Origin of the sequence: Paraburkholderia sp. RL17-347-BIC-D (assembly GCF_046027915.1) — a bacterium.
GTDB lineage: Bacteria > Pseudomonadota > Gammaproteobacteria > Burkholderiales > Burkholderiaceae > Paraburkholderia.
Genome location: NZ_JARESS010000029.1, coordinates 1 through 113,575 on the forward strand (window position 1 = coordinate 1; position 113,575 = coordinate 113,575).

Sequence of the window (113,575 nt, forward strand, 5' to 3'; positions counted from 1 at the left end):
TGTCAAAGCGGCCGACTACGATACAATTTTCTACGCCGGTGGTCATGGCCCGATGTGGGATCTGACCAATGACAAAAACTCGATCGCCTTGATCGAGGATTTCTACAACGCCGGCAAACCGGTCGCCGCAGTCTGTCATGGTCCGTGTGTTCTGCTCAAGGCAACCTATGAGGGACAGCCTCTCGTCAAGGGAAAGCGCGTCACCTGCTTTACCAATGATGAGGAAGAAGCCGTCGGCCTCACCAAGGTCATGCCCTTCCTCGTCGAGGATGAACTCAAGCGCCTAGGCGGCCACTTTGAAAAGGTGGCCAACTGGGCCGTGCTCACCATTGTCGACGGACGGCTGATCACCGGCCAGAATCCGGCTTCATCTGGCCCGACTGCCAAGGAGCTGCTGAAGGTTCTGCAGGCCTAGTCCCAATCGCGCGCGGGCCGCGAAGCCCGCGCATGTGTCGGCGACAGGAGTCCCCAATGAACGCAACCACTAACCCCGTTCAGATTAGCGTGGGCCGGCGGTCCGCGGCCTATTGGCGTGTCACGATCGACAACCCGCCGATCAACGTCATGGGGCCGCCAATGGTCCAGCAGTTTCAGGAAGTCATCAACGCGCTCGAAACCGACGAGCATGTGAAGGTCGTGGTCTTCGATAGCGCGGTGGACGGCTACTTCCTGAATCACTCCGATTTCCGGGCCAGGCTCGAGGATCTGACCGCCATGCCGCCCGGTCCCACGGGCTTACCGCAGTGGCCGGACTTCCTCGTGCGCCTGACGCGCGCGCCCGTCGTCTCCATCGCCCTCATCCGCGGCCGGGCGACGGGCAACGGCAGCGAGATCACGCTCGCCTGCGACATGAGTTTCGCCAGTCGGGAAAAGGCGCTCCTCTCGCAATGGGAGGTGGGCGTCGGGATGGTCGCCGGCGGCGGCCCTATGGCCCGGCTGCCCCAGCTCATTGGCCGTAACCGCGCACTGGAGGTGCTCCTGGGTTCTGAAGACCTCCGTGCCGACCAGGCCGAGGCCTATGGCTATGTGAACCGGGCACTGCCCGATGCCGACCTCGACGCATTCGTGGATGCGTTGGCAACCCGGATCGCCGGGTTTGACAAGTGGGCGATCGCCAACACCAAGCGCCTCGTCAACACTTCTCTGCCGCCGGACGTGGAGCTCGGCGCCGGATGGGACGCGTGCATGGCGTCGCTGGGGCGCCCCGCCGCGCAGAAGAACATCAAGGCACTGCTGGCGCGTGGATTCCACAAGCCGGGAGATGTCGAAAATCGGCTCGGATACTACGTCGGTCAGCTCGCGCACTAAGCCGGCGCGCGAGACGCTCTCTCGCTGCTTTGGAAAAAACCCGCACGTGGTAGCTGAGAAATCTATCGCGGCGGCGGCATCAGCGTCGCTCGCTCGGATGAATTTCTTTTCGATAAATGTTTTTTTTCGGCGCACATCCGCCCATCGTCGAAAGCCGAATGAAAAAAAGAAATCACGTGGTGGTCATATCGCGTCTCTAACGTCTGCGGCACGGTAAGAGTGACAACTTTGTCGCCGCCGTCCATGGAGACTAAAGAGATGACGCGTGCCCTGTTCCCCGTCACAGCAACTCTGAAAACGCTCGCCGCCGCGGCGATCATCGGCCTCGCTTCGGCCAGCGTGCAAGCCGACGTGCCCGATCCCACCACGCAGATCACGCAAAGCGGCTACTCGCCCGTGTATGTCGGCGTCGATGCCGAAATGGCGACCGTGCCGTCGAATCCCGCGACTACGGGCGGCAAGCCGACCGTGAGCCGCGCATACGTGATGCGCATTGATTTGCGCGCGCCCGGCGTGAGCGTCGAAACGACCGGGCATAGCGGTCCGCTAATGACGACGTCGGAGACGATTTCGCAATTCGCCGCGCGCACCGGTGTGCGGCTCGCAGTCAACGCGAACTTTTTCGCGCCGTGCTGCGCGACGACGCCGGAGCCGAAGTCGATCATCGGCTTGCTGGTGTCGCACGGCCAGATTGTGAGCCCGCTGACCAGCGACCCGACGCAAAGTGAAGCGGTACTTGCGATCACGCGGCAGGGTCGCGCGTATATCGCCGAAGCGCCGCAGATTTCAGCGCAGGATCTGAAGCTGATCGATACGGCGGTCGCCGGCTCGGCGATTCTGCTGAAAAGCGGCCAGGACGTCAGCGCGCAAAGCCCGAACGAAGGCGATCCGCTTAATCCGAATCCGCGCACACTGGTCGGCCTGTCGCAACAGGGGCGCTTTCTCTATCTCGTCGTGATCGACGGACGCGTCGCGGGTTATTCGACGGGCACGACCAACGCGCAATCGGCGCAACTGATGAAGGCGATCGGCGCGGATGACGCGATCAATCTCGACGGCGGCGGCTCGACCGAACTCGTGCGCGCCGATCAGATCGGCGTGCCGTTTATCGTCGATACACCGAGTGGCGGTGCGGAACGGCTCGACGCGTCGGCGATCGGCGTGCATGCGTTGAAGCTGCCGGATTTGCCGGGCCTGCCGTTTTGAGGCATTGAATATTTGAAGCCGCATCAGCAACTTCAAAATGGCCGGGCGCTCACGCGTCCGGCTTTTTTCTTCTACATTTGGGGTAGATTGATCCCGACACTCGCGATCAGTCGAGCCGGTCGATCGCAAATGATTTTCAGGCACGACAGGTCTGGGCATCAGATTTGCTGCTGACTCATCTGGGCCTGCGTAGCGTGTCTTCCGACGCTCGCTAACCTGAATGTCCGACACCCCGGCGAATCGATCGCCAATGGTTCCAAATCCTGCTTCAGCCTGCCGCCCGGCCGCGCCGATTGTCGCCGGATGGTGGCCGCTCTCGCCATGAGGAGAACGCATGATGCAACAGACCGCCTCCAACACCACGCAACAGAGCGCCGACCCCGACGCAGCCCGAACCGCCCGCCAGCCTTCCGCGAACGCGACGATGCCAGTCGAGTTGACCGTCAACGGCAATCTCTACACGCTGTCGCTCGATCCGCGCACCACGCTGCTGGACGCGCTGCGCGAGCATCTGCACCTCACCGGCACGAAAAAGGGTTGCGACCACGGCCAATGCGGCGCGTGCACGGTACACGTGAACGGACGGCGCGTGAATGCGTGCCTGTCGCTCGCCGGCACGCACGCCGGCGACGAAATCACCACCATCGAAGGCATCGGTCAGCCCGAAGCGCTGCATCCGATGCAGGCCGCGTTTGTAGAATGCGACGGCTATCAGTGCGGCTACTGCACGTCGGGCCAGATCATGTCCGCCGTCGCGCTGCTCGATGAAGCGGTCGGGCCGGGCGACGCCGAAGTGCGCGAAGCGATGAGCGGCAATCTGTGCCGCTGCGGCGCCTACCAGAACATCGTCGCGGCAATCCAGCGCGTGCGCGGCCAGTCTTGAGGAGCGCCATCATGGAAATCTTCCAGTTGTCGCGCGCCAATGGCGTGCGTGAGGCGATCGCGGCGGGCGCGGCTTCGGCAACGGCCCAGCAGGGCGCACAAGTGCGCTTTCTCGCGGGCGGCACGACATTGCTCGACCTCATGAAGCTCAACGTCGAGCGGCCGACGCGGGTCATCGACATCAGCCGGCTGCCGCTAGACCGTATCGAAGCGCTGCCCGACGGCGGCGTGAAGATCGGTTCGACGGCACGGAATGCGGACCTGGCACTGCATCCGCTGATCCGCACACCGTATGCGGTGCTGTCGCAGGCGCTGCTCGCGGGAGCCTCGGCGCAATTGCGAAACATGGCGACGACCGGCGGCAACCTGCTGCAACGCACGCGCTGTGTGTACTTTCGCGACACCGCGATGCCATGCAACAAGCGCGAGCCGGGCTCGGGCTGTCCGGCGATCCAGGGATTCAATCGCACGCTCGCGATTCTCGGTGCCAGCGACGCCTGCATCGCGACCAACCCGTCGGATATGAACGTCGCCCTGACCGCGCTCGACGCGACCATTCACGTCGAAGGAACGGACGGCGCGCGCAGCATCGCGATCGACGACTTCTTCGTGTTGCCAGGCGCGACGCCGCAGCGCGAGAACGTGCTCGACGCAGGCGACCTTATCACGCACGTGACGCTGCCGCCTCTACCAGCGGGCGCGCGCTCGGTTTACCTGAAGCTGCGCGATCGCGCGTCGTACGAGTTCGCGCTGGCGTCGGCCGCCGTGGTCATGACGCTCGACGATGGACGCATCGGGCATGTGCGCGTCGCGCTCGGCGGCGTCGGCACGCGGCCTTGGCACGCGCTCGAAGCGGAAGCCGTGCTGCGCGGCGCAACGCCCGATGCCGCGACCTTCCGCAAGGCCGCGGACGCCGCGCTAGCGAACGCGAAGCCGCAAAGTCAGAACGGCTTCAAAGTCGAGTTGGCGCGCCGCTGCATCGTCAATGCGCTGACCCAGGCTACGGCCACGCCCTGAACCGCCGATCGAGAGGAACGCCCCATGTCTACCTTATCCGACTCCGTGCTGTCCGTGATCGGCCGGCCTCAAGCGCGTATCGACGGACCGCTGAAGGTCAGCGGCAGCGCAGCCTATACCTCCGATATCGATTTACCCGATCTGCTGGTTGCCGTGCCGGTGTGCAGCACGATCGCAAGCGGCCGGATCGTGTCGCTCGACATCGCGGACGCCGAGGCGATGCCCGGCGTACACGCGGTGCTGCATCGAGACAATATCGGCCGCTTCTACCGGCTTTCCGGCAACTCGATGGAGACCGGCTTCGTGGACGAAGCACGGCCGCCCTTCGAGGACGACATCATCCGCTACTACGGCCAGTACATCGCTGTCGTGATCGCGGATACCTTCGAGGCGGCGAGCGCGGCGTCGGCCGCGATCGGGGCTCGCTACGAAATCACGCCGCACGACGTGCGCGACGAACTGGAGGCCGACGACAAGCCAAAGGTCGAGAGCGAGCGCGGCGACCCGGATCGTGCGTCCGACGCCGCGCCGGCGACGCTCGACGCAACCTACGTCACGCCCACGGAAACGCACAACCCGATCGAACTTCACGCGTCGATCGCGGACTGGGACGGTGAGAACTACACATTTTACGAGACCACGCAGGCCATTTCGGTCCACCTGGGCACGCTCTCGCAGATGCTCGGCGTGCCGAAGGAAAAGATCCGCGTGATCTCCCGCTATCTTGGATCAGGCTTTGGGAGCAAGCTGTGGATGTGGCCGCACACGCTGCTCGCGGCAGCGGCGACGCGTCAGACCGGCCGTCCCGTGAAGCTGGTCGTGAGCCGCAAGATGATGTTCCAGAACGTCGGCCACCGCCCCGTTACTCAGCAGCGCATGCGGCTGTCGGCTGAACGCGACGGCAAACTCACCTCCGTGCAGCACGACTACGTCAACCACACCTCGATCGCCGACGAATACCAGGAAAGTTGCGGCGAAGTCACGCCGCTCATCTATAGCACGCCGAACCTGCGCGTGACCTCCGGCCTCGCGCGCCGGAACGTCGGCTCGCCGACGTCGATGCGCGGCCCAGGCGCCGTGCCCGGCCTGTACGCAGTCGAATCGGCGATGAACGAACTGGCGCATGTGCTGAACCTCGATCCGGTCGAATTGAGGCTGCGCAACGAACCGCGCGTCGACGAAAGCACGGGTTTGCCGTTCTCGTCACGGCATCTCGTCGAATGTTTGCGCACGGGCGCTGAGCGCTTCGGATGGTCGCAGCGGACGCCGGGCGTCGGATCGATGCAGCGCGACGGCCTGACTTTGGGCTGGGGCGTCGGCGCTTGTGTCTGGCCAGGCTTGCGCTTTTCCGCGGCTGCGAACGTCGATCTTCGAGCGGACGGCAGCGCCCGCGTGGTATGCGGCACGCAGGACATCGGCACCGGCACCTACACGGTGCTCGCGCAACTGGTCGCCGAAGAGACCGGCATTCCCCTCACTCGCATCGAAGTCGGTCTCGGCGATTCGGTGTTACCGCTTGGACCGGTTTCGGGGGGCAGCGCGGCGACTGCATCGGTGATTCCGGCAGTGCTCGACGCGGTGCGTTCGGCCATCAAGCTGTTGCTGTCGCGTGCGGCGGCCGTCGATGGTTCGCCGTTCAAAGGCGCCGCCGAAGATGCGCTCGCGTTCAGCGCGGGACACGTGCATCGCAAGGGCGACGCGCCGGAGCGCGGCGTGCCGTTCGGCCAGATTCTCGAAGCAGCGAAGATGAGCGCGGCATCAGGCAGCGGCAGCGCCCAGGGCGGCTTCGACGATCCGCTCAAGAAACGCTTCTCCATCTATTCCTACGGCGCGCACTTCGCCGAAGTCACGTGGCAGCCGGAGATCGCGCGGTTGCGCGTGAGCCGCGTCATCACGGTGATCGATGGCGGACGTATCATCAACCCGCGCGCCGCCCGCAACCAGATAGAAGGCGCAGTCGTGATGGGCGTCGGCATGGCGCTGTTCGAGCATACGACGTACGACAGGCAGACGGGCGCACCGATCAACAGCAACCTGGCCGATTACATCATCGCGTCGAATGCGGATACTCCCGAACTTGACGTGACCTTTCTCGATCATCCGGATACCGTGTTCAACGAACTCGGTGCTCGCGGGATTGCGGAAATCGGCCTCGCGGGCGTCGCGGCGGCGATTACCGATGCTACTTATCATGCAACCGGCGTGCGCGTGCGGAAGTTGCCGATCATGATCGAAGATCTGCTGGCTGCGGAAATGGCTTGAGGGCAGATGTCGTTGCAACGAGTGGCATGCTTCGACGTAAAGTTCTTCGCGTTGGAACCGCGTGGGATACGCTTACGGCAATTAAAAGAAGTTTCGGCGCGGCGGCAAGGACCAGGCAAACGGCGAAGGAGGCACAGAGCCGTTGCAGCCATTTCCTAGAAGGATCAACTTCCGCTTCCAATGTTCATTGGAAGTCGTAGCCAGGAAAGCTATGCTACTAGCTTGTCTTCAGATGATCGAAGACGAACCAGGCATCGCACGCCGGGAATCGAAGGGAATGGTTCCGCCCTCACGTGTGCCGGAGAACGCCATGAAGCCCATGCTCCAAACCCTGCGGGCCGCCGCGCTGGTGGCCCTTGCATTGTGTCTCGCCGTCCCAAAGACCTTTGCCCAGGCGGCGCCTGGCGTGGTGGGTTCGTGGTCTTTGGTTTCGTTGACCGCCTCGAGAAGTGGTAGCGAAGTCGAAGTGCTCGGTCCGCACCCGGACGGCCAACTCATCTTCGGCACCGACGGCCGTTACGTTCTGCTCGGAGTTCGCGCAGACTTGCCGAAGTTCGCATCGGGTAACCGCTTATTGGGTACCACCGAAGAGAACCTACTCATCGTCCAAGGCAACTTCGCGCACTTTGGCACCTATACCGTCGATCCGGCCGGACAGGTGATCGTTTTCCACATTCAGAAAAGTACCTTTCCGAACTGGGACGGGGATGTTCAACGACGCCCATTCACCCTCGATGGCGACCGGCTGACCTACGTCACGCCTGGGAGCTTCGGATATGGCGCATCGAAAGTCGTGTGGCAACGAATGAAGTAAGCAGCAGAACGCGAGGTTCATAACCTGAACCTCCAGCGGCGAGACCGGAGAACGTGATCGCGTTCAGGTCGCCGTATCCCTCGCTATCGCGGACCTGGCGCCGAGCGCCGAGTCCGAGTGCGGCGCGCGTCAATCCGTCGTCAGGAATCACAAGGCGAATCTAAAGACCTTTCGTGTAAGCGAATTGTCGTCCATCATATTTAAGCCAGAACGATCATGCACCGTCATCGAAGTCGGCTTGACACAGTGGTGGCTGAACACGTCCCTCCGCAGCGGCGTCCGCTTAAAACGGTAGTTATGCCTGGCGACATCAGGGATTACCATGCTCGACGATTCGCCCCTAATCCGAAAAGAGTCGATGACAGCACACCAACGCTGGACCATTCTGGTCGCCAGTACGGGTGGAGCGCTCGAGGTATTCGATTTCGTTATCTTCGGATTCTTTGCAAGAAGCATCGGCAGCGAGTTCTTTCCGACAGGAACTGGCGTGCCGGCGGAGACGTTGTCGTTCACGGTGCTGGCCATTGGCTACCTTTCCAGGCCGGTGGGCGGCATTCTCCTTGGGCGGTTCGGCGACACGCACGGCCGGCGCCTTGTCTTCGTCTCGTCGGCGATGATCGCCTCCGTTTCGACGCTTCTCATCGGAATACTTCCTTCATACGCGGCATGGGGCGCGCTTGCCCCAGCGCTTCTTCTCATGCTGCGGCTCATCCAGGGTCTCTGCCTGGGCGGCGAGTTGCCAGGCGCAATCGTCTACGCGGTCGAAACCGCGCGCGGCAGGCCTGGTCTTCTGTGCGGCATCGTGTTCGTCGCGGTCAACCTGGCGTTGCTTCTGGCGACGAGCATTAACTTTGCTCTGCAATGGGCGCTCACACCCGCGCAGGTCAATGCATTCGGATGGCGGATTTGCTTCCTGCTTGGTGGAATGGTCGGGCTGTTGAGCTTTGTCCTGCGCCGGACGCTTGCGGAGACCAACGAGTACGCGCAAGCGATCGGCGCCCGGCATCGCGAGCCTCTTGCCGTCCTGTTTCGCAACCATTTCGCTCCCCTGACGACAGGAACCGGCGCGTCTCTGTTGGCGGGTGCGTCGGGTGGCATCTTTATCGGCTTCGCACCAAGTTATCTGCAAAGGCTTCAATACGACACACACCAGATCGCGAGTGCCCAGATGTGGTATCTGGTCGTCGTGGCTGCCTGCATTCTCGTGACATCGCACGTTGGCGACCTGTTGCCGCGCCGTTATGTGTTCAGGTCGGGAACCGTCTTGTCCGCGCTTTTCGCGCCCTTCTTCTTCATTGCGGCCGCCCATCACTACGCGAGCCTGCCTGCGCTGTTCCTGATGGCCGGCGTCGTCAGCTCGTTTGCGAACGGAACCTTCGCGTGCGCGATTGCGGAAATGTTCCCCGTCGACGTCCGCTTCAGCGGTGTTGCCACGTCCATGAATCTCGGACTGTCCGCGTCGCTGGGACTGACACCGCTCGCAGCGAATTTCCTCGTTTCGGGCCTGCACTGGATGCCTGCGCCCGCGCTCGTCATTGTGTTGTGCTCGGCGCTCGCATTCGCGGCTTCATTCGGCATGAAGCGCGAGCGGCGGCGCGTCGACGTCGTCGCTGTGAACCGGAACTCGCGGTGGCAGGAGCGCAGATGAACACGCCAGAATCCGTCCGGATTGCGGATGTCGAACTGAACATCCAGCGCTACGAATTGCGCCGCGCAGGCGAGAAAGTCAGCCTCGAGCGTCTGCCGATGGAGTTGCTGATCCTGATGGCATCGCGCAACGGGGAACTCGTCACGCGTGCGGATATCGTGAGAGCACTGTGGGGCGCGAACGCGTATCGGGAAACGGACAACTGCATCAATACGGCGATCCGGAAAATCCGCGTCGCGCTGCACGACGATCCGGTCAACCCGCAGCACATCATCACCGTGAAGGGCAAAGGCTATCGTCTGAACAACGTACGGCCCGCGCCGGATGAATCGGCGCCCGCCCCGCAGGAAGCCGTGCGGATTCTGGTACTGCCGTTCGAAAACCAGACTGGCGATTCCGGCCAGAACAGCTTCTGCGACGCGCTGGCCGACGAAACCTCCGCCAGTATCGGCATGCTCGATCCGGAGCACATCCTTGTCATTTCGAGGACGACCGCCGCCCACTGCAGACGGGTCAGCAAGAGTATCGCGGAGATCGCGCGCGAGTTGTCGATCGATTACGTGCTGGAAGGCGCGCTCAAGCGGGACGGCACGAGGATTCGCATTCTGGCGCAACTGATCCGTTGCTTCGACCAGGTGCAGATCTGGAGTCGCGCGTATGAGCCGATGACGAGCGGAGCGCTGGAAATCCAGAAAGAGGTTGCAACGGCGCTCGCTCAGGAAGTATCGCCCGCGCTCGCGGAACAGCAACGGCACAGGCTGGCGAGACGTTTGCCGGTCGATCCGGCGGCGCACGACGCGTATCTGCGCGGCCGTTACTACTGGACCCGCCGCGTGCACTTCGATGCGGGGTTCGCCGCGCATCACGCGCTAAGTGACGAGGACTTCGTTCGCGCGCGCGGCTACTTCGAGCTCGCGATCGAACGGGATCCGACTTACGCGCTCGGATATGTGGGGATGTCGAACGTTTTAGGCGCCGCTGCGACGCACGGAGTGTGCGCACCGTCGGAGGGCCACCCGCGAGCGCGGCAGGCGGCGCTGCAAGCACTGGAACTGGATGCCAATCTTCCTGAAGCTCACCAGGCGCTGGCCGGCGTGCACTACTTCTATGACTGGGACTGGCGCCGGGCAGAGGAGGAGTTCCTCGAGGCATTACGGTTGAACCCGAGCCACGCCGAAACGAGCCGCCTGTATGCGCGGCTCCTGCTGGTGCTTGGGCGAGAAGCGGAAGGCAGAGCACAGTTCGAGCGTGCCGAGAAAGTCGACCCGCTCGGATTCGAAGGATCACGCGTATTCGGACTCGTGCAGGCGGGCAAATACGACGAAGTGATTCGGGAGTGCCTGAATGCGGGGCATGGCAATCGCTCCCCACTCGTCTATCAGCTACTGGCGACCGCATATGAAGGGCAGGGTCAATACGAGGAGGCCGTCGAAGCGACCGTTGATGCACTAACGCGGTGCGGCGAATTCGCCCGCGCGGAGACTATTCGCACGGTCTGGGACACCGGGGGTTATAAAAAAGTCCTTCAATGGTATTTGCAGGACCTGATGACGAGACGTCAAAGGCGCTACACGTCGCCGCTTCTGTTCGCGGAAATTTATGCGAGGCTCGACCAGCCGGACGAGATGTTTCACTGGCTCGATGTTGCGCTTGTCGAACATTCGCCGCGCCTGTGCGAACTTCGTACCAATGCATGGTTCAATCGCTACCGGTCGACGGGGCGATTCCGGAACGTCGAGAAGCGTATCGGCTACTGAGCCCGGAGCATAGCCCCATCATTCGACGGACGGGCCCCGGTCGGGGCCGTAGCCTGTCCCGTTACGCGCGATGAGTGTATTCGCGGGCACTCATCGTGCGGGACGGCAGTCGCGCGAAGCTGTTGTGCGGCGCTCAGTGGTGGCGGAATGTATTGGTCCCGAAACGGCTTTGGTCCCCGGATTGCAGGGCGTTCAGGTCCGGATAGGTCTGCCGCGCCGGACTCATTGCCATTCCTGTTTCTCCCCTCGACGCGTCGGTGACGCCACCGACATCCTGAACGGCCGGTGCGGTTCCCGATGGTACTGGTTTGTCTTGCGCCCACGCTTGTCCCAGGAACATGCCGATCGCGCAGAGGGCAACGATTCGAAGCGTTTTCATGTCAATTTCTCCTATCCACAAGTGCGGAAACGGTCAGTGCATGACCGGCCTTAAGGCGATCCCGGACGGTGCGCGAGGATGCGGCGTCGGGTTGCTATCGCTGTGTCAATCCTGCGATCAGAGCGTTCTTTGCACCATCGACCCAGTCTAAAGAAATTGTTAACACGGGCCAGATTGCGGATCAGCGGAGCGTTGCCGCGCAGCGTGCTCATTTAAGGCGAGCGTGAATCTGGCGGGATCCCAGTCCTCGTCAAGTGCGCGGTGCATGAGTTCCTGTTGGCTCTCCGGCGCCAACCCGCCGACCGGCGGGTCGCGGTCGAGGTTGGTAGGGAACGGGTATCCCTCGGCGCAGGATGCGATTGCCGCGGCGGCTTCCGTGTCACTTATCCGCCCCGATGCGCGGCGCTCGCGCAGTACCGGATAAACCACCTCGCACATTCTCCTGCGGTCGAGCACTTCCATCGCCCGGCCATAAGCCGACGAGACCTGCAAGAGATTCGCCATGCGTTGAATGTCCGTGGTGCGATTTTCGCCGGCCGCATGGAACAACGCGGGATTGAAAAACACGGCATCGCCCTTGGAGAGCGGCAGCTGGACGAAATGGGCTTCGAAATATTCCCGAAAATCGGCTCGGCGCCACGCCAGATATCCCTCGTCGTATCGCTGCGAATACGGCAGGAGCTTCGTCGGACCGCTCTCAACCGGCATGTCGCTATGCGCCACCGCGCCCTGCAGGGTGAGGAAGGCGGACATCCGATGCACGTGCGCAGGATAGCGTTCGGCCTTTTCAACCGTCTGGAAGCCGAGGTGGTAATCGCGATGCGCCTGTTGAGCAGCGCCGCCGGGGCGCACTACATTGACTTGTGACGTCATCTGGTAGGACGGTCCAAGCCACGCTTCCGACGCGATCATCAACATCGGATTTGAGAAATACTGCGCGAATACTTCGGGTGCTCGCAGGCAGAGCTTCTCCTGAGCGTTCCAGATCCGGTCATTCGCGCCCGCCTTTGCGAAATGGTCTGCCACACGCGGGCCTTGCTCGCGCTCACTGCGAATAATCGATTCGAAGACGGCCGTCGCGTCGTCGACAGGTCCGGTATCGGCATATGCCCGCCGAAGCACCAGCACCCCTGCGCCCTCGTGAAGGACGCGAGCCCATTCCGCCTGCAACTGGGCTCTCTCGGACGCATCGTGTGTCATGCCATCGAGTTGCTGACAGTCGTAAACGGGAATGCGCTGTGTGATTTCCGCCGCATAGCGCGTCGAGCCGTTGTCATCGCCTTCCAGCAGAGCGACGAATTCATTTAAAGCGCAGTCGCGTTCGCGGTACCAACTCTGCCCTCGCTCTTCGATGCGATCCTCGCTGTGGCCCATGTCTCTCTCCCTCTGTTCGTCACAGCATAGCGCCATGGACTGCCAACGGGGTATCATTAATCCATCAAAAACACCTCAAATCTGAGGGATCCGCCGTGGTTCACCACTTTCTTATCACGGACATAGCTCTACAGGCCGGGGGCGGGGTGGCAACAGTCGCCCACGTACTCAATGGCCGCGCACACGCTCGTGAACATGCGCGCAAGCGCGTCGAGCAAGCAATCAAGGAGATCGAGAAGCAGGAACTATAGTTGTTTATCTGATCGAAGCTGTACATCGCAGGGCAGGCAATCCATGAAAGCGTTTGCCGCCCCGCGATAGCGTCGTGAAACATTTGATTCCACTCGACTAGCTTATGTTGCCGCCGCTCGATTTTGCGTTCGCAAGCTTCCTGACCGCCGCAGAGACACCTGCACCATAGGCCGGATCCGCAAGACGGCAATGTTCGATATGCAGCTGAACGACCGGGTCCGACACACCCTGCAGTGCGCGCGCGGTGTTCTCGAACAACACTTGCTGTTGCCCGGGTGACATGTTGCGGAACAGAACACCCGTTTGCGAGTAGTAGTCGTCGTCGACCCGATGATTCCAGTGATCCGCAGCGCCTTCCAGACTCAGCGGCGGTTCGCGGTAGTCCGGTTGCTCGACCCACTCGCCACGCGTATTCGGTTCGTAGGAGATCGTGCCACCCTGGTTACCGTCAGTACGTCCTTGACCATCACGGTGATAGCTATTGACATAGCTCGCTCCCCTCGGCGCATTCACCGGAATCTGCGCATAGTTGACGCCCAGACGATAACGCTGCGTATCCCCGTAAGAGAAGAGTCGCCCTTGCAGCATCCGGTCTGGCGAGAAGCCGATTCCCGGTACGATGTTCGACGGCGCGAATGCAGCCTGCTCGACATCCGCAAAATGGTTGTCGGCGTTTCGATTGAGTTCCATCTCGCCAACTTCGATCAACGGATAATCAGACTTCGGCCATACCTTCGTGAGGTCGAACGGATTGATGCGGTACGAACCCGCTTCCTTCTCGGGCATGATCTGCACGAACAGCGTCCAGCGCGGGAAATCTTTGCGCTCGATGCTCTCATACAGATCGCGCTGATGTGATTCGCGATCCCGGCCAACCAACGTCTCGGCCTCAGCGTCCGTCAGATTCTTGATACCTTGCTGCGTGCGGAAATGAAACTTGACCCAGAAGCGTTCATTTGCCGCGTTGATAAAGCTATACGTGTGGCTCCCAAAGCCGTGCATATGACGGAAAGAACTCGGCAGGCCGCGATCGCTCATGATGATCGTGATCTGATGCAACGCCTCGGGAAGCTGGGTCCAGAAATCCCATTGGTTCTGTGCGCTACGCATGCCCGTGCGAGGATCGCGCTTGATCGCATGGTTCAGGTCCGGGAACTTCAACGGGTCGCGAAAGAAGAACACCGGCGTGTTATTGCCGACGATGTCCCAGTTGCCTTCTTCGGTATAGAACTTCAATGCAAAGCCGCGAATGTCGCGTTCGGCGTCGGCCGCACCGCGTTCGCCGGCAACCGTCGAGAAGCGCGCGAACATTTCCGTGCTCTTGCCGATCTTCGAGAAAATCTTTGCGCGCGTATATTTCGTGATGTCGTGCGTCACAGTGAACGTGCCGAATGCGCCTGAACCCTTCGCGTGCATCCGCCGCTCCGGAATGACTTCGCGATCGAAGTGCGCCAGTTTTTCGAGGAGCCACACGTCTTGCAACAGCGCCGGGCCGTTCGGGCCCGCGGTCTGGATGTTCTGATTGTCAGCAACAGGTGCGCCAAATACCGTAGTCAACTTCCTCTTCATATTCATGTTCCTATCCTCGCATTGGGGTGATGAAAACCGATGCAAACAGTTGCGAATCGCAACCATCGTTTGACGATTCAAGAATAGCAGCGCTGTGCATCTGCCATGTTTGGAATTATTTACTGATTGGATAACAGAATACTAAGTCCCCGATGCCAGCTCATACGTCGAATAAGGACAATCTACGTGGGAAAACTGCCAGCACGGTTGCAGACCGTCTCACGTAGCCGATAGTCGCGACTTATGGAAGCGCTAGAAAATACGACTTGGACCCGAAGCGCGGAATTGGCGATGATTGGTCCACAGGGTGAATCGCAAATCGATGACATCGCCCAACCCTCAAATAGATCCGAGGGCCAACCTTTAGGTGACGCGAAATGTATGCTGACATCTCTATTCGGAAAACGTCCCCGGCCGTTTCAATGCCTCGCGCGGCAGTTTTGCTGATCAACCTCGGTACACCAGACGCACCCACTGCGCGTGAAGTACATCGTTATCTTGCGGAGTTCCTCTCCGACCCGCGCGTGATCGAAATGCCGCAATGGCTTTGGCAGCCCATTCTTCGCGGCCTCGTGCTTCCATTCAGGAGTCACGCGGCGGCGCGCCGATATGAATCCATCTGGATGCCCGACGGATCGCCGCTCCGCGTGCATACCGAACAGCAGGCCACCGCACTTCGAAGATGGCTGACCGAACGTGGCCAGCAGGTGCACGTCGCTTACGCGATGCGTTACGGCACGCCGAGCATCGCGGGAGAACTCGATCGGCTGATCCGGCAGGGCTGCGATCGCATTGTGATCTTGCCGATGTATCCGCAGTACGCGGCATCGACCACCACCACTGCCTTCGACAAGGTGGCCTCCGCGTTCGCACAGATCCGCAATCAACCGGAGGCGCGTTTCATCAAACAGTACTTTGCAGATTCACGCTATATTTCCGCGCTCGCCGACACCGTACGGCGGCACTGGTATGTGCACGGACGCCCCGACTTCAGCCGCGGCGATCAAATGCTTCTGAGCTTTCACGGCTTACCGCAACGCGCTATCGAGCGTGGCGACCCTTACCACGCGCAATGCCTCGAGACGGGCGCACTGCTTGCCGAGGCGTTGAGCCTTGACGCACACCACTGCAGAGTGACGTTCCAGTCGGAGTTCGGAAGACAGGAGTGGATCGGACCACATACCGCGGAAACACTGGCTGAACTCGGCGCGTCCGGCACGCATCGCGTAGATGTCTTTTGCCCGGGCTTTACTGCCGACTGTATCGAAACCGTCGATGAAATCGGCGTCGAAGGGCGGGACACGTTCCTCAAATGGGGCGGCAGGGAGTTCCATCGGATCGATTGCGTGAACGCGTCAGCGCCGTTCATCGATGCACTCGGGGAGCTTGCACTCGACCAGTTGAAGCACTGGAGCGGCGTCGTCACACAATCCCGCCGGAAGGAAGAAGTCACGATCTCTGACATGGGCGCCGCATCATGTCTTACGCTTTGATTCCTGCAGGTTGCGCGCGGTCCACGTGCAGGCCGACGCACCCTGTATTCAATTTCTAATAGACTGCAGGAAATAGTGCTCCGGCAACGCAATGCCAAGGCCCAGCCGCGCCGCTTCCCGATACACGTGCCCGCCCACCGCCGCAAACTGCACGCCCCAATTGCCCACCGTGTAATAGAAGGTGATCTGCCGGGCATCCGTGCGGCCCGACGCGCGGCCGGTTATCACGTCGGTGTAAACCGGCCAGCCGGTCGTATCCACTCTTTCCCCGCGTGACACGGGCAAACGCGCCCGCTCCTCGCCGCTTCCGCCGATAAACGCATTCGGGCTGCCCGACACGCGCTGGCTGAAGCGTTCACTCTCCTCCATCGGCAAGCGTTCACGGCCTTGCGCGATGCACACGTCGAAGCGGTTTGCGACACTGGTGTCGAATTCACGCGGCGTGAGCGCCACCACGTGCATGCCCGGTTCCAGCCAGCCGGCGTCGATGACGGGCGTCATGCTGTCGGTGCAGGTGGCGACGATGTCGGCGCCGCGCACCGCCTCTTCGGCCGAGCCGACAGCTTCTACTTCGATCCCGAGTTTCGCCGCCATGTCCCGCGCAAATCGCAAACGGTTCGCCTCGCGACGGCTGAAAACGCGCACGCGCCGAATCTCGCGTACCGCCACCAGCGCCTCGAGAAACGTTTCGGCCATGCCGCCCGAGCCGATCATGCCGATGGTATGCGCGTCCTCACGCGCAAGCAGCCGCGTGCCGAGTCCCGCCGCGCCGCCCACGCGCATGTGTTGCAGGTGGCCGTCGTTGAGCATCGCGAGCGGCTTGCCGTTCTCGGTACTGAACAGCATCACCAGCCCGCAATACGTGCCCGGCTCGACGCAGTACTTCTGCTCGCTGCCCGCGCGGCCGTCGGCGTCACGCGGCCACACCATCACGTCCGATTTCAGACGCACCGCCAGAATGCCGCCGGTCGCGCCATCCACCGAGCCGAAACGGTAATAGCTGTCGTCGCGCTGCGTCGGCACATAGGTGTCGATACGTGGACGCCCAATCGACGCGCCACCCGGCAATCCGGCAAACGCGCGTTCCTGCACGTCGATGCAATCGCGCATCGTCAGCACGCGCGCGACACAGTCGTTATCGATAAGCAGCATCGTAATGAGTCCCCGAGCGTTCCCGTTAGCGTCCGAATCAGCGTGCAACCAGCCGCGCCGCGCCTGCCCCGGCGCGCCGCCCGAACACCACGCCGGCGACGAGCCCCGTGCCGCTGCCGTAGTTGTGATAGTAAAGACCGCCGACAATCTCGCCCGCCGCGAACAACCCTCGAATCGGCGTACCCGACGTGTCGAGCACCTCGGCCTCCGTCGACACCTTCAGTCCACCGAACGTAAAAGTCACGCCCGTGGTCACGCCATAGGCTTCAAAAGGCGGCGTGTCGAGCCGATTGGCCCAGTTGGTTTTGTCGATGCCGAGTCCACTCGTGCGCAGGCCGTCGTGGATGTTCGGATTGAACGACACATCGGGCCGCGGCGCCTCGTTATACGCGCGCACGGTACGCAGAAAACCTTCTGGATCGACGCCCGTGAGTTTCGGCGCCAGTTCTTCGAGCGTGTTCGCCGTCTCTTTCGTGATGCGCGCAATCCTGTACTCGTCGCGCAGCAGCTTGACGACTTTCTGATCGAAGATCTGCCACGCGAAAAGGCCCGGCTGGCGCAAGACTTCATGCCCATATTTCGCGTAGGTGAAACTGTGAAAGTCGAGCCCCTCGTCGAGAAAACGCTCGCCCTTCGCGTTCACCAGAATCCCGAACGGGTAGTTGTGTTTCTGGAAGCGATCGCCAATCGTCAGATCGCCGTACTCGGGTGCATTCATGTCCCATTGCACCGCATGCGCGCCGGACCAATGCCCCGTTACCGCCGCGCCGATTTCCATCGCCATCTTGTGGCCCCAGCCGGTGTTGTAGCGTGTGCCACGCACTTTTGCCAGGTCCCAGTTCGGCCCGAGATAGCGCGCACGCATCTCCGCGCTCGACTCGAAACCGCCGCATGCGAGCACCACCGCTTTCGCGCGGATGTCGACCTGCCGCCCCTCATGCATGGCGCGCACACCTTCGATGCGCCCGTCGCCATGCAGCAGGCCCATTGCCTGCGTGCGATAGAGCACGCCGATTCCCGCGTCCTTCAGCGCATGATGCAGCGTTTCGACCAGATGCGTGCCGCCACCCAGAATGTGGCAGGCGAGACCGCCCCAGAAACGGAATTTGCCTTCGACACGAAACGCCTGCCGCCCCAGCGCCGGCTGGAATCGCACGCCATGCCGCTTGAGCCACAGCGCGGCGTCGTAGCTGTTGCCAATCAGTACGTCGGTCAGATCCGGGTCGGCGCGGAACTCGGTTAGCCGGCCGATATCGTCGAAGTACTGCTCGCGCGTGTAGGTGCCGAAATCGATATTCGGCAGGTCCAGTTCCGCGATATCCGGCGCGAGCTTCAACAGGTCGTCGACGGAATCGTAGACGAAGCGGAACGCGCCGCCCGTGAATGCGGAGTTGCCGCCGCGGGCTTCCTCCGGTGCGCTTTCGAGCAGTGCGATGCGCTTCGCGCCGCCTTCGCGTGCGGCGAGTGCCGCATTGGCTGCGGCGTTTCCCGCGCCGATTACTAGCACGTCGATATCGTTGAGTTCGTCGAGGGTCATCAGTTGGCTCTCCAGTTCCAGTGTGATCTAGCGTCGTGGGTATTCAGCGAGCGGCGTCAGTGACGCCGCGTCCACTTCATCCACGACCGGGTTCAGTGTTTCGAGGCTGCGGCCGGTGGTCCGCGGGCCGAAGACGAGCGTGATCAACGCAGTCAGGAACCATGCGCCCGCGATATACATGAACACGGTCACATAGCCGTAGTTCGTGTAGATCGCCGCGATCACGAAGGCATTCGCGACATTCGCGATCCGGCCCGCGCCATACGTGAGACCCGTTGCGCTATTGCGCACGCCGGTCGGAAACTGCTCGGGCGTGTACGAATAGAGTAGCGTCGCGAAGGTCTGCGTCAGCATGCCGACCGCGAATCCGAACGTCACGATCAGTACCGGCGTGAAGCTCAGCCCGTATAGCAGGCCGAATCCCGCGATCAGGAGCGCAACGAGCGCGATCAGATGCTTGCGTTCGAAACGGTCGGCGGGATAGACCGCGAGCAATGCGCCAAGCGGCGCGCCCACGTTGATCAGCGTGAAATACGTGAGGCTGCGTGCAATCGTGATGCCGTGATGCACCAGCAAGGTCGGCACCCATGCTTCAAAGCCGTAGAAGCCGATCGTCTGCAGCAGCCAGATCGCGCAGAGCGTGAGCGTGCGCCGGCGGTAGACGCTGTTGAACATCGTCATCCATGGCTCGCGCGCTTCGGGCGGCCGCACGACGACCTCGGGCGAGCTCAGCACGTTACCTTCGGCGATGCTCCTTGCCTCCATCGCCGAGAGCGCGGCTTCGGCCTCGTCGAAGCGTCCTGCTCGCGCGCTCCAGCGTGGCGACTCGGGAAGCCGCTTTGCGATCAGCGGAAACGCAATGCCAAGCGCGCCCCACACGAAGACCCAGCGCCAGCCGTCCGGTCCGAACGGCACGAGCAACCGCGCGACGAAGTTGGTCAACGGAATCGCGCACAGGTTGATGACCATGGCCCACGATTGCCAGGTGCCGCGCGAGCGCGCCGGAAAGAGTTCGGCGATATAGGTCATCACCGTCACCATGCCCGCGGAAATGCCGAACCCGGTGACGACCCGCGCGGCGAACAGATACGGGACGCTAGGCACGACCGCGGTGGCCAGCGAACCGAGCGACGAGATCAGCACGAACAGCATCAGCGAGCGTTTGCGCCCGAGCCGGTCGGACAGCAAACCGCCGAGCGTCGCGCCGAAGAACATGCCGATGAAACTCGCGGACGTGATCAGTGCGATTTCATTGATCGCGATATGCCAATGCCGGATCAGCGCGGGCGCCGCCGACGCGAACGTGTTGATATCGCAGCTATCGAAAAAGAGCGGAATCGCGAACAGGAACATCCATTCGCGATGCATCCGCGAGTTCGGCAAACGGTCGACGCGCGCGGCGACGAGTGAGTCGTTCATGCCTGTCTCCTTTGTCGACCGGAGTTAGTGCTTTAGCACTTACTCCGGTCCCATGCAAAGCTGTCGGCTGGAGTTAGCGCTTTAGCGCTTACTCCAGCCCCATGCAAAGTTGTCCGGCGGTCATAGCCGCGCGATTATCCTGCTCGTTCGTATGAATCTATCCAACGCGGCCCGACAACTGCGTCAGTGCCGCAAACCTGCTTCGAATAAACCAGTCACCGTGCTGATGTCTTCAATACCGTCGATGCGCCACAACATGCCCAACGCGTCGCGGCTCGCATCGGGCGTCAATACGTGATTCGCGCAGTCGAGAAACTTGGCTTCGATCCGTGCATCCGGCAACGGATTGGCCGACGTGCGGCCCGCCGCGCGCGCGACGCGTTTCGACACACGCCGCCCATCGCTTAACTGAACGACAACTTCTGCCCCGAAATGATCCGCTTGCTGGTCCGCCAAAGGATCCGGCTCAGCGACGATCTTCGACATGAGCGCGCGAATCGCGGGGTCGGCGTACGCGTCGCCTTCGAAATCGGACAACACCACGCGCCCCTGCGCCAGCGCGCGCGCCACGCAGTACTGCACACTGAATTTCGCATCGAGCGCACTGGCCGGTTGCGGGCGGTTCGTATGCTGAAGGCGGCGCGGATGCGTCCACGACACAGCCGATTCGACATCGTCCGGCTTCAGTCCGTATTCGCCGACGAGCATCAACATCGCGTCGATCGCCGGGTGCGTGCTGCCGCAGCATGGGTACTGCTTGATCGCAATGCCGGGTTCGACGATGTCGAGTGGATCGGCCCAATGCGTCAGCGCCGCTTCGGCGTCGTAATGGCCCACACCGTTGTAGACGTTGAAAAAGCCCTGTTGATGTTCGAAGGTTTCGTCGCCAGCGTTGAAACCCTCGCGCGCCAGAAGCGTCGCGATCAATCCATTGCGCGACGCATGACCGACGTGCAACGGCTTCGTCATGGTGCCGAAATTGGCCTTGATGCCGGAAGCGAACGACGCGGCAATCGACAACGCGGTCGCCGTGTGCGCCGCATCCAGTTCGAGCAGATGCGCCGACGCAGCACACGCGCCGAATACGCCGAGCGTCGCCGTTGGATGCCAGCCTTTGTCGTAGTGATGAAAATTGACGGCATGCGCAATGCGCGCCTGCGCTTCAAAACCCGCCACGTAAGCGGTGACGAGGCGTCGCCCGCTCGCGTGCCCCTCTTCGGCGAGCGCGAAGAGCGCCGGCAGGATCGGTGCGGATGGATGACCGCCGAGTGTATTGCTGCAATCGTCGAAGTCGAGCGCATGCGCGGCCGTGCCGTTGACGAGCGCTGCGTCGCTGGGCTTCATCCGCTCGCGCGTGCCGACCACGAGCGCGGCTCCGTTGGAAGGCGCCGCCACGGTCCGCGCAATCCGCGCGCAGGGTTCCGCCGAACCCGCCAGCGTCACGCCGATCGTATCGATGATGCCGATGCGCGCCCAGCGCAACGCTTCGTCGGGCACGTCGGCGGAAGTGAACGCGGCGATGCGTTCGCCCAGCGTCTTCGCGATGCTCATCAGCGGTCTCCTTGTACAAGCGAAAGATCTGGCGGCGATCTGTGCAATGGATCGGTCGATGAAGCAGACATCGCGTCGAGCCAGTGCAGATCCGCTTCGTCTTCCACCCGGTCCAACTGCTCGAACAACGCGTGCGCCGCTGCGCCCAGCCGCTTCGTCATCCGCATGAACTTGGCGCGCAATTGGGCCGGTGTGAACGGCGTCGACGGACAGCCCGGGAAGTCCGTCTGCGCCAATTCGTAGGTCGTGCCGTTATCGAGCGTGATGCGTGTGACGGTGGCGAGGCCGGTGGCGTCGGTCGCGACGAGCGTCACGCGCTGCGCGAGTTCGCGGATGGCTTCGTCTTGCAACAGGTGGTCGCCGAAGGTCGACGGATCGTCGGCATCGTGCAGCAGCGCCGCCGCCACGCACACCGGCACGCTGTATTGAGCGAGCACCTGATTGGCGGGCAGCTTGATATCGTGATTCGCGGCAAGACGCGGCGCGCCCTCGATCCGGATCGCGATGATGCGGCGCGCGTCGATATCGTACGCGGCGCGCAGTTGCTGCGCGGCGTAGACCGGTGTGTGCGCCACGATGTGACACGCGTAGCGCTTCAGGCACAGCGTCGGCGTTTCATAGTGCGCGCCTAAACCAGCGGTCAGACGCGCCGCGTCCGAGGCCTCGCAATACGCCTCCAGAAAACCGTAGCGCCCTTCGAGCACCGTCGACGGCCCGTCGAACCCCGCTTGAGCCAGTTGCACGGCGACGATGCCCGATTGCGCCGCGCGCCCCAGGTGGATGCGTTTGACGAGACCACCATCGCCGGACTTAGCGAATTCGAGCAATCCGCCGCTCAACGAGCCCGCAATGCCCAACGCGCGACTCAATGTATCCGCATCGACGCCGGCCAGCTTGCCCGCTACGATCGCGGCGCCGAACGGTCCCGTCAAACCCGGCGCATGAAAGCCGCGTGCTTCGGCCGAGTGTTTCGTCGCCGTGCCGATCCGGAATAGCACCTCGATACCGGCGACGAGCGCCGCCAGCACTTCGCGTCCCGATGCGCCATAAACCTGCGCGGCGGCAAGCGCAACCGGCACCAGCGTCGCGCCGGGATGAACGCCGGCGCCAGGCTGCCGCAAGCTATCGAGTTCCGCCGCGTGGACCAGCACGCCGCCCGCAAACGCCGCCGCCTCCGGCGCGACGCGCCGGCTCGTGCCAGGAATCGCACACGGACCCGCGGCCGCATGGCTGACATAGCGCAGCGCGGCCTTGCCGGCTTCCACCTCCTGTCCGTACAACGCCGCGCCGATCGCGTCGATCAGGCAGTCTTTGGCAAGCCGCACGATGTCGGCGGGCAAGTGCTCGAAGCGCACGCTGAGCGCGTACTCCGACAACAATTGCGCAGCGGTGCGTCCAGCGAATGAAGCCGGCTGCATGAAAGCGTCTCCGTTGATCTTGGTGATCAGCGTGGTGACCACTGAGGTGACCACCTCAGTGACCACATTACTGGCGCGCTTCTTCGTCGATCACCGACCGGTGGCGCGTCTCGGGCATCAACACGTATGTGAGCAGCGACACTGCCGCGCACGCGCTGACGTAATAGAAGAACCATGATTCGTGGCCCGCGTGCTTGAAGCGCAACGCGAGATATTCGGTGGTGCCGCCCATCACCGACGACACGATCGCGAACGGCAGGCCAACGCCGAGCGCGCGAACCCTCGCGGGAAAAAGCTCCGACTTGACGAGCCAATGAATCGACGAGAAGCCGCTGAGAATGCCGAGCGCAGCAAGGTTCAATGCGAAAGCGGTGAGCGCGCTATGAGTCGCGCCCAAAGCATGCATCAGAGGCACCGTCAGGAACGTGCCGCCGACACCGAAGATCATCATGACCGGACGCCGTCCGATCAGATCGGACAACAGGCCGAAAAGCGGCTGAAAACCCATGTAAATGACGAGCGCCACGGTTGCGATCAGCGTTGCCGTGTCGCGGCTGAAGCCCGTCGTGTTGACCATGAACTTCTGCAGATAGATCGTGAACGTGTAGAACGCAACGGTGCCGCCGATGCTGATGCCGATCGTCCACAGCGTCTGACGCCGATGCTGGATCAGCAGCACCAGCAGACTGCCCCGCTCCGTCTGCTTCCGCAGGCCGGCACCGCCTTCACGCTCGAATGCGTCGGTCTCCGCAATGCCGCGCCGCAGATACAGCGCGAAGACGGCCAGCGCGCCGCCGATCGCAAATGGAATCCGCCATCCCCACTGTTCGAGTTGCGTGGGCGTCAACACGAACCGTTGCAGCACGAGCATCAGCGCGAGCGCCACCAGTTGCCCCATCACCACCGTCACCTGGACGAAGCCGACAAAGAAGCCGCGCCGGCCCGTCGGCGCCATTTCGCTCAGATACGTCGCGCTCGTGCCCGCTTCCCCGCCCATGCTGAAGCCTTGCAGCAGACGCGCGCAGACCAGCACGGCGGGCGCGGCCACGCCGATCGACGCATACGTCGGCGTCAACGCGATAATCAGCGAGCCGACGCTCATCATCGCCACCGATACGCTCAACGCCACGCGCCGCCCGCGTCGGTCGGCGAGCGCGCCGATGGCCCAGCTGCCGAGCGGCCGCACGACATAACCGATCGCCGCGACAGCCGCCGCATTCAGGAGTTGCGCAGTCTGATTGCCGCCCGGGAAAAAAGCCTTGCTGAAATAGATCGAGAAAATCGAGTACGCCAGAAAGTCGTACCATTCGATAACGTTGCCGGCACTGCCGCCGATAATCGAGCGCAACCGTTCGCGCCGCGCGGCGGGCGTGGCGGACAACGGGAGTGTGTGCGCAGTCGCGGCCACGATGGCTCCTCAGGGGGCGCTCGCGAGAAGCCGCGCGAGTTCTCTGGCGTCCGGCTGATCTTCGGCGTGCATCACCCAGTCGACGATGCGCGCGATCTGCCGCGCGTCGATCCGATGCGCGGCGAGCTTTCTCATCTTGCCGACGATATCCGCTTCGCTCGCGAACGCGTGTTCGCTGCCGCGCTGCGCCTCGACCGTTTCTTCGAGCCGCGTGCCGTCGCGCAACAGCACTTCGACGCGCACCATATGCCGCAGCATGGAACCGCGCGCCGTAATCGACGGATCCTCGACCACCTGCACGCGATCGGCCAGCGCCATGCGCTGCGGGTCCGCGACCTTGTCCTCGCTGAACTGGTCGACGAAGACGTCGCCTTCGAGCAGCAGCGTTGCGACGCAATACGGCAGGTTGAGCTGCGCGGAGGTCAGCCCCTGCGGCACGTATTTCCAACCCACATGATCGACCGTCACACGCGAACCGTGCACGACGATCCGCTCGATATCGTCCGGACCGAACGGATGACGCGCCTGCATCGCGCGGATCGCATCGAGCGTGGTGTGATTGCTGCCCACGCACGAGTAGAACTTCAGTGCGATGCGCATGGTCTCGAAGCGCTCGCCGAGGCCGTCCACGAGCTGGGTGAGATCGAAGCGGTCCGACGAACGCGAGAACGTGCTGCAAAAGCCGCCGTACGGGTTTTCAAACACGTCGACGATACCCGTGAAACCGTTTTGCGCGAGCAACGCGCCGTACAGGCCGCTTTGCGCGGCCCGGCCTGCATGCATGCGCTTGACCATCGCGCCGAACTGCGCGGCCATCAGCCCCGCCGCCTGGGTGCCGCCGATGCCGAGCGCGTGCACCGTCTGTTCCACATCGAGCCGCAATGCGGCTGCCGCCCCCGCCGCAGCCGAGAATACGCCGACCGTCGCGCCCGAATGCCAGCCTTGCGCGATGTGCTCCGGTCCCATGCACATGCCCACGCGTGGGCCGACCTCATAGCCCGCCACGCAGGCACGCAGGAAATCGCGGCCTGACATCGGCGCGCCGACCGATAGCAGTTCGGCGACGGCGAGCACGGCCGGCAAGGTCACCGCCCCGACATGCAGCACGCCGACGCGATGCACGTCGTCGAGTTCGAAACTCTGGATCAAGGTGCCGTTGACGAGCGCCGCGTGCGGCGCGGACAAACGCAACGGCATGCCCCACACGCGGCAACCCGGCGTGCTATCGACGCGCTGCAAGGTATCCGCAAGAATGCGGCTCCACGGCAACCCGGCGCCGAAAAGGGCGCAGCCGAGCGAATCGAGAATCAGCAGTTTGATGCGCGCGCGCACCTCGTCCGGTATCGCCTCATAGCGCAAGCCCGCAACGAATGCGGCCACGCCGCCGGTATAAGGGTTTGCGCCTACGTCGTTGTGCTGGTTCATCGTTTCGGGTGCCGTTCTGGGTGCAATCGCGCGGATTGGGTTGCACGGAAATGTCGTGCCTTCAGTATCCGCAGCCCGAACGCGTTTGTGAATTGCACGCGACGTGATTATTATTGCGTCACATGCAAGAGTCAGCGGGGTGCAGATGAACCGTTTTCCGGGTGTCGATCTCGACGCATTGCGGGCTTTCGTCGCGGTCGCGTCGCACGCGTCGTTCAACGACGCGGCGATCGAACTGAACCTGTCCGCGTCCGCTTTGACGCGGCGCATCAAACGGCTCGAGGAAGCGCTCGACGCCATGCTGTTCGAACGCACCACACGTACCGTCGCGCTCACCAGTTCCGGCGAATTGCTGTTGCCGCGCGCGCAGGGCGTGTTGCGTGAGCTCGATGCATCGCTCGAACTCGTGAGCGAAGCGACGCGTATCCGTACCGGTCAGTTGACCATCGCGTGCATTCCGACGGTAGCCAAATTCATGCTGCCGAAAATCGTCAGCAGTTATCACAAGCGGCGCCCTGAAGTGCGGCTCAGGCTCATCGAGGCCAACCTTGCGACGGTCGTGCAGCGTGTCGCGAACGGCGAGGCGGAATTCGGCATTGCGTTTCTGGTGAACGAATCGCCGGAGCTTGAAATCGACGAACTGCTTGTGGATCCGTACGTGCTGGCCTGTCCCGCGGATCATCCGCTCGCCGCGAGCGAGCACGTGACGTGGCCTGAGTTGCGGCCGTGGCCGCTGATCGTTTCCGGCACCTCGAGCGGCAACCGGCGCATGCTCGACGCCGCGCTCAGGGATATCGACTGGCGCCCCGACCGGCTGATCGAGATCGAGCATCTGACCACTTCATTGGGGCTCGTCGAAGCGGGACTCGGCATCTCCATCATTCCGCGTTGCGCGGCGCCGCGCGACGCGCACGCGCGCATCGCGATCCGGCCTCTGGTTGATCCGACGGTCGCGCGAACCATCGGTCTGATTCGCCGGCGCGATGCCGCGCTCTCGTCGATCGCGCGCGACTTTCGTCTCGCGCTGCGCAGGATGGCGCCATTCGATTCGTCGATTCTGCACGAGCCCGCTTGAACCTGTCGGCGCGTTGACTGAATGGCTCAGTGGATGTGAGACCGGATCATGGCGTCTTTCGAAGGCGTCCGATCTGGCGGCGCCACGCTGTCGGCGGACTCCAATACATCGATGCTCGTGTCGGTACGGTCGAGCATCGCGCGGGCCTTGTTCATATCCAGCGCCCCTTCCCATCGAGCTACCACAATGGTCGCCACCCCGTTGCCGATCAGATTCGTGACCGCACGAGCCTCGTTGAGAAAGCGATCGACACCTAGCAGCAGCACCAGTCCGGACACGGGGATTTTGTGCATCGAGGCCAGCGTGGCAGCCAGCGCGACGAATCCGGCTCCGGCCACACCCGCGGACCCCTTGGATGTCAGCAACAGCACGCCGAGCAGCAGCAACTGGTCCCAGATCGTCAGGTGGATATTCATCGCTTGCGCGACGAACATCGAGGCCATGGTCAGGTAAATCGCCGTCCCATCGGCATTGAAGGTATAGCCTGTGGGCAACACCATCCCGACCACGGGCCGTGAGCACCCCAGCTTCTCCATCTTGATGAGCATCTGCGGGAGTACTGCTTCAGTCGAAGCGGTGCCGAGGGTAATGAAGATTTCGTCTTTGATGTAGCGGAGATACTTCCACAGCGACAGCCCGCTCATCCGCATCACCAGACCCAGCACCACGACTACAAAGAAAATCGAGGTCAGGTAGAGGCACAGCATCAGTTGGCCGAACGACGCCAGCGTGCCGATTCCGTACTTCGCGATGGTGAATGCCATGCCGCCAAAGGCACCGATGGGCGCGACATACATGACGATTCGCACGACGCCGAACATGCCCTGGAGGAACATGTCGAGCATATCGACGAACGGCGCGGTGCGAGGCCCCAGCCTGGCGAGCGCGATGGCAAACAGAAGCGAGAAGAAGATGATCGGCAGGATATCCCCATTCGCGAACGCTCCGACAATGCTGTTCGGAACGATGCTCATGAAGAAGTCGAGCATCCCGTGCTGTTGCGCTGCGTGCGTATAGGTGGAGATCGCTGAACTGTCGATATGCGCGGGGTCGATGTTCATACCGCTGCCCGGCTTGATGACGTTCACGATAACAAGTCCGACAGCGAGCGCGATCGTCGATGCAATTTCGAAGTAGACGACCGCCTTGACGCCGACGCGGCCGGCCTCATGAAGGTCTGTCATGCGGGCAATGCCGACCACAACGGATGCAAAAATGATCGGAGCGAGCAGCATCCGGATCAGTTTGATGAACAGGTCTCCGAGTGGTTTGAGTTGAGAACCGAGGTCAGGGTAGAAATGCCCGACGAGGACACCGGCAATAATGCCAATCAGAACCTGTACGTAGAGCTTGGAAAGAGATTTTCCGATCTTTGAAACCCGCATGACTGTCTCCTATGCGTGGCATCTTCTAATGAAAGTCAGATTCGTACTCCCGGCAGCGGGATTTACCGTTGGGGAGAGTACGAACCGATTTCGCCAGCGTTCTTTGTCTATTTTTATCAACGCTACGCCGACGCTTGTTGTCGGCGCGTTTTGTCGGACTACGGCTTATGCGGACAGCTTTTGCATCTCGACGAAGAGATCGGCTTTTCCTTCGAAGCCGATGCCCGGCAGATCAGGCATCGTGATGAAGCCTTTTTCCACCTTCACGCCGTCGGGGAAGCCGCCGTAAGGCTGGAACAGGTCCGGATAGGATTCGTTGCCGCCGAGGCCAAGTCCGGCCGCGATGTTCAACGACATCTGATGGCCGCCGTGCGGAATGCAGCGGCTCGGTGACCAGCCGTGCTGGCGCAGCATGTCCAGCGTGCGCAGATACTCGACGAGGCCGTAGCTCAGCGCGCAGTCGAATTGCAACCAGTCGCGATCCGGGCGCATGCCGCCGTAACGGATCAGGTTGCGGGCATCCTGCATCGAGAACAGGTCTTCGCCGGTCGCCATCGGCTTGTCGTAGTAGTTGCGTAGCGTGGCCTGCAATTCGTAATCGAGCGGGTCGCCCGGCTCTTCGTACCAGAACAGGTCGTATTGCGAGAGTGCCTTCGCGTACTGGATCGCCGTGTCGAGGTCGAAGCGGCCGTTGGCGTCGACAGCGAGTTTTTGTCCGTCGCCCAGTACGCTCAGAATCGAGTCGATGCGGCGCAGATCTTCGTCGAGCGAAGCGCCGCCGATCTTCTTCTTCACGACCGTATAGCCGCGGTCGATATAGCTGCGCATTTCGTCTTTCAGCTTCCCGTGGTCCTGGCCTGGGTAGTAGTAGCCACCGGCCGCGTACACGAAAATCTTGCGATCGGGCTGACCATTACCGTAGCGGTCGGCCAGCAACTGGAACAGCGGCTTGCCTTCGATCTTCGCCACCGCATCCCAGATCGCCATGTCGATGGTGCCGATCGCGACCGACCGCTCGCCGTGGCCGCCCGGCTTTTCGTTCATGAACATGGTCGCCCAGATCTTGTGCGGATCGAGGTTGTCGCCGGTGTCGTTGACGAGCGTGGCGGGGTCGGCTTCGAGAACGCGCGGAATGAAGCGCTCGCGCATCAGCTTGCCCTGGCCGTAGCGGCCGTTCGAATTGAAGCCGTAACCCACCACCGGCTTGCCGTCGCGGATGACGTCCGTCACCACGGCGACGAGACTCAGCGTCATCTTGCTGAAGTCAATGTAGGCATTGCGGATCGGGGAACTGATCGGAACGGTCTTTTCGCGGATTTCAACGATTCTCATGACGGTGTCTCCTGAGTTTTGGGCACGTATCGCATGCGTCTGGCTGCAATGGAAACTAGGTTATCCGCGAAATGACGCGTTAGAATTCGCTTAGATTCATTTCATTTTTTACTTTAGGTGAACAGCCAAAGTGACAACTGACTCGGCATCCGACTTCGAGTTTTTCATCCTCCTCGCCAAACTCAAAAGCTTGTCGGGGGCGGCGCGCGCGCTCGATCTCACGCCGCCGGCCGCGACCAAACGCCTTGGGCTGATGGAACAGAAACTGGGGGCGCGGTTGGTCAACAGGACAACGCGCAGTGTCAGCCTGACGCCGGAGGGCGAGACCTACCTGCGCTACGCAACACAGATCGTCGGGCAAGTCCGGCAGATGGAGGACGAGATATCGGGGGCGCGATCCGATCCCCATGGACTGTTACGCGTCAATGCGACGCTCGGTTTCGGGCGCACGGCCATCGCGCCGCTCGTGTCCGAATTCGCGAAGCGCTTTCCCAACGTGGAGATCCAGTTTGAAGTGACGGACCGGCCCATCGATCTGGTCGAGGAAGCGTTCGACATGGCGATCCGTTTTGGAACGCTTCCTGACAGCCGGCTTAGCGCCCGGCGCATCATGAGCAATCGCCGCTTTCTTTGCGCCTCCCCGAAATACCTCGAACGATTTGGGACGCCGGAGCGCATAGAGGATCTGGTTCGGCACCGTTGCATCATTCATCGCCAGAACGACGATGCTTATGGCGTGTGGCGGTATATGCAGGGGGACCACACCGAAGCGTTGAAGGTCAAAGGCGCGCTTTCGAGCAATGATGGCGATATCGTGCTGCGGTGGGCGCTCGACGGACATGGGATATTGATTCGTTCCGAATGGGATCTGGCGAAGTACGTTCAAAGCGGCCGCCTAAAACTGGTTTTGCCCAATACGGTACTGCCGTCGGCCGATCTGTTTGTCTACTATCCCAGCCAGCGAAACCAGACAGCGCGCGCCCGGGCATTCATCGATTTTCTGATTGATCATTTTCAGGCCCCGTTCATTCCGGTTGAAACCGGCGCTTTGCTGTACGACCAGAAAAAGAAAGCGGGCCGCAAGCTGTGAGTCGCGTGCTGTCATTGCACGGACGCTGTCACGGACGGCGCGCGTTCGATCACTAGCCGTAGTCGTTGATCCTGGCCGCCCGTGCGGCCGGTTTTGCGCCCTTTGCCAAGCTTGCGTCGACCTTACGTCGAACCAATAGGATCGCTCACGGCGCCGCGCTGCGCCGTTTGCCCCAACTGCTCGCCGAACTGCAACGCAGCGAGCTGAGCATAGAGCGGCGAGCTCAGCAGGAGCTCCGCGTGACGACCCTGCGCGACGATACGCCCCTGTTCAAGCACGACAATGCGATCGGCCTGCTGGACGGTCGCCAGGCGGTGTGCAATGACCAGCGTGGTGCGATTCTGCGCGGCATTGTCCAGCGCCTTTTGCACCAGCCGTTCGCTGGCGGCATCGAGTGCACTGGTCGCTTCGTCCAGCAGCAGGATGGGCGGATTCTTCAGGATCGCGCGAGCGATCGCAATGCGCTGGCGTTGTCCGCCGGACAGGCGCACGCCGCGCTCGCCGAGAAAGGTGTCGTAGCCCTGCGGTAGTTCTTCGATAAAGCCGGCCGCAGCGGCCATATCGGCAGCCCGCTGGACCTGCGCGAGCGTGGCTTCCGGCGCGCCATAGCGGATATTGTCGAGTACGCTCCCGGAAAAGATCACCGATTCCTGCAGCACCACGCCAATTTCCTTGCGCAATTCAGCGAGCGGCACGTCACGGTTCGGGACGCCGTTGATCAGAATGCGGCCGGCTTGTGGATCGTAAAAGCGCAGCAGCAACTGGAACAACGTGGTCTTGCCCGCGCCGGACGGGCCGACCAGTGCGACATGTTCGCCCGGACGGACATCGAGCGAGACCGCAGAAAGCGCCGCGATGCCCGGGCGCGACGGATACGAGAAGCTGACCTCGTCGAAGCGGATGCCCTCGCCTCGCGCAGGCAGCGTGACCGTCGTCTCGGCCTCCACCACCGGCGAGCGCGCCGCCAGCAATTGCAGCAAACGTTCGGTGGCGCCGGCAGCGCGCTGCAGATCGCCCCACACCTCGGCGACCGCGCCCACGGCGCCCGCCGTGAACACCGCGTAGAGGATGAACTGGGACAATTGGCCCGCTGTCATCCGCCCGGCCAGCACTGCCTGCGCTCCGAGCCACAGCACGAATACGATGGCGGTGAACACCAGCACGATCACCACGGCGGTCAACCAGGCGCGCGCGCGAATGCGCGTGAGCGCGGTCTCGAAGGCCGCCTCCACCGCGCCGGCAAACCGGCGTGTTTCAAAGGGTTCCTGCGTGTACGACTGCACGGTCGGCATGGCATTGAGCACCTCGCCCGCCAGCGCGCTAGTGTTCGCGATCTTGTCCTGGCTCGCGCGCGAGAGCCGCCGCACGCGCCGGCCGAAGATCACGATAGGCGCGACCACCACGACCAGCGTCGCGATGATGTAGCCGGACAGCACCGGGCTCGTCACCGCGAGCATGGCCACGCCGCCGGTCAACAGGAAGAAGTTGCGCAATCCCAGCGACAGGCTGGTGCCCACCACCGTCTGGATCAAGGTGGTGTCGGCGGTGAGCCGTGACAGCACCTCGCCGGTTTGCGTGGTCTCGAAGAACTGCGGGCTCATCTGCAGCACGTGATCGTAGACCGCACGCCGCAAGTCGGCCGTGACCCGCTCGCCCAGCCATGACACGAGGTAGAAGCGCAGCGCCGTGGCACCGGCCAGTACCAGCGAAACGATCAATAGCGCGAGGAAATAGCGATCGATGTGCCCCCGGTCGCCCGCGGCGAAGCCACGATCGATCAGGTATTTGAACGCCACCGGCAACACCAGTGTGGCGCCTGCCGAGGTCACCAGCGCGAGGAACGCGAGCGCCCAGCGGCCGGCATAGGGGCGCAGGAAGGGAAATAGGGCAAAGAGCGGGCCGATGCGGGGTGAAGGCGGCGACGACGTCATAGCGTCTGGCATGAGGATTCCCAAGCGGATCGAATATCCTCCCGATTGTGCCAGTCTTGCGGATTGGAAGGCGGCCCGTTTAGGTCCTTCAATCGGGCGTCGCAGTATGGACGATGTACGCGTTGCCGAATTCGACGACGTTCTCCGGTTATGAGTCGAGGCGGACCGGCTGAATCACGCGACAGCCGCCAGCATCGACTGACGACACCCCACTGCGGCACACCGGCAAGTGTATTGGGCTCGAACGTCTTCGTCCGAGGGATCGTCGGTCGTCAGCAGGTACTCGATAAACAGTTCTTCACCCGCTTCAATCGGCCGGATCGTGTGAATGAAGATGCGGCCAGTATCTTCGATGGTCTCGCAGTTCGGCGCACATGCATGGTTCAGCCATCGCGCACTATTGCCACCACGGCTTCCGTCGATCACGCGTCCGTCCGACAGGCCAAACAGAAACGTGTGCCCGGCGACACCTTCGCGCCGGTGCCGGCGCACGGCTTCCCGCCAGCTCGTCAATTCGCCCCGGTATTCAAGCACGCACTCACCCGCCGCGAGCGGCCGCATCGCGAACACACCCTTCCCGTGGACCGACGACCGCCGTACGATCACTCGCCGCATACTGTTTCCTTGACTGATATAGGCGCCAGTATACGAGTGCAAATTTACGCTTGCATCATTTTGTGGTGGTTATTCGCGCTCGCGCGGTCCGTGGAAAACGATCCAAAGCCCCCGCGATAACTAGAACTTCTTGCGAATCCCCACCCGCAGCGCGATCTGATTCGCCGAACTCGACGCTTGCAAAACGGGCGCAAGATCGGCGACCGCGCCGCCTCCGGCGCGCATATACGTTGCCGATCCGTACACGTCGGTGCTCTTCGACAGGAAATAGTCCGCACTCGCATCCACCTCGTGATAGTGCGGTTCCTGCCCGGTTGCGGAGACGTTGCCTTCGGTATAGCTGTACGCCACGCCAAGCTGCAGCGCCGGCGTGATCATGTAACTGGCCACGACCTCGCCGATATTGAAGGTCACATGTCCGTTGATTTTCGCGCCCAGGCTAGGGTCGAGGTCGCCGAACTGTGTGTGAGTCCAGTCGGCGCTGATCTTTGCCGCACCGAACGCGTAGGCGGCGCCGAGGCCAAACACTTTGTAGCTGCCGGCGGCAAGACCATAGTTGCCGTCGACCGTGTTGGTGGCCGTCCACACCCCTTCCGATACGGCGGTGGCCGGATGGTCGATCGATGTGTAGGCGCCCACCAACTGCAGATTTCCATTTGCGTACTGAAGCGCGAAAGATTTTGCGCCGAAACGTGCAAAATCGCCCGCGACACCGCCGAAGCTATAGGTGGCGACACCCGTGAAGCCGGCAATGGTCGGCGACACGTACTTGACGGCGTTTTGCAGGTGAAAATCGACACCGTTGTTGTCTAGATCGCCAGGATGCGGAAACAGAATGCCGCCTGGCAAGATGCCGTTGGCGGACAGCGGGCCAATATAGTCGCCCACTTCTTCGCCCTGCCGCCCGAGCGTCAGCGTGCCGTAGCGGTTGTCGGACAGACCCACATAGGCCAGCCGGCCGAACAGCCGGCCGCCTTGACTCAACGCGCCGGTGTTGACGTTAAAGCCGCTCTCGAGCCTGAAGATTGCCGTCGTGCCGCCTCCCAGGTCTTCCACGCCTCTGAGCCCCCACCGATTGCCTTGCGAGATGCTGCCCTGCATCTGCCAGGCGCTCTTGCCGCCCTGATTGCTCGACCAGGTCAGCCCGTCGTCTATGATGCCGTAGATCGTCACGCTGCTCTGGGCATATGCCCCGAGACTGATGAATAGCATTGCGGGAAAAGCAACGAGCAGCTTCTTCACGATTTTTCCTTGGTTAGTTATCTTGCGTTTTTGTTTGCATACCGAAGTAAATAGAAAGCGCGTAGAAAGATGATTTGCTCAGCCTTCCAACTATTGCTGCCTGCTTTCACCCGGAGCAGGCAGCACATGATCGTGAGTCAGATCGGCTTGCCCTCGCTGGACGCCCAATTGCGCATCAGCGTGTTGCCTGGCAAGTTCTCATCAACCATCTTCCTGGCAGTTTCAATCCCGGCAATGGGCAGCCCCGTCGGATCAAGCACACCGATCTGCACGAGCACCGAGGCCTGATCCCAATAGATATGCTCGTTGTACAGCTTGTCGCCCCGAAAGCACACGACAGCCAGCATCGGAATCTCGATGTACCTTCCGGTAGGCGCCAGCCCCGGCAGCAGCCAGTCGATCTCACGATCGTGGGTTGCGCAGAACACGAACTCGTCGACGATCCGGTCCGACCCGATGGTGCGGGACAGCGGAATGAGCCGCGTGTCGTCGGGATTCGCGTCAACAAAGTGGTATTTATAAAAACGCTTGAGCTCGTCATGCCCGACTCCACCTGTCAGGGTCGGCACGTGGTTGACGTACGGCTCGGCGACCATGGTGGGCATGATCGCGTTGACGTCGCGTGTGGCGAATTCATAGTGGCAGTGCAAATCCCACAGCGCATTCAGGTCGTAGATCGGCCCCAACACTTTGCGCAGCATCGCAAGCGAGCGCGAATACGCCATCATGGCGGCCGGTTTGTCGAAGTGCTCGCGCTCCGGGGTCGCGAATGCGTGATCGCAATCCTGGTACACGTACTGCTCAATCTGCGGATTCTCGCTGAATGCCGCCTGGATCTTCTCGCGCATCGCGGGCGGGCACAGCGCATCCCGGCCGGCAAAATGGAACACCATCGGGCATCGGATCGAGGGCACCTCATCCAGAAACGCGTCGAGGCCCACACCGTAATAACTCACCGCGCAATCGATCTCCGTCCGCGCAGCGGCAAGCATCGCCAATTTCCCGCCGAGGCAGTATCCAAGCGCACCAACCTTGCCTGCCTGTTGCGGCAACGCGCGCAGCGCCGTGAGGGTCGAGGCGATGTCTTCGACCGCGAGTCCAAGGTCGAGTCGCGCGTTGTAGTCGAGCGCGGCAGCAAAGTCCGCTTCGCCGTACCCAAGCTCGACGCGCGGTTGCATGCGCCAGAACAGATCCGGCACCAGCACCACGTAGCCTTCCTCCGCGAAGCGATCGGCCATCGCCTTCATGTATCCGTTGATGCCGAAAATCTCCTGCAACAGAATCAGGCCGGGCCCCGAGCCTTGCCTGGGTTTTGCCATGTATGCAGAAAACGTCTGTCCATTGCCTGCATTGATCTGGATGAACTCACCGCTCATGATCCGTTCCTTTCCTTCTGAAAGTGTTGGTGCATCACCTACCGTTCTTTCATGCGCCGCGTGCGAGGCTCAACTGCACCGCCAGCCGGTCCGTCGCCAGGCCGGCGGCGATCTGTTGGGCCATGGCGCCGACATAGACCTCGTCGTTGCCGTCCCTCAGCGCCGCAAAAGCCGCATCGACGACCTCGGCAACTGGAATCTTCGGCGGGGGAAAATCGCGGCTCATGTCGGTGTCGACCGCGCCCGGGAGAATCGACAGCACGCGCACCCCATGCGGGGCAAGCTCGGCGCGCACGGCTTCGGTCATCCGAAGCGCAGCCGCCTTCGACGCGCAGAGCGACGCCATGGCCGGCAACGCGACGCGCGCGAGAATCGACGACATATTGACGATCGCTCCGCCACTCAGTCGCAGCGACGGCGCGAACGCGCGAATCATGTTCAGCGTGCCGAAGTAGTTGACCTCCATCTCGGCGCGCGCCGCGTTCAGATCGGTTGCGGCAAGCGCAGGCTCCAGACGGTTGATGCCGGCATTGTTCACGAGGAGGTTGACATCGCTCGCCACGGCGGCCGCGCGCGCCACCTGCTCCGCATTCGTAATGTCGAGTGCGACCGGCACGACACGCGGGTCACGGTCGTCCAGCACGCTGATGTCGCGTGCACTCGCGTACACCTTTCGCGCGCCCTGCTCCAACAGCATCTTCACGAAACACGCGCCGACCCCGCGATTGGCTCCGCTCACAAACGCTACACAGCCATCAACCTGCATCACGACCTCCGAACGTTTTACTTTGCTTTTCACCTGCATCCGCACTCGACGCCGCGCGGCCTCAAACCGCGCGGCCGACAATACGACCGCTATCGTCCACGTCGAGACTCACCGAATCGCCGGGCTGCATGCCAGCCGCGAGCCGCGCGATGACGATGGGCCCGGCGCTCGTTGCCACGCTCGCGAGATGCACATTGCCACCGCCCTGCGCGCCGACGCGATGCCGCACGACCGTCGATTCGGCAACGCTGCCGTGTTCCACCGCACATTCACGCCACTGGCCGCCGCCACATGCGGGGCAAAAATACCGAGCCGGGAATAGCGTCATCCCGCACTGGGTGCATTGAGATACCTTGAGAGTCATTGCGCACCTCGCCGGTCGCTTTCAAGTACGACAGCATTCGCGCACATCCCGTAGCGATACTCGACCATGCCGTACCCGCTCACGACCGCCAACTGCGCGTCGGCCACCTGCCGCTCGCCCGCCGCGCCACGCAATTGCGTGATCGCCTCGACGAGGCCGTGCATGCCGCCAGCGGCGCCGGCCTGTCCCGCGGATAGTTGCCCACCCGATGTGTTGACGGCGAGCGCGCGCGAGCCGATACGAGAGATCAACTCGCGCAGGTCGCCGTCACGGGCGAAGCCGAGATCCGCGAGCTGCACCAGCGTCATAACGGGGTAGTCGTCGTAGACGGACACCATGTCCATGTCCTCCGGCGTCGCGCCGGCCTGCCGCCACAAATCACTGGCGATCGCCGCCAACGAAGTCTGCAAACCATCGCCCGCCTGGTGGTCCAGGTTGTAGCAGCATTGCAGCGCGCGCACGCGCACGTTCATCGCGTTGCGCACGAGGTCGGCGCGAGCGACGATCACCGCGTTCGCGCCGCACACCACGGGCACGCAGTCGAAGCGTCCCAGCGGTTCAGCGACGATCGGCGCTTCGAGATAGTCGTCGATCGTCAACGGCGTGCGGTAGACGGCATGTGGGTTCAACGCGGCCCATGCGCGTTGCGCGACACAGAGCGCACCATAATCGCGGCGCGTCAGACCGTATCGCTTCGCGTGACGCTGCGTGAGCATGGCGAACAGGCTGTTCGGGCCACCGTTCTCCAGCGGACGCAGCCAGGTGCGTGTCGTCAGGTTGTAATGCTCGACCAGTTGTTTGAAGTCAGCCGGCTCGAAGCGGTCTCCGGATACGAGGGCAATGACATTCGCGTCGCCGTGCTGAATCGCGCGTATTGCATGCTGCAGCAGGTTGATGGCGCTCGCGCCGCCGTGACAATCGTCCATGCACCAGCGCGGGCTCAGGCCGAGTCGCCACGCAAGGTCGATCGCGTGATCGGGTGCGAGCGTGAACGACGCTACACCGAGCCCGTCTATGTCCTTCGGCGAGAAACCCGACTGAACGAGGGCCGCGCCGAATGCCTGCGCGAGCAGATCTCCCGTTGACGCAGCGCTCGCCTGTCGCTGGTACGGCACTTCCACGCCGGCCGTCAGCACGACGTTATCGAATGAGTGGGCTTGCATATCAGGAATCCTCAGATCGAGCGTCAACGCACGCGCCGGGCCACGGTCTCGTGCGTGAACAGCAGCGAGATCACCGTGATCATGCCCATTGCGATCAGCAACAACGCCACCGGCCAGGCTGCGTGATAATGCGCGAGCAGCGCGGTCGCAATCAGCGGCGACAGACCGCCCGCGAACACCGACGCGATTTCATGCCCCAAGGCCATGCCCGAATAACGCACTTCGGTACTGAACAGTTCGCCCATCAGGCTCGGCTGCGTGCCGATCATCGCGCCGTGGCAAACCGCGTTACCCAGCAGAAACGCGAGCCAGATCAGCGCCGGCACCTTGGTTCCGATCAGCCAGAAGAACGGAAAAGCGATCACGACGAAACCCGCCGCGCCGATCATGTACACGGGCTTGCGGCCGATGCGATCGGACAACCGCCCCCACAGCAGCATCGTGCCGAGTTCCAGGGTCATCGACACGATCACACCGGCCAGCATGATCTGATTCGGCACACCGATGAACTTGCCGTACACCAGCGAAAAGGCGAGCACGATGTACGAGCCGCCGTTCTCCGCGACGCGCAGGCCCATCGCCATCAGGATCTCCTTCGGGTGTTTGCGGATTACTTCGAGCACCGGCATGCGCGCTTTCTTGCCGGCCGCTTCGGCCTTCGCAAACTCGGCGCTCTCCGGTAGCTTCGAGCGGACGTAGACGCCGACACCGAAAATGACGATCGACAACAGGAACGGGATGCGCCATCCCCAGATCATGAAAGCGTCCTTTGGCAGCATCTGCACGAGAAAGAACACCGCCGCCGACAACACGAAGCCGCCGCCCACGCCGATCTGGCTCCATGCCGCGTAATAGCCACGCTTTTCGGGCGGCGCCGACTCGCTGATCATCAGCACGCCTCCGCCCCATTCGCCGCCGGCGGCGATGCCTTGCAGCAGGCGTAGAACCAGCAGCAACGCCGGCGCCCACAGGCCGACTTGCGCGTAGGTCGGCAGGAAGCCGATCAGGAAAGTCGCCGCACCCATGATCGACAGCGTCCACACCAGTGCGCCCTTGCGGCCGTAGCGATCGCCGATATGGCCGAACAGCACGCCGCCGAACGGCCGCGCCGCGAAGCCGACGGCGAAGCCCGCGAACGCGGCAAGAGTGCCGACGAGCGGATCCGTGCCCTTCGGGAAAAACAGTGCGCCGAACACGAGTGCCGCCGCCGTGCTGTAGAGAAAAAAGTCATACCACTCGAGCGCATTGCCCACGACCGATGCGAAGACAATGCGCCGCAGCGACTTTTTGTCGACTGAACCGGCTTGCGCGGCGGCCGCGTCATCGTCGTGGGTGCTTGCGGCAGAAAACGTTCGCGTGCTTGCCATCTATGCCTCCAACTGTGCATCTGTCGACGCACTCAATGTTGCGGATGCTTCTGCCGTGCCGTGCCATGCTCGCGCCGCGCGCGTCCATAGAACGACGGGGTGATTTGATATCGTCAGCGCTTGAGCCGGTATCCCGAGGCGTCGAGATCCCAGGTCGTCGCGGTGACACCGGTCTCGCGCAATTTGAACTTCTGGATCTTGCCGTTCTCCGTCTTCGGCAGGTCTCGCGCGAAGTCGAGATAACGTGGCACGGCGAAATACGGCAGGCGCGGTTCGCAGTAGCGAATCAGGTCGAGCGGTTCGAGCGTCTCGCCGTCGCGCAGCACGAGGGTGGCCATCACTTCATCTTCAGCGAGTGCGGACTTCACCGCGAAGACGGCCGCCGTCTCGACTGACCGATGACTCAGCAGCACTTGTTCGACTTCAAAAGAGGAAACGTTCTCGCCGCGACGGCGGATCGTGTCCTTCAGGCGGTCGACAAAACGGTAATAACCATCGGCGTCGCGCACCACGCGATCGCCCGTATGAAACCAGAGGTTGCGCCAGGCCTCTACCGTCTTCTCGGGCATCCCCAGATAGCCGCTCGCGAATGCGAACGGCGTGTCGGCACGCAGGATCAGTTCGCCCGCTTCGCCATCCGGAACCGGCTGGTCGTGTTCGTCGACGACACGGGCATCGAAACCTGCCACGAGCTTGCCCATGTGGCCGGGACGTTGCGCGTCGATCGCGCCGCTGATCACACAGTTGGTCTCCGTCGAGCCGTAGCCGTCGACCAGCGCAATGCCGCAGCGCGCCGTGAATTCCTGCTGGAAATGGCCCGGTACGCCCGGCGCCAGCGCCACGCGCACCCGATGCTCGCGCTCGCTCGCCGTGACCGGCCGGCTGAGCAGGATCGGCACCATCGCGCCGAGCACGTAGGTCACGGTGGCGCGCGTTTCGACCAACGCGTCGAAAAACCCGCTCGCCGAAAAACGCCGGTCGGCGACGAGTTCGGCATCGTGAATCAACGCCTGGAAAAAGCTGTTGAGCGCATTCGTATGAAACAGCGGCAGGCATGTGTAGAGCACGTCGCCCGCCGCGACGCCAAGGTCACGCGCGGTGTAGTGGCCCCACCAATAGAACTGCGCGTGTGGGCAGATCACTCCTTTCGACAAGCCCGAAGTCCCGGATGTGTAAAGCACCGCGAACGGATCGCCATCGGTGAGCGCGGCGGGTGTGACCGGCTCGTCTGCCGGCGGCATCGCAGTCGTAATGTACGCAGGCTTCAGCGCATCCGCTGCGGGTTCACCAATGAGCCAGATCGTTTCCAGCGGCAGATCCTGGGCGTCGAGTGCGTGAACGACATCGACGAGATGCGCTTCCGCCACGAGCAGCCGCGCGCCGCAGTTGCGCAGAATATGTTCCAGTTGCAGCCCGCGCGATGCGGTATTGATCGGCACGACCACCGCGCCGAGCCAGCCACAGCCGAGCACGATCTCCATGAATTCGACGCGGTTCCCGCACAGTAGCGCGACGCGGTCGCCGCGCCCGACTCCTTGCGCGGCGAGTGCGCCTGCGCGGCGTGCCGCGATTGCAAGAGCGTCGGAAGCCGTCCACGTGGTCGCACGGTCCGAGAACAGCGGCGCCGTGCCGTTGCGAGCAGCGCGAGCCGCCAGCAGCGCCGGCAATGTGCGATGTGCAGCACGCCCCTGGTCCGGACTGGTACGCGGTTCGACGAGGGTTTCGATAAGTCCCATGTGCTCGTGCCTCTCCTATGTATGAGGCCGAGTCTAGGTTCAGGTAGTATATCCGTCAAATTAATCAATTATGAGTGGCCCATAAATATGACTGATTTCAATAAGGTCGACCTGAACCTGCTGCGCGTGTTTCAGGTGATCCTCGAGGAACGCAGCCTCACGCGTGCCGGGCAGCAACTCGGGCTGTCCCAGCCGGCGGTCAGTTATGCCCTTGGGCGCTTGCGTGCATTGTTCGACGATCCCCTGTTCGCACGAACACCGGAGGGCATGCTGCCGACGCCGAGGGCCGAACAATTGGCCGCGCCGCTCAGCCGCGCGATTGCATCGATACGCGAGACGTTGCGTCACGGCGAACGTTTCGATCCCGCCACAAGCACGCGGGAATTTCGTCTGTCGATGTCCGATATCGGGGAACAGGTATTTCTGCCACCCATCTGCGAGAAGTTGCAACGCGTGGCGCCGCTGGTGCGGATAGCGGCTGAGCAAGTGTCGTTTGCGGATATCGAAGAGAAACTGCGCCTGGGGCAACTGGACTTTGCGATTGGCAATCTATCTGCGCTCAAACCGGTGACGAAGTCGGCTCTTCTGTTTCACGAGCAGTATGCGTGCATGACTCGCAAGCGGCCCGGGTTGCCTGCGCGTCAATTGTCGCGGCAGAAGTTTCTGGAGTTGGCGCACGTGGCCGTCGCGTCGAGTGACAGTAGCCACCTGGAGATCGACGAAGCGTTGCGGGCGCGTGGCCTGCATCGGCACATTGCGCTGCGCGTGCCGCATTTCACAGTCATTCCGCAGATCCTTCAGCGCACTGACTGGATGGTTACGTTGCCGCGCGGCGTCGCACGCGTTTTCAATGAAACGGGTCAGTTCTCGATCTATCCGCTGCCGGTGGAATTTCCAGCCATCGAGTCCTCCGTGCATTGGCATGCCACTTTCGACAACGACGAGGGCAACCGCTGGCTTCGCGAACTGGTCGTGGAGACGCTGCGCAGATCAAGTGCTGCGACTAAGGCCGAGCAAGCCGGCGATGGCGGAAGCGGAACTTGAGGATTACTCGGCCGATTGCGCTGGAATGAGCGAGGTGGCTATTGCTGCGGTGCTGCTTCCAGAAGGCTCTTCAGTCGCGAAACCGCCGTATCGGATTCCGATTGAATCCGCGCGCGCAGCACAGACCAGTTTAATATCGCGAACCATATCGACGGCGCGCGATAAGTGAATTCACGTTCGAAGCGTGTCCCGCTCGCAGTCGACGTCAGCGAGTAAGTGACAGTACCAGCCGGTCTGCCGTCAATCGTTCCTTCTATCGTCCACCTGCCCGGAGGCTCCCGTGCAGCGACTGTCCACACAACGCGGCCGCGCCTGCCGGCTACACGGAATTCCTCCGTCACTTGCTCGCCCAGATCGAGTGGATGATCAACCGAACCACTGACCGCGAGCGATGACGGATGCCAGGTGGGCCAGTGAGCCGGGGTCGTGACATAGTCGAATACGACTGTGGGAGGGCGTTGAATCGACGCAACCGTCACGATGTGCGTGTCGAGTCCGATCCGATGCGGCAATGGGATAAAGAGCAACGCGATGGTGACGAGCATGGCCAATATTGCGGTGACGAACCGTGTACGGTTTTTCATAACGCTTTGTACTCCACGCGCTCCAGACGAAGTTATTTTACTGCGGGGTCGTGGGTCAAGCGGATCGGATGCGAGCGCTGTCGTCTTGCGTCAATAAGTGACGTGCGGTCCGGCCATGCGGCGATCGAACGGCAGGGACTGGCCGCTCACCGTCTCATGCATTCGGCACAAGTCGGCGGCCGGCATGTCACCACCACCTCTATGGAAGCTTCAGATTCATTACAGGTATAGCGTCCACGTAATGTAGACCATAAATAAGTTTTACTTTCCGATTTTCCGTCGCGCCGCCATTGTGTGAGCCGGACAGCCAGTCGCGGCTATTTCTTCAGATAGCCATTTCTTAAGATTCCTTAAGAAATGGTTCGTTGCTCGTCGTCACTCGGGAGCGGGAGAAATTTTAGTACTCGGGCCGATCCCTGGACTGACGGTCAAGCCAATAAACGGAAAGGAGACGAATTGATGGAAAATCGCCTGATAGCCTTGATGTTGCTCGCTGCGGCTGCAGTGGCCGGCTGCGGAGGTGGAGACAATGTCAGCGCACCGACACCGCCAAAGCTACTGACGAACATCGCCGTGCCCAATGCTTCGAGCCCACCATTCAGTTTCGATATCGGCTACGTCGAGGCCGGCAAGTACTTTCTTACCGACCGCAATAACAAAGCAGTCGATGTCGTGGACACCCAATCGAACACGTTGATCGCACAGATCCCTGGGCCATTCATCGGTGCCGGCGCCACAACCAATGAGTCCGGTCCCGACGGAATTGTCGGGATCACCGGCACGAACACGATCTATGTCGGCGACGTCGACTCAGTCAAGGTGATCGATACGGCTGCGCAAAAGACCGTCAACACAATCGCCATCAGCAATTCCGGATCGCGCGTCGATGAGGGTTGCTACGATCCTGACGATCATCTCGTGATGTACGCGAGCCCCGGAGACTCGCCGCCGTTCGTCACATTCATTTCCACGCTGACACAAAAGGCGGTGGTAAAGCTTCCTTTCAACGGCTCGTCGGGGCTCGAAGCATGCACCTATGATCCCGTCTCGAAGAGCTTTTTGATCAACAATGACGGGACTTCTGCCAATCCCGACGGCGAACTCGATGTCATCACCGCCAGTTCCGCAGTGACGGGCAGCCCCTCTGTCAGCAAGTCGTTCCCACTAGGGAAATGCGCACCGGCGGGAATCGTGCTTGGCCCGAATAACGACGTGCTCATTGGCTGCGATCCGCCGGCTGGCGACCCGCTCATCACGCTGATCCTCGATCGTGCGAGTGGCGCAATTCAAGCCAGCTTGCCATTTGGCGGGGTGGACCAGGTCAATTACGATCCGGCTTCCAACCGCTATTTCCTGCCGGCCCGGCACTACGTCACGAACGGTACCGCTGCAGCGTCAGGTTTTAGCCCGCAGATGGGCGTGATCGATGGCGCATCACGGCAGTTGCTCTTCAAGATTCCAGTGGGCACGGGGGCGCATTCTGTCGCCATCGACAGCATGCGCGGGCAAGTGTATGTGCCATTCCAGCCCGGCGCGGCAGGATTTCCTAACGGCGGTATCTCGGTGTTCTCGAGCCGCTAGTTCTCCGATGTGGGTCATTGTCTAGCGGGCCGGATTGGATGACGATTACCGCAGACACGGTTTCAACACGAGTGAATAGGCGCTCCCACCAACGCCCCACGATCCGGTGGTTAAGGGTCTGGTGCGCCGGTGGTGGCCGTCTTTCATCGTAGCTGGAGCGGTCGTGCGCAGGCGCGTTCCATCGCAGCTCAACATTTCACTAGACCATCTATTCCTTAAGGAAACCTTAAGTAAACCTTAAGGAAGACACTTATAGCGTGGTTTCTTTTTCCCATCGCACAAGTCGCTCATGAGTTATGAATCGAAAGCGTCGATTCATCCGGACGACTCAATTCCACTGCACATTCTTTCCCGCATTACCAAATATTTCGTGGCAACCTAAAAGGACGGGAAATGAAGACGATCAGGATTGGAAAGCGTACGCAAATCGCCGTTGGCGTGGGAGTTGTCTTGCTTGCCGGACTGTACTCGGCAGGCGCAACGGCGGCCGATGAACACGATCGTGAGCATGAATCGGTGAAGCATGTGCTGCTGATTAGCTTCGATGGTTTGCATGAGCAGGACGTCGCACGCTGCGTCGGATCGAATGCATGTCCGAATCTTGCGTTGCTGGCCAAGTCGGGGACGACCTACACCAACGCGCACACGCCTGGCCTTTCGGATTCGTTCCCGGGCCTCGCGGCGCTCGTCACCGGTGGCTCGCCCAAATCCGCGGGCCTGTTCTACGACGTATCCTATGACCGCACGCTCTATGCGCCGTCCGATACCAGTTGTACAGGCAAGCAAGGCTGGAATGTCGTATTCGACGAGACTACTGGCATCGACGGCGAGAACGGCGGCGCACTGACGCACCTCGACGGCGGTGGCGCGTTCAATCCGCAGGCCATCCCGCATGCTTTGCTCAATGGTGTCTGTACGCCCGTCTATCCGCACAATTATGTGAAGACCAACACGATCTTCGAAGTGGTCAAACACAACGTGAAGGGCGCTCGCACTGCCTGGGCAGACAAACATGCATGGGGCTACGACTGGCTCAATGGACCGTCTGGCAAAGGCGTCGACGATCTTTCGCGCACCGAGATCAATTCGATTGATCCGGCCACCAACACGAACTACACCGACGTCTACACGCACACGGAACAGTTCGACAATTTCCACGTGCAGTCGCTGATCAATGAAATTGACGGCAAGGATTCGACAGGCCAATCCAACGCCGACGTACCCACGGTGTTTGGGACCAACTTCCAGACTTTGAGCGTCGCCCAGAAGGCAACGGTCGCGACTGGCGGCGGCTATCTGGATGCGAGTTTCACGCCGGGTCCGCAGGTCACCAACGCGATTGCTTATCTGGACAACGCCTTGGGTCGCATCGTATCCGAACTGAAGCAGCGCAACCTCTATTCGTCGACGGCAATCATCGTCACGGCGAAGCACGGGCAGTCCCCGACCGACCATTCGAAGCTCGTGAAGAACGGCGATACGCTCTCGAAACTGCTTGAAGCAAACAACTATCTGGACCCGAACGGCAACTTCGGGCAGAACAGTACGAAGAGCGGCAACCTCAATGACGGAACGGGGCTCGTGGGTACGGGTTTCGTGCAGACCGATGACGTCGGTCTGATCTGGTTGCGCGATCAAAGCCAACTGCCTGTTGTCGTGAAGACCTTGAAAGACAACCTGAGCTGCAACGCACCCGGCATTTGTGCGGACGGCCCGCAGGCGTACATTCTGTATGGCCCGCAACTGGCAGGCCGGTTCGGCGATCCGGCACGCGGACGCACACCTGACATCGTCGTCCAGCCGAACCCGGGGGTCATCTATACATCGAGTACGGCCAAGGACGAAGAGCACGGCGGCAACGCTCCCGACGACAGCCATCTCGGTCTCGTGATCTACGTGCCTCACGGCCATCACGCTGGGCGGACGAACGACGAGCGTGTGCTGACCACGCAGGTTGCGCCGACGATCCTGCGTTTGCTCGATCTGGAGCCTGATCTGCTGCACTCGGTCGCTATTGAAGGAACGCGTGCGCTGCCGGAGTTCGATCGCGAGCGCTTTTAGGCGAACGGCTGTGCTGTGCCGCTAGTGGATCACGGCACTTGGGCGATGCGATTCTTTGGAACGTATAGCGGTCCTGTATCGTGTCGTCGGTAGATTGTGGCCGGCCTGGAGACCTCCCTGGCCGGCCATTCAATTGGGCGGGCAACAATGGTCAGGACGAAGCGCCGATCGGCGTAGAAGCAACGGTTCAGTCGCGGAGTACCAGCGAACTGGCGCTCCGCGAACAAGCTGATCAACCACCGCGATACATCGGGTTGATGCTATCCCCCGGGGCACGCCGACCGGATTGCGACTTGCCCGATTCGCTACCGCCGACGCCACCGTGGCTCCCGTCAACTACGCTGCCGTGGCCTTCTGCCGTCGCCTTCGTGTGAGCGGTTTGACTGCGGTGCGATACTGACGCACCGACATCGCTTCGATAGGAGGAAGTCTGATCGTCTCCGCCCGCGAAGGCGGGTGCAACCAGCAATGCGGAGCTTGCGACTAACAGAGCGGCGATAGGTCTCGCTTTCATGACGACTCCAATGAGCTTGTTGGACCGTCGAACGCACCCGGATCAGGTCCATAGCGGCGCGCTATGGTCAACGTGGATGGGTCGACATGTCGGACTTTGCCGCGCGCTAACAAAGTGGCTCAAACGAACAACAGGTTCTCGGAATCTGAGCAATGCATGCTGATGCCGTGGCGGTAGCACCAAACTGTCCGTCGTTGTGCCCACCGCTATAAATGCATGGGTTGTGCCAAGCCTGATTCGCTCATCTTCCGAGCGTCCCTAACTGCCTGAAAACAAACAATGTTGACCTCGACCACTCGGGCGTTTGCAGCTGGATCTAGCAGCGACGACGTCTGGCTATAGACAACGTTTTTCGAGCGTCTGTGTGCGGTCACCCAACACAAAGTCCGTGCACTCAAGCGACGAGTGGCTCTGGACGAACCAAGCGGAGATCGTGTAGGAGGTCCGCTCAGGTGAGGGTTAACATTGATTCAAGCCGACGCCGCTTCGCGGCACTGCTCAATTCAGCGTTAGGCTTGGCGCGGCCAGCGCGTGTTGACTGCTGGGCTGGTTGTCGATCCACATGCGATTCGTTCGTCGTATCTACGGACCGACCGGGTCCGTCGACTTCGAGGACATTATGCGCAAGCTCACTGTTTCCGCTTTCATCAGTCTGGATGGTGTAATTCAAGCCCCTGGCGGGCCTGGAGAAGACCCCAGCGGCGATTTCCGCCTTGGTGGCTGGATCGTTCCTTATGCTGACGAAGCCATCGGCCAAAACTTGCAAGACCTGCTCTCGCAGCCGTTCGAGTTGCTGTTGGGGCGTTGCACCTACGACATATTCGCGGCGTATTGGCCGCGTGTACCGGCCGATTCAAGCAGCCGCACCATCGCTGATCCGTTCAACCGCGTACCTAAGTACGTAGCCACACATCGATCCGGCACCCTTGACTGGCAGAACAGTCATGCGCTGGAGGGCGACCTTGCCGACGCGATACGCGCGCTTAAACTTCAGGACGGCGCCAATCTATTGACGTTTGGCAGCAGCGACATGGTGCGCCAACTGCTCGTAGCCGGCTTGGTGGACGAGCTTTGGCTTGTGATTTATCCCATCATACTTGGGCGCGGCAAGCGCTTGTTCGGCGACGACGCACTAGCGTCTGCCTTCACTCTGGCGCACTCGGCCAGCACGCCTGGCGGCGTGCTGATTACCCGCTACGTGCGCGACGGCGAGGTGTGCACAGGAACGTTCGAAGAAGTCAATTGACACTCACTGCAGTAAGAACATGCAATCTTGCACACTCTCCCGCGGCACGAATTGCAGCCTGACAAATCATTCAAGCCGAACCCGTTTCACGGGTCGGCTTTATTCGGGCGTTAGCGCCTTGATGCCCGCTTCTGGGCCGGGCACTGACGCGCATGAGTGTGATCCGGGTCTCGAAAGGCGCAAACTCTGGTGAGGTGCGCAGCTTTGCGCAGATGATAGGCCGCCGCGCTCGCAACCGGCTGTATCAGTATGTGCGAGCGGTCCAAGGGAGAAAGTCATGTCTTCGATCGAACCCTGGACATGTCCGACGTGTGCCAATCACGTCACCACGCCTTTCTGTCCGCAGTGCGGCGAGAGCCCACTTCGGCCGCCCGACCTTACGCTGCGTGCGATCGGCGCGAAGGTCCTGCACGCGGCGACAAGCATCGATGGGCGCCTGATTAGCACGATGTGGGTCCTGCTACGCCACCCAGGCGAGTTGACCGTCGCGCATCTGAATGGAAAGCGGATGCCTTATGTGCCCCCGTTCCAGCTGTTTCTCATCGCGAACGCCTTCTTCTTTGCGATGCAGTCGCTTACCGATACCCAGATCTTCGGCTCGACTCTGGAGTCGCACCTCCATCACCAGGACTGGAGTTCGCTCGCGCAGTCGTTGGTGGCGGAACGCGTCGCAAAACTGGGAACGAGCCTGCGCCAGTACACGACCACTTTCGACCGTGCGGCAGTGCTCAATGCCAAGTCACTGATCATTCTCATGGTCGTTCCGTTCACTTTGTTGTTGTGGATGACCTCTCTGCGGGCACGCAAGCCGTTTGTTGCCTTCGTCTATTTCTCACTCCATCTCTATACGTTCTTGTTGTTGCTGTTCTCGCTCGCGCTAGCCATCGCGGCCATTGAGGTCCGTCTGGGTGGTCTTGGGCTCGATTCACCCAATGTCGACAACATTCTTTCGATCATCAATCTTGGACTCTGCGGCGGCTATTTGTTTTTCGCGTTGAAACCCGTCTTCGGTTCTCACGGTATAACGCGCCTCGTCAAGGCGGCGACGATGACGCTGATGGCTGGCCTGATCGTTCTTGGCTATCGATTCGCGATCTTTCTGATCACGTTATATACGGCATGACGGTTGAACATTTTTGCACGCTGCGTTTTCCAGACAACGCCGTATACACCACCGCAAGGAGCCAACCTGTCCTCGACACTGGACAGGTGGTCGGAAAACTTTCTCAGCCAAGCCAGGATGGATAAGGCGCAACCAGACGCTCGAACGATTCGCCATTGGCTGAATCGGCCAACGCCACCACGCTTCGTTTCTCGAAACTTCGCTTCAAGGTGCTCGTGGTAGAGTCGAGCATCTTTCTTTATCGCGTAGCCCTTATGTCGCCACGCATTCAATCTGGACCCGACGATCCGGGAGTTCATCAACAGGACATGGGAAGCGCCGCCGCGGCGCAAAGCTTGAACATGCAGATTCCAGCGATCGTTCCAGCGCAAACCGCTCTAGTGGTCATGCATTACCAGACCGACATCCTGGGGCTATTTCCATCGGTCGCACCCACGCTGCTCGCCAATACACGCAAACTGTGTGACGCCGCGCGGGCCAAAAGTGTCAGCGTCTATTTCGCCAACATCCACTTTAGTCCAGGGTATCCGGAAGTCGGTCCGTTGAACAAAAACGGGCAGGGAATCAAGCAACTGGGTCTTTTCATCGACGACGAGATCGCGCCGGAACTCGGCCAGCAGGCCACTGAACCGCTCATCATCGCGCATCGTGCAAGCGTGTTCTTTGGTACCGACCTGCAGGCGCGGCTTTCCGCGCAGGGGATCGATACGCTGCTCATGGTGGGCATAGCGTCGACCGGTGTCGTGCTGTCGTCGGTTGCGTACGCGAGCGATGCGGACTTCCGCTTATTCACGGTCAAGGATTGCTGCTACGACCCGGATCAGGTCGTGCATGATCATCTTTTTTCAACGGCGTTCGATTCGCGCACGACGGTGCTCTCGCTCGCTGATGCCTTGTCGTTACTTGCCTAACAGTGCCGGCTTCAAGAAAACAGCGGTAAAGATTCAACTGCCGTTTGCCGCCGACGCCGCGAAGCCGTGGATCGACTGCTTCGAGAGGGAGTTTGCTCGCCGACCGAGCCGAGTCGTTTGTTGAGATCCGACAGGGCTTTGCAGACAGACGTGCGATCGGGCATTCCGGCCAATGCCAGTTCAAGCCGGTTCAGCAATTCCGGCAGACTCGATTCCCCAGTCATCTTTCCTGCGAACTTCCGCTTCCGCATAAGACCACTCCCTGATTCGGCAGACGCTGCACGCCAACGTCACCATACATCTTCAAGATCCAGCGACATCTGTTGCTTCGTGTTTACGCCAGCAGATCCGTCGGATGCCTCTCCCTTTGGCAATGCCGGTTTTAACACATCAAGATGAAAAATCACGTCGGCTGATCGCAATGCATGCCAGTGACGGCGAACGGCACCTCATGCTACCAGGTTGGCAGGCACGCGTCCAGGCAGGTCCGGGAAGCTCGACCTCCAGAAAGGCGTCATCATCTGCCGGGGTTTTCGAAGTCCAGCCTCATTTCATCTCGCTTGCGTGCGCAGCATCTGTTCCGCGCCTATGTTGAACAGCGCCGAACCGGCCAGGTTCTGGCCGCCATCGCAAACCATCACGCAGCCCGAAATATAGGAAGCGAGCGGCGAAGCGAGGAAAACCGCGCTCTGGCCGATGTCATCCACCGTGCCCATGCGCCGCAGCGGAATGGCGTTCACGAACTCTTCGTATCGCTCCGCGCTCAACAGCCGCTTCATGCCTTCGGTCCCCTCGATGGGTCCGGGGACGATGCTGTTCGTGCGAATACCATAGCGCCCCCACTCCAGCGCCAGGTTTCTCATCAACATATCGATGCCCGCCTTGGCGGCACCCACATGCACCTGGAAGGCGTGCGGCATGTACGCCATGCCTGCGGAAATGTAGATGATGGCGCCCTGTGTCTCCTTCAACTGCTCGAAGGCCGCCCGTGAGGCGTTGAAGGCTCCAAGCAGATCAATATCGATGACAGTCTTGAAGCCGTTGGCGGAGAGCTTCTCCGCCGGGGCCAGGAAATTGCCGGCCGCGCCGCAGACCAGCACGTCCATGGGACCCAATTCCGCCCTGCTCCTCGCGAAGGCCGCTTCCAGCGCGGCGAAATCACGCACGTCGGCAACGATAGGGCAAACCGTGGCGCCGAGTGCGCGCAGTTCCGTCGCAGCCGTATCCAGCTTTTCCTGAGTGCGGCCGCAGATGGCCACCTGGGCGCCCAAGGCGGCGAAGTTCTTCGCCACGCCGAGATTGATGCCGCTGCTGCCACCGGTGACGAAAACGGTTTTGCCTGCGAACAGGTCGTTCGACAGGTATCGAGTGACTAGCATGCTTCCCTCCTGGTTATACGCCCTCGTACCGAAGGGCATCACTGAACAATTCGGCTAGAACCGGTAGCCGATCCCCACGAAACCGATCCACGGATTCGCCGTAATGCGCGTCCTGTTGGTCAGCACGGTTTGCCCGTTGGCCGCGACAGCAGTGATCGTCGCATTCGTCTTGAGCGGCATATACGTCACCGATGCGGTGGCGTACCAGTTCTTGCTTAAGTTATAGGAGACGCCCGCATTGAATGCCGGATTCCATGACGGACTGAGCGATGCCTTAACGTCCCCCCCAGGCCCGGCGACCGTGTGCAACGCACCATTGAATGTCGGATTGAGCTGGACCGCCGTGTACCAGGTGTAGTTGACACCCACACCGAGGAAAGGACGCACCTTCGCCTGCGCCGCGCCAAAGTAGTACTTGAGGAAAAGAATCGGCGGCCACGCTCTGGTTGTCGCGAGCGGTTGCAGATTGCCCAGTCCGAGGGAGGGACCACCGGGACCGAACGGCGTCACCGTACCCTGCGCGTAGAGTTTGAGCTTCGGCGGCACGCCGGTCGCCAGATCGATCGCGATGTTGTCCGTGATGAAATACGTGAACGCCGTCTCGACCGTCCAGGTATTGTGTATCTGGCCAGTCGTCCCCGATGAGGTGAAGGTGCCTGCCGCCGAAGTGCTTTGCAATGGCGTTGCCGACGACATGCCATAGTCAATCCATGTGCCGCCGCCAGTCGCGATGAAACTACCCGCACTTTGGGCCAGTGCGCCGGCGCACATTACCCCTGTCAATAAGGGCAGATACCTGACTTTCTTCACCTTTTCCTCGATTTTATATTTTGCATGACGAATTAATATCGTCTTATGACTTCTTAAACTCGTTTGAAAATCGGGATCAGAATTGTTCGATGGCGATATCCGACGCGCTGGATGCGCCTGAGCGGAGCATCTCCAGATGCGAATTCGCTTTGGGCAGTATCTTGTCCGCATAAAACCGTACCGTCGCGATCTTCGCTTCGTGGAACGCCGGATCTTCGCCCGCAGCGCATTTTCTCGATGCGGCCAGCGCGGCGCGCGCCATCTGCCATCCGCCGCACACATAGCCGGTGAGCATCAGATAGTCGAATGAACTGGCCAATGCTTCGTCCACGTCTTTCGCCAGGGCTCGAAGCATCCACCCGGTCGCGTCCTCCAACGCCTGCACGCCGGTGGCCACCGCCGCGCCGACCGGGAAAAGGCGCCTATCCGTGCTGCGCTCCAGTTCAAGCGCGAGCTCGCGCATCTCCGCAATCAGTTCAGCCATTGCCGCCCCTTGGTCCGTGGCGAGCTTGCGGCCCACAAGGTCTGCTGCCTGGATGCCCGTCGTACCCTCGTAGATGGTTGAAATGCGAGCGTCGCGCAGGTACTGGCACGCGCCGGTCTCTTCGATGTAGCCCATCCCGCCGTGCACCTGTACGCCGAGTGATGCGATCTCCTGACCCAGTTCAGTGCACCAACCCTTCAGGACCGGAATCAGCAGATCGACACGGGTCTGATAGCGGTTGCGTTCGCCGGCGTCCGGGTGCCGGTGCGCGTAATCCGCATTGGCCGCCATCACATAGGCGAAGCCTCGCATCGCTTCCACCTGAGCTTTCATCGTCAGCAACATGCGCCGCACGTCCGGATGCTGAATGATCGCCACTGCAGTGCTCGACTTGCTTGCGGCCGGCTTGCCCTGAATGCGCTCTTTCGCGTATTCCCGCGCCTGTTGATACGCGCGCTCGGCCATCGCGAGCCCTTGAATGCCGACCTTCTGGCGGGCCTCGTTCATCATCGTGAACATATGCGCGAGGCCCTTGTTTTCCTGCCCGACCAGATAGCCGATCGCGCCATTCTGATCGCCGAAACTCATCACGCAGGTCGGACTCGCGTGAATGCCGAGCTTATGTTCGAGGGACACGCAGTGCACATCGTTGCGTTGTCCCAGCGAGCCGTCGGCGTTCACGAGAAACTTGGGCACCAGGAAAAGCGAAATGCCGCGCACGCCTTCGGGCGCATCGGGCGTGCGCGCCAGCACGAGATGGATGACATTGCCGGTCATGTCATGATCGCCCCACGTGATGAAGATCTTCTGGCCATACAGGCGATAGTGATCTCCCTCAGGAACGGCTTTCGTACGAACGGCCGCAAGGTCCGAACCGGCTTGCGACTCGGTCAGATTCATCGTGCCGGTCCACTCGCCGCCAATCAGGTTCGGCAAGTAGCGGGCCTTGAGTTCCTGTGAGCCGTGCAGTCGCAATGCCTCAGTGGCACCCGCCGTCAACAGCGGGCACAGGGCGAAGGACATGTTGGCGGAGTTCCACATCTCCACGGTCGCCGCATGCAGCAGTTCGGGCAGACCTTGACCGCCGTAATCGGGATCGCCACTGAGCCCGTTCCAGCCTCCCTCGACGAATTGCTGGTAGGCCGCCCCGAATCCGTCTGCCGCAATGACGCCATCGCGGGTCAGGCGCGCACCCTGCTCGTCGCCGGTCTTGTTGAGCGGCGCAAGCACTTCGGTGGCGAACTTTGCGGCCTCCTCGAGCACTGCGCCGGCGAGTTCCGGCGTCGCGTCCTCAAGGGCCGGTAGCGACGATAAAGCGTCGAGGCCGGCCAACTCGTTCATTACGAAATGCATGTCGCGCAACGGCGCAATATAGGTGGTCATCATTTACTCCTGGAATCAGTTCTGTTGCTGCTTGTCCAGTTCACGCGACAACTCCGGCAGCACCTTGAAGAGGTCGCCGACGAGGCCGTAGTCCGCAATCTGGAAGATGGGTGCTTCTTCGTCCTTGTTGATCGCCACGATCACCTTCGAGTCCTTCATGCCGGCCAGATGCTGGATCGCGCCCGATATGCCCACCGCGATATAGAGCTGCGGAGCGATGACCTTGCCGGTCTGTCCCACCTGATAGTCATTGGGCACGAAACCGGCATCCACCGCGGCACGGGATGCGCCGACCGCCGCGCCGAGCCGGTCAGCGATCTCGTCGAGGAGCGCAAAGCTCTCGCTGGAACCCATGCCTCTGCCGCCCGAGATGACGCGCTGCGCGGCGGTGAGTTCAGGACGTTCGGAGCGGGTCAGTTGCTGGCTCACGAAGCGGGAAGTCGAAACCTGCGCGGCCGGCGCGACCGATTCGATCACCGCGGCGCCCCCTTCGGCCGGCGCCGCCGCGAAAGCCGTGGTCCGAACCGTCAGGACCTTGATGCGATCCGCGCTTCGCACCGTAGCCAGCACGTTCCCCGCGTAGATGGGACGCACGAACGTATCCGCCGACTCCACCGCCACGATTTCCGAGACCTGCGCGACGTCGAGCAGCGCTGCGACGCACGGCATCACGTTCTTCGCCGAAGTGGTGGCGGGCGCGAACAGGTGGCTGTAGCCCGGAGCCAGTCCGACAATGAGCGCGGCCAGGTTCTCCGCCAACGCGTGCTCGTAGTGCGCAGCGTCGGCCACGCGCACGCGGGCCACGCCTGCGATGCTGGCCGCCTGCTCCGCGACTCTCCCGCATTGAGAACCCGCCACGAGCACATGAATTTCGTCGCCGAGGCGGGCGGCAGCGGTGATGGCGCTCAAGGTTGCTGCCTTGAGCGTTTGATTGTCGTGTTCTGCAACAACGAGTACGGACATGTTTGTCTCCTCTTTTCTCTAGATCACACGCGCAACGTTCTTCAGCTTTTCCACCAACTCGGCGGCGTCGGTGACGCGGATGCCCGCCTCGCGTTTCGCGGGCTCCCCCAGCTTGAGCGTCGTCAGCCTCGGCGTGACGTCGACACCAAGGGCATCGGGCGTCACGACATCGAGAGGCTTTTTCTTCGCCTTCATGATGTTGGGCAGCGTTGCGTAGCGCGGCGTGTTGAGCCGGAGATCGGCGGTGATCACAGCAGGCAGATCGACCTCGATCGTTTCCAGCCCGCCGTCGATCTCGCGCGTCACCGTCGCCTTCCCGGCTTCCACGACCACCTTCGATGCGAACGTGGCCTGCGGCAAGCCGAGCAGCGCAGCGAGCATCTGGCCGACCTGGTTGGCGTCGTCGTCGATGGCCTGTTTGCCGAGCATCACCAGTTGCGGCTGCTCCTTGTCGACCAGCGCCTTCAGCAGCTTGGCTACGGCGAGCGGCTGCAATTCGGCCTCGGCCTCGACCAGGATGGCGCGGTCGGCGCCGATCGCCATCGCAGTGCGCAGCGTTTCCTGGCACGCCTGCACGCCGCAAGAGACCACGACCACCTCCGTGGCTGCACCGGCTTCTTTGAGCCGCACGGCCTCCTCCACGGCAATCTCGTCGAACGGGTTCATCGACAGCTTCACGTTGGCGATGTCGACGGCACTACCGTCGGCCTTCACACGAACCCTCACATTGGCGTCGACGACGCGCTTGACGGGAACAAGTACTTTCATTGGCTACTCCGTTTGACAAAAACGCTCCGCCCGTCCGGCCAGGAGCCGGTCGATTCAGGTGCATGGAGGCACGGTCCGTCGATTCGATCTCGACTACGCGTGCGCGGTATTCGGTAGCTGCCCAGATTGCGTTCATGCGCATGGGACGGAGACGGACCACGTTTGTGCGTTGCAACGTGGTTCATGCGGTTGACATGTCTCCTCCCTGGAGGTGGTTGGGCGTATCATTTCCTCGGCGACGCACCGGTCCCGGGCGTGCTCGGCGACCCTGTCACGCGATAGCCGATCGGCGCGCCGCAGGATGATCCCGGTTGCACTCCGATGTCCTCCATGGAAACCATGGTGCACTCGCGAAGCGCTGCGCAATATCCCCCGTACAGGGGAGCGCGATCGCATGGACAGGGGAGCTCACCAGGGAGAACCCAAATACCCGGAGCAGTTCGTGCGTATGACCAAGGAACCCATGCACTCCGAGACGCTGCCCCTCCTGCTCGCTACGAAGGTTCTGCCGCCGCGCCTGTCGCCGGGGTTGATCGATCGTCCGCGCCTGTTCGATCTGGCGGCTCAGGCAGAGAACAGACGGCTCACCGTGATCAAGGCGCCCGCCGGCTTCGGCAAGACCTCGCTCGCGATCACCTGGCTCAACCGGCTGCGCGCCAGCGGCGCGCGCGTAGCGTGGCTATCGCTCGATGACGAAGACGACGAACCCGCGCGCTTCCTCCACCATCTCGCCCGCTCGTTGCGGCATGCCTGCAACAACGTCGGCGCGTCGGCGATCGGCCTCGCGGCCGGCAGTTCGCTGGTTCCCGCGCACGCCATCGTCTCGACGCTGATCAACGACCTCGTGGAAGTCGAGGACGAGGTATGCCTGTTCCTCGACGATTACCATCTGATCAGTCTCCCGGCGATTCACGACGCCATGTCGTTCTTCATTGCGAACGCACCGTCGCACGTGCATGTGATCGTTTGCACCCGTGCCGACTCCGCCCTGCCGCTCGCGAGACTCCGAGCGCAAAACGAACTGCTGGAAATCGACGCCTCGACACTGCGTTTCAATTTCGACGAGACGCGCTACTTTGTCGAACGCGAATGCCCTGGCAGGCTGGGCACGTCCGGCGTGAAATCGCTGCACGCGACCACGGAGGGCTGGGCGGCGGCGTTGCGCATTTCAGCGTCGGTGCTGTCCCGGGAAGAACCCAGGCCGGGTTGGGAGTCGAGTGCGCCGTCCGGCGCTTCACGACCGTTCGCCGCCTACCTCGAAGACATGCTCACGCGCTTGCCCGACGAGATGGTTTCCTTCATGCTGCGCACGGCGATACTCGAACGGTTGACGGCCCCGCTCTGCCAGGCGGTAACCGGTGTCAAGGCCAGCCAGAGCATGCTGGAAGCTATCGCCGCGCGCCAGTTGCTGCTGGAGCCGATGGATCTCGAAGGGCACTGGTTCCGCTATCACCCTCTGCTGCGCGAGTATCTGCGCCAGCGCCTCGGCACGCAGTCAGGCGACGAACTGGCGGATCTGCATCGCCGCGCGTGCCGGTGGTACGCGTCGCAGGAAAACTGGACAGACGCTGTCAGGCACGCAATAGCCGCAGGCGACACGGACGATGCGATCGCCCTGATCGGCAACTGCGCGATGGCGCTCGTCAAGAAAGGCGACTTGCTGACACTGCTCGGCTGGCAACGGCATTTTCCCGCGCACCTGATGCGCGGGCAGGTCGAGGTCACGCTGGCGATCGCCTGGGGCATGGCGCTCGCGATACGTCCGAACGATGCGCTTGCAATGCTGGATGCAATCGAGCGCGATGCGCACGCGAGCGCCGACCCCGACAGCATCCGCTGGGAATGCCGGGTGATCCGTTCGGTCGTGGTGGCGCTGCAGGACAATCCGCAAGCGGCGCTCGCGATTGCGCAGCCGTGCCTCGACCGGCCGTCGACCGATATCTGGAGCACCAATGTCGCCTCCAACGTCGTGCGTTTCGCGCACTGGAAGGCGGGCAATCTCGAAGCGCTCTACGCAACGCCGTGGATCCCCTATTCGATCGAAGAGGACCAGCGCAATGTCTTCGCTTCGACCTACCGGCTGTGCCTGCTCGGTCATGCGGAGATGCAGCAGATGCACTTCGATCTGGCCGAGCGGTATTTCACCGAGGCGATGCAGTTGGCCGAGCGTCATTCCGGTCCGCAATCCGTCTCCGCCGCGCTATGCGCACCGATGATCGCGCAGATCCGCTATGAGCAGGGCCGGCTCGACGAGGCCGAAGCGTTGCTCGTCGATCTCATGCCGGTGATCGAACTGGCGGTCCTGCTCGACAGCACGTTGATCGCCTTCCGGTTGCTCATCCGGATCGCGGCCGCGCGTTCCAATACCGTGCAGGCCTATGCGCTGCTCAATCAGGGCGAGGCGCTCGGTCACGCGCGCCACTGGAACCGGCTGATCGCGGGCGGCCTCGTCGAGCGCACGCGGCTCTATCTGCTGGAAGGACGCATTGCGGAAGCCGCGGGATGTGTCGCGCAACTGGAGCATCTCGCCGCTCCCGGCCCCGCTGGTTCGCCTGCCGTCTCGCCGGAGATCGGAACCTACCGCTCGCTCGCGGCGGCCTATCTCGCGATGGCGCAGAAGCGGACACAAGACGGCATTGAAATCGTCAGGGCCGCGTTGGAGGTCGTCGACGCACGGCACGAGACCTATCTCGCGCTGCGCCTGCGAAGCGTGCTCGCCCTGATCTGCCTGGGTGCCGACGAACGCGACCGCGCCGTCGAGATCTTTCGCGATCTCCTGAAGGAGGCTGCGGCCGCGGGCATCTACCAGTCGATCATCGACTTGTTTCCGGAAGTCGGCGCGCTGCTGCAGGCCGTTCGCGACGACACGCGCGCGACCGCGCAGACGAAGGCACTGCTGTGCTATGTGGATCGCCTGCTCGACGGCTGGCGGGCGCTGTACCAGCCCGGCAGCAAATCCGCGCGGGACACCGAACGGGAAGCGCTCAGCGCACGTGAACGCAACATCGTCGACCTGATCGCCGACGGGCAGTCGAACAAGGAAATCGCGCGCACCCTCGGCATCGCGCCGGAAACCGTCAAGTCCCATGTGAAGAGCATCTTCGTGAAGCTCTCGGTCGACAAGCGCGCGCAAGCCGTTGCGCGCGCGCAGGCGCTGGGACTCGTGAAGCAAGCCTAACAGGCGGTTCACGCATTTTCGACGAGCCACTCGCTCATGCGTGTCACCGCGTGATCACGAGTGCGGCCGCATGGAGCAGCACACCGACCGTGCCGCCCACGAACGTGCCGTTGATCCGGATGTATTGCAGATCGCGGCCAATTTCCGCTTCGATCTTCCCGCTCACTTCGTCCGCGTTCCAGCTTTTTACGACGTCGGTGATCAGCGCCGACAGCTCGCGCCGATAGCGCACGATCAGCTCGTGGGCCAGCGCGAGCCACCAGGCGTTCAGCTTGTGCTGAATCGCCGGATCGCTGCCCACACCTCTCGCGAGCGACACCAGCATGCCCGCCAGCGCGCCGCGCAGCGCCGAATGTTCGTGCGCGAGATCGGCGCTCACGCGTGTGCACACGTAGTCGAGCAGCACGCGATACGAGTCCTCGTTTCTGAAGTAGCGAATGCAGTCGCGCATCAATGATTTGCCGACGCGGCGATGCACCGCCGAGGTCTGCAACTGGACAATCAGGTCCTGCACCGCGTCGTCGAACTGATGGCGAAGCTCATGATCGGGATTCGCCGCCACGTCATGAAGCAGCGCGATGATGCCTTCGACGAATTTCCTGACGATGTACGTATCGAGCGGCACGGGCGTGTATCTCGAGGCCGCGCTGAATCTGGCCTTGATCATGTCCACGTTGGCCGTCAGCCACTTCTCCAGCGCCAGCAGCCCGTGGTCCAGCAGCGGCTGATGGCGGCCTCCGTCCGTCAGCACTTTCAGCACGCTGCCGGCCGCACGTGAGACATCGAACGCACGCAATTGCGGTATCACCATACGCTCGAAGAAGCGTTCGACGTCCGCTTCGTCTATCCCGTTCAGCAATCCCGGCAGCGAATCCGCGACGACATCGGCGATTGCCCGGCTGTTGGCCGGGACGGCAAGCCACTGCGCCAGCGCCTGCGCGGCGTTATGGCCGCTCAGTTTGCCGATGATGAGCTCGGGCGTCAGGAAATTCTCTTCGACGAAGTTGCCGAGACTCTCGGCGATCCGCTGCTGGTTCTGCGGAATGATCGCCGTATGCGGGACCGGCAGACCGAACGGCCGCCGGAACAGCGCGACGACCGCATACCAGTCCGCGATCGCGCCGACCGTGCCCGCTTCCGCAAACGCTCGCAACCATGCCAGCCACGGATACTCACTCTGCCAAACCAGGGACATGAGCAGCAGCGCGATCAGCACCGCGAGCAACCACGTCGCGGTTAGCCGCATCCGCTTCAGGCGCTGCGTTTTCAGGTACTCCGGCGCGTCGGCCGCGGCACGCCGCGCACCTTCGTCGCCATTCGCGACGGCACTCAACCCGCCTCCTGCCGCAGAAACCGGCGCACTACGGGAGCGACCTCCCTGGCGCGCGTGATGAGGAACAGGTGGCCGTCGTCGATTACATAGAGCGTCGCGTGGGGGATGCGGGCGGCGAGAATCTTCGCGTTGGTGAGCGGGACGATGGGATCGTCGTTGCCGTGCATCACGAGCGTCGTCTGACGCAACGCGCCGAGCCAGGGCAGGCTGCTCCAGCCCGAAGCGGCCAGCAACTGGTAGAGGTAACCGCGCCCGCGGGGCGCCTGAATGTGCCGCGCGTGATCGCGCAGCAACGACGGATTCCGCCGGTACGCACCACCGTAGATTTCCGCGCCCACCTCCTGAAGATAGGCCGGGTCGGTATAGCGGCGCGGTCCGATCAGCTTCGACAGCACCGACAGTTTCGCCGGCACCATGATGACGCCCGGCGAGGTTGCCGCGAGAATCAGCCGGCGGCAACGCGCCGGATAGAGACGCGCGAACTGTTGCGCAAGCGCGCCGCCCCACGACACGCCGAGCACGTCGACGGTTCCGTCGTAGCCGAGCCGCGATAGCAGCCGCTCGCTCAGCACGGACAGTGTCGAGAAGCGATACGGCACGACGGGCGCGGGCGAGCCGCCCACGCCGGGGACGTCGAAGATGATCACGCTCACGTCCTCGAGCGCGGCGACGAACGGTTCCACCAGTTCGAGGTTGGCGCCGATGCCGTTGAAAATGAGCAGCGGCGGCGACGCGTCGCTGCCCTGTCGCGTCGCGACACGCAACAACTGGCCGTTGAGATCGACCATCTGGATTTGCATGCCGCCGACAGACGCGGGGGTGGGTTCCATATCTATCATCCGGAGGACCCTCTGGTGGAGCGTGACATCGGGGATTGGGCGCGCCGCATCGCGAGCTCGCCTTACTTCTTCGGCTGCAGCAGCGTCTTCAATTCCTCGACGTGTTCCGCGACGCGCTTCGTGACCACCGCAACGCTGTCCGACTGCGCGCGATACGCCGTGTCGGCGAGTTCCTGCATGTCGGTCAGCGCCTTGTGCAATGCCTGCTGAACCACTTCGCCGGCGTTCGCGGGCTGGCCGCCCGACGCGCTCAGGCGACCGACCAACGACTGCAGTTCGGTGAGCGTCGTTCGCAGAATGTCCGCCTGCTTGCTCGCCAGCGACTGGACGCCGGCGAGTGCGGTGGTGTTGGCCTCGGCGAGCGCCTCGATGTCCTTGCGGCGCGATTCGAGGATCGCGCCGGTGTCGATACCCGGCAACTTGAACTGACTGATGAGCTTCGTGTACTCGGTGAAAATGCTGTTGGCGTTGGTTGAATCCATGATCGTCTCTCCAAAAAAATTTGCATCGGGAAAAGGCTGGCCATCACCCGGCCAAAAGGGTGTGCGTCATGCTTCCATCACATAGGTGCCTGGCGCCTTGACGCCTGCCGGGTGCCGCTCGTTACCGGGCGCGGCCGGCGCCGCGCGCCGTTCGCCGGACCGCTCGCGCAGCCAGTCCGTCCAATTGCCCCACCACGAATCTTTCTGCGCCTGCGCGCCGGCCAGCCATGCGTCGGCATTCGCCGGCAAGCCGGAATTGACGAAGAACTTCGCCTTCGGATTGCCGGGCGGGTTGATCAGGCTCTGGATGTGCCCGCTCGAACTCAGCACGAACCGCGTGTCGCCGCCGAACGTGCGCGCCGTGTTGTACACGCCTTTCCACGGCGTGATGTGATCCGTCATGCCCGCCACCACGTACTTGTCGCAGGCGACGCCGGACAGGTCGATCGGCGTGCCCAGCACCGACAGCGCGCGCGGCTTGCTGAACAGGTTGCCCACGAAGATGTCGAGCAACTGGCCATGCATGCGCGCCGGCAACCGGGTCGCGTCGTTGTTCCAGTAGAGAATGTCGAACGCGGGCGGCGTCTTGCCCAGCAGATAGTTGTTCACCCAGTAGTTCCACACCAGATCGTTGGGCCGCATCCATGCGAACACGCGCCCCATCTCTTCGCCGGCGAGCACACCCTTCGACAGACTGTTCTGTTTCGCCGCCGCAATGGCTTCGGGCGTGGCGAAGAGGCCGAGCTGCGAGTCCGCCTTGTTGTCCAGCACGGCCACCATCAGCGTCGCGGCGTTGACGGCCGTTTCGCCGCGGGCCGCGAGGTGACCGAGCAGCGCGGAGATCGTCATGGCACCGGAACACGCGCCGTGCAGATTGACATCGTCGCTGCCGGTGATGTCGCGCACCGCCGCGATCGCTTCGAGGAGCGCGCCGACGTACGTGTCGAGATCCCAGTGGCTCTGCGCCGCGGTCGGATTGCGCCAGCTCACCATGAACACCTGAAACTCGCTCTTGACGAGGTAGTCCACGATGCTCTTACCCTCGGACAGATCGAACACATAAAACTTGTTGATCTGCGGCGGCACGATCAATTGCGGGCGGCTGTAGACCTGCGCGGTCGCCGGCGCATACTGGATCAGTTCGAGCACCTCGTTGCGAAACACCACCGCTCCCGGCGTCGTGCCGAGATTCTTGCCCACCTCGAACGCGGTCTTGTCGACCTGCGCGGGCATGCCCTGGTTCTGCAGCAAGTCGGTCATGAGGTTCTTCACGCCGCCAATGAGGCTCGCGCCGCCCGAATCGACGATCTTTTTCAACGCCTCAGGATTGCCGAACAGCGTGTTCGTCGGCGACAGCGCCTCGGTGAACAGCGACATCACGAACTGCGCGCGCTCCTTCGATTTCGGGTCCAGCGCGGAGCGCTCGATAAATCCGGAGAGCGCGTTGCGCCATGCCAGGTAGCTCTCCAGCGTGACGCGATAGAGCGAGTTGTCGCGCCAGGCGGGGTCGGCAAAACGCTTGTCGCGCTGCGGCGACGCGTCCGCTCCGTTGCGGACGCCACCGTACAGCACGGCGATCAGTTCACGCACGAGCGCCGCTTCCTGCTCGAGAACCAGCGCGGGCTGCCGCAGCGCCTGCGCGCCGATCTGCTGCGCGGTCGCCAGAATGTCGCTCGGGCGCAGCCCGACGAACGGGTTGGGACCGAGCATGCCTTCGGCGGCCGATGCCGCGAGATCGTCCGTCTGATCGTTTCGCGACGCGTTGTCAGTTGTCTCCGCCATCTTGATGCTCCTCGAACGACGCTTTACTTTGTCAACAGTAGTAGAGGTCATGCCACCAGCATCGCCAGTGACTCGGCGATCAGCGCCGGCTTGTCCTCGCCCTCGATCTGCAACTCGTTCATCGTCTTCACGATGATCCGGCCGCCGCCCTTCATCTCCACGGACACGAGGGTCACGCGGTTGCGCACCCGCGCGCCGGCCTTCACCGGCGTCATGAAGCGCACCTTGTCCAGCCCGTAGTTGAGGCCGGCCGACGCGTCCTCGGGAATGAGCCCGATCTCGATGGCCAGTGCGGCAAGCAGCGAGAGCGTCAGATAGCCGTGTGCGATCGTGCCGCCGAACGGGCTTTCGCGTTTCGCGCGCTCCACGTCCACGTGAATCCACTGCCGGTCGCCCGTGCATTGCGCGAACGCGTCGATGCGTGTCTGATCGACCGTGACCCAGTCCGACACGCCCAGCTCGCGGCCGACGAATTCGTCGATCGTCGCGATGCGATATTCGTTGATGCTCATCGTGCCTGCTCCTCGTGACCGGTTAGGCGAACTGCGCTCGCAACCACTTCTTGTTCATCTTGCCGACGCTCGTCTTCTCCAGCGAGTCGATGAATTTCACGACCTGCGGCACCGCGTACTTCGAGATCTTCCCGGTGTGGGTGAACTTGAGAACGTGCTGCTTGATGTCGTCCTCGGTGAGCGTGGCGCCCGCCTTGAGCACCACCAGCGCCACGGGCCTTTCGCCCCACTTCTCGTCCTTGATGCCGATCACGGCGACTTCCGAGACAGCCGGATGCAGCGAGATCAGGCTTTCGATTTCGAGCGACGAGACCCATTCGCCGCCGGACTTGATCACGTCCTTGATGCGGTCGGTGATCTGCAGATTGCCGGTCGTGTCGATGTTCGCGATGTCCTGCGTGTGCAGGTAGCCGCCTGCCCAGAGCTGTTCCGACGCTTCCGCGTTGCCGAAGTATCCCTGGGTCAGCCACGGGGCGCGCACGACGATCTCGCCATAGGCCTTGCCGTCGTGAACGACGTCCTGCATCGATTCGTCGACGATCCGCAGATCGACGAGCGGAACTGCCAGGCCAGTTTTGCAGCGCAGGCGCACCTGCTCTTCGGTGTCGAGTTGCTCATACCCCGGCGGAAGCTGCGCGAGACTCAGGACGGGACCAGTCTCGGACATGCCATAGCCGGTGAACACGTCAATGCCACGCTCCAATGCGGCATGGGCGATGCCGTGCGGCAGCGCGCTTCCGCCGATCACGATCTTCCATTTGCTGAAATCCGCGGACTTCGACTCCGGGCAGTTCAGCACCATGTGGAGGATCGTGCTCACGCAATGCGAGAACGTGACGCCCTCGTCGCGCAACAGCTTTACCAGTCGCTCGGGCACATAACGGCCCGGATAGACCTGCTTCACGCCCAACACCGTCGCGATGTACGGCATGCCCCATGCGTGCACATGGAACATCGGCGTCAGCGGCATATAGACGTCGCCGCGATGAAAGCGCTGTCCCGACACCGGGCTTGCGAGCGCTGCCATCAGCGTGATGGTGTGCAGCACCAGTTGACGATGCGAGAAATACACGCCCTTGGGCAGGCCGGTCGTGCCAGTCGTATAGAACGTGGTGGCGCGGGTGTTTTCGTCGAAGTCTGGAAAGTCGTAGCTCGTGGCACTCGCCGCCAGCATCGCTTCGTATTCCGTCGCGAACGGAATGGTGTGCTCGAACGCCTCGCTGTCCGGCTCTTCGATTCGCACGAATGCGCGCACCGTTTCGAGCTGATCTTTGATCGCTTCCACCACGGGCAGAAAATCGGCGTGAACGAACAGCACTTCGGCACGCGCGTGATTGATCGTGTAGACGATCTCCGCCGGCGAGAGCCGCACGTTGACCGTCTGCAACACGGCGCCCATCATCGGCACGGCGAAGTAGCTTTCCAGATAACGATGACTGTCCCAGTCCATCACCGCGACCGTGCTGCCGTGGCGCACGCCCAACCCGGCGAGACCATTGGCGAGCCGTGCGATCCGTTCCTGCAACTGGCTGTAGGTCATGCGCAACTGGTTGCGGTAGACGATTTCCTGATTCGGCGCCTGGGCGAACGGCGTGTGCAGCAGATTCTTGATCAGCAACGGATAGGCGTAGGCGGATGGCGCCGCGTTCTGTACGGTGTCCTGCATCTGTGTCTCCTCGCATCTATGAATGGATAGCGGGCCGGCACCGGCTTGTCGTTGCATCTCGCATACGGTGGCGTCCCCGAGTAGTGCCATGATCGCGGCGATCGGGCATCCGGGACCATCCCCTGAACGGGGGAGATCGATGGGGCGCCGGCCGGTTCAAGCCCCAGTTCACGGAACGCGATCGTGCCGTTCGGGGCAATCTAGGAGGGCCGCGCCCGCCTGCGCCAACTGCCGCGCGAATGGGTCGTCGACGGCGCGCAACGCGGCGACGGGGACCGTCAGGAGCGGCTCGGCAGATTGGAGGCAGAGGGTGAGAGGACCGTGGGAGCGGTTTTGGACGCACCGGTCTTTCCGATGCTTGATTTGGCGGATCGCACAGGTCGGGCGATCTTTGAAAACGTACTCGCCACCGATCCTTCAGAAGAGACGCGGTCTCTGCTGAGTGGGTCGGAGGACGACGGCCAGATGCCGTGCTAACACGTTGGCGTATTCATTGCCCGAAGCGTCACATGCGCGGTGACTGGGGCGACGTTGCATCGCCCCGCAAGGGATGTTTGAAAGACCCGGCCTATGCCCTACACCGGCATCATCAAGTAGGGGTTCTCGCTTCCCGGCTCGTATCGCTGGGCCTTGATTTCCATGCGAGCGATGCTCTGCAGGTGCACCTCATCCGGGCCATCGGCAAAGCGCAGCGCCCGCCCCCAGGTCCAACTATCCGCCAGCGGCGTATCGGGACTCAGCCCCATCGCGCCGAACACCTGCATCGCCCGGTCGCAAACGGCGGTATGAACGCCCGGCACGAGCGCCTTGATCATCGAAATTTCCTTGCGCGCTTCCTTCGCGCCCACGTTATCGATCATCCACGCGGCTTTCAGAACAAGCAGCCTCGCCTGATCGATCTCGATTCGCGACTTCGCGATCCATTCGCCAACCGTACCTTGCTCATGCAGCATCTTGCCGAATGCCGTGCGCGCCTGAGCCCGTTCCACCATCAACTCGAGCGCCAGTTCGGCGGCGCCGATCGAACGCATACAGTGGTGAATCCGTCCCGGTCCAAGGCGCGCCTGGGCGAGTGCAAAGCCGCTTCCCTCTTCGCCTAGCAGATTCGACCGAGGTACGCGCACGCCTTTGAACTCGATCTCGCAGTGTCCTTCCGGCGCCACGTGATTGACCACCGTGATATTGCGGATCATCTTGACGCCCGGCGTATCGCGAGGCACGAGAATCATGCTTTGCTGACGGTGGGCCGGTGCGTCAGGATCCGTTTTCCCCATCACGATGAAGAGCTTGCAATTCGGGTGCGCCGCGTTCGTGATGAACCACTTTCGGCCATCGATGACATAGTCGTCTCCGTCACGACGAATCGACGTGGTGATATTGGTCGCGTCCGAGGAAGCCACCGCCGGCTCTGTCATCGCAAACGCCGAGCGGATCATGCCGTCGAGTAGAGGCTCGAGCCACTCTTCGCGCTGAGCCGGTGTGGCAAACATATGGAGCAGTTCCATATTGCCCGTGTCCGGAGCGTTGCAGTTGAATACCTCGGATGCCCACGACACGCGCCCCATGATCTCGGCCAACGGGGCGTACTCGAGATTGGTCAGCCGGGTGCCTGGCTCGTCATCCCGCAGATGCGGAAGGAAAAGATTCCAGAGGCCTTCCGCACGCGCCTGTTCCTTCAAGCTCTCCATGAAGGAAACCGGATATTGCCCCGCGCTCACTTCTTCGTGCCATTGCCGGATGCGCGGAACGATATGCGTGTCCATGAACGCGCGCACCTGCGTGCGCAGCGCTTCCATTTTCGGGTTATATGAAAAATCCATTTTGATCTTCCTGATTCCTGGTAAATGTCATCGATGCATCGTCCAATACCGCGCATCGACCTGGTGACTAAATCGTCAATCCACCGTCGACGACAATGCACTCCCCATTGGTGTAGCTCGCGGCGTCGGAGACCAGATAAAGCACGGTACCGGCCATCTCGCGAGGCTCCGCGTGACGGCGCAGCGGAATTTTGGACATCCAGCTTTCATAGATGGCCTGATCGTCGAACAGCGCGCCGGCAAACCTGGTTTTGGTCAAGCCTGGGAGCAGCGCATTCACCCGAATCCCCAACGGCCCACACTCCTTCGCGAATGCCCGTGTCATGTTGACGACGGCGGCTTTCGTGATCGAGTAGATCCCTTGCTTGTCGCCCGGCTGTAACGCGTTGACGGAAGCCGTGTTGACGATCGCGCCGCCGCCGTTCTCCCGCATCAACTTGCCAGCCTCTACGGACATGAAGAAGTAACCGCGCAAGTTGACTTCCACGGTCTTTTCAAACGACGCCAGATCGGTATCGAGAATGTGGCCGAAATAGGGATTCGTCGCCGCGTTGTTGACCAGGATATCCAGACGACCATGCCGCGCACGAATATGCTGGAAGATTGCGAGAATGTCCTCGACACGACCAACGTGGCAGGGTTTTGCCTCCGCACTCCCGCCTGCGTTGTTGATCTCGCTCGCCACCGCCTCGCAATCTTCGAGCTTGCGGCTCGACACGATGACGTGGGCGCCCTGCTCGGCGAGCAGCCTGGCAATCTCCTCCCCGATACCTCGGCTGGCGCCAGTCACCAGTGCAATCTTTCCTTTCAGACTAAATAAATTAGTAGTCACAATCTGCCTCCATGTGTTTTTTAAAGTTTCCAGTCTTGCGCGTGCCGTCAGATCAGGTCAACGCCCATCTTCGCAAGCGCCCCTGCCATCTCCCCGACCTGGCGCGCCTTGTCATTCGACGCATTGCCGCCCAGAGCCCGCTTCTTTACGCCCTGCGCGATGGCGGCAAGTCGGAAGAAACTGAACGCAAGATAGAAGTTCCAGTTCTCAATCGATGCAATACTCCGCAGCCGGCAATATTGTTCGATGATCGCCGCCTCATCCGGCACGCCCAACTCCGCTCTGTTCAATCCCTCAAGCCCGGCGATATGACCGTTGGGAGGCAGTCGCAAGCACATGCAAAAGTAAGCGAGGTCGGCTAGAGGATTACCGAGCGTGGAGAGTTCCCAGTCGAGAACCGCGCGAACCTGCGACGAGCCGCGCGTGAAGATAAGGTTGTCGATACGAAAATCGCCGTGCACGAGCGAAGGCTTGCCGGCTTCGACGGGACAGTGCGCCGGCAACCACGCGATCAGTGCCTCGATCGATTCCAGCACGTCGGTCTGCGCGGCTCGATACTGTTTGGTCCATACGTCGATCTGGCGCGCGAAATAATTTCCGGGGCGACCATAGTCGGCTAAACCGACAGCCTCGACATCCACGTCGTGGAGGGCCGCCATCGTCCCCAGCAGAGCATCGTAGATGGCGCCGCGCTCTCCGACGGGCACTTCCGGCAACGCCGGATTCCAGAAGATGCGCCCGTCCTCGAAACTCATGACGTAAAACATGCTGCCGATAACGTCACGATCCTCGCAAAGATGAAATGCGCGCGCGACAGGGACCGGCGTTTGACCGAGCGCCGTTAGCACGCGGAATTCACGGTCGACCGCATGCGCGGACTTGAGCAGCATTCCGGGCGGCTGACGCCGCAAAACATAGCTGCCGCTGCGCGCCTTCAGGAGAAACGTTGGATTGGATTGTCCGCCAACAAATTTCTCGACGGACAACGGCCCTTGAAACCCGGGCACGTGCGCCGTCAAATAACGCGTGAGTTTTTCGATGTCGAATTGAAGGCCAGTATTCATAGTGTTGCGGGAGTCCCGATTCGAATCAACCATAGGTGACGAATTCGTGCCTCTCGATAGGGTCGAGATGAGGCAGCGAGTTGAAACTGACTAGCGACATTGCGGTGTCATTAAAGACATATTGGCAAACGCTGCTATTTCGAATCTGCAGGTTGAGCGCAATGGCGGCGGCCGCCGGCGCCTGCAGAATCTGCTGGGCAAAGACGGCAATCGGACCACCGGAACTCACCACCAGGACCCGTCTGCCGCCCGCTCGCTGGATTGCGAGACGCGAGCGCTCGACGCGCGCCTGGAACTGTTGCCACGTTTCGGGAACCGGCCCGGGCAAGAGATCGTCGGACCAAAGTTGCAGCGCCTTCTTGAGCCGTTTGTAGAAGTTCTTCTTCGAACTTTCCGCAGAAGAGCCCGACACAAACTCGTCTTCGCCAAGAGCCGCAAACAAGGCCTGGAAATCGTATTCGTTCAAACCCGCGTCTTGCACGACCTCGACTTGCAAACCTGGCATCGCTGCGAGAATTGCGTCAGCGGTTTGCTCATGCCGTCGCATCGCGCCGATGACAACCCGATCGAACTCCAATGTGCTCTGCGCGAAGTGCTCTCCGAGCCATCGTGATTGCGTATAACCGGTAGGTGATAGTTCGTCATAGTTGTCCGCGCCGAACGACGCCTGACCATGCCGCACAAGGTAGAGTTCCGCCATGCCATCCTCGTCTAAACATGACTAGAACAATACCGAGCCCCGCTTCATTCAGGAAATTTATTGTTGTGATAGCTGCCGATAACTTTTCGTGACACCTGGTGTGTACTCTTCGATAGCCTCGACTCGGGTCGTCCGGCTAGGCGTTCGCTTCCCGCATGAGACCGCCGATCTGCTCGCGTAGCCAACGGTGTGCGGGATCCCCCGTGACGCTTCGGTGCCAGTAGCAATGTGACTCGAGATTGGGGAGGTCGAACGGCAGCTCCAGGATGCGCGCGTCATAACGCTGAAGGAGCGTGAGAGGTGCGGTAAGGACGAGATCGGTCCGCATCGCGATCAAGGGCGCGACCAGATAGTGCTGGACCCGAGTCTGGATCGAGCGCCTGAGACCCAGCTTGTTGAGTTCCGCGTCGACGAGACCGGGCCCCTGCCGCCGGCTGGACACGTGGATGTGACCGAACCCGAGGTAATCATCGATGGTTAGCTTCTTCTTCGAAAACGGGTGGTCCTGACGCAGCATGCAGGCATACCGGTCCCGGCTCAACGGCTCCTGCTCGAGGTATGGGTCGTCAAGCAGAGGCGCATCGATCGCGAGATTGACCGCGCCACTCGTCAATGCTTCGGGCACCTCTCTGCGCGTCGTGAAATAGCTCTCGATGCGTATGCCGGGTGCGAGACGCTGCAGAACTTCCTCCAGCGCAGGAAGCAGCAACGCCTCGGTCAGGTCGTTCATGCTAAGCCGGAACGTCCGTTCCGACGACGCCGGATCGAATAGTTCGCCGGCATGGGTACTCGAATCGAGCAGCAGCAGTGCCTCGCGGACGCGCTCAATGATGTTTTCGGAAACCGGCGTCGGTACCATGCCGGCCGACGTGCTCACAAAGAGTTGATCGTCGAACGTCTTGCGCATCCGCGCCAATGCATTGCTGACAGCAGGCTGCGTGATGAATAGCATCTCCGCTGCACGCGTCAGGTTTCGCGTTTTATAGACTGCTTCGAAAACAACGAACAGATTCAGGTCGATCTTTGATAGACGCATTGTCGGGTTCCCTGACGCCACCTGGAGTGGTAGTCCCTCTTTCGCACGCGAGTACGCCGTTCAAACGCGGCCAGAAAATCAGCGCTTGCCCCGCCCCTCTTCCAGCGCGAATTTGTCGAGCAGCATCTGACGATTCGCGTTCAGTATTTCCTCTCCGAGTTGGGGATTGGCGTCGGCTACCGCCCGCGACAGGATGAGCGCACCGACCATCTCGCTGTAGAACGCGATTGCCTCGCGGCGCGCTTCATCCATATCTCCGCTTTCGGCGCGCTGTTCCGCGACGAGCGCTGTCAACGTTTCAAGCATCGTTTGCAAGCCGCTTGCAAAGTGCGACTGTGCCTCATGCCCAAGCCGGCGCACGTCAGCGGTGAGGCCGGCTATCGCGCAACCCTGCTCGATATCGCTGCAATGCGTGCCAGACAGGTAAAAATCCACCTGTCGCTTCAGGCGATTCCCGCCTGGCTCGAGCGGCGTGGCAATGGCGTCTGTCAGGTCGCGGTTGGACTTGTCCATCGCAGTCGCCACGACTTCAGCGGCCAGCGCCTCCTTCGATTCGAAGTGGTTGTAGAACCCGCCCTGGGTAAAGCCCGCGGCCTTCATCAGCGCGCTCAGGCCCACACCATCGATTCCATGCGCACGGAACAGCTTCTCCGAAGCCGCAATGATGGTCTTCCGGTTCTCCACCGCCTGCTGTTTTGAAACGCCCATCGCTCAATGCTCCCACGCCGTTGTCAGCTCAATTATAACCGCCTTCGAAAAATACAATGGTGATCGACATTGACTTTTCTCGATCGACCCATCAAACTCAATGTCAATCGCCATTGTGTTTGGGTGAATCCTTCAAACGTCGTAGGAAATTTCATGAACATCGAAAGCAACCAGCCCCTGCACAAGCCGATTCGGCTGGGGGACCTCGATCTGCCCAACCGCATCGTCATGGCGCCGCTGACGCGCATGCGCTCGGCGAATCCCGATCTTGTCCCGACGGCCTTGCACGCCGAGTACTATGCGCAGCGCGCCGCGGCGGGGCTGATTGTCAGCGAAGGCATTTTCGTCAGCCCCGAGGCAGTTGGCTGGGCAGACGTGCCCGGACTCTGGAGCGAAGCCCAGGTGCGCGGCTGGAGCGTGGTGACGGATGCCGTGCATCGCGCGGGCGGCCGGATCGTCGCGCAACTCTGGCATACCGGCTCGTTGGGGCATCCGGATTTCCAGGCCGGCAAGGCGCCGCGCTCCGCGTCAGCGGTCAACCCGGAGCAGCAAAGCGTGACCGCGGCCGGCCGCAAGGACACCGTGGTTCCACGCGCCATGGAGAAGGACGAGATCCGCCGCACGGTCGCCGACTTCGGCCGGGCCGCACGCAACGCGATCGCGGCCGGCTTTGACGGCGTGCAGATCCAGGGCGGCTATCACTACCTGTTCAATCAGTTCCTCAACGTTCGCACCAATCTGCGTACGGACGCATACGGTGGTTCGACGCAGAACCGGGCGCGCTTTCTGTTCGAGGTCGTGGAAACGGTGGTCGAGGCCGTCGGGGCGCAGCGCACCGGCATCAAGACGGGACCGGCAACGTCGGAGACGGGCGCCTTCGTTTCCAATGACGAAACGCTTGCCACCTCCGAATATGTGATCGGCCGGCTCAACGAATTCGATCTCTCTCATCTGCTGCTGATGGGCGCAATGGCCGACCTGTCTGCGACGCCGCTGGCCACGCTGGCCGGAGACGGCATGTTCCGCCACTTCCGCGAGCTCTACCGCGGCAATATCATCGCCAACGTCGATATGGATCGTGCGCGCGGCAATCGGCTGATCGAAGCCGGGCTCGTCGATATGGTCGCCTTTGGCCGACCGTTCATCGCCAATCCGGATCTGCCGGCGCGCTTCGCCGCCGATGCACCGCTTGCCGAAGTCGACTGGCCGAAGGTCTATGGCGCGACCGCCGATGGCTACACCGACTATCCGTCCTTTCAGGCCGTGGCGGCATGACGCGCCGCCACGTCACCCATCTATCAGGAGAACATTCATGACCACCACGACCGAAGCAGCCAACAAGGCCTTTGTACTCGAAGCGTTCGACACGCTTTTCAACCAACGCGACTACGCCGCAGCCGAGCGTTTCTGGTCGCCCGACTATATCCAGCACAGCGCGCATATCGCACCGGGGCGCGACGGCCTGTTCAACCTGATCAAGACCCAGCCGCCGACCTTGCGATACGAACCCGGCGTGATCGTGGCGGATGGCGATTACGTGATCGTGCATGGGCGCTTTTCAGGTCATGGGCGTCCCGCCGCATGGATCGCGGCCGATATCCTGCGCTTTGCGGACGGCGTGCTCGCCGAGCATTGGGACGTGCTGCAGGACGAGGCAACCGAGGCCGAATCGAATAGCGGCCTGCCCATGTTCGGGAATAGTTTTCCGAGCTGACTCGGCCGCCATTGGCATTAACTCGTCATTTCGGCGTGCGTAGCGGGGTGCCGCCTCCCCGGTTGCGCCATGCCTCGCCGGAATGACTGTTATGCGGCCGACGTGTCTTCTTCATTCGTTTGTATTGACCGACTATCTCTCCACCGCAGCACAACTTCAACACATTACCCTGTCTGAAGAAGGAGATTGTCATGTCACTTCAAGCGAAACTCGACGCATTCAAAGCGGATTTCAAAGGCGGTAAAGCACCGTACTTCGCGCCGCCTGAAATTCATCCGATCATGGAACGCGCTACCGCCGCACTCGTGGCGTCCGGTCAGGCTGAACGCGCGCTCAAAGCAGGCGACGCAGCGCCGGAATTTATCCTCAACGACCCGGACGGAAAACCCGTCTCGTCTACCGAACTGCTGAAGCGCGGAGCGCTCGTCATCAGCTTTTATCGTGGCGTGTGGTGCCCATATTGCAATCTTGAACTGACGGCTCTCGAGGAGGCACTGCCGTCGCTCAAGGCCGAAGGTGCCAACCTGGTCGCGATCTCGCCGCAAAATGCCGTGAATAGCCGCAAGTCGGTGCGCACCAACAAGCTGAGCTTCCCGATCCTCAGCGATACGCACAACGATGTGGCGGCGGCGTTCGGCATCCGCTTTGCCCTGCCCGACTATCTGGTCGAGTTGTACAAGAACCTCAAGAACGACTTGCCGGCGTTCAACGGCGACACTAGCTGGACTCTGCCGATGCCCGCGCGTTACGTGATCGGGCAAGACGGCACGATCCTGTATGCCGAAGTGAATCCGGACTACACGCATCGGCCTGAACCGCAGGACATGTTGCCCGTTCTTCGCCGGAAGACTGCCTCGGCCTCTTAAGCCGGGCCTGCTTCGCTCCCGGCACGTCACGTGCCGGGAGCGAGCGCATCAAAGATCATCCCGTTCAGTCAGGCCATCGAATCCGATGCGCCGAATATCTCCTCGACCCACGCAACAAAAGCACGCGCCTTTGCGGTCACCATCCGCCCACTCGGAAACACGGCCCAAAGATCGATGCTGGGCAATTCCCAATCGGCAAGCACCAGTTTTACCGCGCCGCTTGCGATTTCGGGCGCGAACATCCACTCGGACGTGATCGCGACGCCCATATCGGCTAGCACCGCTGCGCGCACACCCTCCGCCGCGTTCACGCGAATGCGCCCCGCGACAGCAATGGACGTCTCCGTATTGCCCCGCTTGAAAGACCATGCATTTCCACCGCCGGCCTGCTCGTACACGATCGCCTGATGCGAAACCAGATCGGCAGGCGTGCGCGGTTCACCGGCTTTCGCGAACCACGCCGGCGAGCCGACGACACAACGCCTGCCACGCGTGAGTCTGCGCGCCGTCATGGTCGAGTCGCCCAGCACACCCATTCGCAACGCGACATCGATGCCGTGTTCCAGCAGATCAATGTTCTCATCATCGAGGATGATGTCGATGTTCAGATCAGGATGTCGTTCGAGGAAGGACGGCAGTCGCGGGATGATATGAAGCCGCGCAAAAGTCACGGCCGCCGACACCCTGAGACGGCCCGAGAGTGCGCCGGCCGATCCCCGCGCCGCCAGTTCTGCTTCGTCCGCTTCTTCGATCGCCCGTTTCGCGCGTTCGTAAAACGCCTGACCCGCTTCGGTCGGCGTCAGCCCACGGGTAGAGCGGAGAAGCAATCGGACCGCGAGCCGCTCTTCGAGTTGTGCAATCGACTTTGAAACGGCTGGCTGCCCGACATCGAGCAGGCGGGCTGCGGCCGAGAAGGAACCCGACTCGATCACGCATACAAACGTTTCCATCGCTGTCAGCCGGTCCACTTGCTTTTCTCCTGGAACGAATCATCGTGGTTCGCGTGTCGTACGGCTGCGGCGCAATCCAATCCCGAGGGCCGACAACCGCACGGTCTTGTTCCATCGCTCCCCACCCGCGACGTGTATCGCCGGATCGTGATGTTCTGGGGGGACGGCCGTCGGTCCGACGGCCGTCCCCCTGTCAGCGCCTTGAAGTCGCGTCGATGAATGCCTGTGTTCAGGCCGTGGCCACTGCGCGGTGCGTGCTGTAGTCGATGTAGCCTCGTCCGTCGCCGCCATAGAACGTGGCACGGTCGTAAGCATTCAGAGGCGCACCCGTACGCAAACGCTCCGGCAGGTCCGGATTGGAGACGAACATCCGGCCGAAGGCGACCAGATCGGCATCGCCGGTGTGAAGAATCTGCTCTGCGCTTTCAGCGTTGAATCCGCCGGCGGCCACAATCGTGCCGGTGAACAGCCGGCCCAGATCCTTCGATGAGACAGCTGACTCGCTCGCCTCGGTGTCCTCGTTACCGCGAATGCGCGGCTCGATCACGTGCAGGTAAGCGAGGTCGTAGTTGTTGAGCCGGCTCGCCACATAGCCGTAAGTCGCGTGCGGATCGCTGTCGGACATGGTCCCGTACACACCGCTTGGCGACAGACGTGCGGCAACGCGCCCCGCACCCCACACCGACACGACTGCCTCCACGACCTCGAACAGAAAACGCGCGCGATTCTCAATCGAACCGCCGTAAGCGTCCGTCCGGTGGTTCGAGCCATCCAGCAGGAATTGATCGATCAGATAGCCGTTCGCCGCATGCAGTTCGACGCCGTCGAAACCAGCTGCTTTCGCACGCGCAGCGCCCTGTCGAAACTGTTCGACGACGTCTGCAATCTCATGCGTGTCCAACGCGCGCGGAACGAGTTGCTCGACTTCGACGATATTGCCTTGTGCGTCGCGGATTGCAGCATGCTCATACGCGCGTATCGACGACGGCGCGATCGGCGTCTGTCCATTCGTGTTGGCGGGATGCGCCTGCCGGCCGGCATGCCATAGTTGCAGGAAGATGCGGGCGCCTTTGGCGTGCACGGCGTGAGTGACGCGCTTCCAGCCGTCGACCTGCGCCTGCGTGTAAATGCCGGGAGCGTCGACATACGCGATGCCCAGTGGCGAGACGGCGGTCGCGTCGGTGATCAGCAGACCGCCGTCGGACGCGCGCTGCGAATAGTATTCGACCATCAGATCGCCGGGAACGTTGCCCGCTTCAGTGCGCATGCGTGTCAGCGGCGCCAGTACGACGCGGTGCTTCAGTTCGAAGGGGCCAACGGAGATGGGTGTAAACAGTTGGTTCATTGCTTCATCCTTGAGATATTCAGATTGGGACGGAGGAATGATCGCGCGAGTCGAGGTGACGCAGAAGGGACCACGGGGCAATAGCTGTCATTCCCGTCGGGAATACGCCGTCAAGCAGTATCGATCACGTCGCGCAACGCGGGCCCCGGCGAATAGCCGGTGCCCGCGCCGGCTGGCTCACTGCGCCGTCGCTCGCGGCGGCACGTTGGCCAACAGCGGGCCGAAGCCTTCAGCGAAAGTCAGGTGCGTGATCACCGCATCGCGCAGCTTCGGATAGGGCAGTTCCGCCAGTATCGCCGTCTGCATCGCGGCCATCACCTCGCCGGCTTCCGAGCCGATCATCGTGAAGCCGAGAATGCGGTCGTCGGCGGCGGACACGAGCACTTTCATGAAGCCTTGTGTCTCGTCCGTGGCTTCGGTGCGCAACACGTTGCTCATCGGCAGCTTCGCGACCCGCACGGCGATGCCCTGCTTCTGTGCTTCGCGTTCGCTGAGCCCGACGTGCGCGAGCGGCGGATCGCTGAACATCGTGTACGGCACAAGACGATCACGCGTGCTGCGATGGCCACCCGCCAGGTTATCCCGCACGATGCGGAAATCGTCGACGGAAACATGCGTGAACTGCGGACTCCCGGCCACTTCACCGATCGCCCACACACCGGGCGCACTCGCTTGCAGGCGGTCATTGACGCGAATGTAGCCACGTTCGTCCAGTGCAATGCCGGCTTTGTCCAAGCCGATACCGGCGGTATTCGGAATGCGGCCCGTGGCGACCAGAATGTCGCTGCCTTCAATCGTCTGCTCACCGGCGGCCGTGCGCACGGTGATGCCAACGTGCTTGCCGGATTGGCCGTCCACCTTGAGCGTCTCGGCGCCGAGCACGAGGTCGATGCCCTCGCCGCTCAGCACACGCGACATCTCATCGGCGACGTCGGCGTCTTCGCGTCCCATCAATTGCTGCCCGTGTTCGACGATCGTCACCCGGCTGCCGAAGCGCCGATATGCCTGAGCCATTTCGATACCGGTATAGCCGCCGCCGAACACGATCAGATGAGCCGGCGTGTAGTCGAGGTCCAGTGCGCCGATATGCGTGAGCGGTTGCGCCGCACTCAGACCCGGAACGTCCGGAATAGCCGCATGCGATCCGACATTGACGACAATCTGGTCGCCGCTCAGCGTGCGCGTTTCGCCATTGTTCAGTTGCACCTCGAGAGTTTTCGGCGCAATGAAACGTCCACTGCCCATGATCAGCTCCGCGCCGCTCGCCGCATACGCCTGCAGGTGAAACGCAACCTCACGTTCGATCATGCCGCGCTTGCGCTCGCGGACCTTCGCCATATCGACCGTGACTGGGCCGGTGATCGTGCCGAAGTCCCCGGCGTGCTGCGCAAGATGTGCAACACGTGCGCTCCAGATTTCGTTCTTGCTGGGAAGACACGCAACGGCCGGGCACGATCCGCCCACCCATTGACGCTCGACGACGGCGACGCGCTGGCCCGATCGCCCCAGGTGCCACGCCAGCAGCTTGCCACCCTGGCCGCTGCCGAGAATAACGGTGTCGAAATGTTCAGTTTGAGACATCACATCCTCCGATTCAGGACAACTTCAATCAGCCGGACGACGCGGACCTCGCACGAACTCCACGCCCTGCCCGGCTGCAACCATCACGCGGCGAGCTGCGGCGCGGCGGGGAAGTCCACCGGTACGCGCGTCGTTGCGTGCAGATAGTTAGTGACGGTCTTGTCGCCGATCACGACGATCGTGTCGACCAGATTGGCCTTGGTCCAGCCCGCGGCGAAGAACGCATCGACGAGCGCCTGATCGGCGTGCCCGCGGTTGACCGCGATGCTCTTCACCAACCGTGCGAGTGCGTCGAACTTCGCATCGAAACTTGCCTTGCCACTGCGGATTTCGAGAATCTGTTCGTCGGTGAAGCCGCTCATCTTGCCGATCACGGTGTGCGCAGCCAGGCAGTATTCGCAGCCGTTGACCTGGCTCACGACGAGGTTCACGATTTCGCGCGCCTTGCCGGTGATGCTGCTCTTCGCGTTCTGGAACGCAAGATAGTTGCCGAGCGCGTGCTCCGAATGGGCGAACGTGGCGTACAGGTTGGGCACAGTGCCGAGACTGCTCTTGAGCTTGTCGAAGATCGCCTGGTTAGCCGGGGACACTTCGTCGCGCGTCGGGACATTGATGGTGGTCATGGTGAGGCTCCTGAGTAGAAAAGATAGGAAAAAATCGCGTGTTATTGCGCCGTGTAGGCGCCGTCGACTGCAATGTTCTGTCCGGTGAGGTAGCGCGCCTTATCGCTCGCAAGAAAGACGATGGTCTGAGCGATCTCGTCCGGCGTCGCGGCGCGGCGCGCCGGTATCGTCGCGAGGAAACCGGCCTTGCCCTCCTCGGTGCCGCCGGCAAAGCGGTCAAGCATTTCAGTGGCGACCGGGCCCGGCGCCACGGCGTTGACACGCACACCCGCGGTAGCGCCTTCGAGGGCCGCGCTCTTCGTGAGGCCTTCGACCGCATGCTTGCTGGCCACGTACACCGACCCACCCGCGAAGCCGACCTGGCCCGCGATCGACGAGAGGTTGATGATCGAGCCGGCGCCCTGCGCCAGCATCACGCGCATCTCGTGCTTGAGCGACAGCAGCGTGCCGAGCACGTTGACCGAGAAGGTGTCTTCGTAGTTGGTCGCTGTCTGCTCGACGATCGGCGCCAATTGCCCTTCGGTGCCGGCGTTGTTGACCGCCACGTCGATGCGCCCGAAACGCTCGACGGTCCGCTCGACGAGGCTGCGCACTTCGGCCTCGAAGCGCACGTCGGCGCGCAGGAATTCGGCTTCGGCGCCAAGCGCGCGCAGTTCGGCGGCGAGCGCCTGGCCTGCCTCTTCGCGACGGCCGCTGACGACCACGCGGTTTCCTTCGCGAGCGAAGGCAAGTGCGGTGGCGCGGCCGATACCGGTCAGCGCGCCAGTGATAAGGACGACGGGTGAGTTCATGTCAGTGCTCCTAGAGTTGGGTTGCTTCCAATCGCGTTTGCGATGACTGAACTTTGAATGATTCCCGGCGGGCGATATAGACGGTGTATGCTCATATAACTGATTCCACGCAGGAATATATTGAGCAAAATGGACAAGCTGCAGGCAATGAGGACTTTCGTGCGCGTGGTGGAAGCGGGCAGTTTTTCCGCGGTCGCACACGAGGCCGACACGACGCAAAGCGCAGTGAGCAAACAGGTCGCGGCTCTCGAGCGCGAGCTGGGCGCGCGGCTGCTGACGCGAACCACGCGTTCGCTCGCACTGACGGAAGAAGGTGAACATTATTTCGAACAGGCGCGGCGCCTGGTCGCGGAAATCGCGGAGGCCGAGGGCGCGCTGCGGCGCGGCGAGCAGCAACTCACGGGCTGGCTGCGAATCGCGGCGTCGGTCGGCTTCGGGCGCCTTAAGCTCATGCCGCTGGTGCAATCGTTTCTGGCAGAGCATCCGGCCGTGAAGATCGACCTACGCCTTAGCGACAGTTTTATCGATCTCGTGGAACAGGGGATCGACGTCGCGGTGCGCATCGGCGACCTGCCGGACAGCAGCCTGATCGCGCGTCGCGTGGGAACTTCCTACCGGATGTTGATGGCGCATCGCAACTACGTGCGTTCGCTGCCGAAAGGCAAGAGGGCGCCGCGCGTTCCCGGCGACCTGGTCGATCACAACTGCATCGTCTACACCGAACTGGCAATGCGCAACGCGTGGAGTTTCACAGCAGGCCCCGGCGCCGCGGAGCCGGTGGGGATCACCCGCATCGTGCGGGTCGAAGGCAATCTGCAAACCAACAGCAGTGAAGTCATGCGAGCGTCGGTCCTCGCGGGCATGGGGATTGGATACTCGCCGAACTGGCTGTTCGACGACGAACTGGCCAGCGGCGAAGTGCAACGGATATTGCCGGATTGGGAAGCGATCGCTATTCCGATCCAACTGGTGAGCCCACAGGAGCGACGGCATTCCGCCAAGGTCAGAGCGTTCGTCGACCATGTCGGAAAGGCGATGGCTCCTGGCTGAAAGGGCTGTGGAGCAGAGTCCTTCGCCCCACAGTTGCCGTTGTAACAATGTCCAACGCGTCACTCGATGAACTTTAACTGCGCACCCCATCACGCGCCGGAAAGCAAGGCTCCGGCGCCAGGCACGATCGGCTCGAGCTTCAGATGATCCAGCATGCGCCGCACGGTGCATACCGCAGTCGAGACGGTGCGGATTCCCAACATGTCTTCGATGCGCTGAATCGCCGGCAATGAAGGCATCTGGACGCAGGCGGATGCCACCACGACGTCCGCGCCTTCCGTGTTCAGGCGCCGAACGTCGTCGACCAGTTGCATCGGATCGCGCAGCCCGACTTCGAGGTTGTCGGGAATTTCAAAGCAGATGGAATCGATGACCTCGATTCCTTCGTTTTCGATGTAAGCGACAACCAGGTCAGTCAACGGGCGCATATACGGCGCCATCAGCGAAATCCGACGAGCGCCCATGATCTTCAGGCCCTCTACCAAAGCGCCCGCGGAGGTCATGACTGGCGCGAGGCAATGATTGGCGCGCGCGACCTCCAACAGATCGCGTTCTGTTTCGCGATGATAGCCGGGCCCCATCGCCATGATCGCGACCAGGCACGCCGTGCTCATCACATCGACACGAGCGTCGGCGAGTTCCGCCGCGCAGCGCAAGCCTTCCTTGTTCATCGCAACCAATTCCTCCTTCGTGACCTTGTGCATTCTCATCCGGCTCGAATGGAACGTGAAGCGCTCGGGACGAATGGCTTCACGGGCACGAAACATGGCCGGAATCTCGGTTTCCATGGTCGTATTCGAGCTTGGAACGATCTGTCCAATACGAAAGTTTTGAGGCATTTTTCAAATCTCCGAAATAGATTTAGGCATCCAGAATACTGATGGGATTTTCACGGCGTCCTGATCCGCGCGAAAAATCGCGGTCTCAGTCCGGCATGCCTGCGCCACGCGTCTCAGGCAAGAACCAGGGCAGCACGATGCCGATCAGATACACGGAGCCGAGCGCCAACGCCGCCTGCGACACGCCACCAAACGATTTGATCATGCTGCCCGCGATGATCGGGAAGACCCACGCAATCAGGCGCGCAGCATTGAACACGAAGCTGATCGCAGTGGAACGCACGCTGGAACCGAAGAGTTCACATGGGTAGATCGCCATCCAGACATACGCGCAACCCAGGGTGAAGAAGCCATTGATCGGCGCCACGATCATCATCGCTTCGACGCTGGTGGTCAGCTTGTACGTGACGAACGTCGTGATCAGCGAACCGACGAACGTGAGTGACAGAAAGGCCCGCCGTCCGATGGCATCCACCACGAAACCGGCGATCATGTAAGCCGCAATCGCGCCGACGGTGTAAGCGATCGATATCTTTGAGCCCCACGACAACGCGTCGGGAATCCCCTCGGCTTTGGCGAGCGATACGGTGAAGGTCGGCAGCCAGCTTGAAATGGCCCACCAGCCGACGGTCGTGACGATCGACAGGACGAGCAGCAGCAGCGTGCGGCGCAGCGCTTCGGGTTCATTGAAGAGTTGCGTGAGCGTGAAGGGACGCTTCTCGGATGCGGGTGCGTCGCCCGCGGCCTGCTCGTTGCTCGTCGCGCTCCAGCGCTTCTCGCGCACCGCGCGTTGCCATTTCTCCGACTCGCTGACTCCGCGGCGAATGTACAGCACAAAGAGCGCCGGGACTGCGCCAAGCACGAACATCAGCCGCCAGGTTTCGGCGCCGAATGGGTGCGTCGACGAAAGCGCATACCACACGACCGCCGCGATCAGCGTGCCCCAGCCAAAGCCCGATTGCAGAAAGCCGGCCCCTTTCGCGCGAGCCCGCTCCGGCCAGGTTTCCGACAGCAGCGCGACGCCCGTGCTCCATTCGCTGCCCATTGCGAGGCCCGTGAGGAAACGCAGCCCGCACAACACCCAGAAGGTTTGCGAGAACGCGGTCAACCCCGAGAACAACGCGTAGAGAAATACGGACCAGAGCATCATCCGCTTGCGTCCGACATAGTCCGCGAGAATCCCGCCGATCAGACCGCCCGCTCCCCAGCCGAGCAACGTGATGCCGATAACCAGACCGGCGTAAGTCGTGGGGGACGCGGCTTGCTCAGGTGACAGCACCGAATGCAGCATCGGCCCAAGAACAACCACGAGCGCCAGTGCTTCGTAGCCGTCGAAAATCCAGCCGAGGAAACTCGCTTTGAGTACACGCCAGTGCATCGCCGTGAGACCGTCGTACCAGTGAGTTCGCGAACTCATCGCCAGCTCTTTGTGTTCCATCTCTCGTCTCCTTCATATTTTCAACAGAATTTTCAGGCGGTCCGGTCTTACAGCGCCGGTACACGCGGCGCTGCAACAAATCGTGCGTTTGGGCGCCGGTGTACCATGTTCCACCGGCGGCGGCCAGGACAACGCCGCCTCCTTCGACATAAAATCGCGCTGCGCGCTGCCGGCCCGCGTCTTGATCTGGTCCTGCGAGGATCGATCTCTATGGCACATAGGATGCCGGTTGCCGCGCGGATTGAAAACTTCTCAATGTTCAATACAGGCATCGCCAAACGCGATGGGTGCCAACCGACCGGATATTCCCCCGAAGGAGTGAGGATGCGTGTTTCAGCAGATCGGCCGTTGCGACTCGACATGGAGTCCCTGCGCATTTTCGTGGCAGTCGTCGAGGAGGGCAGCATCGCCGCGGCGGCGGCCCGCACGCACATCGTGGCATCGGCCGTCAGCAAGCGCGTATCGGATCTCGAAGACGACGCCGGCACGCCGCTGCTATATCGGCACAGCCGCGGTGTTCAAGCGACGCCTGCGGGCGAGGCGCTCTATCATCACGCGAAGCGGCTGAGCGAGCACCTGCAGCAAATTTCGGATGAACTGTCTGAATATTCGGCGGGATTGAGGGGCCATACCCGGATTTACGTGAACTTTACCGCCATGGTTCAGTATCTGCCCGGCGTGCTGCGTTCCTTTCTCCGCGCCAATCCAAACGTGCGGATCGACATGGTCGAGAAGTCGAGCGACGAAGTGGTGCAGGCGATCGCAAGCGGCGTCGCCGATCTCGGCATCTGCTCGGCGACCAAGGAGTCCCTCGGCGATCTGCAGTGGCGCCCGTACAGCGTGGATAAGCTGGTCGTGATCGTGCCGTCGGATCATCGGCTCGCCGGGCGCGCAAGCGTGAGCTTCGCGGAAGCTCTGGAGGACGACTTTGTCAGCATGCCCTACGGGACGTCCATTTCCAAATTGTGCCGCGCCGCCGCCGAGCGTGACGGCAGCCGGCTACGCGTGCGCATCGAGGTGACAAGCTTCGAGGGCGTGCGCAACATGGTCAGCGCAGGACTCGGCATCGGCGTGCTCCCCAAGGGAAGCGTGACACCGTATGTGCATTCGGCGTCGTTTCGCGCTGTTGAGCTTGACGACCCATGGTCGCTGCGGCCGCTGTCAATCATTGCGCGCAATTTTGACACCCTGCCGCTTCCCGCGCGCATGCTGGTCGATCACCTCGAAGCGCATCATGAGAACGACGCGTGAGGAGCGCCGCCGCTCAACGTTTCCTCCCACACCGCGCATGGCCTGATAGCGCACCGACTGCGCCATCGCGGTTCGCGATGGGTGGCGTCGCGAGTTATTGATTTACGTCGTCGGCCGCGTTACATAGCATTCAGTGCGGAAATTCAGATCACGGTACCAAGCGTTTCAACTCCCGGAGTGCGCAATATGAACGCCAAATCCCCCACCAAGGTAGCGATCCTCGACGACTATCAGAACGTCGCACTGAGCATGGCGGACTGGTCGGCCCTCGAGAACCGCGCGGACGTGACGGTGTTCAACGACCACGTCGCTGATATCGGGAAACTGATTCAACGCCTGCAGCCATTCGATGTCGTCTGCGTAATGCGGGAACGCACCCCGCTGCCCCGCGAGGTCATCGAAAGCCTGCCGAACCTGAAGCTGATTGCCTCGACCGGCGCAGGGAATACGTCGATCGATCACGATGCGGCTGCGGAACGCGGCATCGAAATTCGTCATACGGGCTATTCGTCCACACCGACGATCGAGTTGACGTGGGGGCTGATTCTCGCAATGGCCCGCAATATTCCGCTCGAAAATCAGTCGCTGCGTCAGGGAGGCTGGCAGCTTTCGCTTGGCGATGAACTCGCGGGCAAGACGCTCGGATTGCTCGGCCTTGGCCGCGTCGGCTCGGCGGTCGGCATCATCGGGCGGGCATTCAGAATGAACGTCATCGCGTGGAGCCAGAACCTGACCGAGGAGCGCGCCGCGGAAAAGGGCGTGCAGCGAGTCAGCAGAGATGTGCTGTTCTCCACGGCGGATTTCCTGTCGATCCACGTGCGGCTGAGCGAGCGAACCCAAGGTTTGGTCGGCGCGACGGAATTCGCGCAGATGAAACCCACGAGCCGGCTGATCAATACGTCGAGAGGTCCGATCGTCGACCAGGTCGCGCTGCTGACGGCACTCACGACCGGCCAGATTGCCGGCGCCGCACTGGACGTATACGACGTGGAACCGCTCGACAATCCGCACCCTCTGCGCGAATTGCCCAACGTGCTCGCGACGCCTCATATCGGCTATGTATCGAAGGAGTTATATCGCACCTTCTATGGCGATACGGTGCGTAACATCGTTCAGTGGCTCGATGAAAGCGGAGGTTCTGCGCAAGGCTAGCCGAGCAGACGATCCTTCTCAGTGAACCATTGTCACCGGCGTAACCGTTCGCCTCGATAAAGACGCGAGCATGGCGAGCCTGCGGAAGAAACCCATACGACTGGCGTCGATCACCATCACGTCGGGCCGGGTCGTGGCTATATAGTCGGCAATCGCTTTGGCAGGGTGACCGAAGACGCGCTTCCAGTGGTAGGGCACCCCTGCTTCCTCGAGAATGGTTCGAGCGTCGATCAGAGCCTTCAGCATCGCATGCTTCTCGTGGCGCAACAGTGAGCTTCGAGTGTGGAAAGCGGCTGCGCGTCCTTGTGCGACGGGCTCGAGAACTTCCAGTAGTTCGACCTCCGTTACGCCGTGCTCGAGAAACATGAACGCGGCATAGCGGGCTGCTTCGACTGCACCGCCGTGGTCGAGGACGGGGATCAGCATTCGTATCATCCAGAACTCCTGGAAACCGGTATCGCTTTCAGCTTAGTTAAAGCCACGTTAATACGGTGTAAAAGTACCAGGTTTTGGGCGCCATTACACGGATACGGCCAACCCGACGTGCCGCCCGGCTAGGCCTGTATCGCTGCGGGGTTCAATTCGATATGCAGGATGACGAGCCACCGCTTCGGACAGTCGTCCGCGATCTGCACGTCCTGCATGCCTTCGCCGCCCTGCTTCACGAATCCCTTCTCGCGCGCGAAGCCGAATGCGCGCCGCGCGTCGGCCTGCAGCCATAACGTCACCATCCCGCATGTCACACAGCTGAAAAGCCAGACGGCTTGATGCGGTGGCGCGGAATCGAGTTGCTGCACGAAATACGTAAAAATAGTCGTGAGAATCTGGTTTGTGACGAAGGCGATGGCGACCACCTTGCACAGCCCCCTGAATACCATCGCGGGTCTTGAGGGTGTCATGAAAGTCGGACGCCGAACTCGACGCTCACGCGGCCCTTCGCTTGTTTGAATGCCATATCGACTCCAATAGATCTCTTCATCTCTTTACAGCGCAAAGCCAGTCACCCACTATACGAAGCCCGCAGTAAAGACCGCGCAACGATTGCCCGCAATGCCGTAAATATTGTGTGAAATTCACCTCACGCCGACCAGCCGGTACCCCACCCCCGACTCGGTGATGATGTGCTCGGGGCGCGCCGGATCGCTTTCGAGCTTGTGGCGCAGATGTCCCATGTAGATCCGCAGGTAATGGTGGTTATCGGTTTGCAACGGCCCCCATACCTCGCCGAGCAGTTGCGCATGCGTCAATACCCGCCCCGGATGACGCACCAGCGCGGAGAGAAGCCGGTATTCGATTGGACTGAGATGGACGATACGGCTATCGCGCAGCACTTGCCGCTCGCCGAGATCAACGGTAACCAGGCCGAACCGGACCTGCGGCGAGCCGGCCCGCCCGCATGCGGCCTGCCTGCGCAAATGGGCACGCATCCGCGCGCCTAGCTCGGGCAAGCCAAACGGCTTGGTCAGATAATCGTCGGCGCCGGCATCGAGCGCGGCGACCTTGTCTTCCTCGCGGCTGCGCGCCGACAAAACGATCACCGGCATCGCCGACCAGGCGCGCAACTGACGGATCACGTCGATGCCGTCCATGTCAGGCAAGGCCAGATCGATGATGACGAGATCCGCCCGCCGCGTCGCGGCCTGCGCAAGACCTTGTGCGCCGGTCTGCGCTCCGAACACGTTCATCCCGTCCGCTTCGAGGTGCGCGCGAATGAAGCGGCTTATGGTTGTGTCATCGTCTATTACAACGACTGTTATGGTGGGGTCCCTCATAGAAGCCGCGAGCGTCGACATCAATGCATTGGCTTGAGGTCGTCCAGCGCAAGGTTGAGCTGAAGCACGTTCACGCGCGCCTCGCCGAAAATGCCGAACTGCCGCCCCTGTGTATTGCTGGCGACAAGATCGCGAACCTGATCGACCGGCAGACTCCGCGCTTTCGCCACGCGTTCGACCTGATAGGCTGCGGCCGCCGGGCTGATTTGCGGGTCGAGCCCGCTGCCCGAGGACGTCACCAGATCCACCGGCACCGGTTGCGACATGTCGTTACCCGCGGCTTTCAAGGCATCGAGACGACCCTTGATTTCGTCCGCGAGCGCGGGGTTGGTCGGCCCGAGGTTCGAGCCGCCCGAACTCTGCGCGTTGTACGGCATGGGGCTGGTGGCCGACAGGCGGCCCCAGAAATAGTACGGCGCGTCGAACTGCTGGCCGATCAGTTTCGAGCCGACCGGCTTGCCGTTCTTCTCGATCAGACTGCCGCCGGCCTGTGCCGCGAAGGCGCCGCGGCCAAGGGCCGTGACGACGACTGGATAGAGCACGCCGGTGATCACGGTCATCAGGATGAAGATGACGAGTACCGGGCGAATCAGCGTTTTCATGATCTCCACTCCGTTGCGTTCAAACCCAGCCGAACACGTTCAGCACCATATCGATCAGCTTGATGAACGGGAACGGCAGCAGAATCCCGCCCAACCCGTAGATCAGAAGATTGCGGCGCAGCAGCGACGCGGCGCCCAGCGGCCGGTATTTCACGCCCTTGAGCGCAAGCGGAATCAGCGCAACGATGATCAGCGCGTTGAAGATCACCGCCGACAGAATCGCCGACGAAGGCGAACTCAGATGCATCACGTCGAGCACGCGCAACTGCGGATAAGTGGTCGCAAACGCCGCCGGGATGATGGCGAAGTACTTGGCGACGTCGTTGGCAATCGAGAACGTGGTGAGCGAGCCGCGTGTCATCAGCATCTGCTTGCCGATTTCGACGATCTCGATCAGCTTGGTCGGATTCGAATCGAGGTCGACCATGTTGCCGGCTTCCTTCGCAGCCTGCGTGCCGGTGTTCATCGCCACCGCGACGTCGGCTTGCGCGAGCGCCGGCGCGTCGTTGGTGCCGTCACCGGTCATCGCGACGAGGCGCCCTTCGGCCTGGTGCGTGCGAATCGTCGTCAGCTTGGCTTCGGGCGTGACTTCCGCGAGAAAATCGTCCACCCCCGCTTCGGCGGCGATAGCCGCCGCGGTCAGGCGGTTGTCGCCCGTCACCATGATGGTCTTGATGCCCATCTTGCGCAGTTCGGCGAAGCGCTCCTTGATACCGCCCTTGACGATGTCCTTCAACTCGATCACGCCCATGCAACGCGCGACGTTTTCGCCCTGGCCTAGCTGCGCGACCACCAGCGGCGTGCTGCCGCGCCGCGCGATTTCCGTCACCGCCGCCGTCAGTTCGGACGGAAAGCGGCCGCCATGAGCTTCGACGAAATGCTTGATCGCATCGGCCGCGCCCTTGCGAATCTGGCGGTCGGGCAAATCGACACCGCTCATGCGCGACTGCGCGCTGAACGAAAGGAACGTCGCCTGCAGCGCGTGCATATCGCGTTCGCGGATATTGAAGCGCTGCTTCGCGAGCACGACGATGCTGCGCCCTTCCGGCGTTTCGTCCGCGAGCGACGACAGTTGCGCGGCGTCGGCGAGCATTTCCTCAGTGACGCCCGGCGCCGGCGTGAAAGCCGACGCCTGGCGGTTGCCGAGCGTGATGGTGCCGGTCTTGTCGAGCAACAGCACGTCGACGTCGCCGGCCGCTTCCACCGCGCGCCCTGAAGTGGCGATCACGTTCGCCTGCATCATGCGGCTCATGCCCGCCACGCCGATTGCCGACAGCAGCCCGCCGATCGTGGTCGGAATCAGGCACACCAGCAGCGCGACCAGTGCGGTAATCGTGACGACATGCCCCGCTTTCGCCGCTTCGACCGAAAACATCGAGAACGGCAGCAGCGTGGCGGTCGCGAACAGCAGCACGAGCGTCAACGCGACAAGCAGAATCGTCAGGGCGATTTCGTTCGGCGTCTTCTGACGCTTTGCGCCTTCCACCATCGCGATCATCCGGTCGAGAAACGCCTCGCCCGGATTCACGGTGACCCGCACGACGATCCAGTCCGACAGCACGCGCGTGCCGCCCGTCACCGACGAAAAGTCGCCGCCCGACTCGCGGATCACCGGCGCGGATTCGCCCGTGATCGCCGACTCGTCGACCGATGCCACGCCTTCGATCACCTCGCCGTCCGCCGGGATCACGTCGCCGGTTTCGACCAGCACGACGTCGCCTTTACGCAGATCGGTCGCCGTCGTGATGCGGATCGGCGACTTGGGGTGGGAGTCTTGCAGCTTCTTCGCCATGACGTCGCGCTTCGCGCCGCGCAACGACGCGGCCTGAGCTTTCGAGCGTCCCTCGGCAAGCGCCTCCGCGAAGTTGGCGAACAGCACCGTGAACCACAGCCACAACGCAATCGCGAGGATGAATCCGGCGGGCGCCTCGGCCTGGCCGCCGAGCGCGGCGATCCAGAGAATGGTAGTGAGAATGCTGCCCACGTACACGCAGAACATCACCGGATTGCGCAACTGGTGGCGCGGCGCGAGTTTCTTGAACGAGTCGACGAGGGCCGGCCGGGCAATGGCCGGGTCGAACATCGAGCGCGCGGCATTGCGCGCCTGGCCGATGTTGCCAGGCTGATGAACCGGGGGTTGAAATCCGTTGCTCATGCTGTCCTCTCAATCAATGACCCGCGACCATGATCAGATGCTCGACGACCGGGCCGAGCGCGAGCGCCGGCACATACGTCAGCGCGCCGACCAGCACCACCGTGCCGAGCAGCAGCACGACGAACAGCGGGCCGTGCGTCGGCAAAGTTCCGGCGGTCGCGGAGATACGCTTCTTGGCTGCAAGCGACCCGGCGATCGCCAGCACCGGCACAATCGAGCCGAAGCGGCCGAACCACATGGCGATGGCCAGCGTGGAGTTATAGAACGGCGTATTCACCGACAAGCCGGCAAACGCACTGCCGTTGTTATTGGCCGCGGAACTGTAGGCGTAGAGAACCTCGGAGAAGCCGTGCGGCCCCGGATTGGAGATACCCGCCGTGCCGGCAGCCGCCAGCACGCCGATCGACGCACCGACCAGCACGAGCAGCGGCGTCAGCAGCACGGCGATCGACACCATCTTCATCTCGTACGACTCGATTTTTTTGCCGATGTATTCCGGCGTTCGCCCGATCATCAACCCGGCCACGAACACTGCGAGCAATGCGAACACGAGCATGCCGTAGAGGCCCGAGCCGACACCGCCGAAGATCACCTCGCCGAGTTCGATCAGCAGCAGCGGCACGAAGCCGCCCATCGGCGTGAGCGAATCGTGCGTATTGAGGACAGCGCCGCACGAAGCCGCCGTGGTCGCGACCGTGAAGATGCCCGATTGCGCGATGCCGAAGCGGGTTTCCTTGCCTTCCATGTTGCCGCCGGACTGCGTGACCGACGCGCTTTGGTCGACATGCAGCGTCGAATACAGCGGATTGCCGCTCTGCTCCGATGCGATCTCACCCCCGCAGGCCACCGCGAAAGCAATCGTCATCGCGGCAAGTACCGCATAGCCTTGACGCCGGTCGCCGACCATCCTGCCGAACACGAGGCACAACGCAGCCGGAATCAGCAGCATCGCGATCATCTGCACGAAGTTCGCGAACGGCGTCGGGTTCTCGTACGGGTGCGCGGAATTGCCGTTGAAAAAGCCGCCGCCGTTGGTGCCGAGCATCTTGATCGCTTCCTGCGACGCAACCGGACCCATCGCGATGGTCTGCTTGTCGGCCTTGTTGTCCACCATCACGGGATTGCCCTTCGCGTCCTTGACGGCGTTGCCCTGGGCATCGGTCTTCGGCGTCTGGTACGTCGTGGCCTGCAGTGTCGGCACGTCCTGGTACGATTCGAAGTTCTGAATCACGCCCTGACTGACGAAGACGAGCGCGATAACCGTCGCGAGCGGCGCGAGAATATACAGCGTGATACGCGTCAGATCGACCCAGAAGTTACCGATCGTTGCTGTCGTGTGGCGTGCAAAACCGCGAATCAGGGCGACCACGACGGCAATACCCGTGGCGGCCGACAAGAAGTTTTGCACCGTCAGAGCCGCCATCTGCGTCAGGTAGCTGACCGTGGATTCCGGGGTGTAGTCCTGCCAGTTCGTGTTGGTCACGAAGCTGATCGCCGTGTTGAAGGCGGCGTCCGGCGTCATGGGGCCGAAGCCTTGCGGATTGACGGGCAGCCATTGCTGAATGCGCAAAAAAGCATAGACCGCGAACACACCGAGCGTGTTGAACACCAGCACGGCTAGCGCGTAATACTTCCACGACATCTCAGCCTCGGGATCCACACCCGCCAGCTTGTACACCGCCACTTCGAGCGGCCGTCCAATGCGGCGAACGACGACCGACGAACCGTCGAGCACCGCCGTCATGTAGCGGCTGAGCGGAATCGCGAGCGCGATCAGCACGACGATGAAAACGCCGGGCTGAAACAGGTTATTGAAGTTCATTCGAGTGCCTCCGCGCGCAGCAAAGCGTAGACGAGGTAGGCGAACAGAATCAGCGTCGAGGCCGCCGCAAGCCAGGTCATCCAGGTAGTCATGGACGGCCTCCCGGCGCGCGGCGAAGCTTGTCGCAGCCAACCACGAACGCGGCGACGAGGCCGCTGAATGCAACGATTGCAATGACGTAAAGCAGATCCATGGCGTGGCCTCCCGCATCGGACTTCCGCACCATCGAATTTAGGCAACTCCGCGTAAACACACTGTTAAGAGAGCGCGCAGATTCGTAAAAAACGTGGACTTGGTTTGGTGGGAAGGTTGTGCGTAGATGGCCAGATTGGACATCGCGAGGTTTGCGGTGGGCCCGCCTTTAAGGGCCGTCTCCGTTTATGAATGAGCCCCCTCGCGTTCGAGCCACGAACGGAACAGCGCGACCAGCTCATCCGCCGACTTCCCATCCGGAACGTAAGTGCAATAGCTCCGCGACGGCAGACGTGGGCCGGCAAATGGCGCGACGAGCCGGCCGGCCGCGAGATCGTCGGCGACCAGCGCGGTCGGTCCCATTGCGATGCCTATCCCGTCGATGGCTGCTTGCAACGTCAGATAGAAGTGGTCGAAAGTCAGCGCGGCAGCCGGCCTGAGAGCGGGAATCCGGGCGCTCGCCAGCCAGTCCGGCCAAACCCGCGGAAGACTCGACGTATGCAGCAACGTGTGCTGCCGCAAATCGTCCGGCGTTCGAAGCGGCAGTCGCTGCAACAGCGCCGGACTACAGACCGGGACTCGCTCCTCGGACAGGAAAGGTCGCATCGAGTAGCCATAGAACGTGTCCGGGCCGCCCCGCACGACGACGTCGTAGATCTCTCTCAGACTCTCCAACGACTCGTTCGACGTCTCCACCTTGACGTCCACGTCGGGATGCGCGGCGCGGAATGTCGCCAGTCTCGGCACCAGCCAGCGCAAGGTGAATGTCGCGGGCGCATTCACGGACAGTGTCCGGGAGACCGTTTCGGGGAAACCATATCTGGCCGTTGCCTGCGAGAGCTGCTCGAACAAAGGGCCGATTTCCGCCAGATAGGCCTTCGCCGCCGGCGTCAACGCGACGCGCCGGTTGTGCCGTTCGAACAACGTTGCGCCGAGCCACTCTTCGAGCGCGCGCACGTGCTGGCTCACCGCACCGTGAGTCACGTGCAGTTCCGAGGCGGCTTCCTTGAAGCTGCCGAGACGGCCTGCGGCCTCGAAGGCGCGCAATGCATTGAGCGGAGGCAGGGTTCGCTTCATTCGCAAGAGTTTATCTAACGCGAATGCTCAATTTATCTGATTTGTCGGGCTCCCACAAGATAGATATTCTTCTTACTGCGCCGCTGATTCAGGCGGCGCGCGGACCTGGAAGGCATTTTGTAGTCCGCCGACATCTCGCGCCCACAGGCGACGCTTGCACGCCTGGAGCGTGATCTCCCTCACTCTTTCCGGCCTTGAACCCGCATGCTCAGTTATACCGGCGGTCTCGTCCTCTTTGCCGCCCTGCTCCACGCAAGCTGGAACGCGATGCTGCACGGCAACCGCGACCGGTTCCTGTCCATGACGTGGATGAGCATCGCCATCGCGGCGGCCGCCACGCTCGTGGTCCTGTTCACGCCGTGGCCCGCCGACGCGGCCTGGCCGTACATCGCCGCATCGGGGCTCGTGCATATCGTCTACAACGTCAGCCTCGTGCGGGCTTATCGCCGCGGCGATCTGGCGCAGGCGTATCCGATCGCGCGCGGCTCGTCGCCATTGCTCGTCACGCTCGGCGCGGCGCTGTTCGCGCATGAGGCGATCGGCCCCTTGCACGCGCTCGGGATCGCGATGATATCGGGCGGCATCATCGCGCTCGCGCTGCAGGGCGGGCGCGTGTCGCGCGCGGGTGCGGTGGCCGCGCTGGTGACCGGTGCGTCGATCGCGCTCTATACCGTGATCGACGGCATCGGCGTGCGTTTATCCGGTGGCCAGGTGCTCGCCTACACCGCGTGGATGTTCCTCTTCTATTGGCTGATGCCGGTGCTGTTCGTCGCGATGCGCGGACTCGCGGCGCTGTGGACACCGCTGCGGACGGAACCCGTCGCCGTCGGCTCGTCGCTCGCCGGCGGGCTGGTGTCGATCGCGGCGTATGGCATCGTGATCTGGGCGATGCAGTCGGGCGCCATGGGCGCGGTATCGGCGTTGCGAGAGACCAGCGTGGTATTCGCAGTGCTGATCGGGCGCGTGATTCTGCGGGAAGCGGTCGATGGAAGGCGCTGGCTCGCGTGTGTGATCGTCGCGGGTGGGGCGGTTTGTCTGGGGCTTTGACCAGACAAGATCCCAATCCGCCCAAATCAGAGTGCAATTTCCCTTTCTTCGGAGTGCAAGCAAGCTTGTTGCCACGTCGGCGGATTCTCCCTACAGTCTGCCAACTGCGAAAGTCTTTTTTGTTCTACGCTATAGGTGCGGCCCGCAGCGCGTCCCGATGTCTGTCCCGCATCACGGCTATCAGGGAAAGCCTCCGACTCTGCTGCACCCCGTAGATGGTCCTCCAGCACGGTACGGTGCAACCGGCCGGAGGTGATCTCGAGCCAGTCCTATCGCCACTGAACACTCCGGCAGCCCGGCGGACCTCGCTCCGGCCGCGGCACTCGAATCTTGGTGCACCCGACCTATGGAGACTAATGATGTCTATTCGATTAGGAGAAGACGCTCCCGATTTCACCGCGGAAACCACCGAAGGGACGATTCATTTTCACGAATGGATCGGCGACCATTGGGCGGTCCTGTTTTCGCACCCGAAGGATTTCACTCCCGTTTGCACCACGGAACTCGGCTACCTGGCGGGCCTCAAGCCAGAATTCGATAAGCGCAACACGAAGATTATCGGGCTCAGCGTCGACCCCGTCAGCGACCACACGGAGTGGATGAAGGATATCGCGGAGACGCAAGGCCACGAGGTCGGCTATCCGCTGATCGGCGATTCGGACCTGAAGGTCGCGAAGCTCTACGACATGATTCACCCCGAGGCGAGCGGCAGCGGCCCGCGCACCGCGGTCGACAATGCGACCGTACGCTCGGTGTTTCTCATCGGACCGGACAAGAAGGTCAAAGCCATGCTCGTCTATCCGATGAGCGCCGGCCGCAACTTCGACGAAGTGATGCGGCTGCTCGATGCGCTGCAACTCAACGCGAAACACACGGTGGCGACACCGGTGAACTGGAAACCGGGTGAGGACGTCATCATTCCAACATCCGTTTCCAACGATGCCGCAATGCAAAAATATCCGCAGGGTTTTAAAACCGTGAAGCCTTATCTGCGCTACGTTGCGCAACCGAAGTAAAGCGCTCATCGATGGGAGCGGCGAGTGCCGGGCAGTGCGAAGTCCGGCGCTCGGTGTGAGTCCGGGTGCATCGATGCGCCCGGCCCTCTGAACGGGGCTGCGTCCAGTTCGACTGCCTGCGGGGCGGTTGGCGGCGGCACGGGCCGCCAACTTTAAGCGCTCGCAGGAGCGGGCCGCGGAGCGAAATAGTGTTGATCTTCCGGCAGCTATTCGATCAGCAATCGTCGACCTACACCTATCTTCTCGCCGATAGCACGACGCGCGAGGCGGTGCTGGTCGATCCGGTATTCGAACAGGTGCGCCGGGACGCCGCCCTGATCGAAGAACTCGGATTGCATCTGCTTTATACGATCGACACCCACGTCCACGCCGATCACGTGACCGGCGCATGGATGCTGAATCGCCGCATAGGCAGCAGGATTGCGATTTCGGCTGCGAGCGGCGCCGAAGGCGCGGACCGCTATCTGAGCCACGGCGACAAGGTCGAGTTCGGCGCGAGACACCTGACAATACGCGCGACACCGGGACATACGGATGGATGCATCACGCTCGTACTCGACAACGAGACCATGGCGTTCACCGGCGATTGTCTGTTGATCAGAGGCACTGGCCGCACGGATTTCCAGCGCGGTGACGCGCACACCATGTTTCGCGCGGTGCATGGTCAGATTTTCACGCTGCCCACCGCCTGCCTGCTTTACCCGGCCCACGACTATCGCGGTCTGACGGTCACGAGTGTGGGTGAGGAGCGGCGCTTCAATCCACGCCTTGGCGGTGAACTATGTGAAGACGATTTCACCGGATACATGACGAACCTGCACCTGCCGCATCCGAAGCAAATCGACGTAGCGGTGCCCGCAAACCTGAAATGCGGTCTCGCGGCGAGCGTCCCCGCGCAGATGACGGAACCCGATTGGGCGCCGCTGACATGCAGCTTTGCGGGCATCTGGGAAATCAATGCGCAGTGGCTGGAGGAAAATCTGCGTGCTGTGGAGATCGTCGATGTGCGGGAACCCGACGAGTTCAATGGACCGTTGGGACGCATTCCCGCGGCCAGGCTCATTTCCTTGGGCGAGCTCTCCGGGCGGGCCGCTGAACTCACGAAAGAACGCCCGATCGTGACGGTCTGCCGGGCAGGCGGACGCTCGGCCCAAGCGACGGTCATGCTGCGGCAGGCCGGATTCGAGCGGGTTGCCAATCTTGCCGGCGGTATGCTGCGCTGGCGTGCGGAAGGGCGCGTCGTTGAAAACGGCAGTGTGTGACGTGTTTTCAATGCATGACTTCAATGCCGGCAACGCGGCAGGCCGATGGCCTGCCGGGTCGTCCGTGGCTGCCCGGTGACGGCGAGAAGGGCTGTCTATCGAGGCGTCGGCGCATCCTCGCGGATCAGTTCGCGACGCTTCAATTCAGCCCAGAATTCCGCTGGGATGTCGGCCCGGAAGGTTTGCAGATTGTCTTCGAGTTGTGCGACGCTGCGCACGCCCGGGATATTCGTCGGAATAGCCGGGTGACCGAGCACGAATTGCAGGGACGCCGCTTTGAGTGGCACCGAGAAGTCGCGGCACACCTGCTCGATCTTGCGCACACGTTCGAGAATTGCTTCCGGCGCGGGTGCATAGTTGTATTTCGCGCCAGGCACAGCGCCCGTGGCGAGAATGCCGCTGTTATAACCGCCGCCGAGAATCACCGACACCTGACGCTCCTCGCACAACGGCAGGAAACCGTCGAGGGCGTCCTGCTCCAGCAACGTGTAGCGGCCAGCCAGCAACAGGCAGTCGAAGTCGTTGCGCCGGATCGCTTCGTGCGCGACCTGCCACTCGTTCACGCCCACACCGACGGCCTTGACGACGCCCTCATCGCGCAGCTTGAGCAGCGCCTTCGCCGCGCCGCTCATGGCGGCCTCGAATATCTGCGGCTGGCGATCGCCATGCGTGAACGCGTCGATGTCGTGAATCAGCGCGATATCGATATGCTCCAGCGCCATGCGCTGCAGGCTGTCCTCGATCGAACGCATCACGCCGTCGTAGCTGTAGTCGAAACGCATGTCGAACGGCAAGCCGTCGACCCACGGCGTGAAGTCGATTTCAGCGCGCTTGCGCGGCTTGAGCAAGCGGCCCACTTTGGTCGACAGCACGTACTGATCGCGCGGATACCAACGCAGACCCTGCCCGCAGCGCGCTTCGCTCAAACCGTGGCCGTACATGGGCGCCGTGTCGAAGTAACGCACGCCCGCGTCCCACGCGGCTTTGATGAGCGCCGCCGAATCCCCTTCGCTGATCGGCCTGAAGATGTTGCCGATCGGTGCGGCGCCGAAACCCATCAGCGTCGTTTCGAGTCCCGAACGCGGCCATTTACGCTTTGCTACCGGATCCATCGTTGTCTCCTGCCAAGGTGTTGAGCGGTTCGTTCCGGACCACTTCGACTTCGTCACGCAGATAGTTTAACGCTAGCGCGTGAGTCGTCGCCGCCAGGCCGACGCCGACGATCGCGATCCGGGTCTTGCGCATCCTGATCTCCGTGTGTGAAATGCTTTAAACCGATGCGGTCAGTTCTGGGACTGTGTCGAACAGATCGCTGACGAGGCCGTAATCGGCGACGCTGAAGATCGGCGCTTCTTCGTCCTTGTTGATCGCGACGATCACTTTGCTGTCCTTCATCCCGGCCAGATGCTGGATCGCGCCCGAGATGCCGACCGCGATGTACAACTGCGGCGCGACGATCTTGCCGGTCTGGCCGACCTGATAGTCGTTCGGCACGAAGCCCGCATCGACCGCTGCGCGCGATGCGCCCAGCGCTGCGTTCAGCTTGTCCGCCAGCGGTTCTAGCACCTTCGTGTAGTTCTCGCCGTTGCCCAGACCGCGGCCACCGGAGACGATGATCTTCGCCGACGTCAGTTCCGGACGGTCCAGCTTCGTCACTTCACGGCTGACGAAGGACGAGATGCCGCTGTCGGCTGCCGCTTCGATTTTCTCCACCGATGCGCTGCCGCCTTCCGCTGCCACAGGGTCGAAACCAGTCGTGCGGACCGTGATGACCTTGATCGGGTCTTGGGACTGAACCGTTGCGATTGCGTTGCCCGCATAGATTGGACGCTCGAACGTATCCGGGCTATCCACTGCCGTGATATCGCTGATCTGCGCGACGTCGAGCTTCGCGGCGATACGCGGCGTGATGTTCTTGCCGTAGGCGGTTGCCGGCGCGAGGATATGCGTGTAGTCCTTCGCGATGTTCACCACCGTTGCTTCGATGTTTTCGGCGAGGCCTGCTTCGAGTTGCGGCGCGTCGGCCAGCAGCACTTTGCTAACGCCGGCAATCTTCGCTGCCGCATCGGCCGCAGCTTGCGCGTTGTGCCCTGCCACCAGCACGTGAATGTCACCACCAATCTTCTGCGCCGCTGCAATCGTGTTCAGCGTCGCGGCCTTGATCGACGCGTTGTCGTGTTCTGCAATTACCAGATTCGTCATTTGCTCTGTCTCCCTTACAGCACCTTGGCTTCGGTCTTCAGCTTCTCGACCAGCGTCTTCACGTCCGGCACCTTCACACCGGCGGAGCGCTTGGGCGGCTCGACAACCTTCAGCGTCTTCAGGCGCGGCGTGACGTCAACACCCAGATCTTCCGGCTTGACGACTTCCAGCGGCTTCTTCTTCGCCTTCATGATGTTCGGCAGCGTCACGTAGCGCGGCTCGTTCAGGCGCAAGTCCGTGGTGATGACTGCGGGGAGCTTTAAAGACAGCGTTTCAGCGCCACCGTCCACTTCACGCGAAACGGTCGCGTTGCCGTCGGCAACAACAACCTTCGAGGCAAACGTTGCTTGCGGCAAACCAGCCAGCGCAGCCAGCATCTGGCCGGTCTGATTCGAATCGTCGTCGATCGCCTGCTTGCCAAGAATGACCAGTTGCGGCTGTTCCTTGTCGACCAGCGCCTTCAGCAGCTTCGCGACTGCCAACGGCTGCAGTTCCACTGAAGACTCGATCAGGATCGCGCGATCCGCGCCGATCGCCAGCGCCGTACGCAGCGTTTCCTGCGATTGCGCAACCCCACAAGACACCGCCACCACTTCACTAACAACACCTGCGTCCTTCAACCGCACCGCTTCCTCAACCGCAATCTCATCGAACGGATTCATCGACATCTTCACGTTCGCGATATCCACACCCGTGCCGTCCGACTTCACGCGAACCTTCACGTTGTAGTCCACCACTCTCTTAACCGCCACCAGAACTTTCATCTAAACCCACTCCATCACAGTCCAAAGACTTCCACATCGAACGCATGACGCGCTCACTTGATGATCAGCACCTTCGAGCGATCGAACGCCACGGTCACCGCGACGATCAGAATCACGCCGAACACGATCTGCTGCGCAAACACGCTGATCCCGACAAACGTCATGCCGACCCGCGCGACCGACACCAGCAGCGCGCCGATCAACGTGCGGCCGATGCCACCCGCGCCGCCCGTCAACGCAGTCCCGCCGACGATCACCGCGGCGATCGCCGGCAGCAGGAACTGGTCGGCGAGCGTCGGTGATCCGCTGCCCAGCCGCCCCGCCATGATGACGCCCGCGAGCCCCGCAAACAGCGACGACGTCGCGAACACGAGGCAACGCGTCACCGGTACGCGCACGCCCGATGCGATCGCAGCCGGCTCGCCGGCGCCGATGGCGTCGACGCGCCGCCCGAACACCGTCGAACGATGCAGGAACACGCAGAGCAGAAAGACCACCAGCGCGAGCATGATTTCATGCGGAATACCGAACGACGAACCCGTCGTCCATCCGAGCGACGCGTCGCGCATCTCGTCGCTGATACCGATCGAGCGCGTACCCGAAAGCGTCAGCGCTGCGGCCGACGCGATCCCGCCGACCGCCAGCGTCGCGATGAACGACGGAATGCGCAGCACGGTTTGAATCACGCCGCTCAGAAGACCGATCCCAAACGACGCCGCCAGCGCCACCACCGCCGCCAACGCGCCATAACGCGGCAACAGCATCGCCACGATCACGCTGGAAAGCGAAGCCACCGCCTGCAAAGACAGATCGATACTGCCCAGCAACACGACGAAGGTCGTGCCGGCCGCCATGATGAACAGCGTCGAGCTGTCCGCGAGCAGCCCGAGTTGCGTGGACGGCGCGAGGAAAGTCGGTTGCGCGATCTCGATCAGCAGATACAGCGCGATGAGCGCGATGAACGGCGCGTTGTCGCCGAGCCGTGCCTTCAATGATGCATTCATTTGTGCCATGTTGCCCTCACACCATGTGTTCGACGACGTCGATCTGCGACGGCTTGTGGCCGACTTCGCACGCGAGAATCTTCTGCGCGCGGCCGTCGCGCATCACCATCACGCGATGACTCAGCCCGAGAATTTCTTCGAGCGTGTCGCCGGTCAGCACGACCGCTACACCTTCGGCCGTCAGCTCGCGAATCAGTTGATAGACCTCTTCTTTTGCGCCCACGTCGAGACCGCGCGTCGGATGATCCAGCACGAGAATCCGGCTGCCCGCAAAGCGCCATTTCGCCAGCACGACTTTCTGCTGATTGCCACCCGACAGATTGCGGCACGACGCAGTGGGGCCAGGCGTCTTGATGTGCAAACGCTCGATCCATTCATTGGCGATCGCACGCTCGCTTCGCTTGTTGACCACGCCACTGCGGCTCACCGCGGCGAGGCGCGGCAGCGTCAGATTCTCGGCCACGCTCATCTGCGTGACGAGTCCCTCGACCTTGCGTTCGCGCGGCACGTAGCCGATGCCGAGCGAGACCGCATGCGTGGCCTGTGCCCGCAAGCGGGTTTCGCCAACCCGCACTTCGCCCGCGTCGAGCGACTCCAGCCCCGCAATTACGCGGCACAATTCCTCGCGCCCCGACCCGACCACGCCGGCCACCCCGAACACTTCGCCGCAATGCACGTCGAACGACACGCCTTTCAGCGTATGCCCGAGCGACGCGTTACGCACCGACAGCGCGACTTCGCCGCGGCACGGGCTCTGCAAATTCTCGCGGTAGTACTGGCCGTCCATCGTGCGGCCGACCATCAGTTCGTGCAGTTGTCCGACCGACGCATCCGCCGATGCCATGCCGGCCACCACCTTGCCGTCCTTCATCACATAGACGCGGTCGCTCAGCGACAACAGCTCGTCGAGCCGGTGCGAGACGAACACGAACGACGCGCGCGCCTTCAGTTCACGCACGAGGCGAAACAGGATCTCGATCTCCGCCGCTTCGAGCACCGACGTCGGCTCGTCGAGCAGAATGACCGGCATGCCGTCGGTACGGCTCGCGAGCGACAGCGCCTTGGCGAGTTCGACCATCTGCCGCTGCCCGAAGGTCAGGTCTTCGCATAGCGTCAGCGGATCGATATCGAGGTGCACGGTGGCCAGTTCGGCGACTGCAGCACGTTTGAGCTTTGCCCAGTTGACCCGGCCGAGTGTGAGAAACGGCTCCTCGCGGCCGAGAAACAGGTTTTCAGCCACCGTCAGATTCGGCAGGATCGACTGTTCCTGATAGACCATCGCGATGCCCTTCGAGGTGGCATCACGCGGGTTTTTGATCACGAGCGGTTTGCCGTCGCGCAGAATCTCACCGGAATCCTGACGGTAGCCGCCCGTCAGCAATTTCATCAGCGTCGACTTGCCCGCGCCGTTTTCGCCGATCAACCCGACGATCTCGTTCGGCCGGATTTCGATCGACACGTCGTTGAGCGCCAGCACGCCGGGGAAACGCTTGGTGACGTTCTTGAGTGTGAGCATCGTGGTGTCTCCCTATCCGTTACTTGACGATGCGGCGGCGCGAGCGATTCAACGCCAGCGTCACGGCAACGATGATCAGCACGCCCTGAATGCCCTGCTGCACATACGGCGGCACGCCGAGCAACACCATGCCGTTGGCGAGCACGACCACCACTAGCGTACCGATCAGCGTGTTGAGCGGACCGCCATTGCCGCCCGCGAGCGATGTGCCGCCCACCACGATCGCGGTGATCGCAACGAACAACTGGCCGTTGGCGATCATCGCGTGACCCTGCCCGTATTGCGCAACCGCGAGAATGCCGGCCACGCCGTAGAACGCACCAGCGAGCGCGAACACCGCGATGCGCACGCGCGAGATCCGTACGCCGCTCAGCCGCGCCAGGTCCTCGCCGCCGCCGATCGCGAGCGTATGGCGGCCGAGAATCGTATGGCGGTGCACGAACCAGGCGAGCCCGAGCGCCAGCACGCCGATCCAGACCGACAGCGGCAGGCCGAAGTAGCGCGTGATCGAAATCGCGCGCAACGCCGTGTCGCTCACGCGGATCGTATTGCCCGACAACACGGCCGTGCCGATGCCGGTCGCCACGAAGCCGACCGCGAGCGTGGTGATGAACGACGGGATGCGCAGAAACACGTGCAGCACGCCGTTGGCCAGCCCCAGCACCACGCCCGCCGCGACGCCGATGGCCAGCACCCACAGGCCGAAGTGATTGTCGTTGTACGAGTTCTCGACCAGCATCGACACGGCGATCGCCGCCACCGCGACAATCCCCTCCGCCGACAGATCGATGCTGCCGAGCTGGATCACGAACGTGCCGCCGAGCGCGATCGTCAAAGGGATCACGGCGGCAATCGCGATCCGCGACAGGTTCATCGGGTCAAAAAAGTCATGGTTGAGCGCGCCGATGCACAGGCCCAGCGCCACCAGCACCAGCAACGGCGAGTAACGCCGCAGCAGTGCGCGCACGGCTGCGGGGCCGTGCGCGGACGCGGGAGATTGAGCGGCCTGCACGGCGTGCCGGGAAGAAGTCGCGGTGAGCTTATTCATCGATACACCACTGGCCCGGCAACGCGGGCATAAAGGTTGTTCCATTCCGCCTTCGGTGAGGCGGCGCGCGCGATCACGTCCTGAACGTTGGTCTTCGTGACGAACGTCGCGGTGCAAAACGACTCACGGCGGTCTTTTGCGAGCGTCGCCAGGTCGACTTTCTTATCCTTCGCCTGGAGACCCATCGAGAGACCGATGCCGCCGAGCCAGTACGGGTCCCAATCGACCGATGCGATCAGCTCGCCGGTCTTGATCGCAACGAGTCCCGGCTGCGTGCCGTCCATGCCGGTCACCGGAATCTGGCCGGCCAGACCTTCGGCGCGCAACGCCTCGATCGCACCGAGCGCCATGTCGTCGTTCGCGGCCCACACGCCTTTGATCTTCGAATTGAAGCGCGTCATCCACGCCTGCATGATCGGAAACGCCTTCTGCGAGTTCCAGTCGGCGACCTGAAAGTCGAGTAACTGAATGCCGGGGAACTTCTTCAAGGCTGCATCGAGACCGGCCTTGCGCTCGATCGCCGGCACGTTGCTGAAGATGCCGCCGAGCGCGACCACGCCGCCCTTGCCGCCCATCGACTTGAAAAGCTGCGTGGCCGTTTCCTCGCCATACGCGACGCCGTCGTAAGAAAGATGCGCCACGTAGTTCGGGTTGAAGTCCCACGGGTGCAGGTCCTTCGGCTTGTTCCAGATCGTCGTGACATACGCGCCGGCCTTCGAGCAGGCTTCGACGATCACGCGGGCGTCGGCGGAATCGTTCGGGTCGACGTTGAGCACGAGATTGCCGCCGGTCTTCTGCAGCAACGCGCGGATATCCGCGATGCCTTTCTCGGAACTGCCCTCGGTCGTGAGCGGCACATACGGCAAACCGACGCTCTTCGCGAAGCTTTGCGCGCCCTTGTTGAACGCCGTGTAGTACGGGTTGGTCAGCGAACGGAACGAGCAGGCGAGCGTGGTCTGCCCCGCGCCGAACGAGAGGCCCGACATGCCGCCACCCGCGACGGCGAATGCCGCGCCCGCGCCGAGCTTGATGAAGTCGCGGCGTGATACGCCTGCGCGTTGATCCTGTCTGTTCATGATGTCTCCTCCGAGCAAAAGAACCCTCTGTTCAGGGCCGTGTATAAATAACCGGATATTTACCCCAAGGAAGAGATACGCAATCATTCCGCGTAACCTTCCTCAGTCCTGCTTGCGCAACTCCGGCATCAAACCGCGGCCGCAGCGGACTCGCGCATCGCGCGTCCGGAAGTGCCCGCGAGCGCGCCCGGCATGGGCACGGGTTGCGCTACCAGCCCGCGAATCAGATCGGCGGCCTTTTCCGCGATCATCAACGTAGGCGCATTCGTGTTCGAGCTGACGATGCGCGGCATCACCGACGAGTCCGCGACTCGCAAACCCTCGATGCCACGCACGCGCAATTGCGGATCGACAACCGACAACTCGTCCACGCCCATCTTGCAGGTGCCGACCGGGTGATAGCCCGTGCGTCCGTACTGCTGCGCATAGGTTTCGTATTCGGCTTGCGTGCGCACCTTGCCACCCGGAAAATGCTCGCTCCGGATGTACTTGCGCAGCGCGTTCTGACTCATGATTTCGCGGCTCTGCCGAATGCCGTCGACGGCGACCTTGAGGTCGTACGGATCGCGAATATAGGCTGGATCGATCAGCGGCGCATCGGCGGGATCGGCGCTGTGCAACGTCACGCTGCCGCGGCTGCGCGGACGCAGGAAGTACGAGTTGAGCGTGCAACCCGAACCGGACGGCACCGGCGGCACACCGGCCTCGACCCCCGCACCGGGCAGGAAATGGAATTGCAGATCGGGAGTCGGCACACTGCTGTCCGAGTACCAGAACGCGCCGCCTTCGGCGATATTCGACGTCACCGGTCCCTTGTTGAACAGTTTGTACTCGAGTCCGGCGAGCAACATCATGTGCTTTTTCGCGTACTTGTCGAGACTATAGGGACCGTTGAGTTCGTAGACGATGTCGATGTCGAAGTGGTCCTGCAGATTCTGTCCGACGCCGTTCAGCGCATGCACGGGCTTCACGCCGACGCGCTCCAGATCTTCTGCGCGGCCGATCCCGGAGAGCATCAACAGTTTCGGCGAGCCGATCGCACCGGCGGTCACGATCACCTCGCGTTCGGCGCGCGCAATCGTCACGTTCGCGCGCTCGCCGCGCGGCGCGAATTCGACACCGACCGCGCGGCCGTTCTCGATCACGACGCGCGACACGAGACAGTCCGTGCGAACCGTGAGATTGGGCCGCGAGCGCGCATCACGCAGATAACCCACCGCCGCGCTGCAGCGTTTGCCATTGCGCTGCGTGACCTGATACACACCCACGCCTTCCTGCTGCGCGCCGTTGAAATCGCTGTTGTACGGCATGCCGGCTTCCTGGCCCGCGAGCACGAACGCCTTGGTCAGTTCGTTGACGCTGATGAGATCGGACACGCCGAGCGGGCCGCCCACGCCGTGATATTCGTTGCACAGGCGCTCGTTGTCTTCCATGCGGCGCAGGTACGGCAGCACGCCGTCGCGAAAGCCCCAGCCGGTGCAGCCGTCGCGTTCCCAGCCGTCGTAGTCGGCGGGCTGGCCGCGCGTGTAGACCATCGCATTGATCGAGCCGCCGCCGCCGAGCACGCGACCTTGTGCGAACGGAATCTGGCGGCGCTGTGTTTCCGCTGCCGCCGTCGTGCGATAACCCCAGGTCAGCGGACCGCCCGTCATCTTGAAGAAGCCGACGGGCATATGGATATACGGATCGGTATCGGCGGGCCCGGCTTCGAGCAACAAAACACGGTTGCCGGCGTCCTCGCTCAGACGCGCCGCCAGCGCACAACCCGCCGCGCCGCCACCTACGATCACATAGTCATACATTGCTGTCTCCGATACGGTTTTCTACGGTCACACGCTGCGCGTGATCCGGATGTTGCGTGCGGCTCTTCACGGCCGCTCGATCAATTCAACGGGTGTTACGCGATCCAGCGCGGCCGCTTGCCGAGTTGGACATGCACCGACTTCAGCTCCGTGTATTCCTCCACGCCATAACGGCCCGTTTCGCGGCCGATGCCCGACTGCTTGACGCCGCCGATCGGCATTTCGGGGCCGCCGGTAATCGTGCAATTCACCCAGATACGGCCCGCCTGAACCTCGCGGAAGCTGCTGATCGCACCTTGCAGGTCGCGCGTCCAGATGCTGGCGGCGAGGCCATATGGCACGCCGTTCGCCAACTGGATCGCCTCTTCGAATGTATCGAACGGCGTGACCGACAACACCGGTCCGAAGATCTCTTCCTGCGCCAGTGCGCTTTGCGGCTGCACGTTGCGGAACAAGGTCGGTTGGATGAAGAAACGCTCACCGTCGCTGGTCGCCTCACCGCCGTGAACCAGTTGTGCGCCGTCACGCCGGCCCGCGTCGATGAAGCCGCGAATCTTCTCGAACTGACGTGCTTCCACGATCGCGCCGACATGGTTCGATGCATCGAGCGGATCGCCCACGCGCACTTTTTCGAACACGGCTTTCACGCGCGCGACGAGTTCCTCTTCCACCGAACGATGCACGACGAGCCGGCTGCCCGATACGCAACATTGTCCCGCGTTAAAGCAGATGCCGAAGGCAATGGCGTCGGCGGCATCGTCGAGATCGGCGTCCGCGAAAACGATTTGCGGATTCTTGCCGCCGAGTTCCAGCCCGACCTTCTTCATGTTGCCGCCGGCCGCGGTGAGCACGGAGCGGCCCACGGGCGTCGAGCCGGTGAACGACACCATGTCGACGTCCATATGATCGGCGAGCGCATGGCCGACCACCGAGCCGAGCCCCGTCACCACGTTCGCGACGCCGTCCGGCAACCCGGCTTCGCTCAGCAGCGCGGCGAGCTTCAGCGTAGTGGTCGAGGTGAGTTCAGCCGGTTTGACGACAGCCGTGCAACCCGCGGCGAGCACGAACGGCAGACGCTCGGAAAGAATGAAGAACGGAAAATTCCACGGCGTGACGATGCCGACAACACCAATCGGTTGGCGCACCGTCAAACCGAACAGATCGGCGCCCAGCGTGTCGTGCGAATCGCCGTGCACGATGCGCGCGAGACCGGCCGCATATTCCCAGATGCCTGCCGCCGCATTGATCTCGCCGCGCGATTGGCCGATCGGCTTGCCGCTTTCCAGCGTTTCCAGATACGCCAGCGTTTCCACGTTGTCGCGGATCAGACGCGCGGTTTTCAGCAGCACGGTGGCGCGCTGCTCGCCCGACAGGCGCGACCAGCGGCCGTCGTCGAACGCGCGGCGCGCGCTGGCGACCGCTGCGTTCAGATCGTCGACGGATGCGCGCACCGTGGCCGTGACCGGCACGCCGTGGCCCGGGCTCTTGCGCTCGACGAACTCGCCGGTGCTGCCCGCGTAGTCCTTGCCGTCGATAAACATCGGCGTGCGCAGCGGCTCCGCCGGAAGACGAAGCGTTGCTGCGAGTTCATTCAGATTGCTCATTCCTGTCTCCAGAGTTTGCATTCACGCGGACGCTGAAACGCGCGCCGCGCGCGAGGTAAACCGCTTCGGCAAGACAATGCTTGTGGCATTTTTGGCGCCCATTCTGCACCATCCAGTTACTTCCTCGCAATGCCTTTTTGGTCTATAGTCGCTGACACGACATCAGATCGACCGACACCGTTCCCTCACACTTTTTTCCTGCGACCAGCCAACATGACTCTTGCGAGCACGCCCCCCGGCCGGGCATCGAAAACGGCCCAAGCCGGCGCCGCGCAACCGCCGCGGCAACGCGACCCCGAAGTCACCCGGGCACGCATTCTCGAAGCCGCCAAGAAGGAGTTCGCCAAACTCGGCCTCGCCGGCGCTCGCGTCGAAGCCATTGCGACGCGCGCCAAGGCCAATAAGCGGATGATCTATCACTACTTCGGCAGCAAGGAGGAGTTGTTCCAGGCTGTGCTCGAAGATGCTTACGCCGACATCCGCTCTGCCGAACTGAAGCTGAACCTCGACCACCTCTCGCCCGAAGACGCGATCGTCGCGCTCACCACGCACACGTGGAACTACTACCTGAAGAACCCTGAGTTCATGACGCTCGTGAACAGCGAGAACCTTCACAAGGCACGCCACGTGAAGAAGTCCGAACGGTTCAAGGAACTGCATCATGGTTTCATCTCGATGCTGCAACGCATAATCGATCGGGGCGTCGAAGCGGGCGTGTTTCGCGCGGGCGTCGATGCAAGGCAACTGCACATCACCATGGCGGCAGTCGGCTACTACTACCTGACCAATCGCTTCACGAGCGGTGTGATCTTCGACATCGACTTCATGAGCAAAGAGGCTTTGAAAAACCGTCTCGACTTCAATATCGAAACCGTTCTGCGCCTGCTGCGCCCCTGATCGCCGTGACGGCTGAAGCGCCCGGATACGGCGCTTCACGTCACCGCGAGCGGCGTCAGGCCACTCTGGCATGTGCTTCATTTGAGGGTGCTTCACGTGCTTCATTTTTTCCTCGCGCCAACAGTGTCTCGTCGACGAGCGGACGGAACGCCATACGCGCCAACACATCACGCTCGACATCGACACCTTCCGCCACTTCGATCAAACGCACGCCATTCTCTTCGAGACGGAACACGGCGCGCTCCGTCACGTACAATACTTCCTGCTTCGCGATACGCGCCTGCTCGCCGCTGAACGTAATGTGCTGCACGCGTTCGACGAGTTTCGGCACACTGCCCGGCGCCACGATCTTCACGCCCGCGCCGGCCTGTTCGACCTGCAACCCCTTCGCTTCGAAACTGCCGCAAAACACGATCTTTCGCGCGCCCTGAGTGATGTCGATGAAACCACCCGGCCCCACCACCGTCGCACCAAGCTTCGACACGTTGATGTTGCCTTCGCCATCCATTTCGCCCATGCCGAGGAACGTGATATCCACGCCGCCGCCGCTATAGAAATCGAATTGGTCGACGCTCGAGAGGATCGCCTCCGCGTTGCGCGCGGTGCCGAACATCGGCCCGTCGAGCATCGCGCCGTTGTGAATGCCCTGCTCGACCGAACCCCAGAACGTGCCGAGCCGGCCGTGTTGCGCGAGCACGCCGGGAATGCCGCCCGGAATGCCGAAACCGAAATTCGCTGACTGTCCCTCATGCAATTCCTGCGCGGCGCGCGCGGCGATGATGTAGCGGATGCCCGTGGGAATTTCGTAGAAACCGTCGTCGATCGGGCTCAGTGATTCGCCGCTCAGCGCCGGGTCGTAATCGGCGACCACGCATTGCACCTGCTCCCGAGTCTCGACGAGCGTATCGACGAGAATCCCCGGAATGCGCACGAGCCGCGCCGGCACATAGCCCTGCGTGGTGCGCTCCTTGACCTGCACGATCACGCGGCCACCGCTGTTATGAGCGGCAAGCGCTGCGGCGTATGTGTCGAGATCGGCGGGCTCGCGGCGCAGCGTGACGTTGCCGCACGCATCGGCTGACGAACCGCGCACGATCGCGAAGTCCACCTTGAACGGCTTGTAGCGCAGGTATTCGCGCCCATCCAGTTCGATCAGTTCGACCAGGTCTTCACTGGCGCGCGCGTTAATCTTGCCGCCATCGATACGCGGATCGACAAACGTACGCAAGCCGACATGCGTGACCAGCCCCGGCCGCCCCGCGCCGATTTCGCGCAGCAGCGTGGAAATCGCACCGGCGGGAAAGCTATAGGCCTCGAACGCGTTGTCTTGTGCCATCTGCTGCATGGCCGGCGACCAGCTCCAATGTCCGCCGATCACGCGCCGCACCATGCCGGCGTGTGCAAACCGTGAGAGCCCGCTGCTCTTGCCGTCGCCGATACCGAGCGCGTGAACCACCGTCAGGTCACGCGGATGTCCCGTCTGAAGAAAGCGCTGTTCGAGCGCCGCAAGCACGGCGTCCGGCTCGAGCAGACCGCCGCCGGAACCGGCCAGCGCAATGGTCGCAAAGTCGAAAATTTTCCCGGCCGCCTCGGCGGCATCCATCCACTTATCCAAACCATCCTCCACTCAGATCGGCCTCAAACCTCGTTGACAGCAGCGATTCGTTGGTCTTAAATAACGAACCAGTTGGTTACTTGTTGCCAATGTTGGCACAGGGAATCACGTAATTCAAGTAGCGATGCGCGAGGCTCGGGTTTACCTGAACGAGCCCGATCAGACGCAAAAACAGGTACCGATCATTACGATGGAGACAGCATGAAACTCTCAGACACGCATCAGCAGATTCGCGAAACCACGCGCCGTTTCGCGCAGGAAGTGATTCGTCCGATCACGGAAGAACTGGATCGCGACGAGCGCTTTCCCGCCGAGATCTACGCGCAGATGGGCGAACTGGGCCTGTTCGGCATTACCGTTCCGGAGGCGTTCGGCGGTGCCGGGCTCGATGTCACGGCGTATGCGCTGGTGATGGAGGAACTGTCGCGCGGTTACGCGTCCGTGGCGGATCAGTGCGGCCTGCTCGAACTGGTCGGCACCCTGCTTTCGGTGCACGGCACCGACGCGCAGCGCGCGAAATACATGGAGCCGTTGCTGCGCGCGAAGCTGCGTCCCGCGTATTGCATCACTGAAGCGGACGCCGGCACCGACGTGTCGGGCATCCGCACGACAGCGGTCCGCACGCCCGAAGGCTGGGAGCTCAGCGGCGCGAAACTGTGGATTCACAACGCGCCGGTCGCGGACGTCGCGTTCGTGCTCGCGCGCACCGACCCTGCCGCGGGCCGGCGCGGCATGAGTATTTTCATCGTGGACTGCGCGCTCGCCGGTGTGTCGAAAGGCGCGAAGGAACACAAGATGGGCCAGCGCGCGTCGCAAGTCGGCGAACTGCATTTCGATCGCGTGAAGCTGCCGCAAGACGCGCTGCTCGGCCAGGAAGGCCGCGGCTTTCACATCATGATGAGCGTGCTCGACAAGGGCCGCGTGGGCATTGCGGCACTGGCGGTCGGCATCGCGCAGGCGGGCCTCGAAGCAGCGCTCGACTACGCTCAGACGCGCAAGCAGTTCGGCAGCCACATCGCCGAATTCCAGGGCATTCAGTGGATGCTGGCCGACATGGCGACCGACATTCACGCCGCGCGGCTGCTCGTGCACGATGCGGCGGAACGGCTCGAAGCGGGCGAACGCGCGAGCATTGCGTGTTCGATGGCGAAGTGTTTCGCGGGCGACACCGCCGTCAAGCACAGCGCGAACGCCGTGCAGATTTTCGGCGGCAGCGGCTACATTCGCGGCTATGAAGTCGAGCGTCTGTATCGCGACGCGAAGATCACGCAGATCTACGAAGGCACCAACCAGATTCAACGCACCATCGTCGCGCGAGATCTGATCGCCAACGGAGCCACGTTATGAGTGCGCGTCCCATTGCTCTTGTCACGGGCAGCCGGCGCGGCATCGGCCGGGCGATCGCCGTCGAACTCGGGCGCGCGGGTTTCGATGTGGCGTTGACCGATGCGGTGGCATCGCAAGAGCTCGACGGCGCCGTGCGCGAGGTCGAACAAACCGGCGCGCGTGCGATCGCGGTCATCTCCGATCTCGCCGACATCGACTCGCATCCCGCCACGTTAAACGAGATCGAAGCAGCGCTCGACGGCCAGATCGATTGCCTCGTGAACAACGCGGGCGTCTCGGTGATGTCGCGCGGCGATCTGCTCGACGTGACGCCGGAAAGTTTCGACCGCTGTATCGCCGTGAATACGCGGGGCACGTTCTTTCTCACGCAGGCCTTCGCGAAACACTGCCTCGCGCGCTCCGGCGACGCCGTCGCGCCACATCCGTCTGTGATCACGATCACGTCGTCGAACGCGATCGCGGCGTCGCCGTTGCGTGGCGAATACTGCGTATCCAAAGCCGGACTTTCAATGGCGAACACGTTGTTTTCGCTGCGCCTCGCCGAACACGGCATCAGCGTGTACGAAGTGCAACCCGGCCTGATCGAAACCGAAATGACGGCGCCGTCCCGCGCGCGCTACGACACGCAGATCGAGCAAGGGCTCACCGCGATCAAGCGCTGGGGCACGGCGCAGGAAGTGGCGACCACCGTGCGCACGCTTGCAACGGGCGGCCTTCCCTATAGCGTCGGCCAGGCGATCCGTATCGACGGCGGCCTGCTCGTCACCAAATATTGAGTTGCATATGAACCTGACAATCAAACTTCCGGCCGCGTCCGGCACGATGGAAACGTATCGCGTAGAAAGTGTGCCGCTCGAAGTACGGCCGCCCGAACGCGAATTCAACCGCATCGCGTATTCCGCCGCCCACGTGGTGGCCGACCCGCTGCGCGCGGGCGAACTGAACGCCGCGCCCGCCATCGACTGGGATCGCACGATCGCTTACCGGCGCTATCTGTTGCAGCAAGGCCTCGGCATCGCGGAAGCGATGGACACCGCGCAACGCGGCATGGGCTTGCCGTGGAGCACGGCGCTCGAACTGATCACGCGCAGCATCGAAGGCACGCGCGACATTGCGGGCGCGGCGATCGCGTCGGGTTGCGGCACGGACCATATCGCGCCCGCTTCGGTCACGAACTGCGATCAGGTGATCCGCGCGTATGCCGAGCAACTTGAGGCGGTGCAGCGCGTGGGCGGTCGCGTGATCCTGATGGCGAGCCGCGCGCTCGCGCGGGTTGCGCGTACGCCGGACGATTACCGGCGCGTGTATCGCGAAGTGCTCGCCATGTGCGATCAACCGGTGATCCTGCACTGGCTCGGCGATATGTTCGACCCCGAACTCGCGGGCTACTGGGGCGCAAATGAATTTGCCGACGCAGCGCAGGTGTGTCTCGACATCATCGGGACGAGTGCTTCAAAAGTCGACGGCATCAAGATCTCGCTGCTCGATGAGCAGAAGGAAATCGCATTCCGTCAGCGCCTGCCGCACGGCGTAAAAATGTACACCGGCGACGACTTCAACTATCCCGCGCTGATCGCAGGAGACGGCACACATTTTTCGCACGCGTTGCTAGGCATCTTCGACGCGATTGCGCCGGCCGCGTCGCAGGCGCTATCCGCTCTCGCCGCCAACGATCACGCCAGCTTCAACGCGCTGCTCGCGCCGACCGTGCCGCTCTCGCGCCACATCTTTCGCGCGCCGACGCAGTACTACAAGACGGGCGTGGTGTTCCTCGCGTACCTGAACGGCTTCCAGGATCACTTCTTCATGCCCGGCGGCCACCACGGCATGCGTCCGCCCGCCTATCTCGCCGACGTCTTCCGTCTCGCCGATCAGGCCCGCTTGCTGCGCGATCCCGCGGATGCCGTTGCGCGCATTCGCCGCGTCATGGCGCCCCTCGGCTGCGGAGACTGACGATGAGCCGCCCAACCGGTGCTGTGCGGCACATGGTGTTCTGCCGGTTTCGGGGCCGCCGGCCCGCGGCGCGGCGGCGCCCGGTG

The 113,575-nt window shown here is 62.2% G+C and carries 99 protein-coding genes; 33 read left to right on the forward strand and 66 right to left on the reverse strand.

Going from position 1 to position 113,575, the window contains the following annotated elements:
* From P0D96_RS30715 to P0D96_RS30755, 9 genes are all read left to right on the forward strand, one after another.
* Nucleotides 1-415: type 1 glutamine amidotransferase domain-containing protein (locus P0D96_RS30715; protein ID WP_408317184.1), on the forward strand; the 415-nt coding region annotated here is incomplete at its 5' end.
* A 56-nt stretch (nucleotides 416-471) separates the two neighbouring features.
* The gene (locus tag P0D96_RS30720; protein ID WP_408317186.1) at nucleotides 472-1,308 is read left to right on the forward strand and encodes an enoyl-CoA hydratase/isomerase family protein; all 837 of its coding nucleotides are present in this window, start codon (nucleotides 472-474) and stop codon (nucleotides 1,306-1,308) included.
* A gap of 258 nt (nucleotides 1,309-1,566) precedes the next feature.
* On the forward strand, nucleotides 1,567-2,514 hold the full coding sequence (locus tag P0D96_RS30725) for a phosphodiester glycosidase family protein (protein WP_408317188.1): 948 nt from the start codon (nucleotides 1,567-1,569) through the stop codon (nucleotides 2,512-2,514).
* A gap of 334 nt (nucleotides 2,515-2,848) precedes the next feature.
* Complete coding sequence (locus tag P0D96_RS30730; RefSeq protein WP_408181039.1) at nucleotides 2,849-3,397, forward strand: (2Fe-2S)-binding protein; 549 nt, start codon at nucleotides 2,849-2,851, stop codon at nucleotides 3,395-3,397.
* Nucleotides 3,398-3,408: 11 nt separating this feature from the next.
* Nucleotides 3,409-4,413, forward strand: a complete 1,005-nt coding sequence (locus P0D96_RS30735; protein WP_408317190.1) for an FAD binding domain-containing protein — start codon at nucleotides 3,409-3,411, stop codon at nucleotides 4,411-4,413.
* Nucleotides 4,414-4,437: 24 nt separating this feature from the next.
* Nucleotides 4,438-6,675: a xanthine dehydrogenase family protein molybdopterin-binding subunit gene (locus tag P0D96_RS30740; protein ID WP_408317192.1), complete on the forward strand. Its 2,238-nt coding sequence runs from the start codon at nucleotides 4,438-4,440 to the stop codon at nucleotides 6,673-6,675.
* Nucleotides 6,676-6,985: 310 nt separating this feature from the next.
* On the forward strand, nucleotides 6,986-7,489 hold the full coding sequence (locus P0D96_RS30745; RefSeq protein WP_408317194.1) for a lipocalin-like domain-containing protein: 504 nt from the start codon (nucleotides 6,986-6,988) through the stop codon (nucleotides 7,487-7,489).
* A 358-nt stretch (nucleotides 7,490-7,847) separates the two neighbouring features.
* Nucleotides 7,848-9,137: an MFS transporter gene (locus P0D96_RS30750; RefSeq protein WP_408317196.1), complete on the forward strand. Its 1,290-nt coding sequence runs from the start codon at nucleotides 7,848-7,850 to the stop codon at nucleotides 9,135-9,137.
* The gene (locus tag P0D96_RS30755) at nucleotides 9,134-10,894 is read left to right on the forward strand and encodes a winged helix-turn-helix domain-containing protein (RefSeq protein ID WP_408317198.1); all 1,761 of its coding nucleotides are present in this window, start codon (nucleotides 9,134-9,136) and stop codon (nucleotides 10,892-10,894) included. Before P0D96_RS30750 ends, P0D96_RS30755 begins: the two co-directional genes overlap by 4 nt.
* A gap of 133 nt (nucleotides 10,895-11,027) precedes the next feature.
* Here the strand turns inward: P0D96_RS30755 and P0D96_RS30760 are convergent, their stop codons facing one another.
* On the reverse strand, nucleotides 11,028-11,273 hold the full coding sequence (locus tag P0D96_RS30760) for a hypothetical protein (RefSeq protein WP_408317200.1): 246 nt from the start codon (nucleotides 11,271-11,273) through the stop codon (nucleotides 11,028-11,030).
* 159 nt (nucleotides 11,274-11,432) lie between these two features.
* Nucleotides 11,433-12,647, reverse strand: a complete 1,215-nt coding sequence (locus P0D96_RS30765; protein ID WP_408181033.1) for a phytanoyl-CoA dioxygenase family protein — start codon at nucleotides 12,645-12,647, stop codon at nucleotides 11,433-11,435.
* Nucleotides 12,648-12,742: 95 nt separating this feature from the next.
* Here P0D96_RS30765 and P0D96_RS30770 point away from each other — a divergent pair, with 95 nt between their 5' ends.
* Nucleotides 12,743-12,898: a LacI family DNA-binding transcriptional regulator gene (locus tag P0D96_RS30770; RefSeq protein WP_408317202.1), complete on the forward strand. Its 156-nt coding sequence runs from the start codon at nucleotides 12,743-12,745 to the stop codon at nucleotides 12,896-12,898.
* 97 nt (nucleotides 12,899-12,995) lie between these two features.
* On the opposite strand, the gene P0D96_RS30775 is transcribed toward P0D96_RS30770, so the two are convergent.
* The gene (locus P0D96_RS30775) at nucleotides 12,996-14,474 is read right to left on the reverse strand and encodes a catalase (RefSeq protein ID WP_408181031.1); all 1,479 of its coding nucleotides are present in this window, start codon (nucleotides 14,472-14,474) and stop codon (nucleotides 12,996-12,998) included.
* Nucleotides 14,475-14,845: 371 nt separating this feature from the next.
* On the opposite strand from P0D96_RS30775, the gene hemH reads away from it, so the two are divergent.
* Nucleotides 14,846-15,961 carry a ferrochelatase gene (gene hemH, locus P0D96_RS30780; protein WP_408317204.1) on the forward strand — a complete coding sequence of 372 codons (1,116 nt, stop codon included), beginning with the start codon at nucleotides 14,846-14,848 and terminating at the stop codon, nucleotides 15,959-15,961.
* 48 nt (nucleotides 15,962-16,009) lie between these two features.
* Here hemH and P0D96_RS30785 read toward each other — a convergent pair whose 3' ends face one another.
* The 7 genes from P0D96_RS30785 to P0D96_RS30815 form a co-directional block, all read right to left on the reverse strand.
* Nucleotides 16,010-17,113 (reverse strand): ornithine cyclodeaminase family protein, encoded by a 1,104-nt coding sequence (locus P0D96_RS30785; protein WP_408317206.1) that lies wholly within the window; start codon nucleotides 17,111-17,113, stop codon nucleotides 16,010-16,012.
* Nucleotides 17,114-17,150: 37 nt separating this feature from the next.
* Nucleotides 17,151-18,650: an FAD-dependent tricarballylate dehydrogenase TcuA gene (tcuA, locus tag P0D96_RS30790; RefSeq protein ID WP_132378476.1), complete on the reverse strand. Its 1,500-nt coding sequence runs from the start codon at nucleotides 18,648-18,650 to the stop codon at nucleotides 17,151-17,153.
* A 27-nt stretch (nucleotides 18,651-18,677) separates the two neighbouring features.
* Entirely contained in the window at nucleotides 18,678-20,069 is a 1,392-nt protein-coding gene (locus tag P0D96_RS30795; protein WP_408181028.1) for an MFS transporter, read from the reverse strand.
* Between the two features lie 183 nt (nucleotides 20,070-20,252).
* Nucleotides 20,253-21,620, reverse strand: a complete 1,368-nt coding sequence (locus tag P0D96_RS30800) for an MmgE/PrpD family protein (RefSeq protein WP_408317208.1) — start codon at nucleotides 21,618-21,620, stop codon at nucleotides 20,253-20,255.
* Nucleotides 21,620-23,038 (reverse strand): MmgE/PrpD family protein, encoded by a 1,419-nt coding sequence (locus P0D96_RS30805; RefSeq protein ID WP_408317210.1) that lies wholly within the window; start codon nucleotides 23,036-23,038, stop codon nucleotides 21,620-21,622. Before P0D96_RS30805 ends, P0D96_RS30800 begins: the two co-directional genes overlap by 1 nt.
* Nucleotides 23,039-23,105: 67 nt before the next feature.
* Nucleotides 23,106-24,446 carry an MFS transporter gene (locus tag P0D96_RS30810; RefSeq protein WP_342960443.1) on the reverse strand — a complete coding sequence of 447 codons (1,341 nt, stop codon included), beginning with the start codon at nucleotides 24,444-24,446 and terminating at the stop codon, nucleotides 23,106-23,108.
* Between the two features lie 9 nt (nucleotides 24,447-24,455).
* The gene (locus tag P0D96_RS30815; RefSeq protein ID WP_132378484.1) at nucleotides 24,456-25,871 is read right to left on the reverse strand and encodes an MmgE/PrpD family protein; all 1,416 of its coding nucleotides are present in this window, start codon (nucleotides 25,869-25,871) and stop codon (nucleotides 24,456-24,458) included.
* A gap of 145 nt (nucleotides 25,872-26,016) precedes the next feature.
* On the opposite strand from P0D96_RS30815, the gene P0D96_RS30820 reads away from it, so the two are divergent.
* Nucleotides 26,017-26,946 (forward strand): LysR family transcriptional regulator, encoded by a 930-nt coding sequence (locus P0D96_RS30820; RefSeq protein WP_408317212.1) that lies wholly within the window; start codon nucleotides 26,017-26,019, stop codon nucleotides 26,944-26,946.
* Nucleotides 26,947-26,972: 26 nt separating this feature from the next.
* Here the strand turns inward: P0D96_RS30820 and dctA are convergent, their stop codons facing one another.
* Together dctA and P0D96_RS30830 are read right to left on the reverse strand one after the other, a co-directional pair.
* Nucleotides 26,973-28,331, reverse strand: coding sequence for a C4-dicarboxylate transporter DctA (gene dctA / locus P0D96_RS30825; RefSeq protein WP_408317214.1), 1,359 nt, complete (start codon nucleotides 28,329-28,331; stop codon nucleotides 26,973-26,975).
* Nucleotides 28,332-28,496: 165 nt separating this feature from the next.
* A complete protein-coding gene (locus P0D96_RS30830; RefSeq protein ID WP_408181021.1) occupies nucleotides 28,497-29,663 on the reverse strand; it encodes a mandelate racemase/muconate lactonizing enzyme family protein in 1,167 nt (388 codons plus the stop codon).
* Nucleotides 29,664-29,793: 130 nt separating this feature from the next.
* On the opposite strand from P0D96_RS30830, the gene P0D96_RS30835 reads away from it, so the two are divergent.
* On the forward strand, nucleotides 29,794-30,753 hold the full coding sequence (locus P0D96_RS30835; protein WP_132378492.1) for a LysR family transcriptional regulator: 960 nt from the start codon (nucleotides 29,794-29,796) through the stop codon (nucleotides 30,751-30,753).
* 122 nt (nucleotides 30,754-30,875) lie between these two features.
* Here P0D96_RS30835 and P0D96_RS30840 read toward each other — a convergent pair whose 3' ends face one another.
* From P0D96_RS30840 to P0D96_RS30880, 9 genes are all read right to left on the reverse strand, one after another.
* The gene (locus P0D96_RS30840) at nucleotides 30,876-32,696 is read right to left on the reverse strand and encodes an ABC transporter transmembrane domain-containing protein (protein WP_408317216.1); all 1,821 of its coding nucleotides are present in this window, start codon (nucleotides 32,694-32,696) and stop codon (nucleotides 30,876-30,878) included.
* Nucleotides 32,697-32,858: 162 nt separating this feature from the next.
* Entirely contained in the window at nucleotides 32,859-33,299 is a 441-nt protein-coding gene (locus P0D96_RS30845) for an SET domain-containing protein (protein ID WP_408317218.1), read from the reverse strand.
* A 120-nt stretch (nucleotides 33,300-33,419) separates the two neighbouring features.
* Entirely contained in the window at nucleotides 33,420-34,541 is a 1,122-nt protein-coding gene (locus P0D96_RS30850) for a porin (protein WP_408181019.1), read from the reverse strand.
* Nucleotides 34,542-34,678: 137 nt separating this feature from the next.
* Nucleotides 34,679-35,917, reverse strand: a complete 1,239-nt coding sequence (locus P0D96_RS30855) for a dienelactone hydrolase family protein (protein ID WP_408181018.1) — start codon at nucleotides 35,915-35,917, stop codon at nucleotides 34,679-34,681.
* Between the two features lie 49 nt (nucleotides 35,918-35,966).
* Nucleotides 35,967-36,722 carry an SDR family NAD(P)-dependent oxidoreductase gene (locus P0D96_RS30860; RefSeq protein WP_408317220.1) on the reverse strand — a complete coding sequence of 252 codons (756 nt, stop codon included), beginning with the start codon at nucleotides 36,720-36,722 and terminating at the stop codon, nucleotides 35,967-35,969.
* Between the two features lie 22 nt (nucleotides 36,723-36,744).
* Nucleotides 36,745-37,047: a zinc ribbon domain-containing protein gene (locus tag P0D96_RS30865; protein ID WP_408317222.1), complete on the reverse strand. Its 303-nt coding sequence runs from the start codon at nucleotides 37,045-37,047 to the stop codon at nucleotides 36,745-36,747.
* Entirely contained in the window at nucleotides 37,044-38,210 is a 1,167-nt protein-coding gene (locus tag P0D96_RS30870) for a thiolase family protein (RefSeq protein WP_408317224.1), read from the reverse strand. The genes P0D96_RS30865 and P0D96_RS30870 overlap by 4 nt, the downstream gene beginning before the upstream one ends.
* Nucleotides 38,211-38,233: 23 nt before the next feature.
* Nucleotides 38,234-39,577, reverse strand: a complete 1,344-nt coding sequence (locus P0D96_RS30875; RefSeq protein WP_408317226.1) for an MFS transporter — start codon at nucleotides 39,575-39,577, stop codon at nucleotides 38,234-38,236.
* A 113-nt stretch (nucleotides 39,578-39,690) separates the two neighbouring features.
* Complete coding sequence (locus P0D96_RS30880) at nucleotides 39,691-41,313, reverse strand: ATP-dependent acyl-CoA ligase (protein ID WP_408181013.1); 1,623 nt, start codon at nucleotides 41,311-41,313, stop codon at nucleotides 39,691-39,693.
* 87 nt (nucleotides 41,314-41,400) lie between these two features.
* Here P0D96_RS30880 and P0D96_RS30885 point away from each other — a divergent pair, with 87 nt between their 5' ends.
* Nucleotides 41,401-42,357: a LysR family transcriptional regulator gene (locus tag P0D96_RS30885; protein ID WP_408181045.1), complete on the forward strand. Its 957-nt coding sequence runs from the start codon at nucleotides 41,401-41,403 to the stop codon at nucleotides 42,355-42,357.
* Between the two features lie 38 nt (nucleotides 42,358-42,395).
* Here the strand turns inward: P0D96_RS30885 and P0D96_RS30890 are convergent, their stop codons facing one another.
* On the reverse strand, nucleotides 42,396-42,941 hold the full coding sequence (locus P0D96_RS30890; RefSeq protein ID WP_408181012.1) for an SRPBCC family protein: 546 nt from the start codon (nucleotides 42,939-42,941) through the stop codon (nucleotides 42,396-42,398).
* 459 nt (nucleotides 42,942-43,400) lie between these two features.
* Between P0D96_RS30890 and P0D96_RS30895 the strand changes: the two genes are divergently transcribed.
* The 5 genes from P0D96_RS30895 to P0D96_RS30915 all read left to right on the forward strand — a co-directional run bounded on the left by P0D96_RS30895 (nucleotide 43,401) and on the right by P0D96_RS30915 (nucleotide 50,377).
* Nucleotides 43,401-44,522, forward strand: a complete 1,122-nt coding sequence (locus tag P0D96_RS30895) for a YncE family protein (protein ID WP_408181011.1) — start codon at nucleotides 43,401-43,403, stop codon at nucleotides 44,520-44,522.
* Nucleotides 44,523-44,915: 393 nt separating this feature from the next.
* Complete coding sequence (locus P0D96_RS30900) at nucleotides 44,916-46,583, forward strand: alkaline phosphatase family protein (protein ID WP_408317228.1); 1,668 nt, start codon at nucleotides 44,916-44,918, stop codon at nucleotides 46,581-46,583.
* Nucleotides 46,584-47,716: 1,133 nt separating this feature from the next.
* Complete coding sequence (locus P0D96_RS30905; protein WP_408181009.1) at nucleotides 47,717-48,343, forward strand: dihydrofolate reductase family protein; 627 nt, start codon at nucleotides 47,717-47,719, stop codon at nucleotides 48,341-48,343.
* Nucleotides 48,344-48,620: 277 nt separating this feature from the next.
* Nucleotides 48,621-49,466 carry a DUF3667 domain-containing protein gene (locus P0D96_RS30910; protein ID WP_408181008.1) on the forward strand — a complete coding sequence of 282 codons (846 nt, stop codon included), beginning with the start codon at nucleotides 48,621-48,623 and terminating at the stop codon, nucleotides 49,464-49,466.
* 308 nt (nucleotides 49,467-49,774) lie between these two features.
* Entirely contained in the window at nucleotides 49,775-50,377 is a 603-nt protein-coding gene (locus P0D96_RS30915; RefSeq protein WP_408181044.1) for a cysteine hydrolase family protein, read from the forward strand.
* Nucleotides 50,378-50,928: 551 nt separating this feature from the next.
* On the opposite strand, the gene P0D96_RS30920 is transcribed toward P0D96_RS30915, so the two are convergent.
* The 5 genes from P0D96_RS30920 to P0D96_RS30940 form a co-directional block, all read right to left on the reverse strand.
* Nucleotides 50,929-51,795 (reverse strand): SDR family oxidoreductase, encoded by an 867-nt coding sequence (locus P0D96_RS30920; RefSeq protein ID WP_459252702.1) that lies wholly within the window; start codon nucleotides 51,793-51,795, stop codon nucleotides 50,929-50,931.
* Between the two features lie 15 nt (nucleotides 51,796-51,810).
* On the reverse strand, nucleotides 51,811-52,566 hold the full coding sequence (locus tag P0D96_RS30925; RefSeq protein WP_408181007.1) for an OmpW/AlkL family protein: 756 nt from the start codon (nucleotides 52,564-52,566) through the stop codon (nucleotides 51,811-51,813).
* A gap of 76 nt (nucleotides 52,567-52,642) precedes the next feature.
* Nucleotides 52,643-54,433 carry an acyl-CoA dehydrogenase C-terminal domain-containing protein gene (locus tag P0D96_RS30930; RefSeq protein WP_408317281.1) on the reverse strand — a complete coding sequence of 597 codons (1,791 nt, stop codon included), beginning with the start codon at nucleotides 54,431-54,433 and terminating at the stop codon, nucleotides 52,643-52,645.
* A gap of 15 nt (nucleotides 54,434-54,448) precedes the next feature.
* Nucleotides 54,449-55,396 (reverse strand): electron transfer flavoprotein subunit alpha/FixB family protein, encoded by a 948-nt coding sequence (locus tag P0D96_RS30935; protein WP_408181005.1) that lies wholly within the window; start codon nucleotides 55,394-55,396, stop codon nucleotides 54,449-54,451.
* A gap of 18 nt (nucleotides 55,397-55,414) precedes the next feature.
* Complete coding sequence (locus P0D96_RS30940; protein ID WP_408181004.1) at nucleotides 55,415-56,164, reverse strand: electron transfer flavoprotein subunit beta/FixA family protein; 750 nt, start codon at nucleotides 56,162-56,164, stop codon at nucleotides 55,415-55,417.
* Nucleotides 56,165-56,612: 448 nt separating this feature from the next.
* Between P0D96_RS30940 and P0D96_RS30945 the strand changes: the two genes are divergently transcribed.
* On the forward strand, nucleotides 56,613-59,342 hold the full coding sequence (locus P0D96_RS30945) for a winged helix-turn-helix domain-containing protein (RefSeq protein WP_408181003.1): 2,730 nt from the start codon (nucleotides 56,613-56,615) through the stop codon (nucleotides 59,340-59,342).
* 43 nt (nucleotides 59,343-59,385) lie between these two features.
* On the opposite strand, the gene P0D96_RS30950 is transcribed toward P0D96_RS30945, so the two are convergent.
* The 12 genes from P0D96_RS30950 to P0D96_RS31005 all read right to left on the reverse strand — a co-directional run bounded on the left by P0D96_RS30950 (nucleotide 59,386) and on the right by P0D96_RS31005 (nucleotide 72,116).
* On the reverse strand, nucleotides 59,386-60,675 hold the full coding sequence (locus P0D96_RS30950; protein ID WP_408317231.1) for a DUF445 domain-containing protein: 1,290 nt from the start codon (nucleotides 60,673-60,675) through the stop codon (nucleotides 59,386-59,388).
* On the reverse strand, nucleotides 60,672-61,505 hold the full coding sequence (gene phaZ, locus P0D96_RS30955; protein ID WP_408317233.1) for a poly(3-hydroxyalkanoate) depolymerase: 834 nt from the start codon (nucleotides 61,503-61,505) through the stop codon (nucleotides 60,672-60,674). The genes P0D96_RS30950 and phaZ overlap by 4 nt, the downstream gene beginning before the upstream one ends.
* A 71-nt stretch (nucleotides 61,506-61,576) precedes the next feature.
* On the reverse strand, nucleotides 61,577-61,996 hold the full coding sequence (locus P0D96_RS30960) for a phasin family protein (RefSeq protein WP_408317235.1): 420 nt from the start codon (nucleotides 61,994-61,996) through the stop codon (nucleotides 61,577-61,579).
* Between the two features lie 66 nt (nucleotides 61,997-62,062).
* Entirely contained in the window at nucleotides 62,063-63,778 is a 1,716-nt protein-coding gene (locus P0D96_RS30965; RefSeq protein ID WP_408317237.1) for an alpha/beta fold hydrolase, read from the reverse strand.
* A 47-nt stretch (nucleotides 63,779-63,825) separates the two neighbouring features.
* Nucleotides 63,826-64,290 (reverse strand): MaoC family dehydratase, encoded by a 465-nt coding sequence (locus P0D96_RS30970; protein WP_408180998.1) that lies wholly within the window; start codon nucleotides 64,288-64,290, stop codon nucleotides 63,826-63,828.
* 22 nt (nucleotides 64,291-64,312) lie between these two features.
* On the reverse strand, nucleotides 64,313-65,956 hold the full coding sequence (locus P0D96_RS30975; RefSeq protein ID WP_408180997.1) for a fatty acid--CoA ligase: 1,644 nt from the start codon (nucleotides 65,954-65,956) through the stop codon (nucleotides 64,313-64,315).
* Between the two features lie 575 nt (nucleotides 65,957-66,531).
* The gene (locus tag P0D96_RS30980; protein ID WP_408180996.1) at nucleotides 66,532-67,776 is read right to left on the reverse strand and encodes an acyl-CoA dehydrogenase family protein; all 1,245 of its coding nucleotides are present in this window, start codon (nucleotides 67,774-67,776) and stop codon (nucleotides 66,532-66,534) included.
* Between the two features lie 67 nt (nucleotides 67,777-67,843).
* Nucleotides 67,844-68,608, reverse strand: a complete 765-nt coding sequence (locus P0D96_RS30985; protein ID WP_408180995.1) for an SDR family oxidoreductase — start codon at nucleotides 68,606-68,608, stop codon at nucleotides 67,844-67,846.
* Between the two features lie 47 nt (nucleotides 68,609-68,655).
* The gene (locus P0D96_RS30990; RefSeq protein ID WP_408283574.1) at nucleotides 68,656-69,672 is read right to left on the reverse strand and encodes a phosphotransferase; all 1,017 of its coding nucleotides are present in this window, start codon (nucleotides 69,670-69,672) and stop codon (nucleotides 68,656-68,658) included.
* Nucleotides 69,673-69,697: 25 nt separating this feature from the next.
* A complete protein-coding gene (locus P0D96_RS30995) occupies nucleotides 69,698-70,372 on the reverse strand; it encodes a histidine phosphatase family protein (protein WP_408317240.1) in 675 nt (224 codons plus the stop codon).
* Between the two features lie 136 nt (nucleotides 70,373-70,508).
* On the reverse strand, nucleotides 70,509-71,408 hold the full coding sequence (locus P0D96_RS31000) for a LysR family transcriptional regulator (protein WP_408317242.1): 900 nt from the start codon (nucleotides 71,406-71,408) through the stop codon (nucleotides 70,509-70,511).
* A 78-nt stretch (nucleotides 71,409-71,486) separates the two neighbouring features.
* Entirely contained in the window at nucleotides 71,487-72,116 is a 630-nt protein-coding gene (locus tag P0D96_RS31005; RefSeq protein ID WP_408317244.1) for a TetR/AcrR family transcriptional regulator, read from the reverse strand.
* 153 nt (nucleotides 72,117-72,269) lie between these two features.
* Here P0D96_RS31005 and P0D96_RS31010 point away from each other — a divergent pair, with 153 nt between their 5' ends.
* The 3 genes from P0D96_RS31010 to P0D96_RS31020 all read left to right on the forward strand — a co-directional run bounded on the left by P0D96_RS31010 (nucleotide 72,270) and on the right by P0D96_RS31020 (nucleotide 74,696).
* Complete coding sequence (locus tag P0D96_RS31010) at nucleotides 72,270-73,391, forward strand: alkene reductase (protein WP_408283581.1); 1,122 nt, start codon at nucleotides 72,270-72,272, stop codon at nucleotides 73,389-73,391.
* 37 nt (nucleotides 73,392-73,428) lie between these two features.
* Nucleotides 73,429-73,830: a nuclear transport factor 2 family protein gene (locus P0D96_RS31015; RefSeq protein WP_408317246.1), complete on the forward strand. Its 402-nt coding sequence runs from the start codon at nucleotides 73,429-73,431 to the stop codon at nucleotides 73,828-73,830.
* 191 nt (nucleotides 73,831-74,021) lie between these two features.
* Nucleotides 74,022-74,696, forward strand: coding sequence for a peroxiredoxin-like family protein (locus P0D96_RS31020; protein WP_408317248.1), 675 nt, complete (start codon nucleotides 74,022-74,024; stop codon nucleotides 74,694-74,696).
* 68 nt (nucleotides 74,697-74,764) lie between these two features.
* On the opposite strand, the gene P0D96_RS31025 is transcribed toward P0D96_RS31020, so the two are convergent.
* The 5 genes from P0D96_RS31025 to P0D96_RS31045 form a co-directional block, all read right to left on the reverse strand.
* Nucleotides 74,765-75,664, reverse strand: coding sequence for a LysR family transcriptional regulator (locus P0D96_RS31025; RefSeq protein WP_408180989.1), 900 nt, complete (start codon nucleotides 75,662-75,664; stop codon nucleotides 74,765-74,767).
* A 211-nt stretch (nucleotides 75,665-75,875) separates the two neighbouring features.
* A complete protein-coding gene (locus P0D96_RS31030; RefSeq protein WP_408182593.1) occupies nucleotides 75,876-76,991 on the reverse strand; it encodes an alkene reductase in 1,116 nt (371 codons plus the stop codon).
* A gap of 177 nt (nucleotides 76,992-77,168) precedes the next feature.
* On the reverse strand, nucleotides 77,169-78,572 hold the full coding sequence (locus P0D96_RS31035) for a mercuric reductase (protein ID WP_132378562.1): 1,404 nt from the start codon (nucleotides 78,570-78,572) through the stop codon (nucleotides 77,169-77,171).
* A gap of 83 nt (nucleotides 78,573-78,655) precedes the next feature.
* The gene (locus tag P0D96_RS31040; protein WP_132378564.1) at nucleotides 78,656-79,195 is read right to left on the reverse strand and encodes a carboxymuconolactone decarboxylase family protein; all 540 of its coding nucleotides are present in this window, start codon (nucleotides 79,193-79,195) and stop codon (nucleotides 78,656-78,658) included.
* A 41-nt stretch (nucleotides 79,196-79,236) separates the two neighbouring features.
* Nucleotides 79,237-79,986 carry an SDR family NAD(P)-dependent oxidoreductase gene (locus P0D96_RS31045; RefSeq protein WP_408317251.1) on the reverse strand — a complete coding sequence of 250 codons (750 nt, stop codon included), beginning with the start codon at nucleotides 79,984-79,986 and terminating at the stop codon, nucleotides 79,237-79,239.
* 129 nt (nucleotides 79,987-80,115) lie between these two features.
* Here P0D96_RS31045 and P0D96_RS31050 point away from each other — a divergent pair, with 129 nt between their 5' ends.
* Nucleotides 80,116-81,036 (forward strand): LysR family transcriptional regulator, encoded by a 921-nt coding sequence (locus P0D96_RS31050; protein WP_408317253.1) that lies wholly within the window; start codon nucleotides 80,116-80,118, stop codon nucleotides 81,034-81,036.
* An 89-nt stretch (nucleotides 81,037-81,125) separates the two neighbouring features.
* On the opposite strand, the gene P0D96_RS31055 is transcribed toward P0D96_RS31050, so the two are convergent.
* On the reverse strand, nucleotides 81,126-81,875 hold the full coding sequence (locus P0D96_RS31055) for a maleate cis-trans isomerase family protein (RefSeq protein WP_132378568.1): 750 nt from the start codon (nucleotides 81,873-81,875) through the stop codon (nucleotides 81,126-81,128).
* Between the two features lie 85 nt (nucleotides 81,876-81,960).
* Complete coding sequence (locus P0D96_RS31060) at nucleotides 81,961-83,313, reverse strand: MFS transporter (RefSeq protein WP_132378570.1); 1,353 nt, start codon at nucleotides 83,311-83,313, stop codon at nucleotides 81,961-81,963.
* A gap of 222 nt (nucleotides 83,314-83,535) precedes the next feature.
* Between P0D96_RS31060 and P0D96_RS31065 the strand changes: the two genes are divergently transcribed.
* Both P0D96_RS31065 and P0D96_RS31070 read left to right on the forward strand, forming a co-directional pair.
* The gene (locus P0D96_RS31065; protein WP_408317255.1) at nucleotides 83,536-84,564 is read left to right on the forward strand and encodes a LysR family transcriptional regulator; all 1,029 of its coding nucleotides are present in this window, start codon (nucleotides 83,536-83,538) and stop codon (nucleotides 84,562-84,564) included.
* A gap of 186 nt (nucleotides 84,565-84,750) precedes the next feature.
* A complete protein-coding gene (locus P0D96_RS31070) occupies nucleotides 84,751-85,716 on the forward strand; it encodes a D-2-hydroxyacid dehydrogenase family protein (RefSeq protein ID WP_408182602.1) in 966 nt (321 codons plus the stop codon).
* An 18-nt stretch (nucleotides 85,717-85,734) separates the two neighbouring features.
* Here the strand turns inward: P0D96_RS31070 and P0D96_RS31075 are convergent, their stop codons facing one another.
* The 9 genes from P0D96_RS31075 to gcvA form a co-directional block, all read right to left on the reverse strand.
* Nucleotides 85,735-86,151, reverse strand: a complete 417-nt coding sequence (locus tag P0D96_RS31075; protein WP_132378574.1) for a universal stress protein — start codon at nucleotides 86,149-86,151, stop codon at nucleotides 85,735-85,737.
* 119 nt (nucleotides 86,152-86,270) lie between these two features.
* Nucleotides 86,271-86,615, reverse strand: coding sequence for a hypothetical protein (locus P0D96_RS31080; RefSeq protein ID WP_243658333.1), 345 nt, complete (start codon nucleotides 86,613-86,615; stop codon nucleotides 86,271-86,273).
* A gap of 174 nt (nucleotides 86,616-86,789) precedes the next feature.
* Nucleotides 86,790-87,488, reverse strand: a complete 699-nt coding sequence (locus P0D96_RS31085; protein WP_132379459.1) for a response regulator — start codon at nucleotides 87,486-87,488, stop codon at nucleotides 86,790-86,792.
* 20 nt (nucleotides 87,489-87,508) lie between these two features.
* Nucleotides 87,509-88,090 (reverse strand): potassium-transporting ATPase subunit KdpC, encoded by a 582-nt coding sequence (gene kdpC / locus P0D96_RS31090; protein ID WP_408317257.1) that lies wholly within the window; start codon nucleotides 88,088-88,090, stop codon nucleotides 87,509-87,511.
* Nucleotides 88,091-88,109: 19 nt separating this feature from the next.
* Nucleotides 88,110-90,173, reverse strand: coding sequence for a potassium-transporting ATPase subunit KdpB (gene kdpB / locus P0D96_RS31095; protein WP_408246591.1), 2,064 nt, complete (start codon nucleotides 90,171-90,173; stop codon nucleotides 88,110-88,112).
* 85 nt (nucleotides 90,174-90,258) lie between these two features.
* Nucleotides 90,259-92,067: a potassium-transporting ATPase subunit KdpA gene (kdpA, locus tag P0D96_RS31100; RefSeq protein ID WP_408317259.1), complete on the reverse strand. Its 1,809-nt coding sequence runs from the start codon at nucleotides 92,065-92,067 to the stop codon at nucleotides 90,259-90,261.
* Nucleotides 92,064-92,159: a K(+)-transporting ATPase subunit F gene (gene kdpF / locus P0D96_RS31105; protein ID WP_028193906.1), complete on the reverse strand. Its 96-nt coding sequence runs from the start codon at nucleotides 92,157-92,159 to the stop codon at nucleotides 92,064-92,066. The genes kdpA and kdpF overlap by 4 nt, the downstream gene beginning before the upstream one ends.
* Entirely contained in the window at nucleotides 92,156-92,260 is a 105-nt protein-coding gene (locus P0D96_RS31110) for a potassium ABC transporter ATPase (protein WP_408182605.1), read from the reverse strand. The genes kdpF and P0D96_RS31110 overlap by 4 nt, the downstream gene beginning before the upstream one ends.
* Nucleotides 92,261-92,445: 185 nt before the next feature.
* Nucleotides 92,446-93,336 carry a transcriptional regulator GcvA gene (gene gcvA / locus P0D96_RS31115; RefSeq protein WP_408317261.1) on the reverse strand — a complete coding sequence of 297 codons (891 nt, stop codon included), beginning with the start codon at nucleotides 93,334-93,336 and terminating at the stop codon, nucleotides 92,446-92,448.
* A gap of 204 nt (nucleotides 93,337-93,540) precedes the next feature.
* Between gcvA and P0D96_RS31120 the strand changes: the two genes are divergently transcribed.
* From P0D96_RS31120 to P0D96_RS31130, 3 genes are all read left to right on the forward strand, one after another.
* Nucleotides 93,541-94,383: an EamA family transporter gene (locus P0D96_RS31120; protein ID WP_132378580.1), complete on the forward strand. Its 843-nt coding sequence runs from the start codon at nucleotides 93,541-93,543 to the stop codon at nucleotides 94,381-94,383.
* Between the two features lie 359 nt (nucleotides 94,384-94,742).
* Complete coding sequence (locus P0D96_RS31125) at nucleotides 94,743-95,399, forward strand: peroxiredoxin (protein ID WP_132378581.1); 657 nt, start codon at nucleotides 94,743-94,745, stop codon at nucleotides 95,397-95,399.
* Nucleotides 95,400-95,590: 191 nt separating this feature from the next.
* Nucleotides 95,591-96,661, forward strand: coding sequence for a rhodanese-like domain-containing protein (locus P0D96_RS31130; protein ID WP_408317284.1), 1,071 nt, complete (start codon nucleotides 95,591-95,593; stop codon nucleotides 96,659-96,661).
* A gap of 95 nt (nucleotides 96,662-96,756) precedes the next feature.
* Here the strand turns inward: P0D96_RS31130 and P0D96_RS31135 are convergent, their stop codons facing one another.
* The 10 genes from P0D96_RS31135 to P0D96_RS31180 all read right to left on the reverse strand — a co-directional run bounded on the left by P0D96_RS31135 (nucleotide 96,757) and on the right by P0D96_RS31180 (nucleotide 107,677).
* Nucleotides 96,757-97,773, reverse strand: a complete 1,017-nt coding sequence (locus tag P0D96_RS31135; protein ID WP_408317263.1) for an aldo/keto reductase — start codon at nucleotides 97,771-97,773, stop codon at nucleotides 96,757-96,759.
* Entirely contained in the window at nucleotides 97,751-97,906 is a 156-nt protein-coding gene (locus P0D96_RS31140; protein WP_408182611.1) for a hypothetical protein, read from the reverse strand. The genes P0D96_RS31135 and P0D96_RS31140 overlap by 23 nt, the downstream gene beginning before the upstream one ends.
* A gap of 24 nt (nucleotides 97,907-97,930) precedes the next feature.
* A complete protein-coding gene (locus P0D96_RS31145) occupies nucleotides 97,931-98,863 on the reverse strand; it encodes an electron transfer flavoprotein subunit alpha/FixB family protein (RefSeq protein ID WP_408182613.1) in 933 nt (310 codons plus the stop codon).
* Nucleotides 98,864-98,877: 14 nt separating this feature from the next.
* The gene (locus P0D96_RS31150; RefSeq protein WP_408317266.1) at nucleotides 98,878-99,627 is read right to left on the reverse strand and encodes an electron transfer flavoprotein subunit beta/FixA family protein; all 750 of its coding nucleotides are present in this window, start codon (nucleotides 99,625-99,627) and stop codon (nucleotides 98,878-98,880) included.
* Nucleotides 99,628-99,680: 53 nt separating this feature from the next.
* On the reverse strand, nucleotides 99,681-100,640 hold the full coding sequence (locus tag P0D96_RS31155; protein ID WP_408317268.1) for an ABC transporter permease: 960 nt from the start codon (nucleotides 100,638-100,640) through the stop codon (nucleotides 99,681-99,683).
* A 7-nt stretch (nucleotides 100,641-100,647) separates the two neighbouring features.
* Nucleotides 100,648-102,147: a sugar ABC transporter ATP-binding protein gene (locus P0D96_RS31160; protein ID WP_408317270.1), complete on the reverse strand. Its 1,500-nt coding sequence runs from the start codon at nucleotides 102,145-102,147 to the stop codon at nucleotides 100,648-100,650.
* 19 nt (nucleotides 102,148-102,166) lie between these two features.
* Complete coding sequence (locus P0D96_RS31165; protein ID WP_408283625.1) at nucleotides 102,167-103,195, reverse strand: ABC transporter permease; 1,029 nt, start codon at nucleotides 103,193-103,195, stop codon at nucleotides 102,167-102,169.
* Nucleotides 103,192-104,271 (reverse strand): sugar ABC transporter substrate-binding protein, encoded by a 1,080-nt coding sequence (locus P0D96_RS31170; protein ID WP_408245952.1) that lies wholly within the window; start codon nucleotides 104,269-104,271, stop codon nucleotides 103,192-103,194. Before P0D96_RS31170 ends, P0D96_RS31165 begins: the two co-directional genes overlap by 4 nt.
* 128 nt (nucleotides 104,272-104,399) lie before the next feature.
* Nucleotides 104,400-106,073: a GMC family oxidoreductase gene (locus P0D96_RS31175; RefSeq protein WP_408317271.1), complete on the reverse strand. Its 1,674-nt coding sequence runs from the start codon at nucleotides 106,071-106,073 to the stop codon at nucleotides 104,400-104,402.
* Between the two features lie 95 nt (nucleotides 106,074-106,168).
* On the reverse strand, nucleotides 106,169-107,677 hold the full coding sequence (locus P0D96_RS31180; protein ID WP_408317273.1) for an aldehyde dehydrogenase family protein: 1,509 nt from the start codon (nucleotides 107,675-107,677) through the stop codon (nucleotides 106,169-106,171).
* A 213-nt stretch (nucleotides 107,678-107,890) separates the two neighbouring features.
* Between P0D96_RS31180 and P0D96_RS31185 the strand changes: the two genes are divergently transcribed.
* Entirely contained in the window at nucleotides 107,891-108,574 is a 684-nt protein-coding gene (locus tag P0D96_RS31185) for a TetR/AcrR family transcriptional regulator (protein ID WP_132378592.1), read from the forward strand.
* Nucleotides 108,575-108,629: 55 nt separating this feature from the next.
* Here P0D96_RS31185 and P0D96_RS31190 read toward each other — a convergent pair whose 3' ends face one another.
* Nucleotides 108,630-110,177: an acyl CoA:acetate/3-ketoacid CoA transferase gene (locus tag P0D96_RS31190; RefSeq protein WP_408317286.1), complete on the reverse strand. Its 1,548-nt coding sequence runs from the start codon at nucleotides 110,175-110,177 to the stop codon at nucleotides 108,630-108,632.
* A 213-nt stretch (nucleotides 110,178-110,390) separates the two neighbouring features.
* Between P0D96_RS31190 and P0D96_RS31195 the strand changes: the two genes are divergently transcribed.
* The 3 genes from P0D96_RS31195 to P0D96_RS31205 are packed head-to-tail and all read left to right on the forward strand — an operon-like array spanning nucleotide 110,391 to nucleotide 113,489.
* Nucleotides 110,391-111,536, forward strand: coding sequence for an acyl-CoA dehydrogenase family protein (locus tag P0D96_RS31195; RefSeq protein ID WP_408317275.1), 1,146 nt, complete (start codon nucleotides 110,391-110,393; stop codon nucleotides 111,534-111,536).
* Nucleotides 111,533-112,312 (forward strand): 3-ketoacyl-ACP reductase, encoded by a 780-nt coding sequence (locus tag P0D96_RS31200; protein ID WP_408317277.1) that lies wholly within the window; start codon nucleotides 111,533-111,535, stop codon nucleotides 112,310-112,312. Before P0D96_RS31195 ends, P0D96_RS31200 begins: the two co-directional genes overlap by 4 nt.
* A gap of 7 nt (nucleotides 112,313-112,319) precedes the next feature.
* Nucleotides 112,320-113,489 (forward strand): dihydrodipicolinate synthase family protein, encoded by a 1,170-nt coding sequence (locus P0D96_RS31205; RefSeq protein ID WP_408182625.1) that lies wholly within the window; start codon nucleotides 112,320-112,322, stop codon nucleotides 113,487-113,489.
* Nucleotides 113,490-113,575 lie beyond the last annotated feature (86 nt).

Bases quoted from the DNA above. Each gene is read 5' to 3' on its own strand.
- P0D96_RS30800 (WP_408317208.1), bottom strand. From the start codon at position 21,620: ATGAGCATCGCGAAGACGCTGGGCGAACGCATCGCCGCGTTCACTTCC.
- P0D96_RS31150 (WP_408317266.1), bottom strand. From the start codon at position 99,627: ATGAAAGTTCTGGTGGCGGTTAAGAGAGTGGTGGACTACAACGTGAAG.
- P0D96_RS31180 (WP_408317273.1), bottom strand. From the start codon at position 107,677: ATGAGCAATCTGAATGAACTCGCAGCAACGCTTCGTCTTCCGGCGGAG.
- P0D96_RS30960 (WP_408317235.1), bottom strand. From the start codon at position 61,996: ATGGATTCAACCAACGCCAACAGCATTTTCACCGAGTACACGAAGCTC.
- P0D96_RS30885 (WP_408181045.1), top strand. From the start codon at position 41,401: ATGACTGATTTCAATAAGGTCGACCTGAACCTGCTGCGCGTGTTTCAG.
- P0D96_RS30940 (WP_408181004.1), bottom strand. From the start codon at position 56,164: ATGAAAGTACTTGTTCCCGTCAAGCGCGTCGTCGACGCCAATGTGAGG.
- P0D96_RS30920 (WP_459252702.1), bottom strand. From the start codon at position 51,795: ATGCCCTTCGGTACGAGGGCGTATAACCAGGAGGGAAGCATGCTAGTC.
- P0D96_RS31060 (WP_132378570.1), bottom strand. From the start codon at position 83,313: ATGGAACACAAAGAGCTGGCGATGAGTTCGCGAACTCACTGGTACGAC.
- P0D96_RS31010 (WP_408283581.1), top strand. From the start codon at position 72,270: ATGAACATCGAAAGCAACCAGCCCCTGCACAAGCCGATTCGGCTGGGG.
- P0D96_RS30740 (WP_408317192.1), top strand. From the start codon at position 4,438: ATGTCTACCTTATCCGACTCCGTGCTGTCCGTGATCGGCCGGCCTCAA.
- P0D96_RS31030 (WP_408182593.1), bottom strand. From the start codon at position 76,991: ATGAACCAACTGTTTACACCCATCTCCGTTGGCCCCTTCGAACTGAAG.
- P0D96_RS30750 (WP_408317196.1), top strand. From the start codon at position 7,848: ATGACAGCACACCAACGCTGGACCATTCTGGTCGCCAGTACGGGTGGA.
- P0D96_RS31165 (WP_408283625.1), bottom strand. From the start codon at position 103,195: ATGAATAAGCTCACCGCGACTTCTTCCCGGCACGCCGTGCAGGCCGCT.
- P0D96_RS30840 (WP_408317216.1), bottom strand. From the start codon at position 32,696: ATGCCAGACGCTATGACGTCGTCGCCGCCTTCACCCCGCATCGGCCCG.
- P0D96_RS31020 (WP_408317248.1), top strand. From the start codon at position 74,022: ATGTCACTTCAAGCGAAACTCGACGCATTCAAAGCGGATTTCAAAGGC.
- P0D96_RS30720 (WP_408317186.1), top strand. From the start codon at position 472: ATGAACGCAACCACTAACCCCGTTCAGATTAGCGTGGGCCGGCGGTCC.
- P0D96_RS31075 (WP_132378574.1), bottom strand. From the start codon at position 86,151: ATGATACGAATGCTGATCCCCGTCCTCGACCACGGCGGTGCAGTCGAA.
- tcuA (WP_132378476.1), bottom strand. From the start codon at position 18,650: ATGACCCTCGACGAACTCAACGATATCGACGTGCTAGTAATCGGCGCG.
- kdpB (WP_408246591.1), bottom strand. From the start codon at position 90,173: ATGTTCGACCCGGCCATTGCCCGGCCGGCCCTCGTCGACTCGTTCAAG.
- P0D96_RS31000 (WP_408317242.1), bottom strand. From the start codon at position 71,408: ATGCGTCTATCAAAGATCGACCTGAATCTGTTCGTTGTTTTCGAAGCA.
- P0D96_RS31205 (WP_408182625.1), top strand. From the start codon at position 112,320: ATGAACCTGACAATCAAACTTCCGGCCGCGTCCGGCACGATGGAAACG.
- P0D96_RS31035 (WP_132378562.1), bottom strand. From the start codon at position 78,572: ATGTCTCAAACTGAACATTTCGACACCGTTATTCTCGGCAGCGGCCAG.
- P0D96_RS31120 (WP_132378580.1), top strand. From the start codon at position 93,541: ATGCTCAGTTATACCGGCGGTCTCGTCCTCTTTGCCGCCCTGCTCCAC.
- P0D96_RS30965 (WP_408317237.1), bottom strand. From the start codon at position 63,778: ATGGCGGAGACAACTGACAACGCGTCGCGAAACGATCAGACGGACGAT.
- P0D96_RS31200 (WP_408317277.1), top strand. From the start codon at position 111,533: ATGAGTGCGCGTCCCATTGCTCTTGTCACGGGCAGCCGGCGCGGCATC.
- gcvA (WP_408317261.1), bottom strand. From the start codon at position 93,336: ATGAAGCGAACCCTGCCTCCGCTCAATGCATTGCGCGCCTTCGAGGCC.
- P0D96_RS31040 (WP_132378564.1), bottom strand. From the start codon at position 79,195: ATGACCACCATCAATGTCCCGACGCGCGACGAAGTGTCCCCGGCTAAC.
- P0D96_RS31070 (WP_408182602.1), top strand. From the start codon at position 84,751: ATGAACGCCAAATCCCCCACCAAGGTAGCGATCCTCGACGACTATCAG.
- P0D96_RS31015 (WP_408317246.1), top strand. From the start codon at position 73,429: ATGACCACCACGACCGAAGCAGCCAACAAGGCCTTTGTACTCGAAGCG.
- P0D96_RS30880 (WP_408181013.1), bottom strand. From the start codon at position 41,313: ATGGGACTTATCGAAACCCTCGTCGAACCGCGTACCAGTCCGGACCAG.
- P0D96_RS30755 (WP_408317198.1), top strand. From the start codon at position 9,134: ATGAACACGCCAGAATCCGTCCGGATTGCGGATGTCGAACTGAACATC.
- P0D96_RS30980 (WP_408180996.1), bottom strand. From the start codon at position 67,776: ATGGATTTTTCATATAACCCGAAAATGGAAGCGCTGCGCACGCAGGTG.
- P0D96_RS30820 (WP_408317212.1), top strand. From the start codon at position 26,017: ATGAACCGTTTTCCGGGTGTCGATCTCGACGCATTGCGGGCTTTCGTC.
- P0D96_RS30900 (WP_408317228.1), top strand. From the start codon at position 44,916: ATGAAGACGATCAGGATTGGAAAGCGTACGCAAATCGCCGTTGGCGTG.
- P0D96_RS30815 (WP_132378484.1), bottom strand. From the start codon at position 25,871: ATGAACCAGCACAACGACGTAGGCGCAAACCCTTATACCGGCGGCGTG.
- P0D96_RS30915 (WP_408181044.1), top strand. From the start codon at position 49,775: ATGGGAAGCGCCGCCGCGGCGCAAAGCTTGAACATGCAGATTCCAGCG.
- P0D96_RS30765 (WP_408181033.1), bottom strand. From the start codon at position 12,647: ATGGGCCACAGCGAGGATCGCATCGAAGAGCGAGGGCAGAGTTGGTAC.
- P0D96_RS30895 (WP_408181011.1), top strand. From the start codon at position 43,401: ATGGAAAATCGCCTGATAGCCTTGATGTTGCTCGCTGCGGCTGCAGTG.
- P0D96_RS30865 (WP_408317222.1), bottom strand. From the start codon at position 37,047: ATGACTCTCAAGGTATCTCAATGCACCCAGTGCGGGATGACGCTATTC.
- P0D96_RS31055 (WP_132378568.1), bottom strand. From the start codon at position 81,875: ATGCCTCAAAACTTTCGTATTGGACAGATCGTTCCAAGCTCGAATACG.
- P0D96_RS30860 (WP_408317220.1), bottom strand. From the start codon at position 36,722: ATGCAGGTGAAAAGCAAAGTAAAACGTTCGGAGGTCGTGATGCAGGTT.
- P0D96_RS31160 (WP_408317270.1), bottom strand. From the start codon at position 102,147: ATGCTCACACTCAAGAACGTCACCAAGCGTTTCCCCGGCGTGCTGGCG.
- kdpF (WP_028193906.1), bottom strand. From the start codon at position 92,159: ATGACTACCTGGATGACCTGGCTTGCGGCGGCCTCGACGCTGATTCTG.
- P0D96_RS31125 (WP_132378581.1), top strand. From the start codon at position 94,743: ATGTCTATTCGATTAGGAGAAGACGCTCCCGATTTCACCGCGGAAACC.
- P0D96_RS31155 (WP_408317268.1), bottom strand. From the start codon at position 100,640: ATGGCACAAATGAATGCATCATTGAAGGCACGGCTCGGCGACAACGCG.
- P0D96_RS30930 (WP_408317281.1), bottom strand. From the start codon at position 54,433: ATGACCACCTATATTGCGCCGTTGCGCGACATGCATTTCGTAATGAAC.
- P0D96_RS30945 (WP_408181003.1), top strand. From the start codon at position 56,613: ATGACCAAGGAACCCATGCACTCCGAGACGCTGCCCCTCCTGCTCGCT.
- P0D96_RS30730 (WP_408181039.1), top strand. From the start codon at position 2,849: ATGATGCAACAGACCGCCTCCAACACCACGCAACAGAGCGCCGACCCC.
- P0D96_RS30875 (WP_408317226.1), bottom strand. From the start codon at position 39,577: ATGGCAAGCACGCGAACGTTTTCTGCCGCAAGCACCCACGACGATGAC.
- dctA (WP_408317214.1), bottom strand. From the start codon at position 28,331: ATGCGGGTTTCAAAGATCGGAAAATCTCTTTCCAAGCTCTACGTACAG.
- P0D96_RS31175 (WP_408317271.1), bottom strand. From the start codon at position 106,073: ATGTATGACTATGTGATCGTAGGTGGCGGCGCGGCGGGTTGTGCGCTG.
- P0D96_RS31185 (WP_132378592.1), top strand. From the start codon at position 107,891: ATGACTCTTGCGAGCACGCCCCCCGGCCGGGCATCGAAAACGGCCCAA.
- P0D96_RS30975 (WP_408180997.1), bottom strand. From the start codon at position 65,956: ATGCAGGACACCGTACAGAACGCGGCGCCATCCGCCTACGCCTATCCG.
- kdpC (WP_408317257.1), bottom strand. From the start codon at position 88,090: ATGAAAACGCTGATTCGCCCGGTACTCGTCATCTTCATCCTGATGACC.
- P0D96_RS31005 (WP_408317244.1), bottom strand. From the start codon at position 72,116: ATGGGCGTTTCAAAACAGCAGGCGGTGGAGAACCGGAAGACCATCATT.
- phaZ (WP_408317233.1), bottom strand. From the start codon at position 61,505: ATGGAACCCACCCCCGCGTCTGTCGGCGGCATGCAAATCCAGATGGTC.
- P0D96_RS30760 (WP_408317200.1), bottom strand. From the start codon at position 11,273: ATGAAAACGCTTCGAATCGTTGCCCTCTGCGCGATCGGCATGTTCCTG.
- P0D96_RS30830 (WP_408181021.1), bottom strand. From the start codon at position 29,663: ATGAGAATCGTTGAAATCCGCGAAAAGACCGTTCCGATCAGTTCCCCG.
- P0D96_RS30995 (WP_408317240.1), bottom strand. From the start codon at position 70,372: ATGGCGGAACTCTACCTTGTGCGGCATGGTCAGGCGTCGTTCGGCGCG.
- P0D96_RS30905 (WP_408181009.1), top strand. From the start codon at position 47,717: ATGCGCAAGCTCACTGTTTCCGCTTTCATCAGTCTGGATGGTGTAATT.
- P0D96_RS30890 (WP_408181012.1), bottom strand. From the start codon at position 42,941: ATGAAAAACCGTACACGGTTCGTCACCGCAATATTGGCCATGCTCGTC.
- P0D96_RS31145 (WP_408182613.1), bottom strand. From the start codon at position 98,863: ATGACGAATCTGGTAATTGCAGAACACGACAACGCGTCGATCAAGGCC.
- P0D96_RS30970 (WP_408180998.1), bottom strand. From the start codon at position 64,290: ATGAGCATCAACGAATATCGCATCGCGACGATCGACGAATTCGTCGGC.
- kdpA (WP_408317259.1), bottom strand. From the start codon at position 92,067: ATGAACTTCAATAACCTGTTTCAGCCCGGCGTTTTCATCGTCGTGCTG.
- P0D96_RS31140 (WP_408182611.1), bottom strand. From the start codon at position 97,906: ATGCGCAAGACCCGGATCGCGATCGTCGGCGTCGGCCTGGCGGCGACG.
- P0D96_RS30795 (WP_408181028.1), bottom strand. From the start codon at position 20,069: ATGAACGACTCACTCGTCGCCGCGCGCGTCGACCGTTTGCCGAACTCG.
- P0D96_RS30735 (WP_408317190.1), top strand. From the start codon at position 3,409: ATGGAAATCTTCCAGTTGTCGCGCGCCAATGGCGTGCGTGAGGCGATC.
- P0D96_RS30855 (WP_408181018.1), bottom strand. From the start codon at position 35,917: ATGAGCGGTGAGTTCATCCAGATCAATGCAGGCAATGGACAGACGTTT.
- P0D96_RS31085 (WP_132379459.1), bottom strand. From the start codon at position 87,488: ATGAGGGACCCCACCATAACAGTCGTTGTAATAGACGATGACACAACC.
- P0D96_RS30845 (WP_408317218.1), bottom strand. From the start codon at position 33,299: ATGCGGCGAGTGATCGTACGGCGGTCGTCGGTCCACGGGAAGGGTGTG.
- P0D96_RS30990 (WP_408283574.1), bottom strand. From the start codon at position 69,672: ATGAATACTGGCCTTCAATTCGACATCGAAAAACTCACGCGTTATTTG.
- P0D96_RS30775 (WP_408181031.1), bottom strand. From the start codon at position 14,474: ATGAATATGAAGAGGAAGTTGACTACGGTATTTGGCGCACCTGTTGCT.
- P0D96_RS31135 (WP_408317263.1), bottom strand. From the start codon at position 97,773: ATGGATCCGGTAGCAAAGCGTAAATGGCCGCGTTCGGGACTCGAAACG.
- P0D96_RS30745 (WP_408317194.1), top strand. From the start codon at position 6,986: ATGAAGCCCATGCTCCAAACCCTGCGGGCCGCCGCGCTGGTGGCCCTT.
- P0D96_RS31065 (WP_408317255.1), top strand. From the start codon at position 83,536: ATGCCGGTTGCCGCGCGGATTGAAAACTTCTCAATGTTCAATACAGGC.
- P0D96_RS30910 (WP_408181008.1), top strand. From the start codon at position 48,621: ATGTCTTCGATCGAACCCTGGACATGTCCGACGTGTGCCAATCACGTC.
- P0D96_RS30785 (WP_408317206.1), bottom strand. From the start codon at position 17,113: ATGCTGCTTATCGATAACGACTGTGTCGCGCGCGTGCTGACGATGCGC.
- P0D96_RS31110 (WP_408182605.1), bottom strand. From the start codon at position 92,260: ATGGATCTGCTTTACGTCATTGCAATCGTTGCATTCAGCGGCCTCGTC.
- P0D96_RS31170 (WP_408245952.1), bottom strand. From the start codon at position 104,271: ATGAACAGACAGGATCAACGCGCAGGCGTATCACGCCGCGACTTCATC.
- P0D96_RS30935 (WP_408181005.1), bottom strand. From the start codon at position 55,396: ATGTCCGTACTCGTTGTTGCAGAACACGACAATCAAACGCTCAAGGCA.
- P0D96_RS31195 (WP_408317275.1), top strand. From the start codon at position 110,391: ATGAAACTCTCAGACACGCATCAGCAGATTCGCGAAACCACGCGCCGT.
- P0D96_RS30805 (WP_408317210.1), bottom strand. From the start codon at position 23,038: ATGCAGCCGGCTTCATTCGCTGGACGCACCGCTGCGCAATTGTTGTCG.
- P0D96_RS31190 (WP_408317286.1), bottom strand. From the start codon at position 110,177: ATGGATGCCGCCGAGGCGGCCGGGAAAATTTTCGACTTTGCGACCATT.
- hemH (WP_408317204.1), top strand. From the start codon at position 14,846: ATGTATGCTGACATCTCTATTCGGAAAACGTCCCCGGCCGTTTCAATG.
- P0D96_RS31045 (WP_408317251.1), bottom strand. From the start codon at position 79,986: ATGAACTCACCCGTCGTCCTTATCACTGGCGCGCTGACCGGTATCGGC.
- P0D96_RS30725 (WP_408317188.1), top strand. From the start codon at position 1,567: ATGACGCGTGCCCTGTTCCCCGTCACAGCAACTCTGAAAACGCTCGCC.
- P0D96_RS31050 (WP_408317253.1), top strand. From the start codon at position 80,116: ATGGACAAGCTGCAGGCAATGAGGACTTTCGTGCGCGTGGTGGAAGCG.
- P0D96_RS30870 (WP_408317224.1), bottom strand. From the start codon at position 38,210: ATGCAAGCCCACTCATTCGATAACGTCGTGCTGACGGCCGGCGTGGAA.
- P0D96_RS31080 (WP_243658333.1), bottom strand. From the start codon at position 86,615: ATGACACCCTCAAGACCCGCGATGGTATTCAGGGGGCTGTGCAAGGTG.